Annotated in this window: 94 protein-coding genes, 2 pseudogenes and 1 riboswitch (1 of these 97 running past the window's edge); of the genes and pseudogenes, 64 read left to right on the forward strand and 32 right to left on the reverse strand. The window is 73.0% G+C overall.

What is annotated here, in order from left to right:
• From ACZ7FF_RS14000 to truA, 3 genes are all read left to right on the forward strand, one after another.
• On the forward strand, positions 1-321 hold a 321-nt coding region (locus ACZ7FF_RS14000), incomplete at its 5' end, for a DNA-directed RNA polymerase subunit alpha C-terminal domain-containing protein (protein WP_037767076.1).
• Positions 322-484: 163 nt separating this feature from the next.
• The gene (gene rplQ, locus ACZ7FF_RS14005) at positions 485-979 is read left to right on the forward strand and encodes a 50S ribosomal protein L17 (RefSeq protein ID WP_143627877.1); all 495 of its coding nucleotides are present in this window, start codon (positions 485-487) and stop codon (positions 977-979) included.
• Between the two features lie 91 nt (positions 980-1,070).
• Complete coding sequence (truA, locus tag ACZ7FF_RS14010) at positions 1,071-1,922, forward strand: tRNA pseudouridine(38-40) synthase TruA (protein ID WP_470812261.1); 852 nt, start codon at positions 1,071-1,073, stop codon at positions 1,920-1,922.
• Between the two features lie 13 nt (positions 1,923-1,935).
• Here the strand turns inward: truA and ACZ7FF_RS14015 are convergent, their stop codons facing one another.
• Complete coding sequence (locus ACZ7FF_RS14015) at positions 1,936-2,820, reverse strand: hypothetical protein (RefSeq protein ID WP_470812263.1); 885 nt, start codon at positions 2,818-2,820, stop codon at positions 1,936-1,938.
• Between the two features lie 298 nt (positions 2,821-3,118).
• Here ACZ7FF_RS14015 and rplM point away from each other — a divergent pair, with 298 nt between their 5' ends.
• The 3 genes from rplM (at position 3,119) to glmM (ending at position 5,668) form a co-directional block, all read left to right on the forward strand.
• Complete coding sequence (gene rplM, locus ACZ7FF_RS14020; protein WP_269661086.1) at positions 3,119-3,562, forward strand: 50S ribosomal protein L13; 444 nt, start codon at positions 3,119-3,121, stop codon at positions 3,560-3,562.
• A 42-nt stretch (positions 3,563-3,604) separates the two neighbouring features.
• The gene (rpsI, locus tag ACZ7FF_RS14025) at positions 3,605-4,117 is read left to right on the forward strand and encodes a 30S ribosomal protein S9 (RefSeq protein ID WP_004927169.1); all 513 of its coding nucleotides are present in this window, start codon (positions 3,605-3,607) and stop codon (positions 4,115-4,117) included.
• A 192-nt stretch (positions 4,118-4,309) separates the two neighbouring features.
• Positions 4,310-5,668: a phosphoglucosamine mutase gene (gene glmM / locus ACZ7FF_RS14030; RefSeq protein WP_470812264.1), complete on the forward strand. Its 1,359-nt coding sequence runs from the start codon at positions 4,310-4,312 to the stop codon at positions 5,666-5,668.
• 73 nt (positions 5,669-5,741) lie between these two features.
• On the opposite strand, the gene coaA is transcribed toward glmM, so the two are convergent.
• On the reverse strand, positions 5,742-6,710 hold the full coding sequence (gene coaA, locus ACZ7FF_RS14035; RefSeq protein ID WP_470812756.1) for a type I pantothenate kinase: 969 nt from the start codon (positions 6,708-6,710) through the stop codon (positions 5,742-5,744).
• Positions 6,711-6,893: 183 nt separating this feature from the next.
• Here coaA and glmS point away from each other — a divergent pair, with 183 nt between their 5' ends.
• Entirely contained in the window at positions 6,894-8,741 is a 1,848-nt protein-coding gene (gene glmS, locus ACZ7FF_RS14040; protein ID WP_470812266.1) for a glutamine--fructose-6-phosphate transaminase (isomerizing), read from the forward strand.
• A gap of 36 nt (positions 8,742-8,777) precedes the next feature.
• Here the strand turns inward: glmS and ACZ7FF_RS14045 are convergent, their stop codons facing one another.
• Positions 8,778-9,563, reverse strand: a complete 786-nt coding sequence (locus ACZ7FF_RS14045) for an SDR family NAD(P)-dependent oxidoreductase (protein ID WP_470812268.1) — start codon at positions 9,561-9,563, stop codon at positions 8,778-8,780.
• A 123-nt stretch (positions 9,564-9,686) separates the two neighbouring features.
• Between ACZ7FF_RS14045 and ACZ7FF_RS14050 the strand changes: the two genes are divergently transcribed.
• The 6 genes from ACZ7FF_RS14050 (at position 9,687) to ACZ7FF_RS14075 (ending at position 15,022) form a co-directional block, all read left to right on the forward strand.
• Positions 9,687-10,058, forward strand: a complete 372-nt coding sequence (locus tag ACZ7FF_RS14050; RefSeq protein ID WP_470812269.1) for a holo-ACP synthase — start codon at positions 9,687-9,689, stop codon at positions 10,056-10,058.
• A gap of 50 nt (positions 10,059-10,108) precedes the next feature.
• A complete protein-coding gene (locus tag ACZ7FF_RS14055) occupies positions 10,109-11,539 on the forward strand; it encodes an NAD(P)H-hydrate dehydratase (RefSeq protein WP_470812271.1) in 1,431 nt (476 codons plus the stop codon).
• A gap of 168 nt (positions 11,540-11,707) precedes the next feature.
• Complete coding sequence (gene alr, locus ACZ7FF_RS14060; RefSeq protein ID WP_470812272.1) at positions 11,708-12,877, forward strand: alanine racemase; 1,170 nt, start codon at positions 11,708-11,710, stop codon at positions 12,875-12,877.
• A gap of 111 nt (positions 12,878-12,988) precedes the next feature.
• Complete coding sequence (locus ACZ7FF_RS14065; RefSeq protein WP_470812274.1) at positions 12,989-14,248, forward strand: alpha/beta fold hydrolase; 1,260 nt, start codon at positions 12,989-12,991, stop codon at positions 14,246-14,248.
• Positions 14,214-14,726 carry a tRNA (adenosine(37)-N6)-threonylcarbamoyltransferase complex ATPase subunit type 1 TsaE gene (gene tsaE, locus ACZ7FF_RS14070; protein ID WP_470812276.1) on the forward strand — a complete coding sequence of 171 codons (513 nt, stop codon included), beginning with the start codon at positions 14,214-14,216 and terminating at the stop codon, positions 14,724-14,726. The genes ACZ7FF_RS14065 and tsaE overlap by 35 nt, the downstream gene beginning before the upstream one ends.
• 128 nt (positions 14,727-14,854) lie before the next feature.
• On the forward strand, positions 14,855-15,022 hold the full coding sequence (locus ACZ7FF_RS14075) for a hypothetical protein (protein ID WP_470812278.1): 168 nt from the start codon (positions 14,855-14,857) through the stop codon (positions 15,020-15,022).
• Positions 15,023-15,079: 57 nt separating this feature from the next.
• Here ACZ7FF_RS14075 and ACZ7FF_RS14080 read toward each other — a convergent pair whose 3' ends face one another.
• Positions 15,080-15,640 (reverse strand): hypothetical protein, encoded by a 561-nt coding sequence (locus ACZ7FF_RS14080; protein ID WP_470812280.1) that lies wholly within the window; start codon positions 15,638-15,640, stop codon positions 15,080-15,082.
• A 113-nt stretch (positions 15,641-15,753) separates the two neighbouring features.
• Between ACZ7FF_RS14080 and tsaB the strand changes: the two genes are divergently transcribed.
• Genes tsaB through ACZ7FF_RS14100 form a run of 4 tightly spaced genes read left to right on the forward strand, consistent with a single transcriptional unit; the run spans position 15,754 to position 18,260 of the window.
• A complete protein-coding gene (gene tsaB / locus ACZ7FF_RS14085; RefSeq protein WP_470812282.1) occupies positions 15,754-16,410 on the forward strand; it encodes a tRNA (adenosine(37)-N6)-threonylcarbamoyltransferase complex dimerization subunit type 1 TsaB in 657 nt (218 codons plus the stop codon).
• Positions 16,411-16,427: 17 nt separating this feature from the next.
• The gene (gene rimI, locus ACZ7FF_RS14090; RefSeq protein ID WP_470812757.1) at positions 16,428-16,925 is read left to right on the forward strand and encodes a ribosomal protein S18-alanine N-acetyltransferase; all 498 of its coding nucleotides are present in this window, start codon (positions 16,428-16,430) and stop codon (positions 16,923-16,925) included.
• Positions 16,918-18,006 (forward strand): tRNA (adenosine(37)-N6)-threonylcarbamoyltransferase complex transferase subunit TsaD, encoded by a 1,089-nt coding sequence (gene tsaD / locus ACZ7FF_RS14095; RefSeq protein WP_470812284.1) that lies wholly within the window; start codon positions 16,918-16,920, stop codon positions 18,004-18,006. Before rimI ends, tsaD begins: the two co-directional genes overlap by 8 nt.
• The gene (locus ACZ7FF_RS14100) at positions 18,003-18,260 is read left to right on the forward strand and encodes a hypothetical protein (RefSeq protein ID WP_470812285.1); all 258 of its coding nucleotides are present in this window, start codon (positions 18,003-18,005) and stop codon (positions 18,258-18,260) included. Before tsaD ends, ACZ7FF_RS14100 begins: the two co-directional genes overlap by 4 nt.
• A 233-nt stretch (positions 18,261-18,493) precedes the next feature.
• Here the strand turns inward: ACZ7FF_RS14100 and ACZ7FF_RS14105 are convergent, their stop codons facing one another.
• Entirely contained in the window at positions 18,494-19,369 is an 876-nt protein-coding gene (locus tag ACZ7FF_RS14105; RefSeq protein WP_470812286.1) for a COG4705 family protein, read from the reverse strand.
• Between the two features lie 249 nt (positions 19,370-19,618).
• Between ACZ7FF_RS14105 and ACZ7FF_RS14110 the strand changes: the two genes are divergently transcribed.
• The 4 genes from ACZ7FF_RS14110 (at position 19,619) to ACZ7FF_RS14125 (ending at position 23,763) form a co-directional block, all read left to right on the forward strand.
• On the forward strand, positions 19,619-20,641 hold the full coding sequence (locus ACZ7FF_RS14110; protein WP_470812288.1) for a LacI family DNA-binding transcriptional regulator: 1,023 nt from the start codon (positions 19,619-19,621) through the stop codon (positions 20,639-20,641).
• Positions 20,642-20,806: 165 nt separating this feature from the next.
• Complete coding sequence (locus ACZ7FF_RS14115; RefSeq protein ID WP_470812289.1) at positions 20,807-21,856, forward strand: LCP family protein; 1,050 nt, start codon at positions 20,807-20,809, stop codon at positions 21,854-21,856.
• A gap of 157 nt (positions 21,857-22,013) precedes the next feature.
• Positions 22,014-22,370 (forward strand): YciI family protein, encoded by a 357-nt coding sequence (locus ACZ7FF_RS14120; RefSeq protein ID WP_470812290.1) that lies wholly within the window; start codon positions 22,014-22,016, stop codon positions 22,368-22,370.
• Between the two features lie 43 nt (positions 22,371-22,413).
• Complete coding sequence (locus ACZ7FF_RS14125) at positions 22,414-23,763, forward strand: RNA polymerase sigma factor (RefSeq protein WP_470812291.1); 1,350 nt, start codon at positions 22,414-22,416, stop codon at positions 23,761-23,763.
• Here ACZ7FF_RS14125 and ACZ7FF_RS14130 read toward each other — a convergent pair.
• Positions 23,699-24,877: a class I SAM-dependent methyltransferase gene (locus ACZ7FF_RS14130; RefSeq protein ID WP_470812292.1), complete on the reverse strand. Its 1,179-nt coding sequence runs from the start codon at positions 24,875-24,877 to the stop codon at positions 23,699-23,701. The genes ACZ7FF_RS14125 and ACZ7FF_RS14130 overlap by 65 nt on opposite strands.
• Positions 24,878-24,968: 91 nt before the next feature.
• Here ACZ7FF_RS14130 and ACZ7FF_RS14135 point away from each other — a divergent pair, with 91 nt between their 5' ends.
• The 4 genes from ACZ7FF_RS14135 to groL all read left to right on the forward strand — a co-directional run bounded on the left by ACZ7FF_RS14135 (position 24,969) and on the right by groL (position 29,053).
• Positions 24,969-25,895, forward strand: a complete 927-nt coding sequence (locus ACZ7FF_RS14135) for a polysaccharide deacetylase family protein (protein ID WP_470812293.1) — start codon at positions 24,969-24,971, stop codon at positions 25,893-25,895.
• A complete protein-coding gene (locus ACZ7FF_RS14140; RefSeq protein WP_470812294.1) occupies positions 25,892-26,713 on the forward strand; it encodes a polysaccharide deacetylase family protein in 822 nt (273 codons plus the stop codon). The genes ACZ7FF_RS14135 and ACZ7FF_RS14140 overlap by 4 nt, the downstream gene beginning before the upstream one ends.
• 279 nt (positions 26,714-26,992) lie before the next feature.
• A complete protein-coding gene (gene groES, locus ACZ7FF_RS14145; RefSeq protein WP_020132158.1) occupies positions 26,993-27,301 on the forward strand; it encodes a co-chaperone GroES in 309 nt (102 codons plus the stop codon).
• 123 nt (positions 27,302-27,424) lie between these two features.
• Positions 27,425-29,053: a chaperonin GroEL gene (groL, locus tag ACZ7FF_RS14150; protein ID WP_470812296.1), complete on the forward strand. Its 1,629-nt coding sequence runs from the start codon at positions 27,425-27,427 to the stop codon at positions 29,051-29,053.
• 130 nt (positions 29,054-29,183) lie between these two features.
• On the opposite strand, the gene ACZ7FF_RS14155 is transcribed toward groL, so the two are convergent.
• The 3 genes from ACZ7FF_RS14155 to ACZ7FF_RS14165 form a co-directional block, all read right to left on the reverse strand.
• A complete protein-coding gene (locus tag ACZ7FF_RS14155; RefSeq protein WP_470812297.1) occupies positions 29,184-29,891 on the reverse strand; it encodes an ester cyclase in 708 nt (235 codons plus the stop codon).
• An 84-nt stretch (positions 29,892-29,975) separates the two neighbouring features.
• The gene (locus ACZ7FF_RS14160) at positions 29,976-30,749 is read right to left on the reverse strand and encodes an SDR family NAD(P)-dependent oxidoreductase (protein WP_470812299.1); all 774 of its coding nucleotides are present in this window, start codon (positions 30,747-30,749) and stop codon (positions 29,976-29,978) included.
• Between the two features lie 52 nt (positions 30,750-30,801).
• Positions 30,802-31,470: an MOSC domain-containing protein gene (locus tag ACZ7FF_RS14165; RefSeq protein ID WP_470812301.1), complete on the reverse strand. Its 669-nt coding sequence runs from the start codon at positions 31,468-31,470 to the stop codon at positions 30,802-30,804.
• An 80-nt stretch (positions 31,471-31,550) separates the two neighbouring features.
• On the opposite strand from ACZ7FF_RS14165, the gene ACZ7FF_RS14170 reads away from it, so the two are divergent.
• Entirely contained in the window at positions 31,551-32,453 is a 903-nt protein-coding gene (locus tag ACZ7FF_RS14170) for a LysR family transcriptional regulator (RefSeq protein WP_470812302.1), read from the forward strand.
• 92 nt (positions 32,454-32,545) lie between these two features.
• Here the strand turns inward: ACZ7FF_RS14170 and ACZ7FF_RS14175 are convergent, their stop codons facing one another.
• Positions 32,546-32,875, reverse strand: a complete 330-nt coding sequence (locus tag ACZ7FF_RS14175; protein WP_470812303.1) for a WhiB family transcriptional regulator — start codon at positions 32,873-32,875, stop codon at positions 32,546-32,548.
• Between the two features lie 381 nt (positions 32,876-33,256).
• Between ACZ7FF_RS14175 and ACZ7FF_RS14180 the strand changes: the two genes are divergently transcribed.
• The 4 genes from ACZ7FF_RS14180 to ACZ7FF_RS14195 all read left to right on the forward strand — a co-directional run bounded on the left by ACZ7FF_RS14180 (position 33,257) and on the right by ACZ7FF_RS14195 (position 39,137).
• Positions 33,257-33,868: a response regulator transcription factor gene (locus ACZ7FF_RS14180; RefSeq protein ID WP_003948568.1), complete on the forward strand. Its 612-nt coding sequence runs from the start codon at positions 33,257-33,259 to the stop codon at positions 33,866-33,868.
• Between the two features lie 1,661 nt (positions 33,869-35,529).
• Positions 35,530-36,117, forward strand: coding sequence for a sigma-70 family RNA polymerase sigma factor (locus tag ACZ7FF_RS14185; protein WP_470812305.1), 588 nt, complete (start codon positions 35,530-35,532; stop codon positions 36,115-36,117).
• Between the two features lie 230 nt (positions 36,118-36,347).
• On the forward strand, positions 36,348-37,853 hold the full coding sequence (guaB, locus tag ACZ7FF_RS14190) for an IMP dehydrogenase (RefSeq protein WP_470812307.1): 1,506 nt from the start codon (positions 36,348-36,350) through the stop codon (positions 37,851-37,853).
• A 159-nt stretch (positions 37,854-38,012) separates the two neighbouring features.
• A complete protein-coding gene (locus ACZ7FF_RS14195; RefSeq protein WP_452984383.1) occupies positions 38,013-39,137 on the forward strand; it encodes a GuaB3 family IMP dehydrogenase-related protein in 1,125 nt (374 codons plus the stop codon).
• A gap of 66 nt (positions 39,138-39,203) precedes the next feature.
• Here ACZ7FF_RS14195 and ACZ7FF_RS14200 read toward each other — a convergent pair whose 3' ends face one another.
• Both ACZ7FF_RS14200 and ACZ7FF_RS14205 read right to left on the reverse strand, forming a co-directional pair.
• Positions 39,204-39,749, reverse strand: coding sequence for a hypothetical protein (locus tag ACZ7FF_RS14200; RefSeq protein ID WP_470812309.1), 546 nt, complete (start codon positions 39,747-39,749; stop codon positions 39,204-39,206).
• Between the two features lie 138 nt (positions 39,750-39,887).
• The gene (locus ACZ7FF_RS14205; RefSeq protein WP_470812310.1) at positions 39,888-41,096 is read right to left on the reverse strand and encodes a nucleotide sugar dehydrogenase; all 1,209 of its coding nucleotides are present in this window, start codon (positions 41,094-41,096) and stop codon (positions 39,888-39,890) included.
• A 281-nt stretch (positions 41,097-41,377) separates the two neighbouring features.
• Here ACZ7FF_RS14205 and ACZ7FF_RS14210 point away from each other — a divergent pair, with 281 nt between their 5' ends.
• Complete coding sequence (locus ACZ7FF_RS14210; protein ID WP_470812311.1) at positions 41,378-43,087, forward strand: glycerol-3-phosphate dehydrogenase/oxidase; 1,710 nt, start codon at positions 41,378-41,380, stop codon at positions 43,085-43,087.
• Positions 43,088-43,412: 325 nt separating this feature from the next.
• Here ACZ7FF_RS14210 and ACZ7FF_RS14215 read toward each other — a convergent pair.
• Positions 43,413-44,430: pseudogene (locus tag ACZ7FF_RS14215) on the reverse strand (serine hydrolase domain-containing protein).
• Between the two features lie 778 nt (positions 44,431-45,208).
• On the opposite strand from ACZ7FF_RS14215, the gene ACZ7FF_RS14220 reads away from it, so the two are divergent.
• The 8 genes from ACZ7FF_RS14220 (at position 45,209) to ACZ7FF_RS14255 (ending at position 59,243) form a co-directional block, all read left to right on the forward strand.
• Complete coding sequence (locus ACZ7FF_RS14220; RefSeq protein ID WP_470812313.1) at positions 45,209-47,323, forward strand: serine/threonine-protein kinase; 2,115 nt, start codon at positions 45,209-45,211, stop codon at positions 47,321-47,323.
• Positions 47,324-47,486: 163 nt separating this feature from the next.
• A complete protein-coding gene (locus ACZ7FF_RS14225) occupies positions 47,487-50,003 on the forward strand; it encodes a protein kinase (RefSeq protein ID WP_470812314.1) in 2,517 nt (838 codons plus the stop codon).
• A 163-nt stretch (positions 50,004-50,166) separates the two neighbouring features.
• Positions 50,167-51,900 (forward strand): serine/threonine-protein kinase, encoded by a 1,734-nt coding sequence (locus ACZ7FF_RS14230; RefSeq protein WP_470812315.1) that lies wholly within the window; start codon positions 50,167-50,169, stop codon positions 51,898-51,900.
• 86 nt (positions 51,901-51,986) lie between these two features.
• Positions 51,987-53,681 carry a serine/threonine-protein kinase gene (locus ACZ7FF_RS14235; protein ID WP_470812317.1) on the forward strand — a complete coding sequence of 565 codons (1,695 nt, stop codon included), beginning with the start codon at positions 51,987-51,989 and terminating at the stop codon, positions 53,679-53,681.
• Between the two features lie 99 nt (positions 53,682-53,780).
• Complete coding sequence (locus ACZ7FF_RS14240) at positions 53,781-54,644, forward strand: hypothetical protein (RefSeq protein WP_470812318.1); 864 nt, start codon at positions 53,781-53,783, stop codon at positions 54,642-54,644.
• A gap of 46 nt (positions 54,645-54,690) precedes the next feature.
• A complete protein-coding gene (locus tag ACZ7FF_RS14245) occupies positions 54,691-55,659 on the forward strand; it encodes a serine/threonine-protein kinase (protein WP_470812319.1) in 969 nt (322 codons plus the stop codon).
• 136 nt (positions 55,660-55,795) lie between these two features.
• Complete coding sequence (locus tag ACZ7FF_RS14250) at positions 55,796-57,409, forward strand: succinic semialdehyde dehydrogenase (RefSeq protein WP_470812320.1); 1,614 nt, start codon at positions 55,796-55,798, stop codon at positions 57,407-57,409.
• A 28-nt stretch (positions 57,410-57,437) separates the two neighbouring features.
• The gene (locus tag ACZ7FF_RS14255; protein WP_470812322.1) at positions 57,438-59,243 is read left to right on the forward strand and encodes a GMC family oxidoreductase N-terminal domain-containing protein; all 1,806 of its coding nucleotides are present in this window, start codon (positions 57,438-57,440) and stop codon (positions 59,241-59,243) included.
• Between the two features lie 735 nt (positions 59,244-59,978).
• Here the strand turns inward: ACZ7FF_RS14255 and ACZ7FF_RS14260 are convergent.
• Entirely contained in the window at positions 59,979-60,236 is a 258-nt protein-coding gene (locus ACZ7FF_RS14260; protein ID WP_470812324.1) for a chorismate mutase, read from the reverse strand.
• Positions 60,237-60,523: 287 nt separating this feature from the next.
• Here ACZ7FF_RS14260 and guaA point away from each other — a divergent pair, with 287 nt between their 5' ends.
• Entirely contained in the window at positions 60,524-62,104 is a 1,581-nt protein-coding gene (gene guaA, locus ACZ7FF_RS14265) for a glutamine-hydrolyzing GMP synthase (protein WP_470812326.1), read from the forward strand.
• Between the two features lie 117 nt (positions 62,105-62,221).
• Here guaA and ACZ7FF_RS14270 read toward each other — a convergent pair whose 3' ends face one another.
• Positions 62,222-62,689, reverse strand: a complete 468-nt coding sequence (locus ACZ7FF_RS14270) for a pyridoxamine 5'-phosphate oxidase family protein (protein ID WP_470812328.1) — start codon at positions 62,687-62,689, stop codon at positions 62,222-62,224.
• A gap of 140 nt (positions 62,690-62,829) precedes the next feature.
• Between ACZ7FF_RS14270 and ACZ7FF_RS14275 the strand changes: the two genes are divergently transcribed.
• Positions 62,830-63,624 carry a class II aldolase/adducin family protein gene (locus tag ACZ7FF_RS14275; protein ID WP_470812330.1) on the forward strand — a complete coding sequence of 265 codons (795 nt, stop codon included), beginning with the start codon at positions 62,830-62,832 and terminating at the stop codon, positions 63,622-63,624.
• Here ACZ7FF_RS14275 and ACZ7FF_RS14280 read toward each other — a convergent pair.
• The gene (locus ACZ7FF_RS14280) at positions 63,617-64,501 is read right to left on the reverse strand and encodes a DUF4429 domain-containing protein (RefSeq protein ID WP_470812331.1); all 885 of its coding nucleotides are present in this window, start codon (positions 64,499-64,501) and stop codon (positions 63,617-63,619) included. The genes ACZ7FF_RS14275 and ACZ7FF_RS14280 overlap by 8 nt on opposite strands.
• 190 nt (positions 64,502-64,691) lie before the next feature.
• Between ACZ7FF_RS14280 and ACZ7FF_RS14285 the strand changes: the two genes are divergently transcribed.
• Together ACZ7FF_RS14285 and ACZ7FF_RS14290 are read left to right on the forward strand one after the other, a co-directional pair.
• Complete coding sequence (locus ACZ7FF_RS14285) at positions 64,692-65,972, forward strand: hypothetical protein (protein ID WP_470812333.1); 1,281 nt, start codon at positions 64,692-64,694, stop codon at positions 65,970-65,972.
• A gap of 213 nt (positions 65,973-66,185) precedes the next feature.
• Positions 66,186-66,716 carry a DoxX family protein gene (locus ACZ7FF_RS14290; protein ID WP_470812334.1) on the forward strand — a complete coding sequence of 177 codons (531 nt, stop codon included), beginning with the start codon at positions 66,186-66,188 and terminating at the stop codon, positions 66,714-66,716.
• On the opposite strand, the gene ACZ7FF_RS14295 is transcribed toward ACZ7FF_RS14290, so the two are convergent.
• Positions 66,713-66,922 (reverse strand): hypothetical protein, encoded by a 210-nt coding sequence (locus ACZ7FF_RS14295; RefSeq protein ID WP_470812335.1) that lies wholly within the window; start codon positions 66,920-66,922, stop codon positions 66,713-66,715. The two genes, ACZ7FF_RS14290 and ACZ7FF_RS14295, sit on opposite strands and share 4 nt — an antisense overlap.
• Positions 66,909-68,426: a PspC domain-containing protein gene (locus tag ACZ7FF_RS14300; protein ID WP_470812337.1), complete on the reverse strand. Its 1,518-nt coding sequence runs from the start codon at positions 68,424-68,426 to the stop codon at positions 66,909-66,911. Before ACZ7FF_RS14300 ends, ACZ7FF_RS14295 begins: the two co-directional genes overlap by 14 nt.
• 220 nt (positions 68,427-68,646) lie before the next feature.
• Here ACZ7FF_RS14300 and ACZ7FF_RS14305 point away from each other — a divergent pair, with 220 nt between their 5' ends.
• On the forward strand, positions 68,647-69,936 hold the full coding sequence (locus tag ACZ7FF_RS14305; RefSeq protein WP_470812338.1) for an ATP-binding protein: 1,290 nt from the start codon (positions 68,647-68,649) through the stop codon (positions 69,934-69,936).
• A complete protein-coding gene (locus ACZ7FF_RS14310; RefSeq protein WP_470812340.1) occupies positions 69,933-70,679 on the forward strand; it encodes a LuxR C-terminal-related transcriptional regulator in 747 nt (248 codons plus the stop codon). The genes ACZ7FF_RS14305 and ACZ7FF_RS14310 overlap by 4 nt, the downstream gene beginning before the upstream one ends.
• 294 nt (positions 70,680-70,973) lie before the next feature.
• On the opposite strand, the gene ACZ7FF_RS14315 is transcribed toward ACZ7FF_RS14310, so the two are convergent.
• Positions 70,974-72,041, reverse strand: a complete 1,068-nt coding sequence (locus ACZ7FF_RS14315) for a C40 family peptidase (protein ID WP_470812341.1) — start codon at positions 72,039-72,041, stop codon at positions 70,974-70,976.
• Positions 72,042-72,555: 514 nt separating this feature from the next.
• Here ACZ7FF_RS14315 and ACZ7FF_RS14320 point away from each other — a divergent pair.
• Positions 72,556-72,909, forward strand: coding sequence for a hypothetical protein (locus ACZ7FF_RS14320; protein WP_470812343.1), 354 nt, complete (start codon positions 72,556-72,558; stop codon positions 72,907-72,909).
• Between the two features lie 3 nt (positions 72,910-72,912).
• Here ACZ7FF_RS14320 and ACZ7FF_RS14325 read toward each other — a convergent pair whose 3' ends face one another.
• On the reverse strand, positions 72,913-73,881 hold the full coding sequence (locus ACZ7FF_RS14325; RefSeq protein WP_470812345.1) for an SLAC1 family transporter: 969 nt from the start codon (positions 73,879-73,881) through the stop codon (positions 72,913-72,915).
• 455 nt (positions 73,882-74,336) lie between these two features.
• Positions 74,337-74,867: pseudogene (locus ACZ7FF_RS14330) on the reverse strand (C40 family peptidase); the annotation flags it as partial.
• Positions 74,868-76,132: 1,265 nt separating this feature from the next.
• Positions 76,133-76,302, reverse strand: a riboswitch (cyclic di-AMP (ydaO/yuaA leader).
• Between the two features lie 261 nt (positions 76,303-76,563).
• Here ACZ7FF_RS14330 and pcrA point away from each other — a divergent pair.
• Positions 76,564-79,044 carry a DNA helicase PcrA gene (gene pcrA, locus ACZ7FF_RS14335; protein WP_470812347.1) on the forward strand — a complete coding sequence of 827 codons (2,481 nt, stop codon included), beginning with the start codon at positions 76,564-76,566 and terminating at the stop codon, positions 79,042-79,044.
• A 41-nt stretch (positions 79,045-79,085) separates the two neighbouring features.
• Here pcrA and ACZ7FF_RS14340 read toward each other — a convergent pair whose 3' ends face one another.
• Together ACZ7FF_RS14340 and ACZ7FF_RS14345 are read right to left on the reverse strand one after the other, a co-directional pair.
• The gene (locus ACZ7FF_RS14340; RefSeq protein ID WP_470812349.1) at positions 79,086-80,585 is read right to left on the reverse strand and encodes a M23 family metallopeptidase; all 1,500 of its coding nucleotides are present in this window, start codon (positions 80,583-80,585) and stop codon (positions 79,086-79,088) included.
• Positions 80,586-80,852: 267 nt separating this feature from the next.
• Complete coding sequence (locus tag ACZ7FF_RS14345) at positions 80,853-81,704, reverse strand: esterase/lipase family protein (protein WP_470812350.1); 852 nt, start codon at positions 81,702-81,704, stop codon at positions 80,853-80,855.
• 224 nt (positions 81,705-81,928) lie between these two features.
• Here ACZ7FF_RS14345 and ACZ7FF_RS14350 point away from each other — a divergent pair, with 224 nt between their 5' ends.
• A complete protein-coding gene (locus ACZ7FF_RS14350) occupies positions 81,929-82,351 on the forward strand; it encodes a cobalamin B12-binding domain-containing protein (RefSeq protein ID WP_470812352.1) in 423 nt (140 codons plus the stop codon).
• On the opposite strand, the gene ACZ7FF_RS14355 is transcribed toward ACZ7FF_RS14350, so the two are convergent.
• Both ACZ7FF_RS14355 and ACZ7FF_RS14360 read right to left on the reverse strand, forming a co-directional pair.
• Entirely contained in the window at positions 82,327-84,030 is a 1,704-nt protein-coding gene (locus ACZ7FF_RS14355; protein ID WP_470812354.1) for a DUF5691 domain-containing protein, read from the reverse strand. The genes ACZ7FF_RS14350 and ACZ7FF_RS14355 overlap by 25 nt on opposite strands.
• A gap of 340 nt (positions 84,031-84,370) precedes the next feature.
• The gene (locus ACZ7FF_RS14360; RefSeq protein ID WP_470812356.1) at positions 84,371-85,723 is read right to left on the reverse strand and encodes an SWIM zinc finger family protein; all 1,353 of its coding nucleotides are present in this window, start codon (positions 85,721-85,723) and stop codon (positions 84,371-84,373) included.
• A 132-nt stretch (positions 85,724-85,855) separates the two neighbouring features.
• On the opposite strand from ACZ7FF_RS14360, the gene ACZ7FF_RS14365 reads away from it, so the two are divergent.
• From ACZ7FF_RS14365 to sucD, 7 genes are all read left to right on the forward strand, one after another.
• Positions 85,856-87,019: an ATP-binding protein gene (locus ACZ7FF_RS14365; protein WP_470812358.1), complete on the forward strand. Its 1,164-nt coding sequence runs from the start codon at positions 85,856-85,858 to the stop codon at positions 87,017-87,019.
• The gene (locus tag ACZ7FF_RS14370; protein ID WP_470812359.1) at positions 87,016-89,508 is read left to right on the forward strand and encodes a DUF5682 family protein; all 2,493 of its coding nucleotides are present in this window, start codon (positions 87,016-87,018) and stop codon (positions 89,506-89,508) included. Before ACZ7FF_RS14365 ends, ACZ7FF_RS14370 begins: the two co-directional genes overlap by 4 nt.
• Positions 89,509-89,713: 205 nt before the next feature.
• A complete protein-coding gene (locus ACZ7FF_RS14375) occupies positions 89,714-90,889 on the forward strand; it encodes a VWA domain-containing protein (RefSeq protein ID WP_470812360.1) in 1,176 nt (391 codons plus the stop codon).
• A 131-nt stretch (positions 90,890-91,020) separates the two neighbouring features.
• Positions 91,021-92,007 (forward strand): hypothetical protein, encoded by a 987-nt coding sequence (locus tag ACZ7FF_RS14380; RefSeq protein ID WP_470812362.1) that lies wholly within the window; start codon positions 91,021-91,023, stop codon positions 92,005-92,007.
• A gap of 146 nt (positions 92,008-92,153) precedes the next feature.
• A complete protein-coding gene (locus tag ACZ7FF_RS14385) occupies positions 92,154-94,520 on the forward strand; it encodes a hypothetical protein (RefSeq protein WP_470812363.1) in 2,367 nt (788 codons plus the stop codon).
• 438 nt (positions 94,521-94,958) lie between these two features.
• Entirely contained in the window at positions 94,959-96,140 is a 1,182-nt protein-coding gene (gene sucC, locus ACZ7FF_RS14390; RefSeq protein ID WP_470812365.1) for an ADP-forming succinate--CoA ligase subunit beta, read from the forward strand.
• A 28-nt stretch (positions 96,141-96,168) separates the two neighbouring features.
• On the forward strand, positions 96,169-97,053 hold the full coding sequence (gene sucD, locus ACZ7FF_RS14395) for a succinate--CoA ligase subunit alpha (protein WP_470812367.1): 885 nt from the start codon (positions 96,169-96,171) through the stop codon (positions 97,051-97,053).
• 97 nt (positions 97,054-97,150) lie between these two features.
• On the opposite strand, the gene ACZ7FF_RS14400 is transcribed toward sucD, so the two are convergent.
• Positions 97,151-98,227, reverse strand: coding sequence for a sigma factor-like helix-turn-helix DNA-binding protein (locus ACZ7FF_RS14400; RefSeq protein WP_470812369.1), 1,077 nt, complete (start codon positions 98,225-98,227; stop codon positions 97,151-97,153).
• 113 nt (positions 98,228-98,340) lie between these two features.
• On the opposite strand from ACZ7FF_RS14400, the gene ACZ7FF_RS14405 reads away from it, so the two are divergent.
• Positions 98,341-100,197, forward strand: coding sequence for a cell division protein PerM (locus ACZ7FF_RS14405; protein ID WP_470812758.1), 1,857 nt, complete (start codon positions 98,341-98,343; stop codon positions 100,195-100,197).
• 16 nt (positions 100,198-100,213) lie between these two features.
• Here the strand turns inward: ACZ7FF_RS14405 and ACZ7FF_RS14410 are convergent, their stop codons facing one another.
• The gene (locus tag ACZ7FF_RS14410; RefSeq protein ID WP_470812370.1) at positions 100,214-101,038 is read right to left on the reverse strand and encodes a hypothetical protein; all 825 of its coding nucleotides are present in this window, start codon (positions 101,036-101,038) and stop codon (positions 100,214-100,216) included.
• Between the two features lie 292 nt (positions 101,039-101,330).
• Here ACZ7FF_RS14410 and purN point away from each other — a divergent pair, with 292 nt between their 5' ends.
• Both purN and purH read left to right on the forward strand, forming a co-directional pair.
• The gene (gene purN / locus ACZ7FF_RS14415; protein WP_470812372.1) at positions 101,331-101,969 is read left to right on the forward strand and encodes a phosphoribosylglycinamide formyltransferase; all 639 of its coding nucleotides are present in this window, start codon (positions 101,331-101,333) and stop codon (positions 101,967-101,969) included.
• Positions 101,966-103,534, forward strand: a complete 1,569-nt coding sequence (purH, locus tag ACZ7FF_RS14420; RefSeq protein ID WP_470812374.1) for a bifunctional phosphoribosylaminoimidazolecarboxamide formyltransferase/IMP cyclohydrolase — start codon at positions 101,966-101,968, stop codon at positions 103,532-103,534. The genes purN and purH overlap by 4 nt, the downstream gene beginning before the upstream one ends.
• 86 nt (positions 103,535-103,620) lie before the next feature.
• Here the strand turns inward: purH and ACZ7FF_RS14425 are convergent, their stop codons facing one another.
• The 4 genes from ACZ7FF_RS14425 to ACZ7FF_RS14440 form a co-directional block, all read right to left on the reverse strand.
• Positions 103,621-104,103 (reverse strand): hypothetical protein, encoded by a 483-nt coding sequence (locus ACZ7FF_RS14425; RefSeq protein WP_470812376.1) that lies wholly within the window; start codon positions 104,101-104,103, stop codon positions 103,621-103,623.
• An 89-nt stretch (positions 104,104-104,192) separates the two neighbouring features.
• The gene (locus ACZ7FF_RS14430) at positions 104,193-105,746 is read right to left on the reverse strand and encodes a protein kinase domain-containing protein (protein ID WP_470812378.1); all 1,554 of its coding nucleotides are present in this window, start codon (positions 105,744-105,746) and stop codon (positions 104,193-104,195) included.
• Entirely contained in the window at positions 105,743-106,483 is a 741-nt protein-coding gene (locus ACZ7FF_RS14435; protein ID WP_470812380.1) for an FHA domain-containing protein, read from the reverse strand. The genes ACZ7FF_RS14430 and ACZ7FF_RS14435 overlap by 4 nt, the downstream gene beginning before the upstream one ends.
• A 133-nt stretch (positions 106,484-106,616) precedes the next feature.
• Positions 106,617-107,165, reverse strand: coding sequence for a hypothetical protein (locus ACZ7FF_RS14440; RefSeq protein ID WP_470812381.1), 549 nt, complete (start codon positions 107,163-107,165; stop codon positions 106,617-106,619).
• A gap of 276 nt (positions 107,166-107,441) precedes the next feature.
• Between ACZ7FF_RS14440 and ACZ7FF_RS14445 the strand changes: the two genes are divergently transcribed.
• From ACZ7FF_RS14445 to ACZ7FF_RS14460, 4 genes are all read left to right on the forward strand, one after another.
• Positions 107,442-108,296, forward strand: a complete 855-nt coding sequence (locus ACZ7FF_RS14445; protein ID WP_470812383.1) for a bifunctional methylenetetrahydrofolate dehydrogenase/methenyltetrahydrofolate cyclohydrolase — start codon at positions 107,442-107,444, stop codon at positions 108,294-108,296.
• Positions 108,286-108,756, forward strand: a complete 471-nt coding sequence (locus ACZ7FF_RS14450) for a DUF3017 domain-containing protein (RefSeq protein WP_470812384.1) — start codon at positions 108,286-108,288, stop codon at positions 108,754-108,756. Before ACZ7FF_RS14445 ends, ACZ7FF_RS14450 begins: the two co-directional genes overlap by 11 nt.
• A 443-nt stretch (positions 108,757-109,199) precedes the next feature.
• A complete protein-coding gene (locus ACZ7FF_RS14455) occupies positions 109,200-110,516 on the forward strand; it encodes a helix-turn-helix domain-containing protein (RefSeq protein ID WP_470812386.1) in 1,317 nt (438 codons plus the stop codon).
• Between the two features lie 319 nt (positions 110,517-110,835).
• Positions 110,836-111,825, forward strand: a complete 990-nt coding sequence (locus ACZ7FF_RS14460; RefSeq protein ID WP_470812388.1) for a malate dehydrogenase — start codon at positions 110,836-110,838, stop codon at positions 111,823-111,825.
• Between the two features lie 74 nt (positions 111,826-111,899).
• Here the strand turns inward: ACZ7FF_RS14460 and ACZ7FF_RS14465 are convergent, their stop codons facing one another.
• On the reverse strand, positions 111,900-113,321 hold the full coding sequence (locus ACZ7FF_RS14465; RefSeq protein ID WP_470812389.1) for an MFS transporter: 1,422 nt from the start codon (positions 113,319-113,321) through the stop codon (positions 111,900-111,902).
• A gap of 95 nt (positions 113,322-113,416) precedes the next feature.
• Here ACZ7FF_RS14465 and ACZ7FF_RS14470 point away from each other — a divergent pair, with 95 nt between their 5' ends.
• Positions 113,417-114,337, forward strand: a complete 921-nt coding sequence (locus tag ACZ7FF_RS14470; protein WP_470812391.1) for a LysR family transcriptional regulator — start codon at positions 113,417-113,419, stop codon at positions 114,335-114,337.
• Between the two features lie 101 nt (positions 114,338-114,438).
• Positions 114,439-115,343: the 5' portion of a hypothetical protein gene (locus ACZ7FF_RS14475; protein WP_470812392.1), read on the forward strand. The gene runs 871 nt beyond the window's last position; 905 of the gene's 1,776 nt are visible here — the first part of the coding sequence; its start codon is at positions 114,439-114,441; its stop codon lies beyond the right edge, outside the window.

Below are 115,343 nucleotides of genomic sequence, written 5' to 3' on the forward strand. Positions count from 1 at the left end.
GGCCCGTCCCCCACGGACGCCGCCCTGGCCGCCGACCTCGCGCTGCCGATCGAGGAGCTGGAGCTCACGGTCCGCTCCTACAACTGCCTCAAGCGTGAGGGCATCCACTCCGTGGGTGAGCTCGTCGCCCGCTCGGAGGCCGACCTCCTGGACATCCGCAACTTCGGTGCGAAGTCCATCGACGAGGTCAAGGCGAAGCTGGCCGGCATGGGCCTGGCCCTGAAGGACAGCCCGCCCGGATTCGACCCGACCGCCGCCGCGGACGCCTTCGGCGCCGATGACGACGCGGACGCCGGTTTCGTCGAGACCGAGCAGTACTGAGAACTCGGGCCGCACGGTCCGTTTTCGGCTGACGGCCGGCTGCGGCTGGTCGTGCGGTTCCCCGCGCCCCTACGGGGTGCGGGGTCTCCGACAGACAACCGTCTGCTCGGATACTGACCCCGGTACCTGACACGGCCGGGGCAGACACACAGGAGAAGAAACAATGCCGAAGCCCACCAAGGGTGCCCGTCTGGGCGGCAGCGCCGCGCACGAGAAGCTGCTCCTCGCGAACCTCGCGAAGTCGCTGTTCGAGCACGGCCGTATCACCACCACCGAGGCGAAGGCCCGCCGCCTGCGCCCGTACGCCGAGCGTCTGGTCACCAAGGCGAAGAAGGGCGACCTTCACAACCGCCGTCAGGTGCTCCAGGTCATCACGGACAAGAGCATCGTCCACACGCTCTTCACCGAGATCGGCCCGCGTTACGAGAACCGTCCGGGTGGCTACACCCGCATCACCAAGATCGGTAACCGCCGTGGCGACAACGCGCCCATGGCCGTGATCGAGCTGGTCGAGGCGCTGACGGTGCAGCAGAAGGCCGTGGGCGAGGCCGAGGCCGCCACCAAGCGCGCGGTCAAGGAGTCCGACGAGGCCAAGGCACAGGAGACCACCGAGGCCCCGGCCGAGGAGGCCGCCGCCGAGGAGTCGAAGGACGCCTGAGGCTCTGCCTGACGCGGGAAGCGGGTTCGCCCTTCGGGGCGGGCCCGCTTTCGCGTACCGGGGAGCAGTCAGAGCTTGAGAGGATCTGTTCGTGAGTGAAGTACAGCCCGGGTTCGTCCGTGTCCGCCTCGACCTCTCCTACGACGGCACCGGCTTCCACGGCTGGGCCAAGCAGGCCGGCGGCAAGCGGACCGTGCAGGGGGAGATCGAGGACGCGCTGCGCACGGTGACGCGCTCGAAGGAGACGTACGAGCTGACCGTGGCGGGGCGGACCGATGCCGGTGTGCACGCGCGCGGGCAGGTGGCCCACGTGGATCTGCCCCTGCCGCTGTGGGAGGAGCACCGCGAGAAGCTGCTCAAGCGGCTCGCCGGGCGGCTGTCGAAGGACGTGCGGGTATGGCGTCTCACCGAGGCGCCGGAGGGCTTCAACGCCCGGTTCTCGGCGATCTGGCGGCGCTATGCGTACCGGGTGACGGACGACCCCGGGGGCGTGGACCCGCTGCTGCGGGGCCATGTGCTGTGGCACGACTGGCCGCTCGACGTGGACGCCATGAACGAGGCCGCGCGGGCGCTGCTGGGGGAGCACGACTTCGCCGCGTACTGCAAGCGGCGGGAGGGGGCCACCACCATCCGGACGCTGCAGGAGCTGAGCCTGGTGCGGGGCGCGGACGGGGTCGTCACGGCGACGGTCCGGGCCGATGCGTTCTGTCACAACATGGTGCGGTCGCTGATCGGCGCGCTGCTCTTCGTCGGCGACGGGCACCGGGGGCCCGAGTGGCCCGGGAAGGTGCTGGCCGCGGGGGTCCGGGACTCGGCCGTGCACGTCGTACGGCCGCACGGGCTGACCCTGGAGGAGGTCGGCTACCCCGCCGACGAGCTGCTGGCCGCCCGTAACAAGGAGGCCAGGAACAAGCGCTCGCTCCCGTCGGCGGGGTGCTGCTGAGCGGTCCCGCCGGCTACCGGGTCGCCGCCGCGGAGGCCTGTGCCTGGCCGCGGCGGTAGATCTGGTCGAAGGCGAACCGCTGCAGGTCGTCACCGGTGCTGAAGACCTTGGTGTCCTTGTTGGTGACGTTCTTGCCGTTGGTGAAGCCGCTGATGGTGAAGTAGGCGTAGCGGCCGACGGCGTTCGTGGTCGTCCGGCAGACGGCGGCGTCGCAGAAGTTCTTGATGCCCTTGCCGGCCAGCGCGTCCACGAGGTTCGTCTTGCCGACGGCCTGGGCCTTGACCTTCGCGGCCTGGGCCTGGTCGTCGAAGACGGCGACACCGACGGTGACGGCGATGCCGCCCTGGGCGTAGCTGACGCGCATCAGGCGGGTGCAGCCGTTGGCCGTGAGGATCTTCGGCAGGGTGCCGCCCGCCGCCGAGGCGCACTTCGGGGTGTCGGCCGTGGCGCCCTTCTTGTACACGGTGTCGCCGATGGTCAGCTGGGTCCCGGGGAACAGGGTGTCGGGGCTGAGCGGGGCGGTGTCCTTCTTGGCGCTGGCGATGAAGTCCTTCGGGTCCAGCGGCGGCGGGGCGCTGGTGGGCGCGAAGGACGGCGCGGCGGTGCCCGAGCCGCTGGGCAGCGAGCCGCTGGCGGGCAGGTTGGTGGGCTGCCCGTGGGCGCCGTTGCTGCTGTTCGCGGACACGACGGCCATGGCGACGGCGGTGCCTATCGCCACGGTGGCCAGCGCGCCGCCGGCTATGAACAGCACCTTGCGGCGTTTGTTGCGGGTCTCCGAGGCCTCCGCGAGCGCGGCCCAGTCCGGAGTCCCGTCGTCGCCGCCGCTGTTCCACGGCTGCTGGGAATTAGGTTTCCAGGGATCCCACTGAGACTGGGGTCCCCCCTGCCCGTAACTCATGGGGCGCATCTTAGACGGGGGGCGGAGGGTGCCGGTGCGCGTCCGGCGGCATGCCGCGTTTGTCCGCCGACATGAGGGGGAACGGACTCGTTTTGACCCGTCCGGTGCCGTGCAGGTAACCTGCTTCTTCGTTGTGTATTGGCTTGCTCATTCTCACGGGACGGGCCCTTACACCGGTCCGCCGGGCCGATGACCAGCGACCAGCACGCGGTATGCGTCACCGCGGTGCGGTCAGGGCTGTCGTGATCGTTTCGGTGACCTGTTCAGGACCATTCACTCGAAGCGAAGGCTACGAACCGTGCGTACGTACAGCCCCAAGCCCGGCGATGTGACGCGCCAGTGGCACGTCATCGACGCTCAGGACGTTGTCCTGGGACGTCTCGCCAGCACCGCCGCCTCCATCCTGCGGGGCAAGCACAAGCCGATCTACGCGCCCCACGTCGACACCGGTGACTTCGTCATCATCATCAACGCCGACAAGGTGCACCTGTCGGGCAACAAGCGGACCCAGAAGATGGCGTACCGCCACTCCGGCTACCCGGGTGGTCTGCGCTCCGTCCGCTACGACGAGCTCCTCGACAAGAACCCCGAGAAGGCCATCGAGAAGGCCGTCAAGGGCATGCTCCCCAAGAACTCCCTGGGCCGTCAGATGCTCTCGAAGCTGAAGGTCTACAAGGGTGACCAGCACCCGCACGCTGCGCAGCAGCCGGTGCCGTTCGAGATCACCCAGGTCGCGCAGTAAGTCCGGCCACCCCCTAAGACTGAAGAGAATCTGAGGAGAATCGTGGCCGAGACCACTGCCGAGCAGCCGCTCGAAGAGCTTGACATCGACAGCTACACCACCGAGTCCGAGGTCCCCGTCGAGGGTGAGTACACCTCGGAGTCCATGGCCTCCCGCTTCGGCGAGCCCCAGCCGGCCGCCGGCCTGGGCCGTCGCAAGAACGCCATCGCCCGCGTCCGGATCGTTCCGGGCACCGGCAAGTGGAAGATCAACGGTCGCACCCTCGAGGACTACTTCCCGAACAAGGTGCACCAGCAGGAAGTCAACGAGCCCTTCAAGGTGCTCGAGCTCGAGGGCCGTTACGACGTCATCGCCCGCATCGCGGGTGGCGGCGTCTCCGGTCAGGCCGGTGCGCTCCGTCTCGGTGTCGCCCGTGCGCTGAACGAGGCCGACGTCGACAACAACCGCGGTCCGCTCAAGAAGGCCGGCTTCCTCAAGCGCGACGACCGTGCGGTCGAGCGCAAGAAGGCCGGTCTGAAGAAGGCCCGCAAGGCTCCGCAGTACAGCAAGCGCTAAACAGCAGCTGCCTGCTCGTACTCCGAACGCCCCGGCGGCACGCCACATGTGCCGTCGGGGCGTTCGTTTATCCGAGTCAAGGGCGTATAACGACACAAGACGCTCAGAGGCTTGTGTGATCGGATGTCGAGGCGCCTGCCACGAACGCGGCGCCCCTCCGTTTCCGCCATCGACGCTTCCTCAGGAGGACAAGTGGGACGACTCTTCGGCACGGACGGCGTGCGCGGTGTCGCCAACGCGGATCTCACGGCCGAGATGGCGCTCGGCCTCTCCGTCGCCGCGGCGCACGTGCTGGCCGAGGCGGGCACCTTCGAGGGCCACAAGCCGACGGCGGTGGTCGGACGGGACCCGCGCGCGTCCGGGGAGTTCCTGGAGGCCGCGGTCGTCGCGGGCCTGGCGAGCGCGGGTGTGGACGTCCTGCAGGTCGGCGTGCTGCCGACGCCCGCGGTGGCGTATCTGACCGGCGCGCTCGGCGCCGACCTGGGCGTGATGCTCTCCGCGAGCCACAACGCCATGCCCGACAACGGCGTCAAGTTCTTCGCCCGCGGCGGCCACAAGCTCGCCGACGAGCTGGAGGACCGCATCGAGGCGGTGTACGAGTCGCACCGGCACGGCGAGCCGTGGCAGCGGCCGACGGGCGCCGGGGTCGGCCGCATCCGCTCGTACGACGAGGGCTTCGAGCAGTACGTCGGCCACCTCCTCTCCGTCCTGCCGAACCGGCTCGACGGCCTGAAGATCGTCCTGGACGAAGCGCACGGCGCGGCCTCGGGGGTCTCGCCGGAGGTCTTCGCACGGGCCGGCGCCCAGGTCGTCACGATCGGCGCCGAGCCGGACGGCCTCAACATCAACGACGGCTGTGGCTCCACCCACCTGGGCAAGCTGAAGGCCGCCGTCGTCGAGCACGGCGCGGACCTCGGCATCGCGCACGACGGCGACGCCGACCGCTGCCTGGCCGTGGACCACACCGGTGAGGAGGTCGACGGCGACCAGATCCTGGCCGTGCTCGCGCTGGCGATGCGGGAGCGTTCCGAGCTGCGCTCCGACACCGTCGTCGCGACCGTGATGTCCAACCTGGGCTTCAAGCTGGCCATGGAGGGGGCGGGGATCCGCCTCGTGCAGACGGCGGTCGGCGACCGCTATGTGCTGGAGGAGATGAAGGAGCACGGCTACGCCCTCGGCGGCGAGCAGTCCGGCCACGTCATCGTCCTCGACCACGCGACGACCGGTGACGGCACGCTGACCGGTCTGCTGCTGGCGGCCCGGGTCGCCGAGACCGGCCGCGGACTGCGTGAGCTCGCGTCGGTGATGGAGCGCCTGCCGCAGGTCCTCATCAACGTGCCGGACGTGGACAAGTCCCGGGTGAAGACCTCGGCCGATCTCGCGGCCGCCGTCGCCGAGGCCGAGCGCGAGCTGGGGGAGACGGGGCGCGTGCTGCTCCGGTCGTCCGGCACCGAGCCCCTGGTGCGGGTGATGGTCGAGGCCGCGGACATCGACCAGGCGCGGTCGGTGGCCGGCCGGCTGGCCGACGCGGTGAAGTCGGCCCTGGGCTGAGTCCGGGGCACAGCGGACGTCTGCCGCCCGCGCCGTCCGGCCCCCTCGAGGCCGGGCGGCGCGGGCGCGTGCGTCACAGCTTGCGCAGGCGCAGCCGCTGCACCTTGTGGTCCGGGCCCTTGCGCAGGATGAGGGTGGCGCGGCCGCGGGTGGGGGCGATGTTCTCGACCAGGTTGGGCTTGTTGATCGTCCGCCACAGGGTGCGCGCGTAGTCCAGGGCCTCTTCCTCCGACACCTGGGTGTACTTGCGGAAGTACGAGTTGGGGTTCTGGAAGGCCGTCCGGCGCAGCTTCCTGAACCGGCTCAGGTACCAGTGCTCGATGTCCTCCGCGCTCGCGTCGACGTAGACGCTGAAGTCGAAGTAGTCGGCGAGGCCGACCCGGGTGCGGCCGTCCTTGCCGGGCAGGGCCGGCTGGAGGACGTTCAGGCCCTCGACGATCAGGATGTCCGGGCGGCGGACGGTGAGCTTCTCGCCCGGCACGATGTCGTAGATCAGGTGGGAGTAGACCGGGGCGGTCACCTCGCCCTTGCCCGCCTTGATGTCGGCGACGAAGCGGGTGAGGGCCCGGCGGTCGTAGGACTCGGGGAAGCCCTTGCGCGACATCAGGCCGCGGGCCTCCAGCTCCTCGGTGGGCAGCAGGAAGCCGTCCGTGGTCACCAGCTCCACCCGGGGATGCTCGGGCCAGCGGGAGAGCAGGGCCTGCAGCAGACGGGCGACGGTGGACTTGCCCACGGCGACGGAGCCGGCGACGCCTATGACGAACGGGGTGCCCGACTGGGAGCCCTGCTCGCCGAGGAACGTGTTCAGCGCCCCCCTGAGACCGTCCGTGGCACCGACGTAGAGGTTGAGCAGGCGGGAGAGCGGGAGGTAGATGTCCCGCACCTCGTCCAGGTCGATCACGTCGCCCAGACCCCGCAGCTTCTCCACCTCCTCCGCGGTGAGCGGCAGGGGCGTCTTGTCGCGCAGCGCGCTCCACTCGGCGCGGGTGAGATCGACGTAGGGAGTCGCCTCCGGCCTGTGCCGGTGGGCGCTCCGGGGCATCGAGGGGACCGGTGAGATCACAGTCCATTGTTAACGGAGTTCGAACGGCACGGCGGGTGGGGTCCGTCACGCCGTGATCCGGTCCGGTCTTCCGTGCCCGGCCCTTCGTACGACGGTGGGAATTTCCGATTTCGGGCAGGCGGAGGCCCTTTCGGTCTCCTCGGGGGCCGTAGGCTGCGGCCCATGTGCGGAATCGTGGGATACGTAGGGTCACAGTCGGCGCTCGATGTCGTGATGGCAGGGCTGAAGCGGCTGGAGTACCGGGGTTACGACTCGGCGGGTGTCGCCGTGCCGGCGGACGGCGGGCTGGCCGCCGCGAAGAAGGCCGGGAAACTGGTCAACCTGGAGAAGGAACTGGTCGAACGGCCGCTGCCGGCGGGCTCGACGGGCATCGGTCACACGCGCTGGGCCACCCATGGCGGCCCGACAGACGCGAACGCGCACCCCCACCTCGACAACGCGGGCCGGGTCGCCGTCGTCCACAACGGCATCATCGAGAACTTCGCGGTGCTGCGCGCCGAACTGGCCGAACGCGGCCACGAGCTGACGTCCGAGACGGACACCGAGGTGGTCGCCCACCTGCTGGCCGAGGAGTTCTCCTCCTGCGCGGACCTCGCGGAGGCGATGCGGCTGGTGTGCCGGCGCCTGGAGGGCGCGTTCACGCTGGTCGCCGTGCACGCGGACGCCCCGGACGTGGTGGTCGGCGCCCGCCGCAACTCCCCGCTCGTGGTGGGCGTCGGCGAGGGCGAGGCGTTCCTGGCCTCCGACGTGGCGGCGTTCATCGCCCACACCCGCTCCGCGATCGAACTGGGCCAGGACCAGGTGGTGGAGCTGCGCCGCGACGGCGTCACGGTGACGGGCTTCGACGGCCGCCCCGCCGAGGTCCACTCGTACCACGTCGACTGGGACGCCTCGGCCGCCGAGAAGGGCGGCTACGACTACTTCATGCTCAAGGAGATCGCCGAGCAGCCCAAGGCGGTCGCCGACACCCTGCTCGGCCGCATCGACCCGTCCGGCTCCCTGACCCTGGACGAGGTCCGCATCAGCCCCTCGGAGCTGCGCGAGATCGACAAGGTCGTCATCGTCGCCTGCGGCACGGCCTTCCACTCCGGCCTGATCGCCAAGTACGCCATCGAGCACTGGACGCGGCTTCCCTGCGAGGTGGAGCTGGCGAGCGAGTTCCGCTACCGGGACCCGATCCTGGACGGCCGTTCCCTGGTGATCGCCATCTCCCAGTCCGGCGAGACCATGGACACCCTGATGGCGCTGCGGCACGCCCGGGAGCAGGGCTCCAAGGTGCTCGCCATCTGCAACACCAACGGCTCGACGATCCCCCGTGAGTCCGACGCGGTGCTGTACACGCACGCGGGCCCGGAGGTCGCGGTCGCCTCGACCAAGGCGTTCCTCACCCAGCTGGTGGCCTGCTACCTGGTGGCCCTGTACCTGGGCCAGGTGCGGGGCACCAAGTGGGGCGACGAGATCCAGGCCGTCATCAAGGACCTGTCCCGCATCTCCGTCGAGGTCGAGCGGGTCCTGGAGACCATGGAGCCGGTACGGGCGCTGGCGCGCACGCTGGCCGCGAAGAACACGGTGCTCTTCCTGGGCCGGCACGTGGGCTACCCGGTCGCGCTCGAAGGCGCGTTGAAGCTGAAGGAACTCGCCTACATGCACGCCGAGGGCTTCGCGGCGGGCGAGCTGAAGCACGGTCCGATCGCGCTGATCGAGGAGGACGTGCCGGTGGTGGTGGTCGTGCCCTCGCCGCGCGGCCGCTCCCTCATCCACGACAAGATCGTCTCCAACATCCAGGAGATCCGGGCGCGCGGTGCCCGCACGATCGTGATCGCCGAGGAGGGTGACGAGGCGGTCGTCCCGTACGCCGACCACCTCATCCGCATCCCGGCCACGCCGACCCTGCTGCAGCCGCTGGTGGCCACCGTGCCGCTCCAGGTCTTCGCCTGCGAACTGGCCACCGCCCGCGGCAACGAGGTGGACCAGCCCCGCAACCTGGCCAAGTCGGTCACGGTGGAGTGAGTCCCCGCCGGCCTGCGGGGGCGCCGGGCGCGGCGGTCAGTGGACGGAGAAGCCGCCGTCCACGCAGATCGACTGGCCGGTGACGTAGGCGGAGGCCCGGCCGGCGAGGAACACCGCCGCGCCCGCGAAGTCCTCGGCGAGTCCGTTGCGCCCGGTCATCGTGCGCGCGGCGAGGGCCGCCACCCGCTCGGGGTCGGACGACAGCCGCTCGTTCAGCGGCGTCATCACGAAGCCGGGCACGAGGGTGTTGCAGGTGACGCCGTACGGGGACCAGGCCTCCGCCTGCGAGCGGGCCAGCGACTCCAGCGCGCCCTTGGAGACGCCGTACGCGCCGCTCTGCACGAACGCCCGGTGGGCCTGCTGGGAACTGACGTGGATGATCCGGCCGAAACCCCGTTCGGCCATGCCGGGACCGAACCGCCGGCCCAGGAGGAAGGGCGCCTCCAGGTTCACGGCCATGGTGGCGTCCCACACGTCCTCGTCCAGGTCGCTCATCGGCGGCCTGATGTTGATCCCGGCGCAGTTGACGAGGATGTCGGGCTCCCCGAAGACCCCGACGGCCTCCTCGGCGGCGGCGCGCACGCCGTCCCGGTCGGAGAGGTCACCGCTCACCCAGGCCGCACGGCCGCCGTCGGCCGTCAACTCGTCGACCGTGCACGCCAGTTCCTCCTTGCGGCGGGCCACGATAACCACGCTCGCCCCGGCGCGCGCCAGTGCCCCGGAGATGGCCCGGCCGATGCCGGAACTGCCTCCGGTCACCACGGCGACACGGCCGTCCAGCGAGAACAGGTCGAAGAGGTAGGCCCGGGATGCGGTGGTCATGGCCGCAGCGTAGACGGCACACGAGCGGCCGGGCAGCGGGGTCTTGGCATGCGGTCGGCCGCCGGCCGCTCCGTCCGGCCGCGGGGGCGGTCCGCCGCGCCGGACGGGCCTAGGGTGCTCCTCATGAGCATCATCGGAGTCGGGATCGACGTCGCCGAGATCGACCGGTTCCGGGCGTCCCTGGAGCGGACGCCCCACCTGGCCGACCGGCTGTTCGTGGCGGGCGAGTTGTGGCTGCCGAGCGGGGGGCGGCGCGGGATCGCCTCGCTCGCGGCCCGGTTCGCCGCGAAGGAGGCACTGGCGAAGGCGCTGGGGGCGCCGCCCGGGCTGCACTGGACGGACGCCGAGGTGTACGTCGAGGACAGCGGGCAGCCCCGGCTGCGGGTGACGGGGACCGTGGCGGCGCGCGCCGCCGAACTGGGCGTGAAGTCCTGGCACGTGTCCCTGAGCCATGACGCGGGGGTGGCCTCGGCCGTGGTCGTCGCCGAGGGCTGAGCGGCCGCCCCGGGTGTGGGGGGCCGGGGTTCCGGGGCAGACTCGGTGCCATGCGTACTGCGTACAGCGTGGAGACGGTGAGGGCGGCCGAGCGGGCACTGATGGCACGGCTGCCGGAGGGTGCGCTGATGCAGCGGGCCGCCGCCGGGCTGGCCGCCGCCTGTGCCGAGTTGGCCGGGAAGGTGTACGGCAGCCGGGTGGTGCTGCTCGTCGGCAGCGGGGACAACGGCGGGGACGCCCTGTACGCCGGGGCCCGGCTGGCCCGCCGGGGAGCCGGGGTCACGGCCGTGCTGCTGTCGCCCGAGCGGGTGCACCGCGGGGGACTTTCCGCCCTGCGGCGGGCGGGCGGCGCGGTCGCTCCCGACGGCCGTGCCGAGGAGGCGATCGAGCGGGCCGACCTCTTCGTGGACGGCATCGTCGGGATCGGCGGGAAGGGCGGACTGCGGCCCGACGCCGAGCGGCTGGCCGCCGTCGCGGCGCGGTCCGGGGCCGCCGTGGTGGCCGTGGACCTGCCCAGCGGCGTCGAGGCGGACACCGGGGAGGTGCGCGGGGCGGCCGTCCGGGCCGACCTCACCGTCACCTTCGGTACGTACAAGCCCGGGCTGATGGTGGATCCGGCGCGGGAGTACGCCGGGGTGGTACGGCTCGTGGACATCGGGCTCGAACTGCCCGGCGAGGGTGAGCTGAGCGCCCTGCAGCACGCGGACGTGGCACGGCTGTTGCCGGTGCCGGCGGCCGAGAGCGACAAGTACCGGCGGGGCGTCGTCGGCATCGCGGCCGGGTCCGCGCGCTATCCGGGGGCCGCCGTGCTCGCCGTCTCCGGGGCGCTGCGGGGCGGGGCCGGTGCCGTGCGGTACGTCGGGCCGGCGGCGGAGGCGGTCATCGCCCGCTTCCCGGAGACGCTCGTGTCCGCCCGGGGGCCCGCGGAGGCGGGCCGGGTCCAGGCCTGGGTGGTCGGACCCGGGGCGGGGGACGACGCGGCGGCCGTGGCCGAGGTGCTGGAGACGGACGTGCCGGTGCTGGTCGACGCGGACGGGCTGCGGCTGGCGGAGCGGGGCGCGGTACGGGGGCGCACGGCGCCGACGCTGATGACGCCTCACGCGGGCGAGGCCGCCGCCCTGCTGGGCGTGCGGCGCGAGGAGGTCGAGGCGGCACGGCTGGCGGCGGTGCGGGAGCTGGCGGCGGTGTACCGGGCGACGGTGCTGCTGAAGGGGTCGACGACGCTGGTCGCCGATGCGGGGGGCGGGGCCGTGCGGGTGAACGCCACGGGCACGGGGTGGCTGGCCACGGCCGGGAGCGGGGACGTGCTGTCCGGGCTCGCGGGGTCGCTGCTCGCTGCGGGGCTGTCGGCGCCGGACGCCGGGAGCGTGGCCGCGTATCTGCACGGGCTGGCCGGGAGGTTCGCCGCGGACGGGGCACCGGCGGGGGCGCACGACGTCGCCGCGCACATCCCGGAGGCGTGGCGGGACGTGCGGAGCTGAGCCCGTCCCGGCCACCGCCTGCGGTCGCGTCAACCTCGGGCCCGGCGGGGCGCGCAGGCGCGCGGTCGTGCCGGAGGCGGGCGGCCACGGCCGCGCGTGGGAGCGCCGCCCGGGTAGCCGGGCACTGCACCCGGGGCCCGCAGGGCCCTCTGAGAGACTGGGGGCGCGATGAGTGAGACTGCAGCTGTGCCGACCGCCCCCCTGCGCGCCCGCGCCGAGATCGATCTGGGTGCCCTGCGCGCCAACGTGCGGACCCTGCGCGCCCGCGCGAAGGGCGCGGCCGTGATGGCCGTCGTCAAGTCCGACGGCTACGGCCACGGGGCGCTGCCGTGTGCCCGCGCGGCCCTGGAGGCCGGGGCGACCTGGCTCGGCACGGCCACCCCCGAGGAGGCCCTCGCGCTGCGCGAGGCCGGGCTGCCGGGCCGTGTCCTGTGCTGGCTGTGGGTGCCCGGCGGGCCCTGGCGGCAGGCGATCGAGGCCGACATCGACGTGTCGCTGAGCGGGATGTGGGCGCTGCGCGAGGTCGTCGAGGCCGCCCGGGCGGCCGGGGGGGTCGCGCGCGTGCAGCTCAAGGCGGACACCGGGCTCGGGCGCAACGGCTGCCAGCCCGGGCCGGACTGGGCCGAGCTGGTCGGCGCGGCCCTGCGTGCCGAGGCCGAGGGGCTGGTCCGGGTCACCGGTCTGTGGTCGCACTTCGCCTGTGCCGACGAGCCCGGGCATCCCTCGATCGGCGCACAGCTGGAGCGGTTCCGGGAGATGCTCGCGTACGCCGAGGCGCAGGGGGTGCGCCCCGAGGTGCGGCACATCGCCAACTCGCCCGCCACGCTCACCCTGCCCGAGACCCACTTCGACCTGGTCCGTCCAGGCATCGCCATGTACGGCATCTCGCCGAGCCCCGAGCTCGGCACCCCGGCCGACTTCGGCCTGCGCCCGGTGATGACGCTCAGCGCCTCGCTGGCGCTGGTCAAGCGGGTGCCGGGCGACCACGGGGTCAGCTACGGCCACCATTACGTCACCCCCGGCCCCACCACCCTCGGCCTCGTCCCCGTCGGCTACGGGGACGGCATTCCGCGGCACGCCTCCGGCACCGGTCCGGTGCTGGTCGACGGCAAGTGGCGGACCGTCGCCGGGCGGGTCGCCATGGACCAGTTCGTGGTGGACCTCGGCGGCGACGAGCCGGAAGTGGGTACGGAGGCCGTGCTGTTCGGCCCCGGCGACCGGGGCGAGCCCACCGCCGAGGACTGGGCCCAGGCGTCCGGCACGATCGCGTACGAAATCGTCACGCGCATCGGAACCCGGGTTCCGCGCGTCTATGTGAACGGGAAAGAACTCGGGTAACCCGTTCGAGAACGGCGATCCGGATCACTCGTCCCCAGTCACACGTGCACCATCCCGCACCACCCGTTTCACCCACCCAGCGAACTGCAGTACGGCGAAGAGGAGCGGTACGTGAGCGAGAGCAGTGCGGAGGCCGTGGCGGACGTCGTCGCCTCCGCGGCCGCCGCCTCCGCCGCGGGAGCGGCCGGGAGCTGGCGCAGGGCGACCGGCATCGCCGGCGCCGCGATAGGCGTCCTCGCCGCGGGAGCGGCGGCCGGCGTGGCCATCGAGCGGATGACGGTGGGACGCGGTATGCGCAGGAAGGCCCGGCTGGCGCTGGACTCCGCGGGGCCCTACGGCACCCTGCGCGGCACGCCGGGCAAGGCGATCGCCGACGACGGCACCGAGCTGTACTACGAGGTCGACGAGGTCGAACCCGACCCGGGACCGAACGTCTCCCCGCGCCGGCGGCGGCTCTTCGGGCGCAAGGCGCCCGCCCCGGTCACCGTCGTCTTCTGCCACGGCTACTGCCTCAGCCAGGACTCCTGGCACTTCCAGCGGGCGGCCCTGCGGGGGGTCGTGCGGACCGTGCACTGGGACCAGCGCAGCCACGGGCGCTCCGCGCGGGGCGTGGCCCAGACCCGGGACGGGGTGGCCCTCACCATCGACCAGCTCGGCCGCGATCTGAAGGCCGTCCTCGACGCCGCCGTGCCGGACGGGCCGATCGTGCTGGTGGGCCACTCGATGGGCGGGATGACCGTGATGGCCCTGGCCGCCCTGCACCCGGAGCTGATCCGGGACCGGGTGGTCGCGACGGCCCTGGTCGGCACCTCGTCCGGGCGGCTCGGCGAGGTCAACTTCGGGCTGCCGGTGGCCGGCGTCAACGCGGTGCGCCGGATCCTCCCCGGAGTGCTGAAGGCGCTCGGCCAGCAGGCCGAGCTGGTGGAGAAGGGGCGCCGGGCCACCGCCGACCTGTTCGCCGGGATCATCAAGCGGTACTCGTTCGCGGGGCGCGACGTCGATCCGGCCGTCGAGCGGTTCGCGGAGCGGATGATCGAGTCCACCCCGATCGACGTGGTCGCCGAGTTCTACCCGGCCTTCACCGACCACGACAAGACCGGGGCGCTGGCCTGCTTCCAGGACATGCCCGTGCTCGTGCTGGCCGGGGTGCAGGACCTGGTCACGCCCAGCGAGCACAGCGAGGCCATCGCCGACCTGCTGCCCGACGCCGAGCTGGTGCTGGTGCCGGACGCCGGGCACCTGGTGATGCTGGAGCACCCGGAAGTGGTCACCGACCGGCTCGCCGACCTGCTCACCCGTGCGGGCGCGGTGCCCGCAGGGGCTACCGTAAGTGGCTATGGAAGCACCAGCAGCACCGCACGACCGCGCTGAGACCCGGCTGACGATCACCTCGCCCGAACAGATGCGGGAGCTGGGCCGACGGCTGGCCAAGCTGCTGCGCGCCGGTGACCTGGTGATGCTCACCGGAGAACTGGGCGCGGGCAAGACCACGCTGACCCGCGGGCTCGGCGAAGGGCTCGGGGTGCGCGGCGCGGTCACCTCGCCGACCTTCGTGATCGCCCGGGTGCACCCCTCCCTCGGCGACGGTCCGCCCCTCGTGCACGTCGACGCCTACCGGCTCGGCGGCGGCCTGGACGAGATGGAGGACCTCGACCTCGACGTCTCGCTGCCCGCCTCGGTGATCGTCGTGGAGTGGGGCGAGGGCAAGGTCGAGGAGCTGACCGAGGACCGGCTCGAGGTCGTCATCCACCGCGCCGTCGGTGACACCACGGACGAGGTGCGGCACGTGACCCTGACCGGGCTGGGGGAGCGGTGGGCCGAGGCCGGGCTGGGGACGATCGCGGCCTGAGGGGGCACGGGCTTTCCGACAGGCCGTCGGCAAGCTGTTGCGCGGGACCTCGCGGGCGTGATGACATGGTGTCCAGCCCGTGGTTAGGCGTGCCTAACCACGCCCGCCCCCGCATCCCAGGAGGCGCCATGACCGCTTCTCGCGCCACGGAGCAGCCCCGGCCGCCCGCCCTCACCGGGGTGTCCATGCGCGACCTGCTGGCCGCCTGCGCGGCCGCGGACGCCGTCTCCCGCCCGCCGCGGGACCCGGAGCCGCACGAGCGCCCGGGGGCCGAGCGGCACCCGAAGGCCGCCTAGGCGTATTGCCAATTCCCGGCCGCCCTTCGGGCGACGACGCGAATTGGAAGACAGGCCCTAGCGGATCACGACCACCCGCACGCCGATCGTCGCGAACCTCCACATCGCGTCCCCGTCCGGCCGGGTCTCCCGGACACCGCCGGTCTTCGCTCCCGCGTCGGGCCCGCCCTGCACGGCGTCGCCCACCGCCGCGCTGAAGCCGATCGCCACCCCGTCCACGCTGGTGAACCGCACGACGTGCTCGATGGGGATGCCGTCGGTGCCGGTGACCGCGTTCGACCGGGACGTCACCCAGTAGATGCCGGTCGGCGGGTCCACGCTGCCCGGGTTCACCGGGAAGGTGCGCTGCACCCGGTTCCCGCCGCTCACCAGCCACACCCGGTCGTCGTCCACCGAGTACACGACCCGTTCACCCGATCCGGAGCCGCTCGGCAGGGCGGTCGGGTTGCGCCGGTCGCGGGGCGCCTTCGTGGCGGGCACCGAGGGCGACCCGCTCGCCGTCGGCCTGCCGCCCAGGCCCGCCGGGACGGTGGCCTGTGCCTGGTAGGTGAGGAGTCCGACCGCTCCCACGGCCGCCGCGGTGAGGCCGGCCACGATTCCCGAGCTGGTCCCTGCCACCTGCGCCCACCTCTGCCTCGCGCCATATGTCGTACTTCGTACAGACCGTAGCAGTCGGTGACCGTCCCGCCCGGACGGCCATGCACGAGGCGCGGGCGCCGTAGGCTGTTCGCGTGCTCTTGCTCGCTCTGGATACCGCAACACCCGCCGTCACCGTCGCGCTGCACGACGGCGCGGACGTCATCGCCTCGTCGAGCCAGGTGGACGCGCGCCGGCACGGAGAGCTGCTGCTGCCGGCCGTCGACCGTGTGCTGGCCGAGGCCGGCCTGAAGCTGGAGGCGGTCACCGGCGTCGTCGTCGGCGTCGGCCCCGGCCCCTACACCGGACTGCGCGTCGGTCTGATGACCGCCGACACCTTCGGCCTGGCGCTCGGCGTCCCCGTGCACGGCGTGTGCACGCTGGACGGCCTCGCCTACGCCGCCGACATCGAGAAGGGCCCCTTCGTCGTGGCGACCGACGCCCGGCGCAAGGAGGTCTACTGGGCCACGTACGCCGACTCGCGCACCCGGCTCACCGGCCCGGCCGTGGACCGGCCCGCCGACATCGCCGAGCAGGTCGCCGGGCTCCCGGCGGTCGGCGCGGGCGCGCTGCTGTACCCCGACACGTTCCCGAGAGCCAACGAGCCCGAGCACGTGTCCGCGGCGGCCCTCGCCTCGCTCGCCGCCGAGCGGCTGGCGGCGGGCGAGGAGCTGCCGGCGCCCCGGCCGCTGTACCTGCGGCGCCCGGATGCCCAGGTCCCCAAGAACTACAAGGTGGTCACACCGAAGTGACCGTGCGACTGCGCGAGATGCGCTGGTGGGACATCGACCCGGTCCTGGGGCTGGAGAAGGACCTGTTCCCCGAGGACGCCTGGTCCCGGGGCATGTTCTGGTCCGAGCTGGCCCACTCCCGGGGCTCGCAGGCGACCCGCCGCTACGTCGTGGCGGAGTCCGACGGGCGGCTCGTCGGCTACGCGGGCCTCGCCGCCTCCGGTGAGCTGGGTGACATCCAGACCATCGCCGTGGCCCGGGACCACCAGGGAACCGGCCTCGGCGGGCAGCTGCTGACCGATCTGCTGCGCGCGGCGACCGCCTTCGAGTGCCATGAGGTGATGCTCGAGTGCCGGGTGGACAACGTCGCCGCGCAGAAGCTCTACGAGCGCTTCGGCTTCGTCCCCATCGGGTTCAGACGCGGCTACTACCAGCCGGGGAACGTGGACGCCCTGGTGATGCGCCTGTCCACTGCGTCCGACAGCGGCTCCGCCGCGGAGCCGACATCCGAACAAGGAACCGAGATCAATGGCTGACGAACCTCTCGTCCTCGGCATCGAGACCTCCTGCGACGAGACCGGCGTCGGCATCGTCCGCGGCACCACCCTGCTGGCGGACGCCGTCGCCTCCAGCGTGGACGAGCACGCCCGCTTCGGCGGTGTCGTACCGGAGGTGGCCTCCCGGGCGCACCTGGAGGCGATGGTCCCGACCATCGACCGCGCCCTGAAGCAGGCTGGCGTCAGCGCACGCGACCTCGACGGCATCTCGGTCACGGCGGGTCCCGGCCTCGCGGGCGCCCTCCTCGTCGGCGTCTCCGCCGCCAAGGCGTACGCCTACGCCCTGGGCAAGCCCCTGTACGGCGTCAACCACCTGGCCTCCCACATCTGTGTCGACCAGCTGGAGCACGGCCCGCTGCCCGAGCCGACGATGGCGCTGCTGGTCTCCGGCGGCCACTCCTCGCTGCTGCTGTCCGAGGACATCACCTCAGACGTCCGCCCGATGGGCTCGACGATCGACGACGCGGCCGGCGAGGCCTTCGACAAGATCGCCCGGGTGCTGAACCTGGGCTTCCCCGGCGGCCCGGTCATCGACCGCTACGCCCGGGAGGGCGACCCGGCGGCCATCGCCTTCCCGCGCGGTCTCACCGGCCCGCGGGACCCGGCCTACGACTTCTCCTTCTCCGGCCTGAAGACCGCCGTGGCCCGCTGGATCGAGGCCCGGCGCGCGGCCGGCGAGGAGGTCCCGGTCCGCGACGTGGCCGCCTCCTTCCAGGAGGCCGTCGTCGACGTGCTGACCCGCAAGGCCGTCCGCGCCTGCAAGGACGAGGGCGTCGACCACCTGATGATCGGCGGCGGGGTCGCGGCCAACTCCCGGCTGCGCGTCCTCGCCCAGGAGCGCTGCGAGGCGGCCGGCATCCGGCTGCGCGTCCCGCGCCCCAAGCTGTGCACGGACAACGGCGCGATGGTGGCCGCGCTCGGCGCCGAGATGGTCGCCCGGGGCCGGGCCGCGTCCAGCTGGGACCTGTCGGCCGACTCCTCCCTGCCGGTCACCGACCCGCACGTCCCGGGCAACCACGACCACGTGCACGAGGTCAGCAAGGAGAACCTCTACTCATGACGGTCGCGTTGATGTGGGAGGCGCGTGCCGTCGGGGGACGGGGTGAGGAGCTGCTCGCCTGGGTACGGGAGCAGACGCTCGCCGGGGAGCCGTTGCGGCGCGAGATCCTCCGCGCGCCCCAGGACCGGGTGCTGGTCATCACGTGGTGGGACGCGTCGTACGACGCCCGCTTGCCCGAACTTCCCGAGCCCGAACCGGAGTTGGTGACCCGGGCGGTGCACCGGTGGCGGTTCGAGGCGGTCGCGGACGCCTGAGGGGCCGGGGTCGAACGGCTGGACACCCGGGCTCGCGTGGCCGGGATTTGAGTGAACCGGTCCGACTGCGCTATGATCATCACACAGCGAACGGCCGGAACACCGGCCTGGACGCAGTGCGTTGGTGGTCCAAGGAAAGACGTCCCGCTTCCTGCGGGGAGATGCAGGTGCAAGGCCTGCCCGGCGCTCCACTCACACCCCGCTCCCGGGACACCGGGAGCGGGGTGTTCGCGTTACCGGTGGCCGGTCCGCTGCGGCCGGACCGCCTCCGCCTCGGGCCCTTCGGTGCTCGGTGCCGGATCGGACGCCCTGTGCTCCTTCACGTGCGCGTACGCCATCAGCCCGAACAGCACCGCCATCAGCACGGCCGAGGAACCGGCCGTCCCCAGGTCCAGGCCGCCCTTGGCGACCGGCTTGGTGAGCAGGTCGCCGGCCGTGGCGCCCAGCGGCCGGGTCAGCACGAAGGCGATCCAGAAGAGCAGGACGTTCGGCACGGCCGGCACCTTCATCAGGGCGACCAGGACCAGCAGCGCGCCCGTCACCAGGGCCGCGCCGCCCAGGTAGCCCAGGCCCGAGCTGTCGGAGAGGAAGTCGCCCATCGAGGTGCCGAGCGTGTTGGAGACGAGGATGGCCGACCAGAACAGCGCCTCGCCCCGGAAGGTGACGATCTCGGTGATCTGGAAGGTCATCCCGCTCAGCTTCCAGCCGAGGAAGATCAGCAGCAGGATCGAGATCAGGATCGCGGCGCCCTCCGGGTAGCCCAGGCCGAGGCCCTGCGGGCCCCAGCCCAGCCTGGTCGCGCCGTCCGAGAGGTACTTGGCGCTGGCGTCGCGGTTCATGAAGTCGGACATGGTGGTGCCGGCCATGGAGGTCGACAGGATCACGGTCCAGTAGAAGAACGGGTTGTAGCGCGGCGAGCGCAGCTGGACCACCAGCGTCACCACGAAGACCAGGAACAGGGCGATGGTGGTGAGGAAGTAGCCCAGGCCGAGTGTCTGGGCGAACAGGTCGCCCGCGGTCTCGCCCAGGGTCGTCGCCGCGATCTTCATGATCCAGAAAGCGAGCGTGACCTCGGGCAGTTTCTTCATCACCGACTTCGTCGTCGTCAAGGGGACTCCTGTGAGGGGGTGTCAGATGACCGACGACCCTTCCAGGCCCCACCTGAACGCATCCTGAACACGCGCCGCACGGGGCTTGCTTTTTGCCGCCGTTCGCGCCGCCGGCCCAGTCCCCTCCGCGGCTTCGCCTCCTGGGCCTCCGCTCGGTACGAATGTTTCGGAAGAATCGCCGAATATTCCGGGAACCCATGGTGAGGGAGGGCCTTCGTCGACGGAGCGTACGGGGATACGATCGCCGGCATGAAGCCTTCGAAGCCCGCAGAGACGCAGACGGCGACCCTCGCTGAGATCGCCCGTGAGGCGGGGGTGTCCGCTCCGACTGTTTCGAAGGTGCTCAACGGCCGCGCCGACGTGGCCGCCGCGACCCGCACCCGCGTCGAGGAGCTGCTGCGCGCCCACGGCTACCGGCGCCGCCGCGCCGAGGCCGCCCGCTCCCCGCTGATCGACCTGGTCTTCCACGAGCTGGAGAGCGCCTGGGCGCTGGAGGTCATCCGGGGCGTGGAGAACGTGGCCCGGGACGCCGGGCTCAGCGTGGTCCTCTCCGAGTCCGCCGGGCGGCTCACCCCGGGCCGGACCTGGGCCGACCAGGTGGCCGCCCGTCGCCCGCACGGGGTGGTGCTGGTGCTGTCCGGGCTCGACGAGTCCCAGCGGGCGCTGCTGACCAGCCGGTCCATCCCGTTCGTGGTGATGGACCCCGCGGGCGACCCGGGCCCCGACGTGCCGTCCATCGGCGCCACCAACTGGCAGGGCGGACTCGCTGCCACCCGTCACCTGGTCGAACTCGGGCACACCCGGATCGGCGCGATCAGCGGACCGTCCCGGATGATGTGCAGCCGGGCCCGGGTCGACGGCTACCGCGCGGCCCTGGAGACGGCCGGGCTGCCCGTCGACCCCTCGCTCGTCGTGGCCGGCGACTTCCACCACGACTCCGGCTACCGCCTCGGCCTGGAGCTGCTGCGCAGGCCCGACCGGCCCACCGCCGTCTTCGCGGGCAACGACCTGCAGGCCCTCGGGCTGTACGAGGCCGCCCGCGAACTGGGGCTGCGCATCCCGGAGGACCTCAGCGTGGTCGGCTTCGACGATCTGCCGGTGTCCCGCTGGGTGGGGCCGCCGCTGACGACCGTACGGCAGCCGCTGACCGAGATGGCCGAGGCCGCGGCCCGCCTGGTGCTGGAGCTGGGGCGGGCGCCGGAGGAGCGGGCGGCGACACGGGTGGAGCTGGCGACGAGACTGGTGGTGCGGTCGAGCACGGCGGCGCTCTAGTACGGCGGCGCTCCCGTACGCGGTGCGTCTACGCCCCGGGGTCCGGCCTGGGCTGCCCGGCCGAAACTTTCGCGTCCCGGTAATCGGATGAGAATTTCAGAAGAAAACCGATTCGCACGGCTTCCCCTAACAGTCCCCTAATAATTCGGACTTACGTTCCTGCCCGTGACGCGACACGAGGAGCACGGGGACGCGGGCGGGCGGGTGGGCCGACGGCCGAGAGCGCTGAGGATCGTCGGCCTCACCCTGGCGGGCGCCCTGGTGCTGGGGGTGGCCACCGCGGGCTGGGCGTACTGGCATCTCGACCACAACATCAAGAGCGTGGACATCGACGGCGCGCTCGGCGACGACCGGCCCGCGAAGGCGGTGGTCGCCCCGTCCGCGAGCGACACGGCCCCGCCGCTGCCGACCGGTTCGCTGAACATCCTGGTCCTCGGCTCCGACTCGCGCAGCGGCAAGGAGAACAAGGAGCTGGGCGGCGGCGACAGCTCCGGCGCCCGGTCCGACACGGCGATGGTGGTGCACGTCGACGCGGGCCGGACGAAGGCCACCGTGGTCAGCATCCCGCGCGACACGCTCGTCACCCGGCCCTCCTGTCCACTCGCCTCCGGGGGCTCGACGGCGGTGGCGTACCAGGCCATGTTCAACAGCGCCTACTCGGTGGGCGGTCCGGTGTGCGCGGTCAAGACCGTGGAGTCGATCACCGGCGTCCGCATGGACCACTACGTCGAGATCGACTTCTCCGGCTTCGCCCGGCTGGTCGACGCGCTCGGCGGGGTCGACGTCACCACCACCCAGGACATCGACGACGACATGAGCCATCTGCGGCTGCGGGCCGGCTCCCACCACCTCGACGGCAGGCAGGCCCTGGCCCTCGCCCGCACCCGGCACGGCATAGGCGACGGCAGCGACCTCGGCCGGATAGGGCTTCAGCAGCAGCTGGTCAAGGCGCTGCTGGAGCAGATGGGCGCGACGAACCTGCTCACCGACCCCGCCAAGCTGTACCGGGTCGCCGACGCGGTCACCGCGAGCCTCACCACCGACACCGGCCTGGACTCCCTCGGCGAGCTGACGCGGCTCGGCCAGAGCCTCAAGGGGCTGACCGCGGACCGGGTGAGGACGGTGATGATGCCGGTCGTCCAGGCGCCCTCCGACCACAACCGCGTGATCGCCCGCGAACCGGGGGCGGACGACCTGTGGCGTTCCCTGCGCTGATCCGCACCGACCGGGCCGTCCGCCGTGACGGCGCCCCGCGCGGGTCCGGAAAAAAATCTTCGGGGAATTCCGGGGCGCGTGTCGATCCGGGTGTCCTCCGTTCGACGCATGGGTGAGCGGCGGGGACAGGCCCCGTCGCCCGACCGAAGGAGTCACCATGCCCCGCTACCTGTCGCTCGTGCGGATCGACGAGTCCTCCGTTCCCGCCGAGGGTCCCAGCGAGGAGCTGATGCAGCGGATGGGCAAGCTGATCGAGGAGGTCACCAAGGCCGGCGTCATGCTCGACACCGCCGGGCTCACCCCTGCCGCCGACGGCACCCGGGTCCACTGGGAGGGCGGGAAGATCTCCGTGACCGACGGGCCCTTCACCGAGTCCAAGGAGGTCATCGGCGGCTACGCGATCATGCAGTGCAAGGACCGCGCCGAGGCCCTGGAGTGGACGAAGCGGTTCCTGCAGGTCCACGAGGACCACTGGACCGTGACCTGCGAGGTGCGCGAGATCGCCGAGGGCTGAGGTTCCTGGCGCTGAGCCGTACGGGGGTGTTGCATGGTGGGCTGTGGAACCGCAGCCCACCGCGACGCCCACCGCGGCGCACGCGATCGAGACCGTTTACCGCCTGGAGTCGCCCCGGGTGATCGCCGGTGTGGCCCGGATCGTCCGGGACGTCGGCATCGCCGAGGAACTGGCCCAGGACGCGCTGGTCGCCGCCCTGGAACGGTGGCCGCGCGACGGTGTGCCCGACAACCCCGGCGCCTGGCTCATGGCCACCGCACGGCACCGCGCCGTCGACCTGATCCGGCGCCGCGAGACCTATGCCCGCAAACTCGCCGAGATCGGCCGGGACCTGTCCACGACCGTCCCGCCGGAGGAGCCCGCCGATCCGGACGACATCGACGACGACCTGCTCAGGCTCGTCTTCACCACCTGCCACCCGGTGCTGTCCGCCGACGCCCGCATCGCGCTCACCCTGCGTCTGCTGGGCGGCCTGACCACGGCCGAGATCGCCCGCGCCCAGCTGGTCCCCGAGCCGACGATCGCCCAGCGCATCGTCCGCGCGAAACGCACCCTCGCCACGAGGAACGTGGCCTTCGAGGTGCCCTACGGACCCGACCGCGAGGCCCGCCTCGGCTCCGTACTGGACGTCATCTACCTCATCTTCAACGAGGGTTACGCGGCCACCGCGGGCGACGACTGGCTGCGCCCCGGCCTGTGCGAGGACGCGCTGCGGCTGGCCCGTGTGCTGTCCGCGCTGATGCCCAAGGAGCCGGAGGTGCACGCCCTGGCCTCGCTCCTGGAGTTCCAGGCCTCCCGCACCGCCGCCCGCACCGGCCCCGACGGCACCCCGGTGCTCCTGCGGGACCAGAACCGCCGGCGCTGGAACCGCATGCTGATCGCCCGCGGCATCCAGGCCCTCGCCCGCACCGAGGCCACGGCCACCGGTGCCCCCGGCCGCTACGCCCTCCAGGCGGCCATCGCCGCCTGCCACGCGCACGCGTACACCTACGAGGAGACCGACTGGGCGACGATCGCCACCCTCTACGGCCTGCTCGCCTCCCGTGCGCCCTCCCCGGTCGTCGAACTCAACCGCGCGGTGGCCGTGTCCATGGCCGAGGGCCCCGGGGCCGGGCTGGCGATCGTCGACGCCGTCGCCGGGGAGCCCGCGCTGCGCGGCTACCACCTGCTGCCGAGCGTCCGCGCCGACCTGCTGGCCCGGCTCGGGCGCACGTCGGAGGCCCGCGAGGAACTCGTGCGGGCCGCGGAACTCACCCGCAACGAGAGGGAACGCCGGCTGCTGCTGACGAGACTCGCCGGCCTTCCCCAACCACCTGACCGGCGCCGCCCTACGATGGCGTGGTCGTGGCGGGGTGCCCGATCAGCATGGTCGGCGCCCCCGCGACGCGGGTGAGGAACACCGTCGCCGCGCCCGGCCCCTGCGGCTTGACCTTCCGCCGCAGCTCCTCCGGCTCGACCGCCGACCCGCGCTTCTTCACGGTCAGGTTGCCGACCTCGCGTTCCCGCAGCAGGGCCTTCAGCTTCTTCACGTTGAAGGGAAGCCGGTCGGTGATCTCGTACGCGGAGGCGTACGGCGTGGGGCGCAGCTCGTCGGCGGTGACGTACGCGATGGTCGCGTCGACCAGCCCGCCGCCCACCTCGTCGGCGACCTCGGCGACCAGGTGCGCGCGGATCACCGCGCCGTCGGGCTCGTACAGGTAGCGCCCCACCGGCCGGACCGCGGGGTCGGGCAGCCCCCGCCCATGGAGGGTGCGCGGGCCGGGCAGCAGGGTGGCCCGGACCCCGCCCGGCGCCCCGGTCCCGAACCAGAGCACCGCTTCCTTCACGTCGCCGCCGTCGGAGATCCACTCGGCCTCGGCCTCGGCGGGCACCGCCTCGTGCGGGACGCCCGGGGCGATCTTCAGGGCGGCGCGGGGCGCCTTGAGGGCGGCGGCCACCGCCCACGACAGCGGCGGCGAGTACGCCTCGGGATCGAAGATCCTGCCGCGTCCGCCCCGGCGCGCCGGGTCCACGAACACCGCGTCGTACCCGGCGGTGTCCACGTCCGTGACGTCGGCCTCCCGCACCTCGATCAGCCCGTCCAGGCCCAGCGCCCCGGCGTTCGCCCGCGCCACGGCGGCCGTCAGCGGGTCCCGGTCCACGGCCAGCACCCGGATCCCGGCCCGCGCCAGCGCGATCGCGTCCCCGCCGATCCCGCAGCACAGGTCGGCCACCGACCTCACGCCCAGCTCCCTGAACCGCTCCGCCCGGTACGCCGCCACGCTCGCCCGCGTCGACTGCTCGACGCCGTTCGGGGTGAAGAACATCCGCTCGGCGTCCGCCGCCGGGAACTTCGCCGCGGCCCGCTGCCGCAGCCGGGCCTGGCCCAGTGCGGCCGACACCAGTTCCGCGGGATGGTCGCGGCGCAGCCGGGTCGCGACGGCGAGTTCGTCCGCCGGGGCGGTGTCGCGGACCTCGTCGAGGAGGGCACGGCCTTCGGGGGTGAGGAGCAGAGCGAGGTCGTTCACCGGGTCATTGTGGGCCAGTCGGTGGACCGTGCGCCCGCGGGCGGCGGTGTCGGCCGGGGATCCGGGCCGCTGCCTGGGAGGATCCGGCACCATGCGAGTAGTACTACAAAATGACAAAAGTCGGACACGGACGCGAAGGGCCGCCCTCGGCTGCGGGGCCGCCCTCCTGGCCTCCACCGCCCTCGTCACCGGCTGCTCCGGCTCCGGCGCCGCCACCGCCCCCCGCCCGGCTCCTCCCGGACAGGGCGGCGCCGCCCATGCCACCCCGGACCCCCGGGCCGTCCAGGCCGCCGAACACGCCCGTCTGGTCGCCGCCGCCAAGCGCTGGGGACTGGACCAGGTCCCCGTGACGCCCCCGCCGCCACCCGCGACCAAACCCCGTATCACCGCACGCGCCGGGTTCGAGGTGGACCACCAGGAGGACTGGGACCTGCCCCCCGTCTTCACCACCGTCCCGACGAAGAACAAGGTCGTCTTCCTCACCATCGACGACGGCTCGGAGAAGGACCCCCGGTTCCTGCAGATGATGCGGGACCTGAAGATCCCGTACACCGCCTTCCTCAGCAACTACCTGGTGAAGGACGACTACGGCTACTTCCGCAAGGCGCAGTCCTACGGGAACACCCTCAACAACCACACCCTGCACCACCCGTACCTGCCGGGCCTGTCCTACGACGAGCAGAAGCACGAGATCTGCGACATGCAGGACATCATGCAGAAGCAGTTCGGCAAGCGCCCGAAGGTCTTCCGCCCGCCCTACGGCAACTACAACCAGGACACCCTCGTCGCCGCCAAGTCCTGCGGCATCAAGTACGCGCCGATCTGGAACGAGGAGGTGTACGTCGACCACTGGGAGTTCCGCGAGGACGACCAGCAGCTGCGCCGCGGCGACATCGTGCTCACGCACTTCCGCGGCCGGAGCGACTGGGACGGCACGATGGTGGACGACATGCGCCGCTTCCTGAACAAGGTCACGCGCGAGGGCTACGCCGTGGCCCGCCTGGAGGACTACCTGTGAGGCGGGCGCGGGGCCTGGCCGCGGCCCTCGCCTCGGCACTGCTTCTCGCGGGCTGCGCCCAGACCGTCGACCCCATCGAACGCCTGGGGAAGAAGGCGGCCGAGGGAGTGCGCCCGCACAGCCCCGCCCCCGTCCAGCCCTACCAGTACTGGGGTCTGAGCGAGCCCCTCGCCCTGCCCCCGTCGCACTCCGCCCGCCCGCTCTCGGCGCGCCCGGGGGACGACGTCCTCCCGCCGGTCGTGGACCACGTCCCCACCCACGACCGGGTCGTCTTCCTCACCTACGACGGGGGCGCCGAGCGGGACCCCCGCTTCGTCACCATGGTCCGCGAACTCCGGCTCCCCGTGACCATGTTCCTCACCGGCAGCGCCGGCAGCGCCGGCGGCACCGGCGACGGCCACCTCGCCCGGCTGCGCGAGGCCGGCGCCGGCATCCAGAACCACACCCTCGCCCACCGCGCCCTGGCCGGACTGCCGTACGCCGGCCAGCGCACCGAGATCTGCGGCCAGCAGGACCGGCTCCGGTCCCGGCTCGGCGTCCACCCCCGCCTCTTCCGCCCGCCCTACGGCGCGTACGACACCTCGACCCTGCGCGCGGCGGCCGACTGCGGCATCTCCACGGTCGTCCTCTGGCGCGCCGCGATGACCCCGACCGACCTCGCCTTCACCCGGGGCCCGCACCATCTGCGCCCCGGCGACATCGTCCTGGTCGGACCGGACGAGTCCACGGGGCCGTCCCTGCGGGAGCGCACCGCGTGGGTGCTGCGGCGGGTCCAGAAACGGGGGCTGACGGTGGGACGCCTGGAGGACTACCTGTAGCCCAGGAGCCGGGCCCGTCCGGGGGTGCCGCCCCGGGGGCGGCGGCGCCGGCACGGGCCGCGTGGCCACTCCGGTTGCCCAAGATCGGCCGACGCGCCGCACTGCATTGGCACTCCGCTTGACCGAGTGCTAATCGCGGTCATAGTCTCGGCTCTGGCACTCCCCCCTGGAGAGTGCCAACAACGCGACGGGCAGGTCCGGCACCCGCGACGACGGATCCACCTGGTCGCCACCTCAGACAGTTAACCCCGTGAGATCTCCGAAGGGGGAGGTCGGATCGTGACGACCACCAGCTCCAAGGTTGCCATCAAGCCGCTCGAGGACCGCATTGTGGTCCAGCCGCTCGACGCCGAGCAGACCACCGCCTCTGGCCTGGTCATCCCGGACACCGCGAAGGAGAAGCCCCAGGAGGGCGCCGTCCTCGCCGTGGGTCCGGGCCGCTTCGAGAACGGCGAGCGCCTGCCGCTCGACGTCAAGGTCGGCGACGTCGTCCTGTACAGCAAGTACGGCGGCACCGAGGTGAAGTACAACGGCGAGGAGTACCTCGTCCTCTCGGCTCGCGACGTGCTCGCGATCATCGAGAAGTAGTTCCACCTCGAGCAACCTTTGCTTCCGAACTGCGCCCCTGGCCCCCGCGACCGATAACGAAGCCGGGCGCCCGGGGCGCAGTTGTCTTTACACCCACAGATTTCCGAGAGGGCTTCCGCTGTCATGGCGAAGATTCTGAAGTTCGACGAGGACGCCCGTCGCGCCCTTGAGCGCGGCGTCAACAAGCTGGCCGACACGGTGAAGGTGACGATCGGCCCCAAGGGCCGCAACGTCGTCATCGACAAGAAGTTCGGCGCCCCCACCATCACCAACGACGGTGTCACGATCGCCCGTGAGGTCGAGATCGAGGACCCGTACGAGAACCTCGGCGCGCAGCTGGTGAAGGAGGTGGCGACCAAGACCAACGACATCGCGGGTGACGGCACCACCACCGCCACCGTGCTCGCCCAGGCGCTGGTGCGCGAGGGCCTGAAGAACGTCGCCGCCGGCGCCTCCCCGGCCGCCCTGAAGAAGGGCATCGACGCCGCCGTCAAGGCCGTCTCCGAGGACCTGCTCGACTCGGCCCGCCCGATCGACGAGAAGTCCGACATCGCCGCCGTCGCCGCGCTGTCCGCCCAGGACCAGCAGGTCGGCGAGCTGATCGCCGAAGCGATGGACAAGGTCGGCAAGGACGGTGTCATCACCGTCGAGGAGTCCAACACCTTCGGTCTCGAGCTGGACTTCACCGAGGGCATGGCCTTCGACAAGGGCTACCTGTCGCCGTACTTCGTGACGGACCAGGAGCGCATGGAGGCCGTCCTCGACGACCCCTACATCCTCATCAACCAGGGCAAGATCAGCTCCATCCAGGACCTGCTGCCGCTGCTGGAGAAGGTCATCCAGACCGGTGCCTCCAAGCCGCTGCTGATCATCGCCGAGGACGTCGAGGGCGAGGCCCTGTCGACCCTGGTCGTCAACAAGATCCGCGGCACCTTCAACGCCGTCGCGGTGAAGGCCCCCGGCTTCGGCGACCGCCGCAAGGCGATGCTCCAGGACATGGCGATCCTCACCGGTGCCACCGTCATCTCCGAGGAGGTCGGCCTCAAGCTCGACCAGGTCGGCATCGACGTGCTCGGCTCCGCCCGCCGCGTCACCGTCACCAAGGACGACACCACGATCGTCGAGGGTGCCGGCAAGTCGGAGGACCTCACCGGCCGCGTCGCGCAGATCAAGGCCGAGATCGAGAACACCGACTCCGACTGGGACCGCGAGAAGCTCCAGGAGCGCCTCGCGAAGCTGGCCGGCGGCGTGTGCGTGATCAAGGTCGGCGCCGCCACCGAGGTGGAGCTGAAGGAGAAGAAGCACCGTCTGGAGGACGCCATCTCCGCGACCCGCGCCGCGGTCGAGGAGGGCATCGTCTCCGGTGGTGGCTCCGCGCTGGTCCACGCCGTCAAGGTCCTCGAGGGCAACCTCGGCAAGACCGGCGACGAGGCCACCGGTGTCGCGGTCGTCCGCCGCGCCGCCGTCGAGCCGCTGCGCTGGATCGCCGAGAACGCCGGCCTCGAGGGCTACGTCATCGTCTCCAAGGTGGCGGAGCTGGAGAAGGGCAACGGCTACAACGCCGCCTCGGGCGAGTACGGCGACCTGGTCAAGGCCGGCGTCATCGACCCGGTGAAGGTCACCCGCTCCGCCTTGGAGAACGCCGCTTCCATCGCCTCCCTGCTGCTCACGACCGAGACCCTGGTCGTCGAGAAGAAGGAAGAGGAGCCGGAGGCCGCGGGCCACGGCCACGGTCACGGCCACGCCCACTGACCCACGCAGGTCTGACCGAAGGCCCGGCACCGGCCTGGTGCCGGGCCTTCGCGCTGCCTTGCCGTGCCGGCACCGGCGGGAGCGACCGTGCGGCGGGTTCCGGGCCCCACCGCTTCCGCCGCTTGGGGCGCTACTGCTCCAACTCGTCCAGTGCGCCCAGCTGCTGCATCAGCCCGAGCTGGTCCTCCTGCCACCAGATCTCGGCGATCTTGCCGTCGTCGGCGATGCGGAACAGCGTCATCCCGGTCATGGTGACCCGCCTGCCGGTGGCGCCGATCCCCAGGAAGTCACCCCGGTGCGTGGCGTTCCAGGTCCACCGCGCGCAGGCCCGGTCGTCCTGGGCGAGCACGTCCTCGATCGTGAACGTGAAGTCGAAGGCGGCGCGCCACATCCGGTACTCGGCGCGGGCGTTGTCCAGTCCGATGGTGTCCTGCGGGTTCACCGGGTCGTGGCTGTGGATGTCCTCGTCCAGCAGGTCGTTCAGCGGGGGCAGCTCACCCGGCGTCATCAGCGCCCCGAAGAACCGCCGCACGGTGTCCTCGGACAGCCGCTCGTCCCGTACGACGTCCAGGTCGATGAATGTCGGCATCCCGTCGCACAGGGCGACCATCTCCTGGAAGATCTTGTCGGTCTCCGGGAGGTGCGAGTTCCGCATCGCCTCTTCGTAGGAGGGGAACTCCACCACCTCGACGATGTGCGACGCGTCCGAGCGGTCCGTGGCGACCAGCGCGTGCGTCGCCGTGCGCCGTCCCCGGGTTTGCGTGACCCAGTCGTCCATGAGCCGGTTCATCTCGTCCAGCCGGCTCGTCCTGCACTCGATGAGCTGTACGAAGGTCATGGCGCCGCCTCCGGCCCCCCTGGTCCGGTCGTGTCACGCTCATCTTCCCACCGGACCGCCGGCGGCACCCGCCCGCCGCAGCGGCTACTGCGGCCCGTACTTGCGCCCGGTCCGGGAGCTGATGCCGCCCATCAGAGCGCGCGGGGTGACCTTCACCAGGCCCATCAGCGCCTTGTAGCGGGGGTCCGGGATGGACAGGGACTTGCCGCGCGCCAGGTCGGCCAGGGCCGCCGCGACCAGTTTGTCGGCGTCGAGCCACATCCAGCCCGGGATGTTGTCGGTGCCCATCCCGGCCCGCTGGTGGAACTCCGTGCGCACGAAGCCGGGGCACAGGGCCATCAACCGCACACCGCTGCCCGCCAGGTCCTTCGCCGCGCCCTGCGTGAACTGCACGACCCAGGACTTCGACGCCCCGTAGGTGCCCCGGGGCACGAAGGCCGCCACGGACGCGACGTTGACGACCCCGCCCCGGCCGCGCTCCCGCATCGCCTCGGCCGCCGCCGAGGTCAGCCGCAGCACCGCCTCGCAGTGCACCTTGAGCATCTTCAGCTCGTCCGCCATCGAGACGTCCAGATAGCGGCCCTTGTTGCCGAAGCCGGCGTTGTTGACCAGCAGGTCGACCGGGTTCTTCCGGTCGCCGAGCCGGTCCGCGACCGTCTCGATGCCCTTGTCCTCGGACAGGTCGGCGGTCAGCACCTCCGCCTCGATGCCGTGCCGGTCGTGCAGTTCGGTCGCCTGCTCGCGCAGCCGCCGGGTGTCCCGGGCCACCAGGACGAGGTCGTGTCCGTCAGCCGCCAGCCTTCGCGCGAACGCGGCACCGATGCCCGCGGTCGATCCCGTAATCAGAGCCGTTGTCATGGCCCAAGGGTAGTGACCCGGAGCGATCGCGTCCGCCGACGGTGACGGGCACTCAGCGTGCCTGAGCGGCCACGTACTTGCGGGCCGCGGCCAGCGCCTCCGGGTGCAGGGCCTCGGCCGCGGCGAGCAGCCGGGGCAGCAGTTCGCGCTCCGTGGTGGTCGCGCGGAACTCCATCGCCGCCGTCACGCCGTGCTCCGGGCGGCGCACGACCTCGATCGGATCGCCCGCCCGTATCTCGCCCGGCTCGATCACCCGGAGGTAGGCACCCGTTGCGCCCTTCTGTGTGAATCTCCTGACCCAGCCGCGTTCGCCCAGATGGCCCTGGAACGTGCGGCAGGGGATCCGGCCCGAGGTCACCTCCAGGACCACCGCGGGACCGATGCGCCAGCGCTCGCCGATCAGCGCCCCCGAGACGTCCAGACCGTCCGTCGTGAGGTTCTCCCCGAAGCAGCCGTTCGCCAGCGGTCTGCCGAGCTCGCGTCCCCAGTCGTCCAGGTCCTCGCGCGCGAACGCGTACACCGCCTGGTCGTCCCCGCCGTGGTGGCGCAGGTCGCACACCGCGTCCCCGGACAGGCCGCTCGCGCCGGCCCCCTTCGGGCCCGGCGCCGACACCCGCACCGGCCCGTCGGCCGGCTTCTTGTCGATGCCCGTCAGGCCGTCCGGCTGGTCCGTGTACGGCACCGGGCGCGCCAGGCCGAGGTTGACCGAGAGAAGCTTCATGCCCGAACGGTACGTGGCCCCTTCTCAAAGTGTCGAGCGAATATCGGGCCCCCGCCCCAAGCTGCCCTTATGCTTGAGAGGTGATCGAGGCCCGTCATCTCCGCGTCCTGCGCGCCGTCGCCACCACCGGCTCCTTCTCGGCGGCCGGGCGCGAACTCGGCTGTACCCAGCCCGCCGTCAGCCAGCAGATGAAGGCCCTGGAGACCTCGGTCGGCACCCCGCTGCTGGTCCGCGCCGGCCGTGAGATGCGGCTGACGCAGGCCGGTGAGGCCCTGGTCCGGCACGCCTCCGGCATCCTCGCCGGGCTCACCGCGGCCGAGGAGGAGGTCGCCGCCATCGCGGGCCTGCGGGCCGGCCGGGTCCGGCTGGTCTCCTTCCCGAGCGGCAGCTCCACGCTGGTCCCCACCGCCCTGGCCGCCCTGCGCGCCGCCCACCCCGGCACCCGTGTCTCCCTGGAGGAGGCCGAGCCCCCGAAGTCCGTCGAACTGCTGCGCGAGGGCGACTGCGATCTCGCCCTGGCCTTCCGCTACGAGGGCGCCGCGGTCGCCGAGGACTGGGGCGACCTCGTCGTGCGCCCCCTGCTGGTCGACCGCCTGGTGGCCCTCGTCCCCGAACGGCACCCGCTCGCGCGCGCGGAGGCCGTCGGCATCGGCGAACTGGCCCGCGAGCCCTGGATCGCGGGCTGCCCGCGCTGCCGGGGCCAGCTGGTCGAGGTCTGCGAGAGCGCCGGGTTCGCGCCGCGCATCGACTTCGCGACGGACGACTATCCGGCGGTGGTCGGCCTGGTCGGCGCCGGTCTGGGCGTCGCCGTGCTGCCGCAGCTCGCGGTGGAGTCGGTCCGGCCCAGGGGCGTGCGCGCCGTACGGCTGGAGCCGGCGGTGCGGCGGGAGATCGTCGCCCTCACCCTGCCCGACCTGGCACAGGTGCCGGCGGTGGCGGCGACGCTGGAACAGCTGGCCCGTGCGGCCGGGCGAACGGCCTAGGGGTACGGCGGCAGAGTCGTGGGCACGCACGGGGCGTGCCCAGGTGGGGGGAATGGACGCACCCGGCGGGCTGTGGGTGCAGAAACGTTCCTTCAGTGATTCGGGGCGGGGTCGCCACTGGTGGCCGAGGCCGACACCAGGCGGTTGCGTGCCCGTCCCATCAACTCCTCACGCTCATCCTCGGTGAGGCCTCCCCAGACGCCGTACGGTTCGCGCACCGCCAGGGCGTGTGCCGCGCACTCCGCACGGACAGGGCACCTCATGCAGACCTCCTTGGCCGAGTTCTCGCGAGCGCTCCGAGCCGCCCCGCGCTCGCCCTCCGGGTGAAAGAAGAGCGAGCTGTCCACCCCGCGGCAAGCAGCCAGCAGCTGCCAGTCCCACAGGTCCGCGTTCGGTCCGGGAAGGCGGGAGAAATCTGCCATTACGTGACCCCTTGTAGCCGTTCTGGGCGGATACGGTGCCAACGACCGTACATCTCCGGTCTAAGGAGATGTAAATATGACTCATTGCGAATCTAGCCCCGAACACCACGAAACGGGAAGAAAAGCAGCTGAATGGGGCATAGGTTGTGATGAAAAGTTGAGGGTCCGTTGGGCATGTCTGCACCGTGTCGGCGCCCTCACGTAGAGTGCCGATGACGGCACGCAGCCCCGTAACTCTTTCGAGTGACCGTCGTTGAGAGTGCGGAGGCGGTTGAAAACAGAAGCGCTCGGGCAGGCGTCCGAGACGGTCGACCGCACAGGTGACGATTCCGTACCAGCCTGGAGGCTCAAGGTGACGCGCATCAGCTGCGGAGGGCGGTCATGACATCCGTCCTCGTCTGCGACGACTCCCCGCTTGCCCGAGAGGCGCTCCGCCGCGCGGTCGCGACCGTGCCCGGCGTCGAGCGTGTGACGACGGCGGCCAACGGCGAGGAAGTCCTCCGCCGCTGGGGCGCCGACCGCTCCGACCTCATCCTGATGGACGTGCGCATGCCCGGTCTGGGCGGCGTCGAGACCGTGCGTCGGCTGCTTTCCGCCGACCCGGGCGCGCGCATCATCATGCTCACCGTCGCCGAGGACCTGGACGGCGTGGCCCTCGCGGTCGCCGCGGGTGCCCGGGGCTACCTGCACAAGGACGCCTCGCGCGCGGAGCTGCGCGCCACGGTGACGCAGGCGCTGGCCGACCCGACCTGGCGGCTCGCCCCGCGCCGGCTGCGCTCGGCCGAGATGGGCGCCGCGCCCACGCTCACGGCGCGTGAGATCCAGGTGCTGGAGGGCATGAGCCACGGCCGTTCCAACGCCGAGATCGGTCGCGAGCTGTTCCTCTCCGAGGACACCGTCAAGACGCACGCCCGGCGCCTGTTCAAGAAGCTCGGCGCCTCGGACCGCGCCCACGCGGTGGCGCTCGGCTTCCGCTGGGGACTGGTCCGGTAGGACGTGCACAGCCCCGCGCGGCACGCGGGGCCCCCTCGCCGGCGCCGGGGACGTTCCGCGTCCCCCGTCGGCGGCGACACGGGACACCGCGCGTCGGCCCGCTGCTCGGCGGGGGCCGCGGCGTGCCTCTCGTGGGCGCCCGGGGTGCCGGCCGGCTGCGACGTGGGGCGTCCCTCGCGGGCGTACGTACCGCCCGGGGCGCCCGCTGTGCCCGACGTGCCTGAACGATGCGGCTCGGGGCGCGCCCTGTGTGCCTCTGGGGTGTCCGGTTGGTGCGGTTCCGGTCCTAGGGGTCTGGGGTGGGCTTCCGGGTTGCCTGGTCCATGCGGCTTCGGGTGCGTCGTGGGTGGCTTCCGGGTGTCCGGTAGTCGGGGCCCCTGCCCCGGAGGTCTGTCGGGAGCCTTCGGGGTGCCTGGTGGGCGCGGCCCTGTGCGCCTGTCCGTCGGCTCCGGGGTGTTCCGCTGCTGCCCGGGGGCTTCCGGGGTGCTCGGTCTCGCGGGAAGTTCCGGGGAGTCTGCTCCGCCGGGGGCTTTGCGGGTGCCCGGCCTCACGGGGTGTCCCGGTGTGCCCGCCCGCCCGCTGGTTGCCGGAGTGTCCGGTGCCTCGGCGTCGGCCGGGGTGCCCGGGCCTCGGGGGCTGCCCCGGCCGTTCGGCTGCCCGGAGTGTTCCGGGCCGTCTGCTGGAGGAAGCGTGGTGCGTCTCTCAGGGGCGCCCGGGCGGTCGGACGGGCCCGGCGTGCGCGGTTCCGCGGGGCTGTCCGAGCTGCCGGGTGGGCGTGGTGTGTGTGGTTCTTCGGGGCTGCCTGAGCTGCCGGGTGGGCGTGGTGTGTGTGGTTCTTCGGGGCTGCCTGAGCTGCCGGGTGGGCGTGGTGTGTGTGGTTCTTCGGGGCTGTCCGACCTGCCGGGTGGGCCTGACGTGTGTGGTTCTTCGGGGCTGTCCGAGCCGGCGGGCGGGCGTGGTGTGTGTGGTGCCTCGGGGCCCAAGCCGTCGGAAGGGCGCGGTGTGTGCTCTTTGGGGGTCTCGGGCGCCAGGTCTCCGGGGACGCGCGGGCGCGCACCGGCCGTACACGGAGCGGCTCGGAACGACAGGCCCGCGGTGCGCCGCGGGGCCGACGCCGCCCACCGGGATGCGCGACGCGGCTCCGGTGAGTGGCCGACCCCACCCTCCGACGAGCGGCTGAGGCCGACCAGGGAGCCGTCGATCCCACCCTCCGGTGAGCGGCTGAGACCGACCGGTGAGCCGCTGGTCCCACCGTGCGGTGAGCGGCCGTGGCCGCCTGGGGAGTCGCTGGGGCCGCCCTCCGGTAGCCGATCGCACCGGGGCACGTACACCGCCGGGACCTCCTGCGCGTTCCGTGGCCGCCGTCGGGGCGGAGGCGTGCGGCCCCCCGGACGCGGAGCGGTACCAGGGGGGCCGCACGCAGGTTCGGCGACTCCGCCGGACGTGCCGAAAGGTGGTGCGCGAAGGGGGGCGCGGGACGCGCGCTGCTCGTTTCGGCGCCGATGCCGCATCCTTGAGATGTGGAGTCTCTCGGGGACGAGTCGGTCGAGCGGAAGGGGAGGGCGCAGGGGATGAGTGCCGGCGCACCTGCTCATAACGCTTCGGTGCACAACCACGAACACGATGCGACGGACCGGACGGCCACAAGGCACGATGGACCGATGCGCGACGAGGAGGCGGGCACGGCCCAAGGGGCGTTCGGCGCCCTCGTGCACCGTGCCGTCGACGGGGACGAGCAGGCCACGCACGATCTGCTCGCCCATGTGCACCCCCTCGCGCTGCGCTACTGCCGCACCCGGCTGTCCCGGCTGCCCGGCGACGCGCGTCACTTCGTCGAGGACCTCGCCCAGGAGGTCTGCGTGGCGGTCCTGCTGGCCCTGCCCCGCTACCGCGACACCGGCCGCCCCTTCGAGGCGTTCGTCTTCGCCATCGCCTCCCACAAGGTCGCCGACCTCCAGCGGGCCGCGATGCGCCACCCGGGATCCACGGCGGTGCCCTCCGACGAGATGCCGGAGCGCCCGGACGACTCCCTCGGCCCCGAGGAGCGCGCCCTGCTCAGCAGCGATGCCGAGTGGGCCAAGAAACTGCTGGCCAACCTGCCCGAGAACCAGCGCGAACTGCTTCTGCTGCGTATCGCCGTGGGCTTGACCGCGGAGGAGACCGGGCAGATGTTGGGAATGTCACCCGGCGCCGTCCGGGTCGCACAGCACAGGGCGCTGAGCCGCCTCAGAGCGCTCGCCGAGCAGTAGGCGCCCCCTTCCCGCAGCCGGGGTGGCCTGCCGCAACGGCGCAAGTCCGCGGCGCCGGGCCCGCATCGGCCCGGCGCGGGCACCGCACACCGGACCCGAATGAACCGGCGCGGCGACGGTTCCGTATGAAAATACGAAGCCGGAGTCGACCTTGGACCGTGGAATTTGCTAGCCGCGCTTCCCGTTAGCATGGACATCCGCACCGATCAAGGCCATTTGGGGAAGGTGTCATGACTGCAAACGTCGACGGAGTGCCCGGTAAGTTCGCGACACTCGGGCTGACCTACGACGACGTGCTGCTGCTGCCGGGCGCATCCGAGGTGCTTCCCAACGCGGCCGACACCTCGTCCCGCATCTCCCGCAACGTCCGGGTGAACATCCCGCTGCTGTCGGCGGCGATGGACAAGGTGACCGAGTCCCGGATGGCGATCTCGATGGCCCGGCTGGGCGGTGTCGGCGTCCTGCACCGCAACCTCTCCATCGAGGACCAGGTCAACCAGGTCGACCTGGTGAAACGGTCGGAGTCCGGCATGGTCACCGACCCCATCACGGTGCACCCGGAGGCCACGCTCGCCGAGGCGGACGCCCTCTGCGCGAAGTTCCGCATCAGCGGTGTCCCCGTCACCGACCCGGCCGGCAAGCTGCTGGGCATCGTGACCAACCGCGACATGGCCTTCGAGAGCGACCGCACCCGTCGCGTGCACGAGGTCATGACCCCGATGCCGCTGGTCACCGGGAAGGTCGGCATCTCCGGCCCGGAGGCCATGGAGCTGCTGCGCAAGCACAAGATCGAGAAGCTGCCGCTGGTGGACGACGCGGGCGTCCTGAAGGGCCTGATCACGGTCAAGGACTTCGTCAAGGCCGAGCAGTACCCCAACGCCGCGAAGGACGCCGAGGGCCGGCTGCTGGTCGGTGCCGCGGTCGGTGCCAGCCCGGAGGCCCTGGAGCGCGCCCAGGCGCTCGCCCAGGCCGGTGTGGACTTCCTGGTCGTCGACACCTCGCACGGCCACAACAGCAACGCCCTGAGCTGGATGTCGAAGATCAAGTCGAGCGTGAACGTCGACGTGGTCGGCGGCAACGTCGCCACGCGCGACGGCGCCCAGGCCCTGATCGACGCCGGTGTCGACGGCATCAAGGTGGGCGTGGGGCCGGGCTCCATCTGCACCACCCGTGTCGTCGCCGGTATCGGTGTTCCCCAGGTCACCGCCATCTACGAGGCCTCCCTCGCGGCCCGTCCCGCCGGCATTCCGCTGATCGGCGACGGCGGCCTGCAGTACTCCGGCGACATCGGCAAGGCGCTGGCCGCCGGCGCCGACACGGTGATGCTGGGCAGCCTCCTCGCCGGCTGTGAGGAGTCCCCGGGTGAGCTGCTCTTCATCAACGGCAAGCAGTTCAAGTCGTACCGGGGCATGGGCTCGCTCGGCGCCATGCAGTCCCGCGGCCAGGCCAAGTCGTACTCGAAGGACCGCTACTTCCAGGCCGAGGTGACCACCGACGAGAAGCTCGTGCCCGAGGGCGTCGAGGGCCAGGTGCCCTACCGCGGTCCGCTCGCCAACGTCCTGCACCAGCTCGTCGGCGGCCTGCGCCAGACCATGGGCTACGTCGGCGCCGCCACCATCGAGGAGATGGAGTCCAAGGGCCGGTTCGTGCGGATCACCTCGGCGGGCCTGAAGGAGAGCCACCCGCACGACATCCAGATGACGGTCGAGGCGCCGAACTACAGCAGCAAGAAGTAGTTCTCAGGTACGACGCGGGCGCGTCCACGCGCGCGTGACGCCCGCACGACGGCGGTCCCGGAACATCCGGGGCCGCCGTCGTCGTACCTGCGGAGGGCTTCTGCCGTCCGGGTCGGCGATACTGGAAGGCGCTGAAACGCATAGGGAAAGGCCACAGACGTGACTGAGATCGAGATCGGGCGCGGCAAGCGCGGCCGCCGGGCGTACGCCTTCGACGACATCGCCGTCGTCCCCAGCCGCCGTACGCGGGACCCGAAGGAGGTCTCGATCGCCTGGCAGATCGACGCCTACCGCTTCGAGCTGCCCTTCCTGGCCGCCCCCATGGACTCCGTCGTCTCCCCGGCCACCGCCATCCGCATCGGCGAGCTCGGCGGCCTGGGCGTGCTCAACCTCGAGGGCCTGTGGACGCGGTACGAGGACCCGCAGCCGCTGCTGGACGAGATCGCCGAGCTGCCCGCCGAGCGGGCGACGCGCCGCATCCAGGAGATCTACGCGGCTCCCATCAAGGAGGAGCTGATCGGCGCCCGCATCAAGGAGGTGCGCGACTCCGGTGTGGTCACCGCGGCCGCGCTCTCCCCGCAGCGCACCGCCCAGTTCTCCAAGGCCGTCGTGGACGCGGGCGTGGACATCTTCGTCATCCGCGGTACGACGGTCTCGGCGGAGCACGTGTCCTCCTCGCACGAGCCGCTGAACCTGAAGCAGTTCATCTACGAGCTGGACGTCCCGGTGATCGTCGGCGGCTGCGCCACGTACACGGCGGCCCTGCACCTGATGCGCACGGGTGCCGCGGGCGTGCTCGTCGGCTTCGGCGGCGGCGCCGCGCACACCACGCGCAACGTGCTCGGCATCCAGGTCCCGATGGCCACGGCCGTCGCCGACGTGGCCGCGGCCCGCCGCGACTACATGGACGAGTCCGGCGGCCGGTACGTGCACGTGATCGCGGACGGCGGTGTCGGCTGGTCCGGCGACCTGCCCAAGGCGATCGCCTGCGGCGCCGACTCGGTGATGATGGGCTCCCCGCTGGCGCGCGCCACGGACGCGCCCGGCAAGGGCCACCACTGGGGCATGGAGGCCGTCAACGAGGAGTTGCCGCGCGGCCAGAAGGTCGACCTCGGCACCGTCGGCACCATCGAGGAGGTCCTCACCGGCCCGTCCCACACCCCGGACGGCTCGATGAACTTCTTCGGCGCCCTGCGCCGGGCCATGGCCACCACCGGCTACAGCGAGCTCAAGGAGTTCCAGCGGGTCGAGGTGACCGTCGCGGACAGCCAGCACAAGCGCTGACCCGGACACCGCGAAGGGCCCGTCCACCGGTGCGGTGGACGGGCCCTTGCGTCTGCGTGCGCCCTGTCAGTGGGCGGCCTTCTTGGTGCCGGAGAACGCGGCGAACGCGGCGATGGCGAAGAAGACGAAGGTGAGCGGGTCCGCCTCCTCCTTCCAGGCCTGCTGGACCACGTCGAAGTGGTCGAAGAAGACCTCGGAGAAGCCCAGCCCGGTCGCCTTGGCGCCGATCATGGCCTCGCCCACGAGCTGGCCGAAGTAGACCGAGGCCAGGGCCAGGACGGCGGCGACGATCGGCAGGACCGGGTTACGGCCGCCCGCCTTGCCCGCCGCCAGACCGATGACGAACCCGACGCCGACGGCCGCGTAGCCGATCTCGTGCTTGGTGGCGCCGATGATGACGCCGTAGAGCGCGCCGACGACCACGGCGGCGCCCAGCGCGGCGACCAGTCCGACGACGAGGTTGTTCCGTACCGGCGCGGCCGGCGCGGCCGGGGGCGCGAAGGCGCCCGGCTGCGGCGGGTACGGCGCCCCGGCCGGCGCCTGCTGGGCGTACGGGTTGCCGTCGACCGGGCCGGACTGCGGCGGCTGCGGTGGCGGAGCTGACTGGCTCATGACAGAAATCCCCCCGAGGTGGAGCACAACAGAAGAAAAGGAAACGGAAGACGACCGCGCACCTGTGTGCGACGAGTCCGGGGGAGACTAACAGCCGGGGACGACAACGCCCCGGCTGTTTTCCTTTCGTGACCGGGCTCAGAGCCGGTGTGCGGCCCCCGTCGGGGTGGCGCCCCGGGTGTCCAGCAGCAGCTGGGCCTTCACCGACAGGCCCTGGAGGTCGTAGGTGCGGTGCTGCTGGAGGAGGATCGTCAGGTCGGCGTCGGCCGCCGCCTCGTAGAACGAGTCCGCGCGCGGGACCGGGCGGTCCAGGACGCTCCAGGACGCCACGTGGGGGTCGTGGTAGCTCACGGAGGCGCCCAGTTCCATCAGCCGGATCGCGATCTCCCGGGCAGGCGTGCCCTGCTGGTCGGCGAGGTCGGGCTTGTAGGTCACGCCGAGCAGCAGCACGCGTGCGCCCCGGGCGGACTTGCCGTGCTCGTTGAGGAGGGTGGCCGCGCGCTGGACGACGTACCGGGGCATCCGGCTGTTGACCTGCTGGGCCAGCTCCACCATGCGCAGGGTGCGGGTGGCGTGGCCGGACAGGTCCTGCGGGACGCCGTGCCCGCCGACGCCCGGTCCGGGGCGGAAAGCTTCGAAGCCGAACGGCTTGGTCTCCGCGCAGCGGATGACATCCCACAGGTCGACGCCCAGCTCGTGGCAGAGCACGGCCATCTCGTTGACCAGGGCGATGTTGACGTGCCGGAAGTTGGTCTCCAGCAACTGCACGGCCTCCGCCTCGCGCAGCCCGCGCGCGCGTACGACCTTGTCGGTCAGCCGGCCGTAGAACGCGGCGGCCGACTCGGTGCAGGCGGGGGTGAGACCGCCGATGACCCTGGGGGTGCCGGCGGGCGTGTGCTCGCGGTTGCCGGGGTCGACCCGGCTGGGGGAGTAGGCGAGGTGGAAGTCCCGGCCCGCGCGCAGGCCCGACCCCTCTTCCAGCAGCGGGCGCAGGAACTCCTCCGTCGTCCCCGGCAGCACCGGGGACTCCAGGATGACCGTGGTGTGCGGGCGCAGCCGTGCGGCCAGGACGCGGGCCGCCGACTCGACCTGGCCGAGATCGAGGCCGCCGTCGGCGCCGCGCGGGGTCGGCGCGCAGATCACGGCGGTGCGCACCCGGCCCAGCTGGGCCGGGTCGGTGACCGGCCGGAAGCCCGCCGAGTGCATCCGGCGCAGCTCGGCCGGGCTGAGGGAGCCCGACTCGGGGCCGGTGGCGTACCCGATGGTGGAGATGCCGGAGGCGACGGCGGCCTGGGCGAGCGGCAGGCCGTACGGACCGAGTCCGATGACGGCGAGATCTGCGGGCATGGCGTGGGCCGTCCTTCCCAATAGCCGAAGCGGGACAGGTGCGCAACCGCTGTGGACAGCATGTACGAGCGCACTGTCACACTAGGAGTAAATATGACCGTGATGTGGGATTCTGTTCGTGTGTCTTCCGGGGGTTGCGTTCCTGTTGCCCACAGGTTGGAAGCCCGTGGTGGCTGAAGTCGGGCAAGCCGGTCAGAATTTGGGCATGAGGAGGGGATGAACGGGGCTTCGCCCGCCGGGTGCGGCCGACGCGAGCGAGTCAGCGACAGCGGGAGGCAGCGGTGAGGACAGCGACTCTGGGGCCGGCGCAGCGCGTCGAGGCACTGGCGGCGATGGCGGAGCGCGAACTGGACGTCCTGGTGATCGGCGCCGGGGTCGTGGGCGCGGGCACCGCACTGGACGCCGTGACCCGAGGTCTGTCCACCGGCCTCGTCGAGGCGCGCGACTGGGCGTCCGGCACCTCCAGCCGGTCCAGCAAGCTCATCCACGGCGGCCTGCGCTACCTGGAGATGCTCGACTTCGCCCTCGTCCGCGAGGCCCTGAAGGAGCGCGGCCTGCTCCTGGAGCGGCTCGCCCCGCACCTGGTCAAACCGGTGCCGTTCCTCTACCCGCTGCAGCACAGGGGCTGGGAGCGGCTCTACGCCGGCTCCGGCGTCGCGCTCTACGACGCGATGTCCATGGCCCGCGGCCACGGCCGGGGTATTCCCATACATCGTCACCTGAGCCGCCGTCACGCCCTGCGCGTCGCCCCCTGCCTGCGCAAGGACGCCCTCGTCGGCGCCCTCCAGTACTACGACGCCCAGATGGACGACGCCCGCTTCGTGGCCACGCTGGTGCGCACCGCGGCCTCCTACGGCGCGAAGGTGGCCAACCGCGCGCGCGTGACCGGGTTTCTGCGCGAGGGCGAACGGGTCGTCGGCGCCCGGGTGCAGGACGTCGAAGGCGGCGGTGAGTACGAGATCCGCGCCCAGCAGGTCGTCAACGCCACCGGTGTGTGGACCGACGACACGCAGGCCCTGGTCGGTGAGCGCGGCCAGTTCCACGTCCGCGCCTCCAAGGGCATCCACCTGGTCGTGCCCAAGGACCGCATCCACTCCACCACCGGCCTGATCCTGCGCACCGAGAAGTCGGTCCTCTTCGTCATCCCCTGGGGCCGGCACTGGATCGTCGGCACCACCGACACCGACTGGGACCTCGACAAGGCCCACCCCGCCGCGTCCAGCGCCGACATCGACTACCTGCTGGAACACGTCAACTCGGCGCTCGCGGTGCCGCTCAGCCGCGACGACGTGCAGGGTGTGTACGCCGGTCTGCGCCCGCTGCTGGCCGGCGAGTCCGACGCCACCAGCAAGCTGTCCCGCGAGCACACGGTCGCCCATCCGGTGCCGGGGCTCGTGGTCGTGGCGGGCGGCAAGTACACGACGTACCGGGTGATGGCGAAGGACGCCGTCGACGAGGCGGTGCACGGCCTCGACCGGCGCGTCGCCGACTGCGTGACGGAGGAGACCCCGCTGCTGGGCGCGGAGGGGTACCAGGCGCTGTGGAACGCCCGGGCGCGGATCGCGGCCAACACGGGGCTGCACGTGGTCCGGGTCGAGCATCTGCTGAACCGGTACGGCGCGATGGCCGAGGAGGTCCTGGACCTCATCGCCGCCGACCCCGCGCTCGGCGAGCCGCTCCACGCCGCCGACGACTACCTGCGCGCCGAAGTGGTGTACGCCGCCTCGCACGAGGGCGCCCGGCACCTGGACGACGTCCTCACCCGGCGCACCCGCATCTCCATCGAGACCTTCGACCGGGGCACCCGCAGCGCCCGCGAGGCGGCCGAGCTGATGGCGCCGGTCCTCGGCTGGGACAAGGACCAGGTCGAACGCGAGGTCGAGCACTACGAGAAGCGGGTGGAGGCCGAGCGGGAGTCCCAACTCCAGCCGGACGACCAGACGGCGGACGCGGCACGGCTCGGAGCACCGGACATCGTGCCGCTGACGTGAGGGGCCGGTCGACCGTTGTCGCAGGGCGGTGGCGCACTTGGCGGTCCGCCGCTGACCCGATGGTCTGACCGCCGACTCGATGGTCCAGCCGCTGGCCCCACGGCCCGGCCGATGACCCGACGGTCCGGCTGTGGCTCTGTCGGCCGCCGACCACCTGATGGTCGGGGGTCGCTGCCATCAGCACTCGCCCGCTTGGTTGGCGCTGCCGTCGGCATTCGCCCGGCGCCCGGCGCCCGACCCCCCGCGACCGCCGACCGGTGACTGGCGAGGCGATTCACTCGAACGGGTGTCGTGAACCGGGATCTCCGTTCGGAGCCGGCTCGTTCTACCAGGTGCGAGGACAGAACTCGGCGTCGAGCAGGGCCGGTTCGAGGCGGGGGTCTGCGATCGCGTCCGTGTTCACCCGGAAGGTGAGGACCCGGCGGCCGTCGGCGGTGGCTGCGCTGCGCACGTAGCTCCCGGATATCCGGCCGTTGTGCCGCCGCACCGTGGTGCCGCACGGCAGCTTCACCGGATAGATCCCCACGCCGTACGAGCCGTGTGCGGCGCGGGTGTCGAGCATCTCGCGCAGCCAGTGCGGGGGCAGCAGCCGGCCGCCCAGCAGGGCCGCCCAGAAGCGGTCGAGGTCGGCCAGCGTGGTCACCAGCTCACCCGCGGCCCCGGCCATCCGCGGGTCGAGCCGGGTGACGTCGGTGCCGTCGGCGGCGTAGGCGCGGCCGTGCGGCGAGGGAAGCGAGGTACGGGAACCCGGGAAGGAGGTGCCCGCCAGACCCAGCGGAGCGATGATGCGGCGCTCGGCCTCGGTGGCGTAGGAGCGGCCCGTGACCTGGTGGACGACCATGCCGAGCAGGACGTAGTTGGTGCTAGTAGGAGCAGTGGCCCGGAGGGAGGACGAGAGCGATGCGCACCGCCTGAAGCGCAGTCAGGGGCACGGTCCCGCGTGTGGCCTTTGCGAAGTCGGGCAGCCCGCTGGTCTGGGTGAGCAGGGCCCGCAAGGTGATGCGGCGTCCGTCCGTGCCGTGGCCGCGCAGCAGCCCCGGCAGATACCGCTCCACGGTGTCGGACAGCGCGAGCCGGTGCTCGGCGGCCAGTTGGAGCACGACGGTCGCGATGAAGGTCTTGGTGACGCTGCCGGCGCGGAAGTGGTCGGTGCGTGCGATGCCCCGCCCGGCGGCCGCGTATCGGGAGTGGTTGCCGTCCAGGGACAGCAGGGCCGCGGCCGGTGCCCCGCCCTCGGAGACGAGCAGCGGCAGCGCGGCGTCCGCGGTCATGCCGGTCGCGGCTTCCGGCGATGCGACCGGGGCGAGCAGCAGCGCCAATGAGACCGGCAGCGCCAGGGCCATCCGCACCAGGGCCGTCCGCACCAGGGCGCCCGGCGAGTCGCGGCCTGTCCGTGCCAGGGCGCCCAGCGATACCCGGGCCGTCCGTGCCAGGGAGGCCGACAAGAAACGGACCCTTCCTGTCGAGGCGCCGGGCAAGGAACGGACCGTTCGTGCTGAGGTGCCCTGCAAGGCAAGGGCCCTTCGTGCCAAGGCACCCGGCAAGACACTGGCCGTTCGTGCCAAGGCGCCCAGCGGAGCAAGGGCCCTACGCATCAGGGAGGTCGGCACCGCAAGGCCCCTTCGCGGCAGGCGCAGGGCCAGGGCAAGGGCGCCCCGAGAGGAGTGGGCTGTCCGCGCCGAAGAGGCCGGCAAGGCGGGTGCTGTCCGCGGCGTGGAAGGGGACAGGCAAGGGCGGTTCGCGTCGAGAGCACCGGTTTGGGTGGAGCCGTTCGCGCCACCGGCGTTGCCGTGGCCGAGGTCGGCCGTGTCCCAGATACCGGTTTGGACATGGTTGCCCGCGACTAAGGCGCCGTTCCGGCCGCGTCGGCTCGTGCCGGGGGAACGGTTTCGGCCAAGGTGGCGTGCGCCATGGTTGCCGGTTTGGATAGGTATGCCCGAAGCATCGGCATCCCGGTTCCTCCCTTCTTACGGTCCATCATCCCGGTAAGCGAAAAGGCCGCTGGAGGGGGTCCTGTGGCGCGTGAGGGGCGGCCCGCGGGCTGGGGCACCCTGGGCGTGGACCACTTGTCGGGTGAGAGACAATGGAGGCTCTGTCAGGGCGGGTTGTATGAGGGGACGCATGTCGGAGGCGGAGCGGGCGGGATCATCTCGTCAGGAGACTCGTCGGGACAAGAGCGAACGGCGTCTCCTCGCCGGGCGGTACCGGCTGGGAGACGTGCTGGGCCGGGGCGGCATGGGCACCGTCTGGCGCGCCGAGGACGAGACCCTGGGCCGGACGGTCGCCGTCAAGGAACTGCGGTTCCCGTCGAACATCGACGACGAGGAGAAGCGGCGCCTGATCACGCGCACCCTGCGCGAGGCCAAGGCGATCGCCCGGATCCGCAACAACGGCGCGGTGACGGTCTTCGACGTGGTCGACGAGGACGACCGGCCCTGGATCGTCATGGAGTTGGTGGAGGGCAAGTCCCTCGCCGAGGTCATCCGTGAGGACGGTCTGCTGGAGCCCAAGCGGGCGGCCGAGGTGGGCCTCGCCATCCTCGACGTGCTCCGTTCCGCGCACCGCGAGGGCATCCTGCACCGGGACGTGAAGCCGTCCAACGTGCTCATCGCCGAGGACGGCCGGGTCGTGCTCACCGACTTCGGCATCGCACAGGTCGAGGGCGACCCGTCCATCACCTCCACCGGCATGCTCGTCGGCGCCCCCTCCTACATCTCCCCCGAGCGTGCCCGCGGCCACAAGCCCGGTCCGGCGGCCGACCTGTGGTCGCTCGGCGGTCTGCTGTACGCGGCGGTCGAGGGCGTGCCGCCGTACGACAAGGGTTCGGCGATCGCCACGCTCACCGCGGTGATGACCGAGCCGCTGGAGGAGCCCAAGAACGCGGGTCCGCTCAGGGACGTCCTCTACGGCCTGCTGGCCAAGGATCCGGCGAAGCGGCTCGACGACGCCGGGGCCCGGGCCCTGCTCAACGCGGTCATCCACGCGCCCGCGCCGGAGCCGATGGACGCCACGCGGGTGGTCCCGCTGCCCGCGCAGCCCGACGGGCCCGAGGAGAAGCGGGCCGAGGAGCCGGCGGAGAAGCTGCGCGGCGCGCTGCGTTCGGTCCGCAAGGCGGCGGGCGGGGCCGGTGCCGCGGCGGCCGCCAAGCGGCCGAAGGGCGGCGGTGACACGCCCGCGCCGAAGGCCGGCGGTACGGTGTCCGGCGGGACGCGTCCCGCCGCGCCCTCCTCTGGACGCCCGGAGGCCGGACGCCCGGAGGCCGGACGCCCGGAGGCCGGACGCCCCGACGCCGGGCGGCAGGACGCCGGATCCGCCGGGCGGCCGGCGGGTGCCGCCTCGGGTTCGTCCGGGGTGCCGAACTCCAGCACCAACCGTTCGGCAAACACCGCTTCCGGCAAGCCGAGTTCAGGCTGGCCCGTGATGCCGCCGCCGGACCTGGACCTGCCGCCGCGGCCGGTGCCGAGGGCGCCGCTCACCGATGTGGTCCCCCGGCGCACGCTGGTGATCATCGCCGTACTGGTCGCCCTCGCGGTGCTCGGCACCGTGCTGGCCATCGCGTTGAGCGGTGGCGACGACAAGGGCGGCAAGAGTGGCGCCGCCGGAGCCGCGGCCAGCACCCGTGCCTCCACCAAGGAGGACAAGGGCAAGGGGACCAAGGGGACGGGCGGTTCGGCCGGCGGGACGCGGGCGGACGGGTCGGGTTCGGCCTCCGCGAGCACCGGCTCCGCGACGGACGTCAGCACGGCCGGGTCCCCCGACGACGGCGGCTCCGCCCCGTCCGGTGCCAAGGGCGGCGGGAGCGCCCCGGCGGTGTCGACCCACAAGGGCGGCCAGGGTTACACGATCGGGCTGCCCAAGGGCTGGAAGTTCCAGTCCAGTGGGGCCGCCGGGGACCGGTACACCGGTCCCGACGGGCAGAAGCTGCTCATCGGCTGGACGACTTCCCCCAAGAGCGACCCGGTCGCGGACTGGAGGAACCAGGAGGGCTACATGGTGCGCCCTCAGTACCACCGGATCCGCATCGAGAAGGCGGACTACCGCGGCTGGAACACGGCCGACTGGGAGTTCACGTACACCGACGGCGGGACCCAGTACCGGTCCATAGACCGGGGTTTCGTGGTGAACGGCCACCTCGGTTACGGGCTGATGTACACCGCGGAGGCCGGGAACTGGCAGAGCGATCTGCGCAAGGACACCTGGCAGACGCTGACGGCCTCCTTCCAGCCCAAGTCCTAGGCGCCGAACGCCGCTTTGGGGCGTGAGAATCCGGCATCCACTCGGTGCGGGTTGCCTCCGGCACGTATCGTGAATGGTTGCGGACCGTACGCAGCCGGAAGCGTGTGCGAAACGGGCCGTGCGGCGAACGGATGTGACCGAGCGGGCGGCCGGGGGAGGCAGAGTGGACGACTACGCGGGCCGGGTGCTGGCCGACCGCTACCGTCTGCCGTTGCCACCGTCCGACGAGTACGAGCTCACCGAGACCCGGGCCTTCGACACCTACAGCGGCCAGGAAGTGCTCGTCCGGCAGGTGCCGTTGCCGGAGGTCGTCGAGGCCGAGGTGCTCGACGCGGAAGGGCTGCCCGAGGGGTTCACCGCCCGTGCGCGCGGGGCCCGTCCGGCGCCGGCCGCCCGGGCCGCCACCCGGCGGCCCACCGATCCCGCGGTGCGGCGCGCGGTCGAGGCGGCGCAGGCGGCGGCCCGCATACCCGACCACCCGCGCCTCGACCAGGTCTTCGACGTGTTCGCCGAGGGCGGGTCCCTGTGGATCGTCAGCGAGTGGGTGGCCGCGCGTCCGCTGTCCGCGCTGCTGGCCGAGAAGCCGTTGACGCCGTACCGGGCGGCCGAGGTCGCCTCGGACGTGCTCATGGCGCTCCGGGTGCTGCACGGCCACGGCTGGGTGCACCGCAACATCACCGTCCGCACCGTGCTCGTCTGCGACGACGGCCGGGTGATGCTGACCGGCCTCGCGGCGGGCGCGGCGGAGGAGGCGCTGTGCGGGTACGACCCCGTACCCGCCGAGGACGGGGCCGAGGAGGCGCCGGAGCCTGAGCAGGGTGCCGGGGCGGTCTCCGGCGGCGGCCGCAGAGTGCCACCCGGTCCGGGCGGCGGCGCCGTCGGCGCGCCGGGCGGTGGTGCGGGCGTTCCGTCCGCCGACGTCGACCCCGAGGCCGCGCGCCGGGCCGCGATACAGGCGAGGGCGACCGGGGCCCTGCCGGCGCCGGGCGCGAACGGGGCGTCCGGCGGACCGCCGGGACACCGGGCGCTGGAGAGCGGATCGGACATCCGTGCCGCGCGGGCCGGGGCCATCGCCGCGTACCGGGCGGGCGCCCGTGCCGCCGCCCGGGTGCAGGAGGCCCAGTACGGTGGGCGCGCCGCCCTGCCCGGGGCCCGCCGGACCGCCGAAGAAGACGCCGGAGGCGACCGTGCCGACGGCGCGGCCCGGTCGTCGTACCCCTCCGGCCCGGGCAGTACGGCACCGCCCGGCCGGACGGTCGACCCCTACGGCGTGCAGGGCGCCCCGTGGCACGGCGCCGCACCGCGCAACGGCCCGGGCGGCACCGCGACGCCCGCCCCCGGCCACGAAGGCGACCCCGCCGTCCCCGCACTTCCTCCGCAGACGGACGCCCGTTGGGGCGGACCCGGTGCCGAGGGCCCCGCGCGCCGGAGTCCGGCCACCGCGCTCGCCGCCGAGCGGGCGCGGCAGGTGCGGATGACGGTGGTGGGACCGGTGACCGAGCGCTGGGCGCCGGAGCAGGCCGGGCCCGTGCACGAGAACTGGCAGCTGGCGGCGCCGATCGGGCCCGCGACCGACCTGTGGGCGCTGGGCGCGCTGCTGTTCCGGGCCGTGCAGGGACATGCGCCGTATCCGGAGGACTCCACGGCCGAGCTGGTGCAGCTGGTGTGCGCCGAGCCGCCCGCGTTCGCCGAGGAGTGCGGTCCGCTCCGGCCGGTGGTGGAGTCGTTGCTGCGCCAGGACCCCATCGAGCGGCTGGACTTCGAGGAACTGAACGGCTGGCTGCGTTCGCTGGTGCGGTCCGCGCCCGAGCCGGACGCCGGTACGCATGTGGTGCCCGTGCCGCCCGCCGACCCGAGCAGGCTGCCGATCGTGCGGCGGCGCGGCGAACTGGTGCGGCGGCGCCGCGCCGGATTGCCCGACACCCATCCGCACGGCCGGCACAAGCGGGCCCGGGAGGAGGCGCGTTCGCCCCGCCACCTCGGCCGGACCCTGCTCCTGCTGATCCTGCTCCTGCTGGCCGGGGTGATCGCCTACGCGATGCTGTTCATGCCGAAGCAGGGGGACGGCGGTGCCTCCGGCAGCACGGACCGCACCGGCAGCGCCGGGGACGTGAGCCCCGCGCCCTCGGGCACCGGCTCGCCGTCCTCCGGGCAGGGCGCGCCGGACGGCAGCCCCTCGGCGTCCGCACCCGCCACCGAGACCCAGACCGGGGGCGACTCCTCCGTCGCCGACGGCTTCACCCTGCGCAAGGACCCCGAGGGTTTCGAGGTCGCCGTCGCCAAGGGCTGGGACCGCACGCCGAAGAACGGCAGCGGCCAGGTGGTGTACACGCACGGGAACTTCGAGCTGATCGTCGTGCCGGGCCGGGACAGCGCCTCGGCCTACGGCGGCGATCCGATGGTCTACCAGCGGGACAGGGAGGCCGAACTGCAGCCGTACCGGGACTCCAGCTGGGCCACGGCCACCGGTCTGAGGACCATAGAGGTGGGCGGACGCACCATGGCCGAGGGCCAGTTCACCTGGACGGACGGGCAGGGGCGCGACCTGTTCGTGCGCAACATGGCGATCCTGCTCGACGGCCGCTACCACATCGTGCAGGTCCGCGGCCCGGATGCCGACCGGGATGAGGTGACACGACTGTACGAGCAGGCTACCGCGACGTACCGCTACACGCGTTGAGCACGGCGTATCCGGGGCACGAACACCGGCGCGCCGGTTCCCTTTCTCGCGCGGAAATGACCATCGTCACAGTGCGGTTTCCTTGGGACCCCGCTTGTTCCCTGATGGCAGGCCGGTCCTTAGTCTGAGCCTGACAAGAGCATTGCGGGGCAACGTGAATCAGATGCAGGGCCTGCTCATAGCGGGCCGCTACCGGCTTGCCGACTCCATCGGCAGCGGTGGCATGGGCCGGGTGTGGCGGGCACACGACGAGGTGCTGCACCGGACGGTGGCCGTCAAGGAGTTGACCGCGGCGCTCTACGTCTCCGACAGCGACCGGGCCGTTCTGCTGGCCCGCACCCGGGCCGAGGCCCGGGCCGCCGCGCGCATCAACCACTCGGCCGTCGTCACCGTGCACGACGTGCTCGAACACGACGGCCGCCCCTGGATCGTCATGGAGCTGGTCGAGGGCAACTCGCTTGCGGACGCGGTCAAGGAGCAGGGGCGGGTCGAGCCCCGGGAGGCCGCGCGGATCGGCCTGTGGGTGCTGCGGGCGCTGCGCGCCGCGCACTCCGCCGGAGTGCTGCACCGGGACGTCAAGCCCGGCAACGTGCTGCTCGGCAGGGACGGCCGGGTGCTGCTCACCGACTTCGGCATCGCCCAGATCGAGGGCGACACGACCATCACCCGTACCGGCGAGGTCGTCGGCTCGGTCGACTACCTCGCGCCCGAGCGGGTACGCGGCCACGACCCCGGGTCCTCCTCCGACCTGTGGGCGCTCGGCGCCACGCTGTACACGGCCGTCGAGGGCCGCTCGCCGTTCCGCCGCACCTCGCCGCTGAGCACCATGCAGGCGGTCGTCGAGGAGGAGGCCGAGGAGCCGCGCCACGCCGGTGCGCTCGGTCCGGTCATCTCCGCCATGCTGCGCAAGGAACCGGCCGAGCGGCCGAGCGCGGAGGAGGCGGAGCAGATGCTCGCCGAGGCGGCGGAGGGCCGACGGCCCAGCACCGCCCAGGCGTTCGTCCCGACCCAGGGTTCGGGAGTGCAGAGGTCGGGAGCATCGGGTGCGGGCCGCGGCTCCGCGCCGGACGCCCCCGGACACGGCTCGGGTACGGCCGTCCCCGGTCACGGGGCGGGGACGGCCGCATCCGGGTTCGGCGGCGCGGCCGCGGGCCGTTCCGCGACCGGTCCGACGGCCATGTCGCCCACGGCGGTCGGCCCGGTGCCCGGGCCCGGCGGGGGACGCGCGGCGGCCCGGCCCCGGCGCCGGCGGCTGCGCACGCTCGTGCTCGTCGTCGCCGTGGCGGCCGTGCTCGGCGGCGGCGCGGCGGTGGCCTTCCAGGAGTGGAACGCCATGCGGCCGGGCACCGGGACGAGCGGTTCGGACGCGGGTCCCGCGTCCTCGGCGAGCGACGGCAGCACGCCGGTCGCGGGCACGGTCCCCGCGGACTGGGAGGTCCACCACGACCCGCTGGGCTTCAGCCTCTCCCTGCCCAAGGGCTGGAAGCGGAAGGTCTACGAGATCAATGGCCCGCTGAAGCAGGTCGACTACTCGCCGGACGGCGGACTGCACTTCGTCCGCATCGCCATCGACACCTCCCCGGACTTCGCCGACGCCTACAACCACCAGCTGGACCTGGAGCAGCAGCTCCAGCGGCTGATCCGCTACAAGCGCGTGACCCTGAAGCAGAACGTGTACCGCGACTGCAAGGGTTCGCTCTGGGAGTACACCTGGTACGCGCTGAAGAAGGACCCGCCGCATGTCGCCGGGCCGCGGCGCGCGATCGAGGAGACGTACTTCTCGCGCGCCGGCACCGAGTACGCGATCTACGTGTCGTCGCCGGCCGGGGACTGGGGGCAGGCGAGCAAGCAGTTCAAGTGGGTGCTGCAGAGCTGGCAGCAGCCGAACGAGGGCTGATACGGCCGAAAACCGCTGGTCGATCGGCCCGTCTTGGCCGGTCGGTGCCCCGGAGCGCGTGCGTCCGGTGCGGCATGATGGGGCGCATGGGGACCGAGGGCGCCGACTTCCGTGTGATCGCGGGCCGTTACCGCCTGGAGGCACGCATCGGGCGCGGCGGCATGGGCGTCGTGTGGCGGGCGAGCGACCAGCTGCTGGGCCGCCGGGTCGCGGTGAAGGAACTCCTTCCGGACGACTCGCTGGCGGAGGAGGACGCACGGCGCCGCCGTGACCGGACCTTCCGCGAGGCCCGCGCGGTCGCCCAGCTGCGTCATCCGCACATCATCGTGGTGCACGACGTGGTGGAGCAGGACGACCGCCCTTACCTGGTCATGGAGTTGATCGACGGCGGCTCGCTGGCCGACCGGATCGCGCGGCGGGGACCGGTGGACGCCGCCGAGGCCGCCCGGATCGGCATCGCCCTGCTGAGCGCGGTGCACACCGCCCATCAGGCCGGGGTGCTGCACCGGGACATCAAGCCCGCGAACGTCCTGATCGAGGCCGGCACCGACCGGGTCGTCCTCACCGACTTCGGCATCGCCCAGGTCGCGGGCGCCACCACGCTCACCGAGACCGGCTCGTTCGTCGGCTCGCCCGAGTACACCGCGCCGGAGCGGATGTCCGGCCTGCGCACCGGGCCGGAGTCGGACCTGTGGTCGCTGGGCGCGCTGCTGTGCACGGTGCTCAGCGGCGAGTCGCCGTTCCGGCGGGACTCGCTCGGCGGGATCCTGCACGCGGTGGTCGCCGCCGACATCCGGCCACCCGAGCAGGCCGAGCCGCTGCTGCCCGTCGTACGGGGCCTGCTGGAACGCGACCCCGACCGGCGGCTCGGCGCGGCGGAGGCCGAGCGGATGCTGCGTACGTACCTGGAGACCGGGCACACCCCCGACGCGGCGGGCGCGTCCGGCACCCCGAGCGGCGGGCGCGGTCACCGGATCGGCGGGGCCCGGGCGGCGAAGGCCCCCGCGCCGTACGCGCCGACCCAACCGGACCTGCCGCGCGGCGCCGTGCCGCCGCCCGGCGCGCCCCGGCCGCCGGAGCAGCCGGCGGCGCGGTCGTCCACGCGCGGGCTGCTGGTCGCGGCGCTGCTCGTCGCCGCGCTCGCGGGCGCGGGCGTGTCGGCCGCGGCGCTGCTGCTGAACCGGGACGGGGGCGGAGGCGGCGGCAGCCCGGGCGGCACCGCGACGACCCCGGCGACCGGGACCGGCACGAGCACGGCTGCCTCCCCGTCGGGCACGGCGACACGCCCGAGCGGGTCCGCGCCCTCCACCGCCCGCACCGCGCGCACCAGCGCCGCGCCCTCCGGCTACCGCACGGCCCGGGATCCGGCCGGTTTCTCGCTCGCCGTCCCGGACGACTTCACCCGGAGTCCGCAGGGCGAGCGGGTGTTCTACGTTTCGGCGGGGGAGACCTTCCGCCTCGGCATCAGGGTCGCCGTGCCCGAACCGGGCGGCCCGCAGGCGGTGATGAACCGCTCGGCCGCCGACGGGGCGTCCACGAACCCCGGTTACCACGACGGCCGGGTCGTCCGGACCACGCACGGCGGACACCCCGCCGCGCTCTGGGAGTTCACCTGGGACGGCTTCAGCGCCGCGGAGGGCCCCCGCCACACCTACGACCTGTGCTGGGAGGAGGCCGGGCGGCTGTACGACGTGTGGGTCTCGGCGCCGGTGGGGAAGGTCCGGGAGGCACGGGAGTACTTCGACGTCGCGGTCGACACCTTCTCGGTCACGGGTTCGTGACCGGTTCGCACTCCCTGTGGCTGCGGGCGCGCGTGGCGCGATATGGATGATGCATGAGGGCAGCGGCCCGGACCGGCGAGCGACCTGTGGTCCCTGGGCGTGCTCCTCTACACGGCCACCGAGGGCGTCTCGCCGTTCCGGCGCAGCAACACCCCGGCCACCCTCCAGTCCGTCCTCAACGCCGCCCCGGCACCGCCCGCCGTCTCCGGCCCGCTGGCCGAGGCCGTGGGCGGGCTGCTCCAGAAGGACCGGGCGCACCGGCCGACGGCGGACCGGGTGCGCGCGCTGCTCACGGAGGCGGCCCGGCCGCCGGCGCCCCCGGTGCCCACCGAGCCCGTCCGGGTGAGCGCCCCCGAGGCCGCGCGCCGTTCCCGCCGTCCCGGCCTCCTGGTCTGGCTGGGCGTGGGCGCGGCACTGGTGGCGGCCGCGGTGACGGCGTACCTCGTCCTGGCCGATCCCTTCGCGGGCCCCATGCCCGACGGCTGGGCCAGGCGCCCGGAGGCAAGGCTCGGCGCCACGCTCGCCGTTCCCGCCGGCTACCAGGTGAGCCGCCCCGGCAAGGACGACACCGACAAGAACTGGGTGACGTACTCCGACTTCAGCGGCGGGGTCTGGGTCACGCTGGACCTGGCCCGCAGGTCGCAGGACTCCCTGCACGAGATCAAGAACAGCGCGCGCTCGCAGATGTACGCGGACGACGAGCAGTTCCGCGGCGAGGGCGAATACACCCTCGACATGCCCAAGGGCGCGCGGACGCACCCGGACGACACGGCCACGTACCACGGCAGGCAGACCGCGCGGAACACCGTCGACTACGTCACCGACGACAGCGAGCACCCGCGGCCGCGCGAACTGCAGATCTTCTACTACCGCACCGGCGCCGTCGCCCACTTCTCGGGCGCCGGCGCCGTGGAGGTGCGCGAGGGGGATGGCGGTTTCACGCTGCACCGTTGGGTCGCGTGAGGGCCCCCCTTCGACAACGGCGTGGTGCGCACGGTACTCATGTGACATGACTGAAGACGGCGAACACCCGCCCGACGCACGTCTGATCGGCGGCCGCTACCGGCTGGCCGGGCGCCTCGGGGCGGGCCCCGCCGGGACCGTCTGGCGCGCCCTGGACGAACAGGGCCGGGGACAGGTCGCCGTCAAGGAGCCGCTGCTGCCGGGCGATCCGGCACAGGACGAGGAGAGCCGGCGGCTCGCCCACCGGCTCTACCGGGAGGCCCGGGCCGCCACCCGGGTGCGGCACCCCTCCGCCGTCACCGTGTACGACGTCGTCACCGAGGCCGGGGTCCCCTGGATCGTCATGGAGCTGGTGGCGGGCGAGTCCCTGCACGAGGCCCTGCGCCGGGGGCCCCTCCCGCCCGCGGAGGCCGCCCGCATCGGGCTCGCCGTCCTCGGCGCCCTGCGGGCGGCCCACGCCGTGGGCATCGTGCACCGGGATCTGAAACCGGCCAACGTCCTGCTGGAACCGGACACCGGCCGGGTCGTCCTCACCGACTTCGGCATCGGCGACGGGCGGACGGGGGAGCCGCCCGCCGGGTTCGTCGCGCCCGAGCGGGCGGCGGGGCCCGGCGCGGGGCCGGCCTCCGACCTGTGGTCCCTGGGCGCCCTGCTCCGCGCCGCCCTCGGGGACGCGGACCCCGGCCCGCTGGGCCCGCTCCTGGACCGGCTGCACGACGAGGAACCGGCGGCCCGGCCCGGCGCCGCGCAGGTCGCGGCGGCCCTGCGCGCGTACCTCGGGCTCCCCGGCGTACCGGACGAGCCGGAGCCGGCGGCCGGGCCGCCACTCACGGAGGCCACCACCGCCACGGCCCCGCCGACTCCCGGTCAGGCGGTTCCCGGTGCCCCGCCGAGTCCCGGCCCGGCCGGTCCCGATGGCCCGCCGGTTTCTGACCCGGCCGTTCCCGAGCCGCGTCGCCGCACGCCGCGCACCGCCCTCGGGCTGCTCCTCGCGAGAAAAGCCGGAGCGGAGTGATCGTCCGCCTTCCCGGGGTGCCAACGCCCTGATCAGCACATTCGCTGCCAGTGATCACTGGCAGTGTGTGAGCACTCGGTGAATCCCCGTTACCGACGGGTACACAAAGGCTCCGCCGCGGCATACCCTGCGCGTCATGACGGACACGCAGGCCCCGGACATCGCCGGTACCAACCCCCTCGCGCCCGCCCCCGAGGGCGCGCGCACCGCCGCCGACGTGGTCACCCCGGAACTGGTGGCCCAGCTCACCAAGGGTGTCGTCGGCTCCGGCCGTACGGCCAACCACACCCCGTTCACCGGCGAGAAGCTGGCCGACCTGCCCGAGTCCACCCCGGAGGACGTCCTCAGGGCGTTCGAGGCGGCCCGTGCCGCCCAGGCGGTGTGGGCGAGGATCCCGGTGCGTCAGCGGGCGGCCGTCCTGCTCCGCTTCCACGACCTGCTCCTGGAACGGCAGGCCGAGGTCCTGGACCTCGTCCAGCTGGAGACCGGCAAGGCCCGGCTGCACGCGCACGAGGAGGTGCAGGCCGTCGCCGTCGCGGCCCGCCACTACGGCCGCCGGGCCGCCGCCTACCTCAGGCCGAAGCGGCACGCGGGCGCCATGCCCACCCTGACCAAGGTCACCGAACTCCGGCACCCGCGCGGGGTCGTGGGCCAGATCGCGCCCTGGAACTACCCCCTTGAACTGTCCGTCGGCGACGCGCTGCCCGCCTTCGTCGCGGGCAACGCCGTCGTGATGAAGCCGGACACCGAGACCTGCCTCACCGCGCTGTGGGCCCGGGACCTGCTCATCGAGTCCGGGCTGCCCGAGGGCGTCTTCCAGGTGGTCCTGGGCGACGGCCCCGTCGTCGGCCCCGAGGTGGTCAGGCACGCCGACTACGTCTCCTTCACCGGCTCCACCCGCACCGGCCGCGAGGTCGCCCAGGGCGCCGCCGCCCGCCTGGTCGGCGTCTCCCTCGAACTCGGCGGCAAGAACGCCATGCTGGTGCTGGACGACGCCGACATCGAGAAGGCCGCCGCGGGCGCCGTGCGCGCCTGCTTCTCCTCCGCGGGCCAGCTCTGCATCTCCATCGAGCGCCTGTTCGTGCACGAGGACGTGGCCGACGCCTTCCTGGAGCGCTTCGCCGCCCGCACCCGGGCCATGCGGCTCGGCAACTCCCTCGCCTACGGTGCCGAGATGGGCTCGCTGGTCGGCGAGCGCCAGCTGAAGACCGTCGAACGGCATGTGGAGGAGGCCGTCGCCAAGGGTGCGAAGGTGGTCGCGGGCGGCAGGGCCCGCCCCGACATCGGCCCCTACTTCTTCGAGCCCACCGTCCTCGACGGCGTCGAGGACTCCATGGCGGTGTGCGAGGAGGAGACCTTCGGCCCGGTCGTGTCGGTCTACCGCTTCAGGACGGACGATGAGGCCGTCGAGCGCGCCAACGCCACGCCGTACGGCCTCAACTCCTCCGTCTGGACGCAGAACGCCCGCCGCGGCCGCGACGTCGCCGCCCGTCTGCGCACCGGCACGGTCAACGTCAACGAGGGCTACGCGCCCGCCTACGGCAGCGTCCAGTCCCCGATGGGCGGCATGAAGGACTCCGGTCTCGGCCGCCGCCACGGCTCGGAGGGCATCCTCAAGTACACGGAGGCCCAGACGGTCGCCCAGCAGCGCCTGCTGCCGATGGCGCCCTCGCTGGGCATGACCGACGAGAAGTACGCCCAGTTCATGAGCCGCAGTCTCCGCCTGATGAAGGCATTCCGGTTCCGCTAGTAACACCCGTTCTCAACGAGGAGAGCACGTGTCGCAGGAGAAGTCTGTCCAGGCCCGGGACGAGGACGGGTACGACTACGACGTCATCGTCGTCGGTTCGGGGTTCGGCGGCTCGGTGACGGCCCTGCGCCTGACCGAGAAGGGATACCGGGTCGGCGTGCTCGAGGCCGGCCGCCGCTTCACCCGCGACGCCCTGCCGAAGAACTCCTGGGACCTGAAGAACTACCTCTGGGCCCCGAAGCTCGGCATGTACGGCATCCAGCGCATCCATCTGCTGGGCAACGTCATGGTCCTCGCGGGCGCCGGCGTGGGCGGCGGCTCGCTCAACTACGCCAACACCCTCTACGTGCCGCCGAAGGCGTTCTTCGACGACCCGCAGTGGCGGGGGATCACCGACTGGCAGGAGGAGCTGAAGCCGTACTACGACCAGGCCCAGCGCATGCTCGGCGTGCGGCTCAATCCGACGATGACGCCGTCCGACGTGCATCTGAAGGCGGCGGCGGAGCGGATGGGCGTCGCTGACACCTTCCACCTCGCCCCCGTGGGCGTCTTCTTCGGCGACGGCAAGGACGCGGACGGAGCGGCCACGGCGAAGCCGGGGGCGCCGGTGGCGGACCCGTACTTCGGCGGGGCCGGACCGGAGCGCAACGCCTGCACCGAGTGCGGCGAGTGCATGACCGGCTGCCGGCACGGCGCGAAGAACACCCTCAACGAGAACTACCTCCACCTCGCCGAGCGGGCGGGCGCGGTCGTGCACCCCATGACCACGGTGGTGTCCGTCACGGACGACTCCCGCGGCGGGTACGCGGTGGCGACCCTGCCGACGGACCGGAAGAAGAAGGGCACGGGCCGGCTCTTCACCGCGCGCAGGGTCGTCCTCGCGGCCGGCACCTACGGCACGCAGACCCTGCTGCACCGCATGAAGGCCGGTGGTCAGCTGCCGTACCTGTCCGGCCGGCTGGGCGACCTGACCCGGACCAACTCCGAGGCGGTGGTCGGCGCGCAGACCGACGACCGCCGCTACCGCAAGGCGCACGGCACGCCGAAGGCCGACTTCACGCGGGGCGTCGCGATCACCTCCTCGATCCACCCGGACGAGAACACGCACATCGAGCCGGTCCGCTACGGCAAGGGCTCCAACGCGATGGGCGGCATGTCGATCCTTCAGGTGCCGTACGCCGAGGGCTCCTCCCGGGCGCTGGCCTGGCTGGCGAACGCGGCCAGGCACCCTGTGCTCGTGCTGCGCTCCCTCTCCAACCGGCGCTGGTCGGAGCGGACGATCATCGGCCTGGTCATGCAGTCCCTGGACAACTCGCTGACGACGTACCTGAAGCCGGACGGCGTCGGCAAGGGCCTGCTCACCGCCCGGCAGGGGCACGGCTCGCCGAACCCCAAGCAGATCAAGGCCGCCACGGACGCCGCCTCGGCGCTCGCCACGGAGATCAACGGTTTCCCGGGCAGCAACGTCGGCGAGCTGATGGGCACCCCGCTCACCGCGCACTTCCTCGGCGGCTGCCCCATCGGCGACTCCGCGGAGACGGGTGTGATCGACCCGTACCACCGGCTGTACGGCCACCCGGGCATCTCGGTCGTGGACGGCGCCGCGGTCTCGGCGAACCTGGGCGTCAACCCGTCGCTGACGATCACCGCGCAGGCCGAGCGGGCGATGTCCTTCTGGCCGAACAAGGGCGAGGAGGATCCGCGGCCGGCGCCGGGCGCGGCGTACGAGCGGCTGAAGCCGGTGGAGCCGCAGGCCCCGGCGGTCCCGGAGAAGGCGTTCGGCGCGCTGCGGCTGCCGCTCCTGGGGATACCGGCGGTCCCGCCGAAGAAGTGAGCCGAGCCCGTCCGGCCCGCAACGGCGGAGAGAGTTCGGTGAAGGGGGCCCGGTGAACGGGGCCTGGCCAAGAGGGACCTGCATCCCCCTCCGAAGGCAGGTCCCTCTTTACCGTTCTCTTGATTCGCAGGTTTGATCAGCGAAAAGGTCCAAGGGTTGCCCGGATCTCGCCGGAATCTCAGTGAAGTGCGTCACATGAACAGGCCGCCGGTGCGCCGCCGCGCGTCCGGGTGCGGGCATGGCGAAGGGCCCCGCGGGAGTGAGGCCGCGGGGCCCTTCCTTTCGTCAGCACCGACGTCAGGGCAGCGCCGGTGCCGGGGGCGCGGCGCCGGGGGGTGCGCCGCTGGTTCGGGTGGTCTCCACCTGTGACGGACGGGCGGTACGACAATGCCGGTGTCTGCGCGGGGACTTGGGGGCTTCTTCGCATCGTGCTGGATGGGCAAGGCATCCGCAACCGTTCGACCCGGCACTGGTGCATATTTGCAGTTTTCCGCCGGTCGGCCCCGGGCGTCCCCGGAGCCGACCGTTCTCTTGGGTGACCGGGCTGCTGTCCCCTGCCGTCCGGTCACTTCCTGGAACGAGGTCCCACGGCGTACGGCACGACCCGTACGCCTCATCGCTCCAGCGAGCCACGCGTGGTTCTGTCGGGCCCGCCCCTGGCTGGCACGGACACCCCGCTCAACGAAGCGGTGCGCGGGCCGGTCACGCGCCGTACGGGTGAGAGCGGGACCGAACTCAGATGCGACCCCGGCACAGCTCGAGCAGCGTCATGGCGAGCGCGGTGCCGGGCTTGCCGAGCGCATCGCGGTAGTGGCCGAGGATCTCCATCTCGCGGGACAGGCTGACCCGCCGGCCGCCGGAGGCGATACGGGTCTGCTGGACCACGGCGGAGACCGCCATCCGCTCCTGGATCAGGCCGATGATCCGGTCGTCGAGCGCGTCGATGCGCTCCCGGGCCTCGGCGATGGTCGCTTCCGGGGTCGTGGTGGTCATGTCGGGGCTCCTCGGTCGGGAAGGGTGGATGCCCCCGAACGGCAGGACCCGGAACAACGACAGGCGCCCCGGGCCTTGTCGGCCCGGGGCGCCTGGGAAGTCGCTCGGCGTTTCAGCTCAAGCAGCACGACCATGGCAGCCGGCGGGCCGGGTGCCATAGGTAAAGACGAACGTCGAGTGCTGGAGCATGGGGCCAGTATGCCACGGTGAAGTTCGAGGAGGCCCCTTCCGCCCGCACCGTTAGACTCGGTAGCACAGACCCCCGCCCGACCACCAGAAGGCACCCCGTGTCATCAGCGACTCCCACTGCCGCCACGTCCGACACCGTCCTGGTCGTCGACTTCGGTGCGCAGTACGCCCAGCTCATCGCCCGTCGCGTCCGCGAGGCGCGGGTCTACAGCGAGATCGTGCCGAGCACCATGCCGGTCCAGGACATGCTCGCCAAGAACCCCGCGGCGATCATCCTGTCCGGCGGCCCCTCGTCGGTGTACGAGGAGGGCGCGCCCCGGCTCGACCGCGCGATCTTCGAGGCCGGCGTCCCCGTCTTCGGCATGTGCTACGGCTTCCAGCTGATGGCGCAGGTCCTCGGCGGCACCGTCGACAACTCCGGCGCCCGTGAGTACGGCCGCACCGACCTGCACGTCTCCCGGCCGTCCTCCACCCTCTTCGAGGGCACCCCGGACGAGCAGCACGTGTGGATGTCGCACGGCGACGCCTGCTCCGCCGCCCCGGAGGGCTTCACGGTCACCGCGTCCACGGACGTCGTCCCGGTCGCCGCGTTCGAGAACGACGACAAGAAGCTCTACGGCGTCCAGTACCACCCCGAGGTCATGCACTCCACGCACGGCCAGCAGGTGCTGGAGCACTTCCTGTACCGCGGCGCGGGCCTGCAGCCGACCTGGACCACGGGCAACGTGATCGAGGAGCAGGTCGAGGCCATCCGCGAGCTGGTCGGCGACCGCCGCGCGATCTGCGGCCTGTCCGGCGGCGTCGACTCCGCCGTGGCCGCCGCCCTGGTGCAGAAGGCCATCGGCTCCCAGCTGACCTGCGTGTACGTCGACCACGGACTGATGCGCAAGGGCGAGACCGAGCAGGTCGAGAAGGACTTCGTCGCGGCCACCGGCGTGCAGCTGAAGGTCGTCGACGCCGAGAAACGCTTCCTCGACGCGCTCGCCGGGGTCAGCGACCCCGAGGAGAAGCGCAAGATCATCGGCCGTGAGTTCATCCGCGTCTTCGAGCAGGCGCAGGCCGAGATCATCGCCGACGAGGGCCCGGCCGTGGAGTTCCTGGTCCAGGGCACCCTGTACCCGGACGTGGTCGAGTCCGGCGGCGGCACCGGCACCGCGAACATCAAGTCGCACCACAACGTCGGCGGCCTGCCCGAGGACCTCGAGTTCAAGCTGATCGAGCCGCTGCGCAAGCTCTTCAAGGACGAGGTCCGCATGGTCGGCCAGGAGCTGGGCCTGCCGGAGGAGATCGTCCAGCGCCAGCCGTTCCCGGGCCCGGGCCTCGGCATCCGCATCGTCGGCGAGGTCACCAAGGAGCGCCTGGACCTGCTGCGCGACGCCGACGCCATCGCCCGCGAGGAGCTGACCGCGGCCGGCCTCGACCGCGACATCTGGCAGTGCCCGGTGGTCCTGCTCGCCGACGTGCGCAGCGTGGGCGTCCAGGGCGACGGCCGCACCTACGGCCACCCCATCGTGCTGCGCCCGGTGTCCTCCGAGGACGCCATGACCGCCGACTGGTCCCGGCTGCCCTACGACGTCCTCGCCCGCATCTCGACCCGGATCACCAACGAGGTCCGGGACGTCAACCGGGTAGTGCTCGACGTGACCTCGAAGCCGCCGGGCACCATCGAGTGGGAGTGATCCCCTAGGGCCTGTCTGACGATTCCCGTCTGCCGCGCGACGCCACGCACGCCGAGAGCACGCACCTGACGCCGCGCGGCCGCCCTTCGGGCGACGACGCGCATGGTCAGACAGGCCCTAGGCCCGGCGGAGCGTGCGCACCGGCTCCCCGGGCCGCCAGACCTGGACGACGAGCCAGGTGTCGTCCTCGACGAAGGTCCGCACGACCTCCGTCAGCTCGGTGCGGAAGAGGTGGAACGGCTGCGGCGGTTCCACCTCTTTCACGTACGCGTCCTTGGTCCCGCCCGCCCCGACCTCGTACGCCCGCCCGCCGATCCGCACGTCCCCGCCGGCCATGCCGGTGCCCTCGCCGGGGTTCGCCTGGAGCGCGAAGCGCGGATCGCGCAGCAGGTCGCGGGCCTTCAGCGAGTCCGCCATCATGCCGAGCCACAGCTCGCCGCCCCGGAAGTCCACCTCCAGACCCGAGGTGCGGGGCGAGCCGTCCCGGCGGAGCGTGACGAGGACGTGGTGGCGGAAGGCGCCGAAGCGCTCCTCGACGGTCCGGGCGAGGCCGGGCTCGGCTTCGGTGAAGGCTTCCCAGTTCATGCCGGCCAGTGTTCCGCCCAAACCCGACATCTTCTGTCGCCTTTGGGGCCTGCGCGCCATCTTTACAGAACAGCTCTGCCCTTTTGGGCTGACCGACGGTAACTTCCGGGCCGTACCGCACTACCAGCGCTGGAGGACCGATGCACGGGCCCACCCCGCCGCTGCCGCTGCCCACCGACCAGCTGCAGTTCGCCATGCCGCCGATGCACGACTCGGTCGAGGACGAGCGCCGGCACCGCAAGGAACGGCTCGCCGGAGCCCTGCGGATCTTCGGGCGAAGCGGGTTCGAGGACGGCGTCTCCGGGCACATAACCGCCCGCGACCCGGAGTTCACCGACTGCTTCTGGGTCAACCCGTTCGGGATGCCCTTCAGGCACGTCACCGTGAGCGACCTGGTCCTCGCCAACCAGGACGGGCAGGTCGTCGAGGGCCGCTACCACGTCAACCAGGCCGCCTTCACCGTGCACGCCCAGGTCCACGCCGCCCGCCCGGACGTCGTCGCCGTCGCCCACTGCCACTCCGTGCACGGCCGCGCCCTCGCCGCGCTCGGCGAGCTGATCGACCCCATCACCCAGGAGAGCTGCGCCTTCTACGAGGACGTGGCGCTCTACGACGCCTACAGCGGCGTCACCGTCGACGCCGAGGAGGGCCGCCGGATCGCCGGCGCGCTCGGCTCCCGCAAGGCGCTCGTGCTGCGCAACCACGGGCTGCTCACCGTCGGCGACTCGGTGGACGCGGCGGCCTGGTGGTTCCTGTCCATGGAGCGCTCCTGCCAGGTGCAGCTCATGGCCAAGGCCGCCGGCCGGCCGGTCCTCATCGACCACAAACAGGCCACCGCCACCCGAGAGCAGCTCGGCGGCGACCTGGTCGCCTGGATCAACTACCAGCCGCTGTGGCAGGACATCAGCCGCAGCGAACCCGACCTGCTCAGCTGAAGCCCCTCAGCACGGCCGCCTTGGTGATCGCGAACTCCTCGTCCGTGAGCACCCCGTCCCGGTGCAGCTCACCCAGCTCCCGGAGCCGCCGCAGCAGTACGTCGTGCCGGTCGGATCCCGCCGGTACGAGGTGCTGCTGCCCGTCCCGGCCCCCGTACCCGTCGCCGCGCGTGGAGGGGTGCGGCAGCCGGGCGGTGACGGCCGCCGCGACGAGCGCGGTCAGCAGGTCGCGCCGGACGCTGCCCCACAGGTCCAGGGTGTAGGGGTCCCGCTCGGGCGGCAGCTTGGAGAACGCCGTCTCCCGGGTCACGAACCGCAGGAAGCCGTCCTCGTACCCGGAGTTGGGCAGCCACTCCACCTGCACCAGATCGCCGAGCGCGACGATCCGCGGGCCGGTCGCGCGCTTGACCCGGTCGGAGGTGTCGGCCCAGTCGATGCGGACCTGTCCGCCGTCGAAGGAGACCGTGCCGTCCGAGGACCGCACCGACACCGGCACCGGCGGACCCGGCAGCAGATAGCCGCCCGTGGGCTCCTTCGGGACCTGGTCGAGGAGCAGCGCGTGCCGGATCTCCTCGGCGACGTACTCCGCGACCCCGCCGCGGTCCGTGTCCACCGTCAGCCGGTAGGGGTCGGCGGCCTCCGGCAGCCGGCCGCCGGTGGCCTGCAGCAACGGGTCGGCGCCCTCGCGCAGCCGCAGCCGCAGCCGGCCGCGCTTGCGCTCGGGTTCGTAGCCGACGCCCGAGACCGCCTCCAGCGGGACGGAGACCTCCCCGTACGTCTGCCGGAACAGCGGCACGGTGCGGTGCAGCCCCGGGGTGATCCGGATCGTGCTGCCGTCGAAGGCCCAGGTCCCGTCCCGCTGGATGATCTCGGCCATGGGCACATTCTCGCAGTCGGGTCAACACGGCGGCCGGTACTTCACCCGCCACGCCCCCGCCCCACCGCGCCCGGCCCCTTGCCGTACGGCACAATTCGCTGTCGACACAGGGGAGTTGCACGGCCGCGGGACGGCTCACCGAGGGGCCGGCGGCCGTGCCGCGATGTCGTGGGGAAGGCGGGCGTCGGGCGTGGCGGTGCAGGAGGCGCGAGGAGGCACGGGTGCCGAGGGGAACCACGAGAGCGGCTGCGGCTGCGGGGACTGCCCGCACGGCGCCCGCGAGGGGCACCGGAGGGCCGTGGCCGCGTTCCTGCGCCGGCGCGACGAGTTCGCGGCCGGGCAGGGGCTGCCCGCGGCCGTGGCGCACTCGGCGTCGGCGTCCCGTCAGTGGGTCTCCGAGGAACTGACCCAGCGGGCCGAGGCCGTCGCCGAACGCGGCCGCGCCGAGGGCGAGATGTGGCTCGCCCGGCTGTGGCTGCGGACGGTGTGCGTGCTGTGGGGCGGGGTCGTCGCGCTGCTGCTCGCCGAGGCGCTCACCGCGATCGGCGCCGGCTGGACCACCGCCCGCACCGCCGCCCTGCTCACCGCGCTCGCCGTCGCCGGGGCGCTGACCGCCGCCTGCTGGTTCCACCGGGCGCGCGGCGGGGCGCTCGCCCCCGTGATCGGCGAGGACCACCGGATGTCCACCTCCCGTACCGTCGCCGCCTGCTGGGTGGTGTTCGTGGTCTACGCGATCCTGCTGCTGGCCGCCCGCCTGGCCGCCGCCTCCGGCCACGCCGAACGCGACGCGCTGATCTCGGGCCTCGGCCTCGCGCGCGGCGCGGGCGTGGTCACCGTCCTCGCCGTGGTCTGCGGCATCGCCGTCCTGGTCCGCCGGGTGGTGGGCCTGCGCATCCTCGCCCAGCGGCTCCAGAAGGTGCCGGCGCACCGGCCGCGCGCCGCCGACCTGCTCACCGACGACTCCGGCCGGGGGTCCTTCGCCGACATCCAGTACCTCGCCGTCAGCGCCGTCGCCCTGCTGTTCGCCGCCGTACGGCTCGCCCGCCGCCCCGACCAGCTGCCCGACCTGCCCTGGGGACCAGCCGTCGTCGTACTGATCTCGGCCGCCACGTACCTGGCCGGCAAGTACGCCGAGGGCGGCCGTCCCGCCATCCTCTCCGTGGTCCGGGCACGCGAACCCGGCGACCTGGACGGCCCGATCCGCACCGGCGACGACATCGAGATCCGCGGCACCGGCTTCGTCCCGCCCGGAGCCCACACCGCCGAGCGGCTCTCCCGCATGGTCGTCCGCATCGGCGCGGTCGACGTCCACGTCCCCCTCGTCCCCGTCGCCGGCGGCTTCCGCAACCCCACGGACACCGTCCTGACCGTGCCCGTACCGGCCGACGTCGAGCCCGGCTCGGTGGAGGTCCAGGTGGTGACCGCGGCCGGCGTGCCGACCAACCGGTACACACTCCGGGTCACCGAGTGAGCCACTCCCGGCCGCCCGCCGCGCGATCGCCGCGCCATCCCGATAGCTCCCCACGGCCCGGGCCGAAAGCCGAACGTCCGCCGTCTCCCGCAGCATGTCCCGCACGAGGGTGCGAAATCCGGAAAAAACCCCGGTTGGGGATTGAACCCATCCCCCTTGTCATACGTATCGTCCAAAGAGGGCAGACACGGCGGTGAAAGGCGGCTGGCAACGATGACTCACGGCATTCGCACGGACACGCACACCACCCGGCTCGCCGGTTACCGCGACTGGAGGGACACCGCCACCCACTACTCCCTGCTACCCCTCCGGATCTTCCTCGGAGTGACCTTCATCTACGCCGGTCTCAACAAGATCACGGACAGCACCTTCCTGAAGACCGGCGGCGCCGGCTCGATCGGCGACACCATGCGCGCGGCCCGCGACTCCGCGGCCGTCCCGGCCCTGATCGACATGGCCCTGAAGAGCCCGGTCGGCTTCGGCTTCGGCATCGCCCTCGGGGAACTGGCCGTCGGTATCGGCGCCCTGGTAGGGCTCCTCGGCCGGCTGGCGGCCCTCGGCGGCGCCCTGATCTCGCTCAGCCTCTGGCTGACGGTGAGCTGGGCGACGACCCCCTACTACTACGGCAACGACCTCATCTACATGATCGCCTGGCTGCCCCTGATCCTCGCCGGCGCACCCTATCTCTCCCTGGACGCGGCCTGGCGGGCCCGCCGCCGGCAGCGGGCCGGCGGTTACCGCTAGCCTCTTTCGGCGCCGCCGCGCCCCCGTATGCCCCGGGCGACGGCGGCCGTGAGGCCGGCCAGGCACAGGCCGCCCACCACCAGCGGGACGACCGCGAACCACGGCGTCTCCCACAGACCGGCCGCGTCCCCGGCGAACACGGCACCCGTGGCCGTGAGGAACAGCCCGGCGACCAGCCTCCCGGGCTGGAACTCATGACGCAGCACGGCTGACCTCCACCTCTCCCACTCCGACCCCGAGCCTCATGTCGAGGGTCCCGGCGTTCCCGGCGCCCTTGACCGGCGCCAGCGTCACGTCCCGGTGCCTGCCCGGCTGCACGTCCACGTCCCTCCCGTTCTGCCCGGGCAACCGGATGTCGCCCACTCCCACGTCGATGTTCATCCGCAGCGTCGCACCGGCCGGCACGATCACCTTCAGCCTGCCCGCGCCGACATGGGCGTCCGTGGTGACCGTCTGCCCCTTGGCCGGGTGCACCCGGGTCAGGTCGAGCGTGCCCCGGCCCGTGCCCAGGTCGTACTTCGGCAGCACGTCCGCCGTCGCGGAGGGCGTCCAGGAGGTGTCCTTCCAGTGGGTCGTGATGTCCCGGGGCATGGCCACCGCACCGGCCAGCAGTGCCGCCGTGACGATCGCCAGGAACACCGTCCCCGCGCCCGTCCGGCCAAGGAACGAGCTGACCATGACGCCCAGGCCGAACACCGCCAGCGCACAGGCGAGGCCGGTCTGGAGGCTGGCGCCCAGCGGGTGCGTGTCCCAGGTCAGCCCGGTGCCCAGGCCGCCCGCGCACAGCGCCAGCAGGAACACCCAGCCGCCGATCCAGCGCGGTCCGCGCGGTCTCGGGGGCGTGGGGCGCGGCGCCTGTATGGATCCGGACCCGGGATGGTGGGTCCAGGGGGTGGCCATACGGACGTCGACGGCCGAGAACAGGTCCGGCGCGTGGGCGTCGCCGGGCCCCCACAGATAGCCGGTGCCGCCGACATGGGTGCCGTCCTTGACGATCGGGTCCCGCCACCAGGAGGGGTAGCTGGTGACGACCGGCGGTGCCTGGGCCTCCGGCGGGGCGTCGGCGGCGGCCTGCGCGGCCAGCGGGTCGGGATCGGGGGCGCCCCGGCGCCGCGACCAGTACCCGGCGCCCGCGAGCAGCAGCGAGAGCACCGCCGCGAAGGCCAGCACCCCGCCGTTTCTCAGCATGGTCAGAAAGATCCCGCAGCCGACCAGGGCGAACAGCACGGCGGCCAGCGCCTGGCCGTCGACCCGGCCGGTGAGCAGCTTGCGCAGCTCGTTCTCCTCCTCGTCGTCGTACGGCACCAGGAGCCAGACGAAGCCGTAGAAGATGAGTCCGATGCCCCCGGTCGCGGACAGCACGGCCAGGGTGATCCGGAAGATCACCGGGTCCATGTCGGTCCGGCGCCCCAGCCCCGCGCACACGCCCGCGATCATCTTGTGCCGGCGGTCGCGACGGACCCGGTCGGAGCCCTCCGGCTCGTCCTGCCCCTGCTCCTGCTCGTCGTCGCCAGGGCGGCGGCCGGGGTGGGGGCCTGTGCCCGGGCTGCCGGGGTCGCCTGGGTTGCCGGCGCGGGAGCCGGTGCCGTCGCCGGCCGCTTCCGTCTCCTCCGTCGCGGCGGGCGCGGCATCCGTCGGCCCGGTGCCCGGGTCCGGGCGCGGGCCGGGGCCGGGTCCCGGACCCGTCGCGGCGTGCTCGTGATCCGTCATGCGTCCATGGTGACGGGCGTGCCGCCGCGACGGCAGTCGGGACGACCCTGGGCGAACCCTGAAATCGGCCCTGAGACGGGCGGGGGAACCGTTCGAGCGGCACAGACCGGCACGAAGCGGAGCGCCGGCCGGCCCCCCGACCCGGCCACGCGGAAGATCAGGGGCGTCTCGGGGGCCGACCCTGATGCCCTGCCCCTCCCGGCATGTGACCATCGATGCCATGCCGGAAGCCGCAAGCCTGCCCCTCGACGACCCGCGGCCGCCGCGCAAGCTCTACCGCAGCAGCGACGGACGCTGGCTCGGCGGAGTGGCGCGGGGCCTCGCCGGGCATCTCGGGCTGCCGGTCATCTGGGTCCGGCTCGCCTTCGTCGGCCTGTTCATGGCCAACGGACTCGGCGCGCTGCTCTACGCGGCGTTCTGGTTCTTCGTCCCGCTCGGTGTCGGTGGCGTCGGAGGCCACAAGCCGCCGCTGGTCGCCACCGAGGCCGCGCCGGGCGGCCGCCGCAGACTCGTGGCGCGCAAGCCCGACCGGGGCCAGATCGTCGCGCTGCTCCTCATGGTCATCGTGTCCATGGTCTTCGTGGGCAGCGTCAACCTGACCAGCGCGGCCAAGGCCTATCTGCTGCCCGCCGTGCTCGTCGCGGCCGGTGTCGCCCTCGTATGGCGCCAGGCGGACAACGCCCGACGGGCCCGCTGGGTCGAGGTCGGACGCCGCCGCCGCACCCTCACCCTGCTGCGGGCGGCCGGCGGCGTCGTGCTGGTCACGGCCGGTGTCTCGGCGGTCTTCGTCCTCCAGGGCTCGGCCGCCCACCTCGGGGCCGTCCTCCAGGCCGCGCTCGCCGTCCTCGTCGGCATCACGCTGCTCGCCGGTCCCTATCTGGTCCGGATGACCCAGGACCTGTCCGAGGAGCGCCTGATGCGCATCCGCGCGCAGGAGCGCGCCGAGGTCGCCGCCCACGTCCACGACTCCGTGCTGCACACCCTCACCCTGATCCAGCGCAACGCCGACAACGCGAACGAGGTCCGCCGTCTCGCCCGCGCCCAGGAACGCGACCTGCGCACCTGGCTGTACAAGCCGGAGGGCACCGGCAAGGACGAGGCCGACGAACCGGACACGGTCGCCGAGGCGGTCCGGCGCAACGCCGCCGAGGTCGAGGACAAGCACGGTGTGCCCATAGAGGTCGTCATAGTCGGCGACTGCACGCTCGACGAGAGAACCGCGGCACAGATGCAGGCCGCGCGCGAGGCGATGGTGAACGCCGCCAAGTACGGTGGCGAGGGCGGTGCAGTACAGGTCTACGCCGAAGTCGAGGGCAGGACGGTCTTCGTGTCCGTCCGCGACCGCGGCCCGGGCTTCGACCTCGACTCGATACCCGCCGACCGCATGGGCGTCAGAGAATCGATCATCGGCCGCATGGAACGACACGGCGGCACGGCCCGGCTGCGGGCGGTGCCGGACGGCGGCACGGAGGTCGAGCTGGAGATGGAGAGGGCGGAGAAGACGGCATGAGCGACGCGACCGAGGGGAACGGCACGGCGGGAGCGCCGGCGGCGGCCGGAACGGGCCTGCCCGCCGACGGCGGCGCGGGCGGCCGGCACGTACGGGTGGTGCTCGTGGACGACCACCGGATGTTCCGCACCGGCGTGCAGGCGGAGATCGGCCAGACCGCCGAGACCGGCGTCGAGGTGGTCGGCGAGGCCGCGGACGTCGACCAGGCGGTCACGGTGATCACCGCGACCCGGCCCGAGGTGGTCCTCCTGGACGTCCATCTGCCGGGCGGCGGCGGGGTCGAAGTGCTGCGCCGGTGCGCGGCGTTGATGGCGGACGCCGAGCGGCCCGTCCGGTTCCTGGCGCTGTCCGTGTCGGACGCGGCGGAGGACGTGATCGGCGTGATCCGCGGCGGCGCCCGCGGCTATGTCACCAAGACCATCACCGGTACCGACCTGGTCAACTCGATCTTCCGCGTCCAGGAGGGCGACGCCGTCTTCTCCCCGCGGCTGGCCGGCTTCGTCCTGGACGCCTTCGCCTCCACCGACGCCCCGCCCGTGGACGAGGACCTGGACCGCCTCACCCAGCGCGAACGCGAGGTGCTGCGCCTGATCGCCCGGGGATACGCCTACAAGGAGATCGCCAAGCAGCTGTTCATCTCGGTGAAGACGGTCGAGTCCCATGTCTCGGCGGTCCTGCGCAAGCTCCAGCTGTCCAACCGCCACGAACTGACGCGCTGGGCCACCGCGCGCCGGCTGGTCTGAGCCTTTCGGGAGGGGCCGGGCCAGATGGTCCGACTGCCGACTGCCGACTGCCGACTGCCGACTGCCGACTGCCGACTGGGGGCGGGGCCGGACCGGCTGCACTGGCCCTCTACGGGCGGGGCCGGACCGACTGCACCGGCCCTCTACGTGAGAGGCCGGACCGACTGTACCCAGTCTCTGCGGGAGGCGCCGGACAGACGGCCCCCGGCCCCTGCGGGAGGGGCGAGACGGACTGCACCGGCCCCCTGCGGGAGGGGCCGGTTCGGATCCGCCGCGCCCCTTGTGGGTGGGGCCTCAGGCAACTCGGGTGGCGCCTGCGAACGGCATCTCGTCGATGGGGGCCACGCGCACTGGGGCCGAGGGGTTCGGGGCGTGGATCATCTGGCCGTTGCCGATGTAGATGCCGACATGGCTGACGCCGGAGTAGAAGAACACCAGGTCGCCCGGCTGGAGTTCGGAGCGGGAGACGCGCCGGCCCGCGTCGATCTGAGCGTAGGTGGTGCGGGGCAGAGAGACCCCCGCGGAGCGGTAGGCGGCCTGGACCAGGCCCGAGCAGTCGAAGGCGTCGGGGCCGGTCGCGCCCCACACATAGGGGCTGCCGAGCTTGGAGTACGCGTAGGAGAGGGCCGCCGCGGCACGGGAGTCGGGAGCCGCGACGGAACCGGACTGCTCCAGGGCCTGCCGGGTTCCGGAGTCGGACCGGGAGGCGCGGTCCGGCGAGCCACCGCCGGTTCCGGTGAGCTGGCCACGCTCCTGCGGGGTGAGCCGCGCCAGCAGCCGCCGGGCCTCGTCCAGCTTGCCCGTGATGGTCTTCTTCTGCCGCCGAAGGTCGGCCTGCCGCGACCGGAAGGAGGTCAGCTCCGCCCGGGCGGCGCCGCGCAACCGCTCGATCTCCTGCAACTGTCGGTGCACCTGTGACACGGCGGCGGCCTGCCGGTCGCCGACCCGCTCCGCCACCGCGGCGTCGTCCAGGTACCGGTCCGGGTCGCTGGAGAGGGCGAGCTGCCAGGCCTGGTCGATACCGCCCTCGCGGTACTGCGCGGCCGCGACCGAACCGAGCGCGTCCCGGGCCGCGTCGAGCTTCTGCTCCTTGCGGGCGGCCTCGTCCGCCAGCGAGTTCACCCGCTGCTGCGCCGCGTCCGCCTGCTCCTTCGCACCGTCGTACTGCTGCGTGGCGGTCTCGGCCTGCTGGTACAGCTCATCCACCCGGGCCTTCACCTGAGCCGGAGTCAGCTGGGGTTCGGCGTGACCCGTCCCGTCGAAGGCCGTCGCGGTGGCCGCGCCCGCCAGGGCGAGGGTGACGGCCGTCCGGGCCGTATGGCCACTGAGCGGGCGTTGCCGGGGCTTGCGGTGCGCTGCCACCTGGACCGTCACGTCCTTCCGTACGACTCGTACGCCCTAGCGGTCGGTACGCCCGGCGGCGGCTCGTACAGGGGGAACGCGCCACCGCCGGGCCTTTCTCGGCGGAGGTGGCCGGCAGCCGCCCCTGGCCCGGGCGGCGATGGGGAGCCGGTCACCTGGGGGAGGACGCTAGGCCCGTCTGTGACGAGTCGGTAACGCGGTGTACGGAACTGGCCCCGACGGATCGCATCGTGGCGCTATGTGACCGTGTCACCGATCCGGAGTCGCCCTCTTCACGCAGCGTGGTGACCGAAGCGCGGAAAGTGGGACGGGCGGGAGGGATGGGGTGCTATGGGGCGCATATATGCAAGATCCGCGCGGGGTGCTGTTGCGGCGTGTGCGCCCCCAGCGGCTCCCCGGCCGGTCCCTCCGGTGACGCCGGGTGGGATCCCTGACCGTGCGGCGCGGGGCCCGCGGGTTCCATGACCGGGGGCGGTGGGGGAGGGGCGGGCGCCCCTGGTTAGGCTCCGGCCCCATGGACGTACTCATCCATCTGTTCGTCGGCCTGCACATCATCGGCATCGCCGCGCTGCTCGGCGGTTTCCTCACCCAGATGAAGGCGATGGGCCAGGGCGCGGCCCGCTTCGTTCCCGGGATGCTGCACGGCGCGCTGACCATGCTGGTCACCGGTGTGGTCCTGGTCGGGCTCAACCAGGCGCAGAGCCACCACATCAACACCATCAAGATCGGTGTGAAGCTGGCGCTGCTGATCGTGATCCTCGGTCTCGTCTACGTCAGGCGCGACGAGGAGCGGATCGACAAGGCGCAGTTCGGACTCGTCGGCGGGCTCACCGCGGTGAACATCTTCATCGCCGTGCTGTGGACCTGACGGTCAGCGCGCCCCAGCCGCTCCGGTGCGGGCCCCGTGCAGCGCACCGGCGGCGACCCACAGCCACGCCGCCACCGCCACCCACACCAGCACGCGTCCCGGCCCCCTGAGCCACGGAATGCCCACGGCGGCTGCGACGGACAGTGTCGCCGCCGCCGTCATCCCCATCGGGAAGACCGTCGACCACCGGCGCCCGTCGTAGAGCGTCCGGGGCCGCGCGGCCTCGGCGACCAGCAGCACCAGGTACCAGGCCAGGTCCAGGACGAGCAGCGCCACCGTCACGTTGCGCAGCACGCCGTGGTCGTCGTCGTTCCACAGGTACACGATCGAGTTCCCGGCCAGGAGCAGCCTCGCCCCGGCCAGCGCCGAGATGGCGAGCGCCCCGCCCGCGATCCAGTGGTCCCCGGCCCCCTCCAGCAGCTGCCGAGGCTCGAAGCGGGCCAGGGCGAGGCAGTAGAGCACAAGCCCCAGCCAGAACAGCACCAGGGCGGCGTGCGCGAGCCACTCGACGGCCTCGGCCGCGGCCAGCGTGGCAGCCAGCACGGCGAGCCCCTCCGTGGCCACGCAACTCAGGAACACCGCTCCCGGCATGCGCCACTTCCAGTGCTGCATGACGAGCACCAGCAGCACCGGCCAGAGCAGCGTCGCGAGGGCCAGCAGCGCCTCGGCCAGGGTGTACCAGCCCAGCGCCGCGAACCGGGTGCCCAGCACGGCGGTCGCGGCGACGGCTGTGAGCGCGCCGGGACTCTCCGCCTCGGCGACCCAGCGCCGCCGGTCGACGGCCAGTCGCAGGACGAAGTCGGCGGCGAGAGCGACCCAGGCGACGCTCGTCATCGCCAGGGCCAGCAGGGACAGCGTCTCGTTGTCCGTCAGGTGCAGGCACACCGAGATGATGCCGGTCGCCATCACGGCGGCGCCGGCGGCCGGCGGCCGGTCCGCCCACCACGCACGCAGACCTTCGATGCCGGGCATGCGCCCGATGCTAGGCAGTGGCGTGATCCTGATGGGCGGGGCACGCGCGCGAGGCCACGAAAAAACCCGCCTCCCGGAGGAGGCCGAAACCTCGCCTCCCGGAGGAGGCCGATACCCCGCCTCCTGGAGGAGGACTGTGCCTCGGGGTTGCCGGACGCCTTCGAGGGACGCCGGTGCCTTCGAGGGGGCGTGGGTCCCTTCCAGGGGCGCGGGCCCGCTTGGGGTGCCTGCCCTCATGGGGGTCACCGGCCCCTTGAAGCGATGCCGATCTCTTCTGGTGGGCCGTTCCAACGGGAGGCGCCGGCAGCCTTGCGGGCGGCGTCCCTCGGGGAGTTGCCGATCCTTCGTGGGAACGGCCGGCCTCTTGGGGGCGCCCGCACCCTGTGGGAACGCCGGCTTCCTTGGAGGACGCGGTCTCCTCGGATGTCGGCCCCATGGCGGGGGCGCCCGGTTCCTCAGGCCGGCCGCACCACGCTGTGGATGACCGACTCGTCGCCGTGGTGGACGGGTTCCTCGCGGACGTACGCGCCGGGGCCGGGGGCGTGGATCATCATGCCGTCGCCGGTGCAGAGACCGACATGGCTGATGTCGTCATAGAAGAAGACCAGGTCGCCGGGGCGCGCCTCGGCCAGGGGCACCGTGCTGCCCGCGCCGGCCTGGTCGCGCGTGCTGCGTGGAAGGGCGACGCCGGCGGACTTCCACGCGGCCTGGGTCAGGCCCGAGCAGTCGTAGGACCCGGGACCGCTGGCCCCCCAGACGCACGGCTTGCCCGTCTGGGCGCGGGCGAAGGCGACGGCCTCCTCGGCCCGGGTGACGTTCGAGGAGCCACCCGCGGCCTCCTGCTGCGACCGGCCCTCCTCCACGACCGCGAGCCGGGCCGTCTCCCGTGCCGCCAGCTGTGTCAGCAGCACGCGCGCGGAGGCGAGCTTTTTCTGCACCCTGGCCTTGGCGGCCCTCGGACCGGCGTCCGACTCGGTCGGCGCCTCGCCCACCGACCCGGCCGGAGCCGTGTGCGCCGTCGCGGACGAAGGCCGGTGCTGCGTCTCGGGCGGGCCCGCGTGCTGCGTCCCGGCCGCCGCCACGTGCAGCGACTCGGCCGTCGTCCGGTGCCGCCCCCCAGTCGCGGCCCGGCGTGGCGACGCGGCGGGAGCGGCGTGCGGAACTCGGGGCGAAACCACGTGCGGCATCCCAACCGGGAGCACCTGCGGCATCTGTATCGAGGCCTCGTGCAGTCCCTCGGCCGGGGCGCCGTGCGGCATCCGGGTCGGCGCCTCGGCCGGTGCCACGTGCGACATCGGTATCGAGGCCCCCTGCGGCGTCTCAGCCGAAGCCATGTGCGATGTCTGCGTGGGTCCCCCGCGCAGCCCCTCGGTCGGGGCGCCGTGCGGCACCTGGGCCGGCGCCCCGTGCGGGCCTCCGGCCGAAGCGGAGTCCGCCACCTCGACCGCGACCCGGCGAGGCGCCCCGGTCGCAGCCGTGTGCTGCGTGCCGGTCGCGCCGGTGGGCTCCATCCCTCTCGCGGCCGCGTGCTGCATCCCGATCTCACCGGCGTACGTCATGCCGGCCGCACCGCCGTGCGCCACCCCGCCCACAGCAGCGTGCCGCATGCCGATCTCGCCGGTGTGCGTCATCCCGGCACCAGCCGCGTGCCGCACCCCGGTCGTGCCGCCGTGCTTCGTCCCGGCCGGGCCCGCGTGCTGTGCTGCCGCCATGCCTCGGCCGTCCGTTCCGGCCGGAACGCTGTGCGGCGGCTCGGACGGTGGTGGGGGTGGGGTCTGGGGTACGCCTGTGGGGCGGCTGCGGGGGCGGCCGGGGGTCCGGAGGTTCCTCGCGGCCTCCTGGCGCTCGACCGCGCTCTTCACGCGGGAGGCCAGCCGGTCCATCACGCGGCTCGGGTCGAAGTAGTCCTGCGCGGGCTCGGGCTGCGGCTGCGGCTGCGGTTCCGGCTCACTGCGGGGCTTGGTCAGGCGGACCGCGCGCCGCACCTCCTCGCGAAGGGCCTCGGCCCGCTCGCGCTGCCTGCCCGGGCTCTCGTTCTCCGCCGCCGAGTCGGCCCGGCGGTAGAGATCGTCGATCTTCTTCTCGATCTCCTCCAGGGTCGGTCGGCCGTGTTCGGTCGCGGGAGCGGCCTCGGCGGTCTGGGAGAGCACGGCCACCGAGGTGAGCGCGGCGGTGGCGAGGGCGGGGGTGCGGATGCCGGTCCCGGGGGGCCCGGCAGGGCGCGGCTTGCGGTGCGACGCCAAGGGAGGCGACTCCTTCCAACATCCGCCTACCGGGTTAGCTGTCGGGTTCGGGCGGGTGCTTCGGAAGGGTTGCCCTACGGCGTCGTCCCGGGCGGGAGTCGGCCGATTCACCCCAGGATCGGTGGGTCCCCGGCTCCGGGCACCGTGCGGGGCGCGCCGGACTCGGCGGAGGCCGCGCGGCCCGGCGAGGTTCGCCGGAGAGGGGGCGTGCGGCCTGACGGAAACCTAGCCAACACGTGTGTCTTCTGTGAAGGTTGGTGCGAGGTATGTCCGATACATTTCCGTGACCTGAGGGCGAATTCACGTACGCGTGACCAGGTGCTTCCGCAGTGTGAGGCGCTGATCGGCGCTCGGAATGCCAAGATCGGCTCTCCCCGAACCGGCCATGTTCCGGGGACCGCGACCGGTTGTCGGTGGGGCGCCCTAGACTCGTAGAGCGATGAGCAGCCTCTTTGACGACAGCTTCCTGGCGGACCTCCAGACCCCTCGCGGGCACGAGGAGGAGCCTCCGCCGCCGCCCGAGGACGATCACGCTCCGGAGCCGGTTCCGGACGATCTGTTCGGCGGGAAGTTCGACGCGCCGCCGGACCGGGACGCGTACTACCGCGACGGCGCCCCCCGGCCGGCGATCGACGCGGCGGCACTGCTCGAGGGGCTGAACGAGAACCAGCGTGCCGCGGTCGTGCACGCGGGCTCGCCGCTGCTCATCGTCGCGGGTGCCGGCTCCGGCAAGACCCGGGTGCTCACCCACCGCATCGCCCACCTGCTCGCCGAGCGCGGCGTCCACCCGGGCCAGATCCTCGCGATCACCTTCACCAACAAGGCCGCGGGCGAGATGAAGGAGCGCGTCGAGCAGCTCGTCGGGCCGCGTGCGAACGCGATGTGGGTGATGACCTTCCACAGCGCCTGCGTGCGCATCCTGCGCCGCGAGTCGAAGAGGCTCGGCTTCACGTCGTCGTTCTCGATCTACGACGCCGCCGACAGCAAGCGCCTGATGGCCCTGGTCTGCCGCGACCTGGACCTCGACCCCAAGCGCTTCCCGCCGAAGTCCTTCAGCGCCAAGATCAGCAACCTGAAGAACGAGCTGATCGACGAGGAGGACTTCGCCGGCCAGGCCACCGACGGCTTCGAGAAGACCCTCGCCCAGGCCTACGCGCTCTACCAGTCGAGGCTGCGCGAGGCCAACGCGCTGGACTTCGACGACCTGATCATGACGACGGTCAACCTGCTGCGCGCCTTCCCTGACGTCGCCGAGCACTACCGCCGCCGCTTCCGGCACGTCCTGGTCGACGAGTACCAGGACACCAACCACGCCCAGTACGCCCTCGTGCGCGAGCTGGTGGGGACGGGCGAGCGTGACGAGGACACCCCGCCCGGGGAGTACGACATCCCGCCGGCCGAACTCTGCGTGGTCGGTGACGCGGACCAGTCCATCTACGCCTTCCGCGGCGCGACGATCCGCAACATCCTCCAGTTCGAGGAGGACTACCCGGACGCGACGACGATCCTGCTGGAGCAGAACTACCGCTCCACGCAGACCATCCTGTCCGCCGCCAACGCGGTCATCGAGCGCAACGAGTCCCGCCGCCCGAAGAACCTGTGGACCAACGCCGGCCAGGGCGCACGGATCACCGGCTACGTCGCCGACACCGAGCACGACGAGGCCCAGTTCGTCGCCGACGAGATAGACCGCCTCACGGACGCGGGCGAGGCGCGCGCCGGCGACGTCGCCGTCTTCTACCGCACCAACGCCCAGTCCCGTGTCTTCGAAGAGGTCTTCATCCGCGTCGGCCTGCCCTACAAGGTCGTCGGCGGGGTCCGCTTCTACGAGCGCAAGGAGGTCCGGGACGTCCTGGCCTACCTGCGGGTGCTGGCCAACCCGGAGGACTCGGTGCCGCTGCGCCGCATCCTCAACGTGCCCAAGCGGGGCATCGGCGACCGCGCCGAGGCGATGATCGACGCCCTCGCGCAGCGCGAGAAGATCAGCTTCCCGCAGGCACTCAAGCGCGTGGACGAGGCATACGGCATGGCCGCGCGCTCCACCAACGCGGTCAAGCGGTTCAACACGCTGATGGAGGACCTGCGCACGATCGTGGAGTCCGGCGCCGGACCGGCGACGGTGCTGGAGGCCATACTCGAACGCACCGGCTACCTGGCCGAGCTGCAGGCGTCCACCGACCCGCAGGACGAGACCCGCATCGAGAACCTCCAGGAACTCGCCGCCGTGGCACTGGAGTTCGAGCAGGAGCGCGCGGAGGGAGAGGCGGGCACGCTCGCCGACTTCCTGGAGCAGGTCGCCCTGGTCGCCGACTCCGACCAGATCCCGGACGAGGAGGACGGCGACGGCGTCATCACCCTGATGACCCTGCACACCGCCAAGGGCCTGGAGTTCCCGGTCGTCTTCCTGACCGGCATGGAAGACGGCGTCTTCCCACACATGCGCGCCCTCGGCCAGAACAAGGAGCTGGAGGAGGAGCGGCGCCTGGCGTACGTGGGCATCACGCGCGCGCGGGAGCGGCTGTACCTCACGCGGTCCTCGCTGCGCAGCGCCTGGGGCCAGCCCTCGTACAACCCGCCCTCCCGCTTCCTGGAGGAGATCCCGCCCACCCACGTGGAGTGGAAGCGGACCGGGGCGACCGCGCCGGTGTCCTCCGGGCCGGCCTCCGGTATCACCGCCTCGCTCTCCTCGAGCCGCTCGCGCTCCTCGGCGTCGGGCGCGTCCGGGTTCGCCACGCGGCGCACCGCGGAGAAGCCGGTGGTCGCGCTGGCCGTCGGGGACCGGGTCACACACGACCAGTTCGGGCTCGGCACGGTCGTCGGGGTCAAGGGCACGGGTGCGAATGCGGAGGCGACGATCGACTTCGGCGACACCAAGCCGAAGCGTCTGCTGCTGCGGTACGCGCCGGTGGAGAAGCTGTAGGCCAAAGGGCCCCGCCGTCCGGCGGGGCCCTTTCGCGACCGCTACGTGGGATCGAGCCCGTGGCTGCGCAGCCACGGCAGGGGGTCGATGGCCGCCCCGCCCGCGGGCCGCACCTCGAAGTGCAGGTGCGGGCCGGTGGAGTTGCCGGAGTTGCCGGAGTAGGCGATCGGCTGGCCGGCCTTGACGACGGTGCCGGGGGCCACGCGGTAGCTGGACAGGTGGCAGTACCAGGTCTGCGTGCCGTCCTTGGCCGTCACCATCATCATGTTGCCGTAGGCGCTGTTCCACTTGGTGGTGACGGTGCCGTCGGTCGCTGCCATCACCGTGGTGCCGTAGGCGACGGGGAAGTCGATGCCCGTGTGCACGGACATCCAGTTCACGCCCGCCTGGCCGAAGTAGGCGCTGAGCCCCTTCTGGGTGACCGGCAGCACGAACTTGGGGCGCAGCCGCTCCTTGAGCGCGGCCTCGGCGGCCGCCTTCTTCTTCTCCTGCTCCTGCTGTGCCTTGAGGTCGATCCGCTCCTGGGTACGGCTCGCCCGGTCGGCGAAGTCGTCGGCGCCGGCCGACAGGGTCCTGAGCTGGGTGTCCAGCTTGCTGTTGGCGATGGACGGCTTGACCGCGTGGGCGTCCGAGGCGGAGGCGGTGGTGTCGCTGCCGCCGTCGGTCAGCGCGCCGACGGAGGCAGCGGCGATCCCGGCGACCCCCATCACGCAGGCCGAGGGCACGGCGACGGTGAGCAGCGCGGAGCGCTTGGCGGGCATACGGCGGCGGGAACGCGCCGCCCCCCGGGAGCCCGCGCGGCCCGCCGGAACCGGGGTGATCTCTTCCTGGCCGTCCAACAGCTCGGGCACGGCGGGCAGTTCGCCGGTCGAGGTCAACTCGCCGTCACTGGCCGGGGGTTCATCGAAGTCCGTGTCCCCGTAGGGGGGTTGCTCAAAGGCGCCGGTCGCCTGCGGGTCGCAGGCGACCTGCTCGAACGTGGCGGTCGCCTGCTGGTCGAACGGTTCGGCGGCAAGTCCGGACCCGGCCGGTACGGCCTGCCCGTCGGAGTTCCACTGCGTGGCGTCGTACGCGCCGGTGTCGAAGGTCTGGGTGCCCCAGGCCCACTGCTGGGTGGGGGCCGCGCCGCCCTGCTGGTCGGGATGCAGCCACGCGCCCGCGTCCCACTGGCCGCTGACATCGTTCCCCGTGGCCTGCGCGGGGACGGTCCAGGCGGTGGTGTCGTACGCGCCGGTGCCGTAGACGGGCTGGGCCGGGTACGCGTCGTAGGCGGCGTTCTGACCGGTGCCGGTCTGCCACTGCGTGGTGTCGTAGGTGCCCGTGGCCTGCGCGCCGCCCGGGTGGCCGCCGAAGAGCGGGTCCGTGCCGAAGGGTTGGGCCGCCGGGGAACCGTCCGTGAAACCGGTGGCGTCGTAGCCGCCGTACGTGGTGAAGTCGCCGTAGGGGGCTTCCTGTGTGCCGTACGGCGCGTAGTGCGCGGTGGAGGCGTCGGAAGCCGGGGCCGGGGTGGTCATGGTCCCCGACGGGTGACGGTCGTTCACCAACTTCTCTTTCGCCTCGACAACAGGGGCTGCCAGAGCAGTGCGGTGACTGTACCCGGCGGTATGCGGGCGCGACAATCTTCCGCCGGTTTCACGCGGGCCGGAAACGGGCATTCAGCGGTGTTTCGGCGACGGCGGGACGCGCGCTTGGCTTTGTGTTCGATGAGCGTTCGATGTGAGGCCGCCGTGCATCACCGATGAGCGGGCTGTGCGGCGCCCCTGTCCCGCCCCTGTTCCATCCCCCGGGTCATCCCTTCGGCGCTCGGCTCAGGCGACCGTGAGGCCCTCCGCGACCCGGTCCCCGGGCCGGGCCGTCTCCAGTGCCTCGCGTATCCCGGCGGCCACGGCGGGGTGCACGGGCAGGGCGAGGTGCCCGATGCCGGTCACCCGGACGTTCTGCGCGTCGAGGTCGGGGTGCTCCAGACAGGCCGACTCCAGCGGGTCCATCAGGGAGTCCAGGTCGCTCCAGAAGCTGACGAACCGCGTACGGCACCCGGCGGCGGGCCGCCCCAGCTCCTCGATCACCTCGGAGCCGGGCCGCATCTGGCGCACGATCGGGTGGGCGTCGGCCAGCGGGGCCACCCGGGTCCCGGAGTGCGGGGTGCCGAGGGTGACGAGGGTGCGTACCCGAAGGTCACCACCCAGGCACTGTACGTAGTACCGCGCGATCAGGCCCCCGAGGCTGTGTCCCACGATGTCGACCCGGGCGCTGCCGGTGCGCTCGCAGATCTCCTCCACGTGCCGCCCGAGCAGCTCGGCCGCGATGCGGATGTCGCAGGTCAGGGGGGAGTAGTTGAGCGACTCCACCCGCTGCCTGCCGCGCTGGGCCAGGTTGCGGCGCAGCAGTACGAACACCGAGCGGTTGTCGATGAAGCCGTGCAGCAGCACGACCGGCGGGCCGGGGCGGACCGGCAGCTGCGCGGTGCCCTCACCCGCGGGCAGCTCGGGCGTTCGGCGCTCCTGGATCAGGCCCGTCGGATACAGCAGGAGATGACCGGCCAGGATCGCGGCTTCCAGGGCGGTCGCCTTCAGCAGCGCCATGGACAAACCGGCCAGTCTGCCCGGCCAGAATCGGCGGCAGAGCGGGAGGAAGAGTGGCAGTACCCCGGTGACCTTCATGGCCGACCTCCTGTCGGCACACCGGAGGACGGCTCGATCCCCCATGTGCCCTCATGTCCCACCGTGTGATTTCCCCCTCGCTGCGCACCGTAAAACTGCCGGTTGCGGGATGCTGGAGATAACGTTCGTTCACTTCGCGACGGGTGGCGGAACGCGCCAAAAGTGCGGTACTTGTCGTTACGGACGGAAGCGATCGCTTCCGTGGTCGTTTGATGGAGGCAGTGATGGTTGTGGCAGCCGGTCCGATCCGCGTGGTGGTCGCCAAGCCGGGGCTCGACGGCCACGATCGCGGGGCCAAGGTCATCGCGCGCGCCCTGCGGGACGCCGGTATGGAAGTCATCTACACCGGGCTGCACCAGACGCCTGAACAGATCGTCGACACCGCCATCCAGGAGGACGCCGACGCGATCGGCCTGTCCATCCTCTCCGGCGCGCACAACACCCTGTTCGCCGCGGTCATCGAGCTGCTCAAGGACCGCGAGGCCGAGGACATCCTCGTCTTCGGCGGTGGCATCATCCCCGAAGAGGACATCGCGCCGCTGAAGGAGAAGGGCGTCGCGGAGCTCTTCACGCCGGGGGCCACGACCGCGTCGATCGTGCAGTGGGTGCGGGAGAACGTCCGTCAGCCCGCCGCTTCCGGGGGCTGAGCCGAGAGGGCGCCGCGCGGGGGCAGGGGCTCCCGCGCATCGGCATCGCCGGGTGCCGGCGCCAGTTCGCCGGCCATCGCCGCCCGCAACCGCAGCGTCGTGACGAGTCTCTGGAACGCCTCCGCCCAGTAGCCCCCGGCGCCCGGTGCGGCATCCTCCCGCTCGTCGGGTATCGCCAGCAGCGCATCCAGCCGGGCGGCCTCCGCCGGGTCCAGACAGCGCTCCGCGAGCCCCATCACGCCGCTGAAGCTCCATGGGTAACTGCCCGCGTCCCGCGCGATGTTCAGTGCGTCCACCACGGCCCGGCCCAGGGTCGGATCCCACGGCACCGCGCACACCCCGAGCAGCTGGAACGCCTCCGACAGGCCGTGCGTCGCGATGAATCCTGCGACCCATACGGCCCGTTCCGCCGGCTCCAGCGCGGCCAGCAGCTTGGCCCGCTCCGCCAGTGACACCGCCCCCGGACCGCCCGCCTCCGGCGCCGACGGGGCGCCGAGCAGCGCCCTCGACCACTGAGCGTCCCGCTGCCGCACGGCCGCCCGGCACCAGGCCGCGTGCAGCTCGCCCTGCCAGTCGTCCGCCACCGGCAGCGCCGTGATCTCCCGGGCCGTCCGCCCGCCCAGGCGCTCCCGCCAGGTGCCGAGCGGTGCCGCTTCCACCAACTGCCCCAGCCACCATGACCGTTCTCCTCTGCCCGCGGGCGGTGTGGCCACCACACCGTCCCGCTCCATGGTGGAGTCGCACTCGAGCGGCGCCTCCACCACGATCACCGGCGAGTTCCCCGTATGATCCACGGCCACACATACCGTGGCCCGCATGGCCATGCGGGCGGCGAGCGCCGAACCGGGCAGCGCCGACAGCAGTTCCGCCGCTGTCGCCCGCACATTGCGGCTGCGGTCGCCCAGCGCCTGCTCCAGGAACGGCTCGTCCGCCGCGGACAGGCCCGTGCGCAGCGAGTCCAGGAACATCAGCCGGTCCTCCGCGCGCTCCGACGGCCAGGTCCCGGCCAGCAGCTCGCGGGCGAACGCGGGCGTACGGGCGCGCAGCGCGCCCAGCAGGGCCACCCGCTCGGCGAACAGCCCCTCCCGCCACAGCCGGCCCACGGCCTCGGCGTCCTCGGGGCCGGGCAGCGCCGCGCCGCCGCCGGGGGCCGAGCGCAGGGCGAAGCGCCAGTCCGGGTTGAACCGGGCCAGCCACAGCGCCCGGGGGCCCGCGAAGGCCAGCGCCGCCGGGCGCAGGTCCGTACGGCCCCGAGCCGCGTCCAGCAGGGCCGGGAGGGTCTGCGCGGGGGCCGCGTACCCGTGCGCGTTGGCCGCCGCGAGCCACTGCGGGAGCAGTTCCATGAGGTCCGGAGAGCTGCCCCGCCGGCCACCGCCCGTGCCGCCGGAACGGTCGGCCAGCAGCGTGGCGAGCCTGCGCGCCGCGGCCGGGGGCAGTGCGGGGCGTGGATCCTCTGGCGCCCGCTCCGGCCGCCGCGCCGCAGGCGCGGGCCGCAGCCCGGCCCGCCGCCGCACGGTGGCCTCGGCGGCCGCGTCCAGGAGCGCGACGGGCGCCGTGCGACCGGGCGTCACCCGCGCGAGGGGGCGCCGGTCGGTGCCGAGGAGGGCGGCGGTCACCAGGTCCTCCCAGGAACTCACGGGAGCCGTGCCATCACTTTCTGTTGCCGTCGTGTTCATCATGGCCCCTTGTCTTCCCGCGCCGAGATGGCGGGCAGGTCGTGCCGGTGAGGAGCGGGACCCCGCAGCCGGACGGTCCGGGTGGGCGCCTCGCGCGGTGTCAGTGGCTCGTCAGGGCGGAGCGGCACCGGCTCACCGGCGCGCTCGCGTCCTCCGGCCTGGCCGTGGGCGGAGTGAAGCCGAGGTGCGGGGGCGTGCCGTCTCCGTCGGCCGCCGTGCCGTTCATCGTGTTCCCGTCTCGTCGTGCGCCGGGAGCCCGGGCAGGGCCGCGCCGTGAGGGGCCTGCGGCGGGGCCGCGGAGCCGTGCGGCCCGGGTGGCTGTCCCGCGCTGTCCGTGGCGGGGTCAGCACAGGGCCACCCCCTCGGTCGCGTTCTCCGGCCATGCCGTGAGCGGGGTGAAGCCGCGGTGGCCGCATTCGCCGAAGACCGTCACGGGGGCGCCGCCGGACAGGGCGAGCAGCCTCCACAGGCCGGGGCGGGTGCGGGCGGCCCGGGTCAGCGGAAGGGCCGCGTCCTCGTCGGCGTCGGCCAGCTGCCACAGGTCGCCGTCCGGGACCGGCACGACCCGGTCCAGCGTCACCGGGACCGACTCCAGCCAGGGGTCGTCACGCAGGGCCGCGCCGTACCGGGCCGCCGCCTCGGCCGTGGTCACGCCCGGCGGGCGGAAACCTGCCGGGGCGGGCGCCGCGAACCGCTCGCCCAGGGCGGCCCGGGACTGACCCGCCCCCGGATACGCGGACAGTTCCGCGTCCAGGGCCAGACCGACCGGCAGGGACAGCTCCGGCGCCCGGCCGGCCGCACCGTACGACAGCAGCAGCCGGGTGTCGCCCGACGAGGCGCCGTGCAGCCATATCCGGCGGGTCGTCAGTTTCGCGTCCGCCGTGTCGTACTGGGCGAGGACCAGCCAACGGTCGCGCAACGACGGGCCGTCCGCCGAGGCGGGCAGACCGAGCCGGGAACGGACCGTGGCCGCGAGCGCCTCCGGCAGCCGGTCACGGCGCAGCCAGCCCTGGTCGAGCAGGTGCAGCAGCGCGCACTCCTCCAGCAAACGCGCCGGCCAGCCCGCCCCGGACGCCGAAACGGCCCCCAACTCCCTTACATGAGATGCCAGTCCGGGCGCCTGGGCGTCGACCATGCGGGCCGCCGTCTCGTCCCACAGGCCGTACCCGGCCTGCTCGGCCGAGGCCAGTCCGCCGCGCAGCAGGTCCGCCAGCCGCTGCTCCAGCTCCGTGGCCCCCGCTGTGACCCGCTCGGCCCGGCGCTCGGTCCGGCGCCGCGCCGCCTCCGAGTCAGCGGCCGGAGAACCCCCGCCCGGCTCCCCCCGTCTGCTCTCCGCGCGCACGCGCCGGCCCCTGAGCCACTGCCCGGCCCAGTCCGGCGGCTCCTGCGCCACCGGCACCGAGTCGTCCCCGCCGGCCCACAGCAGCAGCAGGCCGAGCGCGTGCTTGCACGGGAACTTCAGGCTCGGGCAACTGCACTTGAACCGGAGTGCCGCCGGGTCCGCCAGGTCCACCACCGTCTGGTACGGCCTGCTGCCGCTGCCCTTGCACAGCCCCCACACCGCCCCCTCCGTACGACTGCCCGTCCCGGACCACGGACCGGCCGTGCCGAGCCTTCCGCCCGCCTTGCGTGACGCGGCGTCAGGCGCCAGTGCCAGCACCCGGTCCGCGGTCCAGCGCACCCCCTGCTCAGTCATGCCACCGACGGTAGGTCCCGCCACTGACAATCCACCTGGCGGGCATGTTTCCGCAGGTCAGAGCGATTGTCAGTGGCGTGGTGCACGGTGGATCCCAGACCGAACCCGGCCGAGCTGGAGGGGGCCTCAGCCATGTCTGTGTCCGTGGACGCCACGTCCGTCGAACCGAGCACGAACCACTCCGCGAGCGCGAACGCGGGCACCCCCGCGGCCGCGGCCGAGGTGCTGCGGCCGCACGCCGAGCGCGCCTTCGCCGACGAACTCGCCGCGCTCGCCGCCCAGGACGACCGACCGCGCCCGGCCCGCTGGAAGCTGTCGCCGTGGGCGGTGGCGACGTACCTGCTCGGCGGCACCCTGCCGGACGGCACGGTGATCACACCCAAATACGTGGGGCCGCGGCGGATCGTCGAGGTCGCCGTCACCACGCTCGCCACCGACCGCGCCCTGCTCCTGCTCGGCGTGCCGGGCACCGCCAAGACCTGGGTGTCGGAGCATCTGGCCGCGGCCGTCAGCGGTGACTCGACCCTGTTGGTGCAGGGCACCGCCGGCACCCCCGAGGAGGCGATCAGATACGGCTGGAACTACGCGCGGCTGCTCGCCGACGGCCCCAGCCGCGCCGCCCTCGTGCCCAGCCCCGTCATGCGCGCCATGGCCGAGGGCATGACGGCCCGCGTGGAGGAGCTGACCCGCATCCCGGCCGAGGTGCAGGACACGCTGATCACGATCCTGTCCGAGAAGGCCCTGCCCGTCCCCGAACTGGGCGAGGAGGTCCAGGCGGTGCGCGGCTTCAACCTCATCGCCACCGCCAACGACCGCGACCGCGGCGTCAACGACCTCTCCAGCGCCCTGCGCCGCCGCTTCAACACCGTGGTGCTGCCGCTGCCGGCGAGCGCCGACGCCGAGGTCGACATCGTCACCCGCCGCGTCGGGCAGCTCGGCCGCTCCCTCGACCTGCCGGCCGGGCCCGACGGCATGGCGGAGATCCGCCGGGTCGTGACCGTGTTCCGCGAGCTGCGCGACGGCGTCACCGCCGACGGCCGCACGAAACTGAAGTCGCCCAGCGGCACGCTGTCCACGGCCGAGGCGATCTCCGTCGTCACCAACGGCCTCGCTCTCGCCGCCCACTTCGGCGACGGCGTGCTGCGCCCCGGGGACGTCGCCGCGGGCCTCCTCGGCGCGGTCGTGCGCGACCCGGCGGCCGACCGGGTCATCTGGCAGGAGTACCTGGAGGCCGTCGTGCGCGAGCGGGAGGGCTGGACGGACTTCTACCGCGCCTGCCGGGAGGTGAGCGCATGACCGACTCGGGCCGGACCGGGGCCGATGCCCCCGGACCACTGCTGCTCGGCGTGCGGCACCACGGGCCCGGTTCCGCGCGCGCGGTGCGGGCCGCCCTGGACGCGGCCCGGCCCGCCGTCGTCCTGATCGAGGGCCCGCCCGAGGCCGACGCCCTGCTCCCCCTGGCCGCCGACCCCGGCCTGCGGCCCCCGGTCGCCCTGCTCGCCCATGCCGTGGACGAACCCGGCCGCTCGGCGTTCTGGCCCTTCGCCGATTTCAGCCCCGAGTGGGTGGCCATCCGCTGGGCCCTCGCCCACGGCGTCCCGGCCCGCTTCATCGATCTGCCGGCCACCCACACCCTTGCGTGGGAGGAGCAAGGGCTCACCCGAGAGGAAGGGGAGGAGCCTCCGGCGGAGGCTCAGGCTGAGGTCGGCCCTGAGGCTGAGGCCGGCGCCGAGGCCGAGTCCGACCCCGGTCCCGGCGAGGACCAGGTCCGTGTCGACCCCCTTGCCGTCCTCGCCGAGGCCGCCGGGTACGACGATGCCGAGCGGTGGTGGGAGGACGTCGTCGAGCACCGGGGGCCGGGGGAGCGGGACCCCTTCGCGCCGTTCGCCGCGCTGGCGGACGCCATGGGGGCGCTGCGCGAGCGATATGGCGTCGGTGGGCGGCCCCGGGACCTGGTGCGCGAGGCGCACATGCGGCTCGAACTACGCGCTGCTCGCAGGGAGTTCGGGGATTCGGTGGCCGTGGTGTGCGGGGCCTGGCACGTTCCGGCGCTGCGTGAGAAGACCACCGTCGGCGCCGACCGGGCGCTGCTGAAGGGGCTGCCCAAGGTCAAGACCGACCTGACCTGGGTGCCCTGGACGCACCGCAGGCTGGCCCGGTCCAGCGGGTACGGCGCGGGCGTCGAGTCGCCGGGCTGGTACGGGCATCTGTTCGACGCCCCCGACCGGCCGGTCGAGCGATGGCTGACCAAGGTGGCCAGGCTGATGAGGGAGGAGGACCGGATCGTCTCCTCGGCGCATGTCATCGAGGCCGTACGGCTCGCTGAGACCCTCGCGGCCCTGCGCGGCCGCCCGCTCCCCGGCCTGGGGGAGACCACCGAGGCGGTGCGCGCGGTGATGTGCGACGGCTCGGACGTGCCCCTGGCGCTGGTACACGACCGGCTGGTGGTCGGGGACGTCCTGGGCGAGGTCCCCGAAGCCGCACCCGCGGTGCCGCTGCAGCGCGACCTGACGCGGCGGCAGCGGGCGCTGCGGCTCAAACCGGAGGCGGTGGAGCGCGAGCTGGATCTGGACCTGCGCAAGGACACCGACGCGGGCCGCAGCAGACTCCTGCACCGGCTGCGGCTGCTCGGTGTCGGCTGGGGCGAGCCGGCCCGGTCGCGGGGGAGCACGGGCACGTTCCGCGAGACCTGGCGGCTGCGCTGGGAGCCCGAGCTGGCGGTGCGGGTCGCGGAGGCGGGGGTGTGGGGGACGACCGTGCACGCGGCGGCGCAGGCCAGGGCGGAGGCGGACGCGGTCGCCGCGCGGGCCCTCGCCGACGTCACCGCGCTCGCCGAGCACTGCCTGCTCGCCGGGCTGCCGGACGCCCTGCCGGTGGTCATGCGGGTGCTCGCCGACCGCGCGGCCCTGGACGCGGACGTCGGGCATCTCGCACAGGCGCTGCCCGCCCTGGTCCGCTCCCTTCGCTACGGCGACGTACGCGGCACCGACACCCGGGCGCTGGCCGGGGTCGCCGCGGGGCTCGCCGAGCGGATCTTCGTCGGCCTCCCGCCCGCCTGTGCCGGGCTCGACGCCGACGCGGCCGAGGAGATGCGCGGTCACGTGGACGCCGTGCACACGGCGGTGGGGCTGCTGGGGGAGACCCTCGCGGATGCCGACGGGGCCGGGGCCGGTGGCAGCGGGGCCGAGGCCGGGAGTGGCAGGGCCGGGGCCGGCGGCAGCGGGGCCGGGGCCGGCGACCTGCGGGACCGTTGGCGTGCCGTGCTCGGCACCCTGTCCCGGCGGGACACCGTGCCCGGTGTAGTCCGGGGACGGGCGGTGCGGCTGTTGCTGGACGACGGCGGGCTGGGGCCCGAGGAGGCGGCGCGGCTGATGGGGCTCGCGCTGTCGCCGGGGACGCCTCCCACCGACGCGGCCGCATGGATCGAGGGGTTCGTCGGCGGTGGGGGCGGCATGCTGCTGGTGCACGACGAGCGGTTGCTCGGCCTGGTCGACGACTGGCTGACCGGGGTTCCGGCGGAGGCGTTCACGGACGTACTGCCCCTGCTGCGGCGCACGTTCTCGGTGTACGAGCCGGGTGTGCGCAGAACCCTCGGCGAACTGGTGCGGCGCGGACCGGGAGAACGGGTGGGAGGGCCGGCCCGGGGGGTCGCCACCCCCGGCTTCGCCGCCGAGGCGGACACCGAACGCGCCGATGCCGTGCTGCCGGTGCTGCGACTGTTGCTCGGTCTGGACGAGCAGCCCGGTGCAACCGATCACCACAGGCTTGCGGGGGTGGGTACATGACGACCGGACCGACGTCGACCGCCGGAATCGCGGCAACGGAGCGGCTTCGGCGCCGAGGGCGGCAGACGCCGGGCCTGAATGAACCAGCCTGGGCCGACCAGTCACAACAGCCTTGCGGGGGTGGGCGCACGACGGCCGATCGCAACAGCTCTGTGGGTTGTCGGCGCATGACGACAGATCACAACAGCTCTCTGGGGGTGGGTACATGACGACCGAAGCGACGCCGACCGTCGGCGACCCGGCAGGAGAGCGGCTTCGGCGGTGGCGGCTGGTGCTCGGTGGGGAGCAGGCCGACGGCACCGGGTGCGCGCTGTCCGGGCGGGACGCGGCGATGGACGGCACGCTGGCGGCCCTCTACGGCAAGGGGGACAAACCGCAGACGGGGCGGGACCGTTCGGCGGGGCTCGGTGCCTCGGCACCCTCCGTGGCGCGCTGGCTCGGGGACATCCGCACCTACTTCCCCTCCTCCGTCGTCCAGGTCATGCAGCGCGACGCCATCGACCGGCTCGGGCTCGCGTCCCTGCTGCTGGAGCCGGAGATGCTGGAGGCGGTGGAGGCGGACGTGCATCTGGTCGGCACACTGCTCTCGCTGAACAAGGCGATGCCGGAGACGACGAAGGAGACGGCGCGGGCGGTCGTGCTCAGGGTGGTGGAGGACCTGGAGAAGCGGCTCGCGACCCGGACCCGGGCCACGCTCACCGGCGCCCTGGACCGCAGCGCGCGCGTCAGCCGGCCGCGTCACCACGACATCGACTGGAACCGCACCATCGCGGCCAACCTCAAGCACTACCTGCCCGAGCACCGCACGGTCGTGCCGGAACGGCTCATCGGGTACGGGCGGGCGGCGCGGTCGGTGAAGAAAGAGGTGGTCCTCTGCATCGACCAGTCCGGGTCGATGGCGGCGTCGGTGGTCTACGCGTCCGTCTTCGGCGCGGTGCTCGCCTCCATGCGGTCGATCAGTACGCGGCTGGTCGTCTTCGACACGGCGGTGGTGGACCTCACCGACCAGCTCGACGACCCGGTCGACGTCCTCTTCGGCACCCAGCTCGGCGGCGGTACGGACATCAACCGGGCGCTCGCCTACTGCCAGTCGCAGATCACCCGGCCCGCCGAGACGGTGGTCGTGCTGATCAGCGATCTCTACGAGGGCGGTATCCGCGACGAGATGCTCAAGCGAGTGGCGGCCATGAAGGCGTCCGGTGTGCGGTTCGTGACGCTGCTCGCGCTGTCGGACGAGGGCGCGCCGGCCTACGACAGGGACCACGCGGCCGCGCTCGCCGCGCTGGGCGCGCCGGCGTTCGCCTGCACACCCGACCTGTTCCCCGAGGTGATGGCGGCGGCGCTCGAGAAGCGGCCGCTGCCGATACCGGACACCGCGTGACGCGGAGCGGGAAAGGGGCAGGAAAAGGGATATGACTACCCATCGGTAACAGGGGGCTTGCGCGGCCTCGGGCGGGGCGTGCAAGGATCGGCGGAGCCCGTGCCGTGCCGATCCCGAGGATGTCTCCCTCCTTGACCTTCCCAGCCACCCTCTTCGGTGCCTCCGTGCGCGCGCTGCGCACGGCGGTCGGGCGGCGTGCGCTTCAGCTGGCGCTGCTGGTGGGCGGGTTGTTCACGCTCGGGTTCCTCTGCGGCGGACAGGCCCAGGCGGCCGACCGCATTCCGGTGCCGGTGCCGGTGAAGGCGACATCGGCGCGGTCCGCGGTGACCGGGCACGAGAACCGGGTGGATCCGGTGGGCGCGGTGCGCACGGTGACCGACCGGGCCGCCGCCCCCGTACGGGACGTGGCGAGCGCGACGAGCACGACGTCCAGGTCCGCCGAGGACACGACGTCCAGGTCCGCCGGGGCCACGGTGACCGGGTCCGCCGAGGCCGCGGTGTCCCGGACCGTCGATGACACGCGGACGACGGCGCGCTCCCTGCGCCTGCCGAATCTCGACCGGGTGCCGGGTCTCAACCACGTCCCGGCGCTCAAGCAGGTCCCGGAACCCGTTGAGGTTCCGGAACTCGGTCAGGTGCAGAACCTCGGCCAAGTGCCGGGACTCAAGCAGGTGTCGGACCTCAACCCGGTGCGGGGCCTCGACGGGGCATCGCACCGCAAGGCGCCGGTGCCCGGCGTGCACCGGCACGTCGGTTCGGCGGCGAAGGCCCCGGCGAAGCGGCTGACGGTCCACGTCGTGGCGTCCGTGCCGGCGCCGGCCGTCGCGTACGGCCCCGAGGCACCCATGGCGTTCGCATACTCGGAGCAGGTCCACGCCGCGCATCGCACCGTCGTCACCGCTCCCGTCGCCCCGCGTCAGGGCCCCGCGCCCACCGGAGACCCGGACGGCGCGCTCGGCAAGCAGGCGGCCGACGGCAGCGCATTCCGCCACGGTGACGCGTTCGGCGTCACCCTCGACGACCGGGCGCCGGTGCGGCTCGCGCCCGGCTTCACCGCGCGCGTCGACGCGCCCGCGACCCGGGAACGGCACCGGGACATCCCCGTCTTCCCCGGCTAGGCAGCAGGGCCGACCTCCCCGCCACGGACCTGTCGCGCGGGGGCGGAACAGGTCTGCCCGCCCGTCCGGACCCCACCCGTGCTCAGCGCACTCCGGACGGAACCCCTAGCCGTATTCAGCCGTTTCCGAAGGATTTGACGCACGCAATGAACAAGAACATTCGCCGTTCGATCGTGATAGCCGCCGGTGTCACCGGTGCCTGGGCGCTCGGCTCGGCCGCTGCCAACGCGGACGAACTGCCCGCGTCCTCCCTCTCCACGCCGGACGCCGGCACCGACGCGGGTACCGGCGCCACCGGCGCACTCGGCGACACCGTCGACGGTGTCGTCGGAGTCGTCAGCGATGTGCACGACACCGTGACCGGCCTGACCGGCGCGGCGACCTCGACGGTCTCGTCGGCCTCGGGCACGACCGGCGAGGCCGTGCGGGGGGCAAAGGGTGCCACCGGCGTCCCGGCCGCCGCGGACCAGGCTCGCCGGCACGCCGACGTGCAGGCCCCGGCCGCGGCCCGGATCAGGGGGGCCCAGGTCATCAAGGGCGCCCGCGCCGCCCGCGCCGAGCAGGCGCGCGACCGGGCGCAGGTCGAGGCGGAGGGCGCACGGCTCACCGCAGGCGCCGAGGCCGGGGCCGCGCGGACCGCGCAGACCGCGCACACGGTGGCCCACACCGCGCACTCGGTCCCCACCACCCCGCAGGACGGGGTCGACTACCTCTTCGGCCCCCTGGCGTCCTTCGCTCCCGAGGTGGAGGAGGCCCTGGCCGCCGCCCAGACCAAGCTCCAGGCCGTGCAGGCGGCCGCGCGCAGCCGGACCGAGGGCGTCGACGGCGTCGTCCGCACCACCGCGCAGCGGGCCGTCGCCGGTGCGCAGGGCCGGACCGCCGGGGCGACGGCCGCCGCGCGCGGCACGGCCGCCGAGGCGACCGGCGCGGCGGAGGCCTCCGTCGCCGCCGTGCCCGCGCATGTCACCGGCACGGCCACCGGCGCCGGGCAGCAGGTCGTCGGCACGGTGCGGTCGGTCCCGGGCGTGGCCGTGCCGGTCGTGGACGAGGCGGCTTCCGCCGCGGTGCCGCCGGTGGCCTCGGCGGCCGTCGACGGGGCCGTGCCGCTCGCCACACGGACGGCGGCGGGCGTGGCGCCCGCCGCCGGGCACCTGGTGACCGGTGTGCACGGGACGGCCGCCGACGCGCTGGCCGGGGTGGGCGGAACCGCCGTGGGCGGGGTCGCCGGGGTGCGGAGTACGGCCCTGGGCACCGTGGCCGGGGCGTACGGAACCGTGACGGGTGCCGCGTCCGGAGTGCACGGGACGGCCGCGGACGCGGTGTCCGGTGTGTACGGCGCGGCCGTGGACACGGCCGCCGGCGCCCAGGGTGTGGCGGCGGACGCGGGCGCCGGTGCGGCCGGGACGGCGCTGTGGGCACAGGACGGTGTGCACGGGGTGGCCGGGGGTGCGTGGGCCGGGGCGTACGGAGCGGCCACGGGTGCGCGCGCGGACGCGTCCGGCGTGGCGAGCGGAGCCGTGGGGGACGGCCGGGCGCTCGCCGGGGGCCTTCCCGGGTACGCCACCGGGCTGGCCGGTGGCGTCGCGCGGGACACCACCGACGCGGTGCTGCCGCCGGCCGCCTCCGCCGCCGTGCACGGGATCGCGCCGGTCGCCGGGCAGGCCGTCTCGGACGCGGGCGCGCTCGCGTACGGCGTCCACGGCGACGCCCTGGCCTTCGCCGGCGGGCTCACCGGTGAGGTACCCCCGCTCGCGCACGGTGTGACCGGCCAGGCCGGGGCCTTCGCGGAGGGCGTCACCGGCCAGCTCCCGCCCTACGCGGCCGGCATCACCGAGGCGGCCCGGCCGCTGACGAACACCGCCACCGCAGCGGCCAGGCCGGCCACCGACATCGCCACCAACACGGCGTACCAGGCGGCAGGAACCGCCACCGGCACCGCGTACCAGGCGGCCGGAACCGCCACCGGCACCGCGTACCAGGCGGCCGGGACCGTGACCGGCACCGCGTACGCGGCAGCCGGAACCGTCGCCGGAACCGCCACCGACACCGCGTACCAGGCAGCCGGAACCGCCACCGGCACCGCGTATCAGGCCTCCGGCGCCGTGCACGCGACCGTCGACGGCACCGTACGGCCGGTGGCCGACGGGGTCGGCGGGAGCACGGCCGGTCTGGTTCACGGCATGGCGGACGAAGCCGGGCCCTTCGCGGGTGGTGTGGCCGCGCAGGCCGCGCCCGCTGCCGGGCAGGTCACCGGCTTCGCGCACGACCTCCACGGCACCGTGCGGCGGACCGGCGGGGCACTGGCCGGGCACGCGGCCGACGGCCTCGAAGGGACCGCCCGCGCGACCGTACCCGCGGACCTGCAGAACGACGTGCGCACAGCCGTACCAGCGGACCTGCAGAACGACGTCCGCGCGGCCGTGCCCGGGGACCTGCGGGATCCCTACGGCGTGCGGGGCGCCGCGCAGGGCATGGGTTACCGGGGGTATCAGGGCCTGGGGCACCAGGGCTGAGTCCCCTTACGCTCCGCGGGGTCGCCGTACCCGGACGGCCGAATGCCGTCGGTCCGTCCGGACGGACCCCCGCGGTCGGGGCGGGTGGTCCCCATTGGGGTGGGGATCAACCGCCTCCAGCCCCGGTTCCCCCGGGGCCGCAGGGAGGCCTCACCGGGTCAACCCCAGCCCGGTGAGGCCTCGCACCCCACCCCCCCCGGAGCCCCCACGGCTCGGCACGCGGTGCCAGGAAAACCGGCATCATGTGACAGGTATCACCGCTCAGGTGTGACCCTCGATTTAGGGAGCCCCCGCGAGCGGAGATAACCTGCGAGACGGACATGCCGCGCGCTCGGACACCGTGTGCGCCCCCCTAGTGACAAGCGGACGTCACGTTGCCCTTCGCGGCACGCCCACGCATCCAACGAACCGCGAGATCACTGATAGGGACGGAAGCGCGTGGACCTGTTCGAGTACCAGGCGAGGGACCTCTTCGCCAAGCACGATGTACCGGTGCTGGCCGGTGAAGTCATCGACACGCCTGAGGCGGCGCGCGAGATCACCGAGCGTCTGGGCGGCAAGTCCGTCGTCAAGGCGCAGGTGAAGGTCGGTGGTCGTGGCAAGGCCGGTGGCGTGAAGCTGGCCGCCTCCGCGGACGAGGCCGTCGCCCGTGCGACGGACATCCTCGGCATGGACATCAAGGGCCACACGGTCCACAAGGTGATGATCGCCGAGACCGCTCCGGAGATCGTCGAGGAGTACTACGTCTCCTTCCTCCTCGACCGTGCGAACCGCACCTTCCTCTCCATCGCCTCCGTCGAGGGCGGCATGGAGATCGAGGAGGTGGCGGCCACTCGCCCGGAGGCCGTCGCCAAGACCCCGATCGACCCGATCGACGGCGTGGACGAGGCCAAGGCCCGCGAGATCGTCGCGGCCGCCAAGTTCCCGGCCGAGGTCGCGGACAAGGTCGCCAACGTCCTCGTCAAGCTGTGGGACACCTTCATCAAGTCGGACGCCCTCCTCGTCGAGGTCAACCCGCTCGCGAAGGTCGCCTCCGGTGACGTCATCGCCCTCGACGGCAAGGTGTCGCTCGACGAGAACGCCGAGTTCCGCCACCCCGAGTACGAGGAGCTCCACGACAAGGACGCCGCCAACCCGCTCGAGGCGGCCGCCAAGGCGAAGGGCCTCAACTACGTCAAGCTCGACGGCGAGGTCGGCATCATCGGCAACGGCGCGGGTCTCGTCATGAGCACCCTGGACGTCGTCGCGTACGCCGGTGAGCAGCACGGCGACGTCAAGCCCGCCAACTTCCTGGACATCGGCGGTGGCGCCTCCGCCCAGGTCATGGCGAACGGCCTGGAGATCATCCTGGGCGACCCGGACGTCAAGTCCGTCTTCGTGAACGTCTTCGGTGGCATCACCGCCTGCGACGAGGTCGCCAACGGCATCGTGCAGGCCCTGAAGCTCCTCGAGGACCGCGGCGAGAACGTCTCCAAGCCCCTCGTCGTCCGCCTCGACGGCAACAACGCCGAGCTCGGCCGACAGATCCTCACCGACGCCAACCACCCGCTGGTTCAGCGCGTCGACACCATGGACGGCGCGGCCGACAAGGCCGCCGAGCTGGCCCACGCCGCCAAGTAAGCACTCAGGACGAGGACACCAACACACCATGGCTATCTGGCTCAACAAGGACAGCAAGGTCATCGTCCAGGGCATGACCGGCTCCACCGGCATGAAGCACACCAAGCTCATGCTCGGTGACGGCACCAACGTCGTGGGCGGCGTGAACCCGCGCAAGGCGGGTCAGACCGTGGACTTCGACGGCACCGAGGTACCCGTCTTCGGGACCGTCGCGGAGGCCATCGAGAAGACCGGCGCCAACGTCTCCGTCATCTTCGTGCCGGAGAAGTTCACCAAGGACGCGGTCGTCGAGGCCATCGACGCCGAGATCCCGCTGGCCGTCGTGATCACCGAGGGCATCGCCGTGCACGACACGGCGTCCTTCTGGGCGTACGCCGGCAAGAAGGGCAACAAGACCCGCATCATCGGCCCGAACTGCCCCGGCATCATCACCCCGGGCCAGTCGAACGTCGGCATCATCCCGGGCGACATCACCAAGCCGGGCCGCATCGGCCTGGTCTCGAAGTCCGGCACGCTGACGTACCAGATGATGTACGAGCTGCGTGACATCGGCTTCTCGACGGCCGTCGGCATCGGTGGCGACCCGATCATCGGCACCACCCACATCGACGCTCTGGCCGCGTTCCAGGACGACCCGGAGACCGAGCTCATCGTGATGATCGGTGAGATCGGCGGCGACGCCGAAGAGCGCGCGGCCGCGTTCATCAAGGAGAACGTGACCAAGCCGGTCGTCGGTTACGTCGCGGGCTTCACCGCGCCCGAGGGCAAGACCATGGGCCACGCCGGCGCCATCGTCTCCGGCTCCTCCGGCACCGCCCAGGCGAAGAAGGAGGCCCTCGAGGCCGCGGGCGTCAAGGTCGGCAAGACCCCGACCGAGACGGCCAAGCTCGCGCGCGAGATCCTCAGCGCCTGAGTCGCACCGACAGCACGCCGGAAGGCCCGTCCCGCAGCCCGGGGCGGGCCTTGCGCCGTCTCCGCCCGCCACACCGGTGGGTGCCCGGGGCACCGCGTCACCTGAGGTCCGGCACCAGTCGCTCCGTCCCGCTCTCCGTCTCCCCGCGCAGCTTCGCCCGCAGGGCCTGCTCCGCCTGGGACAGCGGGCCCAGCGGCGCGGGCCGTGGCACGCCCCGCACCGCCTGGGCCGGCGCGATCGGCGCCTCGTACCGGGTCGGCGCGGTCCGCAGCGTGAGCGTCGTCGCGCCGACGATCGTCACGGTGAACGCGATGGCCGCCCGGGTCCAGAAGACGTCCCGGCGTTCGCAGCCGGTCCGCACCGCCGTCGGCGCGGCGGAGCGGAACCGCTCCGTGGAGGCGAGTTCGGTCAGCCGCCGGTGCAGCAGGGCGGTGTCGGCCAGCTCGGGGACGTGCGCGGCCACCGCCGCCCGGGCGTGGGTCAGCCGGCTGGCGGCCGCCGGGGTGCTCGCCTCCGTCTCCGCCGCCGTCTCCGGCAGGTCGAGGCCCACGCCGTCGTAGAGGACGAGCGTGCGCCGGTACGACGCCGGAAGCCGCAGCAGGGCGTGCAGCAACTCCCGGTCGGCGGGATCGGCGGGCGGCGGCTCGGGGCTGCGGTAGCGGGGGCGGAACCGGTGCCAGGGGGAGAGCGCGAAGTCGTAGGCCACCGCCCGCACCCATCCGGCCGGGTCCCGGTCCCTGGCCACCTCCGGCCAGCGCTGCCAGGCCGTCTGGAAGGCGCGCTCCACGGCCTCCCGGGCCAGCTCCCGGCGCCCGGTGAGCAGCCACGTCTGGCGTACGAGGGCCGGCGCGCAGAAGGCGTAGAGCGCGTCGAAGGACTGAGCGGGCGTCAGCGGTTCGGGCACCGCCACCGTCCCGGGGGCGACCGCCGGTCTCCCGGAAACCGCCTCCCCGGACGTCTTCTGAGCGGCCGTCGGCTCGGCGAACGAGGCGAGCAGCCGGGCGTAGGCCGCGCCCTCGGTTCCGGCCGGCACCCGGCGGCCGGACTCCCAGGCCCGCACGGTCGCGCGGTCGACACCGAGGTGCCCGGCGAGCTGAGTCTGCGTCACCGAGCCGGACTGGCGCAGGCGTCGGCGTTCCTTCGGCGGTGGCAGCGGGGGGATCTGGGTCGTCACCGTGCACCCTTTCGTACGAAAAAGAACATAAACATATATTGAGCGACACTACGGAGGTTCGCCTGTTACGCCGGGAAAGCGCGTGTCGTTGGGAGCATGGCGGCGTGACCCAGATGACCGCTCGCCGACCGTCGCTCGCACCCCTGTCCGCCCGGCTGAGGGACCGTCCGCCCGGGCTGGCCGAGAGCCTGCTGACCGGCGCGGTCGCGGCCGGACTCGGCCTCGGCTCGCTCGCCGTGCTCGTCCTGGCGATGTGGATCAGCTCCCCGTACCCCGACAGCGGGCCCGGCGGGGCGCTGCATGTCGCCGCCGCGCTGTGGCTGTTGGCGCACGGGGTGGTGCTGGTCCGCACCGAGACGCTCACGGGCGCGCACCTCCCGGTGGGTGTGACCCCGCTGCTGCTGCTCGCCGTGCCGGTGTGGCTGCTGTACCGGGCCGGGCGGGACGCCACGGACGCGTCCGGCGACCCCGAGGGCCCACCACCGGTGCCCCCGCGTACCGCCTGGACGGGTGTGGTCCTCGGCTACCTCGGCGTCGGCGCCGCGGCCGCGCTGTACTGCTCGGGCGGCGAACTGCGTCCCGACTGGGTCTGGGTGACGGTGTGTCTGCCCTCCGTCGCGGTCGCCGCCGCGGGGGCCGGGGTGTGGTCGGCGCACGGCCGTCCGCGTGAGCCTCTGCTGCGGGTGCGCGCGGCGCTGCCGGTGCCGGTGCGGCGGCTGCTGTCCGGCACGGACGCGAGGGCCCGGCTGGGCGCGTCCGTACGGGCCGCCGCCGCGGCGACGGCCGTGCTCGTCGGGGGCGGCGGGTTGCTGGTCGGGACGTCGCTGGTGTGGCACGGCGACGCGGCCCGGGCGTCCTTCCTGCAGCTGACGGAGGGCTGGACGGGCCGGGTCGCCGTACTGCTGCTCGGCATCGCGCTGATCCCCAACGCGTCCGTGTGGGCCGCGTCCTACGCCCTCGGCCCCGGGTTCCTCCTCGGCGCCGGGCATCCGGTGCACCCGCTCGCCTCCGACCCGGCCCCGCTGCTCCCGCCGTTCCCGCTGCTGGCCGCGGTGCCGGACGCGGGCCCCGGGACGCCGCTGAACTGGGTGTCGGGGCTGGTGCCGGTGGCGGCCGCGGTGACGGCGGGCTGGTTCGTGGCGCGGGCGGCGGTACGGCGGCCGGGCCCCGGACAGCCGGCCCGGGCCCGCTGGTCGGTGGGCAGGACCGCCGGGGTGGTCCTGCTGACCGCACTGGCCGGCGCGGTGTTCCTGGCCCTGCTCGGCGAGCTGGCGGGCGGCCCGCTGGGGGTGGCGGCGCTGGCCGGTTTCGGCCCGGTGTGGTGGCAGACCGGAGGAGCGGCCGGGGCCTGGCTCGTGCTGGGCGTGCCGGTCGCGCTGGCCGTACGCGCGGGCCGGCTGTGGGTGTGGCGGGCGGGCGGCGGGGAGATCCCGGCGCAGGCCGCGGACGCGGGGGCGCCGAAGCCCGCGCTGCGGGGGACACCTAAGGCGCCGGGTTTCCCGGCGGGCCCTGATGCCGTGAAGGCGCAGGAGACGAAGGCCGGGGAGACGGAGGCCCAGGAGACGCAGGAGGCGAAGGACGGCGCCGGGTCCGGGGTGAGGCCGCCCGCTTCGGGGGAGGCCGCCGGATCCGGCACGGCGGAGCTCGCGGACGACGAACGGTACGACGTCCTGCCCGCCGCCGACGACCCGTTCACCTCGGGCTGGCACGACGACATCGCCCGCGCCTCCCGCTGGGCGGCCCTGCGCCAGGCGGCCGCCGAGCCCCATGGGGGGTCACCGGTCGCCTACGACCCGCCGCCCCGCGTCCCGGAGGTGCCGCCGGTCCCGGTGGACGTCACGGACGAGGAGCCTCCTTCGACCCCGGACACGCCAGCGGCTCCCGGAACCGGCGAGCCGCCCCAGGAGCCCGCCCGGTTGCCCCAGCAATCCACCGAGCCGCCCGCCGAGGGGAACACCGAGCGGCCCTGAGCCCCGCAGGCGGGTGTCAGCTGTTCTCGGACCCCAGCACTCCGCGCAGCTCCTGCGGCAGCAGCTTCTGGCAGGACTGCTTCGCCTCGTGCGTCAGGGCGTCGTTCACACACGTGTAGTAGTCGCGGTAGACGAACTGGACGGTAAAGGTCGAGGCGACCAGCACCAGGGCCAGGGACGCGGTGACCAGGCCGCCGACGGCCGCCGTGGTCTGGGGCCGGCCGGTGCCCGCCGCCGGGGTGTTCGGGTCCCCGGTGCGCGGCTTGGCGCGCAGCGCGCTGACGCCCCAGTACAGGGCGAGCGCACCGAGCAGCAGGGACACGTACGGCCAGCCGAAGAGCACGAAGAAGACGGCCCACATGCCGGACAGCAGGGCGTAGCGCGCGCGGCGCTGGGCCGGGTCCGTGGGGTCCCAGCGCATGCCCTGGCCCGGGCCGCCCTGCCCGCCGGGCCCCTGGGGGCCGCCGCCGGGGCGCTCGCCGAAGGGGCCCGGGGAGCGGCCGGGCTGGCGGTCGCTCCACTGGCCGCCCCAGGCGGGCCCGCCGCCGGAGTCCTTGCCGGACCCGGAGGAGCCCTCCGGGTGGCGGGGCCGCCACGGCTGGTCCGGGGTGCCCTCCGGCGGCGGCGCGAACGGGTTGTCGTCCTGATGTCCGCCGCTGCGCCCGCCGTCGTCCTGTCCGTCGCGACCCCGGCCGGCGCCGGACCGCGGGCCGCCGTCACGGCCGTCCTTGGGCGCCTCGGGCGGGGAGGAGGGCCGCTCCCGCAGCAGCACGGCGCCCCGCTCGCCCCCCTGGGCCGGGCGCGGGGGGAACGTGAGGATCCGCAGGCTGCGATCGGGCATCAAAAGAGCGTCTTCCCCTAGGTGAATGGCTGTGCCACGTGAGCTTCCACCCCAAGAACGCACCGCACGACGACCGCGTTCCCGAGGCTGCCCCTTCTTGATTCCCTGCGAACGCTACCTTCCGGCCACGCCCCCGTCCCGCGGGGGCCTTCCGCAGTGCCGGTATCGTTGCTGACGGTCGGCCGCTTCGTAGACTTCCCCGTATCCGGGGACGCGAAGCATTCGTACGACCGCACAAACCGCGCGGCCGGACAGTGGCCGGGCACATCGCTCCCCGAGAAAGGGCCCCACCGTGGCCGCCACCACCCCTGGCCCAGCGGTCAAGCGCCTCGTCGTGCTGGTCTCCGGGTCAGGCACCAATCTGCAGGCGCTCCTGGACGAGATCGAGCGCACCGGGGCCGAGTCGTACGGCGCGCGGATCGTCGCCGTCGGGGCGGACCGCGCCGGCATCGAGGGGCTCGCCCGCGCCGAGCGGGCCGGACTGCCGACCTTCGTGTGCCGGGTCAAGGACCACGGCAGCCGGGAGGAGTGGGACGCCGCCCTCGCCGGGGCCGTGGCCGGATACGAACCCGACCTGGTGATCTCCGCCGGGTTCATGAGGATCGTGGGCAAGGAGTTCCTCGCGCGGTTCGGCGGCCGGTTCGTCAACACGCACCCGGCCCTGCTGCCCAGTTTTCCCGGGGCCCACGGCGTCCGCGACGCGCTCGCGTACGGCGCCAGGGTCACCGGCTGCACCGTCCACTTCGTCGACGACGGCGTCGACACCGGGCCGATCATCGCGCAGGGCGTGGTCGAGGTCCGGGACGAGGACGACGAGAGCGCGCTGCACGAGCGCATCAAGGAAGTCGAGCGAAGGCTGCTCGTCGAGGTCGTGGGGCGGCTCGCCCGCAACGGCTATCGCATTGAGGGACGAAAGGTAGTTATCCAGTGACCGCCACCGCCGAGAGCACCAAGCGGCCGATCCGCCGCGCGCTCGTCAGCGTCTACGACAAGACCGGGCTGGAAGAGCTGGCCCGCGGGCTGCACGAGACCGGTGTCCAGCTGGTGTCGACCGGCTCCACGGCCTCCCGCATCGCCGCCGCCGGTGTCCCCGTGACCAAGGTCGAGGAGCTGACCGGCTTCCCCGAGTGCCTGGACGGCCGGGTGAAGACCCTGCACCCGAAGGTGCACGCGGGCATCCTCGCCGACCTGCGCCTGGACAGCCATCGCGAGCAGCTCGCCGAGCTGGGCGTGGAGCCGTTCGACCTTGTCGTCGTCAACCTCTACCCGTTCCGCGAGACCGTCGCCTCCGGCGCCTCGGACGACGAGTGCGTGGAGCAGATCGACATCGGCGGCCCGTCGATGGTGCGCGCCGCCGCCAAGAACCACCCCTCGGTCGCCGTGGTCACCAGCCCCGGGCGCTACGCGGACGTCCTGGCCGCGGTCAAGGACGGCGGCTTCGACCTCGCCGCCCGCAAGCGGCTGGCCGCCGAGGCCTTCCGGCACACGGCCGCGTACGACGTGGCGGTGGCCTCCTGGTTCGCGTCCTCGTACGCACCCGTCGACGAGTCGGGCTTCCCCGACTTCCTCGGCGCCACCTACGAGCGCGAGAACACCCTGCGCTACGGCGAGAACCCGCACCAGGGCGCCGCGCTGTACGTCGACGGCACCGGCGGCCTCGCCGCGGCCGAGCAGCTGCACGGCAAGGAGATGTCGTACAACAACTACACGGACACGGACGCCGCCCGCCGTGCCGCGTACGACCACGACGAGCCCTGCGTCGCGATCATCAAGCACGCCAACCCCTGCGGCATCGCGGTCGGTACGGACGTCGCCGAGGCGCACCGCAAGGCGCACGCCTGCGACCCGCTGTCCGCGTTCGGCGGTGTGATCGCCGTGAACCGGCCGGTCAGCAAGGAGATGGCCGAGCAGGTCGCGGAGATCTTCACCGAGGTCATCGTCGCGCCGGACTACGAGGAGGGGGCCCTGGAGGCCCTCACCAAGAAGAAGAACATCCGTGTGCTGAAGGCCCCGGACGCGCCCTGCAACCGGGTGGAGGCCAAGCAGATCGACGGCGGTGTGCTGCTCCAGGTCACCGACCGGCTGCAGGCCGACGGCGACGACCCCGCGAACTGGACGCTGGCCAGCGGCGAGGCGCTCGGCGAGGACGAGCTGGCGGAGCTGGCCTTCGCCTGGAGGGCGTGCCGCGCGGTGAAGTCCAACGCGATCCTGCTGGCCAAGGACGGCGCCTCCGTCGGCGTCGGCATGGGCCAGGTCAACCGCGTCGACTCCTGCAAGCTGGCGGTCGAGCGGGCCGGTGAGGAGCGCGCCCGCGGCGCCTACGCTGCCTCCGACGCCTTCTTCCCCTTCCCCGACGGCCCGGAGATCCTCATCGGCGCCGGTGTGCGGGCGATCGTCCAGCCGGGCGGCTCGATCCGTGACGAGCAGGTCGTGGAGGCCGCCAAGAAGGCGGGCGTGACCATGTACTTCACGGGCACGCGCCACTTCTTCCACTGACGCCGACCGACAGCGACACCGGTCCGACCGGTACGACGGCCTCCGGCCCTCCCCCGAGGGAGCCGGAGGCCGTCCGCGTCACCGGGTCAGCAGGGGCGCAGGGACCAGATCGGGTCCCAGGTCGCGGTGCCGGCCTGGTAGGCGGTCGACGTCCAGCGGACGCTGCCGTCCTTGTTGAAGAAGCGGGCGACGGTGCCGGGCGTCTGGTTGTTGGTGAACGGGCCGTTCCCGGTCCAGTTGGTGACGTTCCAGGTCTGGCACTTGTAGAAGTCGAACTTGGTGCCCTTGACGATCATGCACAGGTGTCCGTAGGCGCAGTCCAGGTCCTTGGCGGCGGCCTTCCCCCGCGGTGCCGCGGTGAGGGTCAGTCCGTCGTACCGGATGCTGTCGGCCGACACCTTCAGCGGCTTCGGGTGGCCGGCGAGCACCTGGTCGGCGGTGCGCTGGATGCCGGTGACCCGGGTGCCGTCCGGGGTGGCGGCGGTGGCCGCGACCGTGGAGCCGGCGAGCAGGGCGGTGGCCGCGACGAGCAGCGCGGCGGGCTTGGCGATGTTCACGTGTTCCCCCATGTGAACGAACGGTGTGGTCACTCCGCCGTGGCGAAGTGGTTCCACCGTGCCCTCGGCGCGCGTCCGCCGGTACCTCGCAAGTCCCAGGGTCACTTCCGGCCCGGGGGCGCGTACTCCTTGAGGTAGTGGGCGACACGGGCGCAGTAGTCGCGGTACTTCGGGGGGACTCCGCCCGTCCCGTTCACCCGTGAGTACGACGTCCGGTAGGCGGCGGAGAGCAGCACCCTTCTGTCGCCGGGCAGTTCGTCCTTCAGGTGGGCGTCGATGTAGCACAGGTAGCGGCCCATGGCCGGGATGGACACCGAGGGGGTCAGCGGCGGCGTGGGCGTCGCCGACGCGGGGATGCCGTCGTCCCGCATCCACCAGCGCAGCACGCCGGGGGTCCAGCGGGCGATGCCGAACTCCTGCTTGCCGGGGTCGGACAGGTTCGGGTCGAAGTCGCTCTCGGACTTCAGCATCGCCGCGATGAGCGCGGGGGTGACCTCGGGCCGGCCGCAGGCGTGGGCGGAGTCCACGACGAGCCGGCGGTAGACGACCGGGACGCCCCTGTCGGTGCGCAGGTCCGGGGCGCCGTACGCGGCGGAGGACGCCTCGCGGGCCCGGTCGCCGCCGTGCGCGGCCCAGGTGCTGACGCCGTATCCGAGGGCGGCGACGGCGACGGTGGCGGCCACCGCGGTGGTGACCACCGCCGGACGGCGGCCGCGGCCCCGGCCCGTGAGCAGCCGGGGCAGGCGCGCCGGGCGGCCGGTGCCGGCGGCCGCCTCGACACGGCGCAGCAGTGCCCCGGTGGTGACGCGCCCGGCGTGTGTGCGGGTCAGGCAGTCGCGGACGATCTCCCGCCAGGTGCCGGGGAGTTCGGCCGACAGGCGCAGTTCGTCGGTGCCGCGGGCGTAGGCGGCGGCCGCGTCACGGCGGGCCGCCGCGGTGGCGCCGGGCAGCGGGAAGGAGCCGGTGAGGACCAGATGGGCGAGCACGCCGAAGGCCCAGACGTCGGCGGAGGGGCGGATCCGCCGGCCGCGTTCGCCGATCTCCGCCCACAGCAGTTCGGGCGGGGTGTAGTCGGGGGTGGAGAAGGCCGGGGTGTAGGCGTGGGTGCCCTCCAGCTCGGCGGCCATATTGAAGTCGGCGAGCCGCGCCGAACCGTCCGCCATCAGCAGCACGTTGGCCGGTTTCAGGTCCCCGTGCACCCAGCCCGCCCCGTGCAGCTGAACCAGTCCCTCGCAGACCTGCGCGAGCAGGGCGGGTCCGGCGGCCGGACGGGGCACGGCGGCGAGCAGCGCGGACAGGGAGCCCTCGGCCCGCTCCAGGACGAGGACGGTGGCGCCGTCCAGGGCGGGGCGGGACGGGTCGTCGACGACGAGGGTCTCGTACATCCGGATCAGCCGCGGCCGCCTGAGCCGGCGGTGCAGGTCGATCTCGCGCTCGACGAGGTCGTGCAGGTGGGCCAGCCGGCGGGGGGTGCCGGTGCCGGTGGGCAGGAACTTCAGGGCGGCGGTCCCGGGCAGGTCGATGCCGGCGGGGGAGCCGCGGGCGCGCCGGGCCGCGTAGACGCTGCCGAAGGCGCCCGTGGCGATCGGCTCGCGCACCTCCCAGCCGCCGACCCGGTAGCCCCTGGGCACCGGCACGGCGTACGGCTCGGTCACCGGGCGGCCCGGCTCGCCGGGGACAGCACGACCAGGTCGTCCTCGCGCACGAGGTCGAAGCGGAGCGCCAGGGAGACCAGGGACTCCTTCTTGCCGTGCAGGCGGGGACCGGTGTCCGCGGTCTCCGGACCGGGCTTGAGCCGCAGCTTCACGGCCAGGTAGTCGATGTTCCACTGCACCGACGTCCGGGAGGCGGCGGGCCAGGCCGGGCGCAGCCGGTCGACGACCTGGTCGACGGTGGGCGGCGGGGCGTGCGGGTCGCCGCGCAGCCGCGGCTCGCACAGGGCTGCCAGGACGGCGAAGTAGCGCTTGGTGCGGTCGACGGAGAAGGCCGGGGCGGTGGTGTCGCCGTCCGGGCCGCCGCCGGCGCGCAGGTAGTCGTGGCGCGGTGCCCACACCTCGATGGCGAGCAGGTCCCCGGCGGCGGGCAGCACGATCCGGGAGAACTCGAAGGGGACGGGGGCGCCGAGTCTGCCGGGGCCGACCTTGATGTGCTCGCCGGCGCCCTCGGGGTTCTCCACGACGTACGTCTGCCGCGCCGAGAGGTTGCTCAGTATCCAGAACGCGCCCTGCGCGCCGAGCTCGCCGGCCCGGCGCGAGACCCCGTCGTGCGGGATCGGCAGGTCGTTGCCGGGTGCCCGGCCGAAGGTGAGCCGCTCGCCGGGGGCGAGCCGGATCTGGTCGGGCTGCTGGGCGTCCTCCGTGGTCGGCGGAGGTACGACGATGATGCTGTACAAGGTGCGTCTCCCCGTGCCTGACGGCTACCCCGGCCAGCCTAGGGCGATGCACGGGGGCCGTGTCTCCCCCTGGAAGAGTGAGACACGGCCCCAGGTGCCGATTGGCGCGAACTGTTCCGTCGCGCGGGCGGGATCAGTAACGGGCGCGGTTGAACCAGGCCTTGCCGTTGGAGCCGCCGACGAAGCAGGCGATCAGGATGCCGAGCACCAGGTGGATGATGCCCAGGATGGTGAACGGGTAGAGGGCGAGCACCGCGGTGATGACGCCGAAGACCAGAACCGTGACGCGCAGGCCGTTGCCGCCGGTGCTGAACTTCGAGGCCAGGACGGCCGCCCACACCAGCCAGGCGAGGGCGAGCAGCGCGAACGCCCAGATCACGCCCACCGGGTAGTTGGACAGCGCCGGGATGGAGTTGTCGTTCTTGACCTTGTTGATGGCCAGGGCGCCGATGACGAAGAGCACCACGCCGATCACCTGCAGGCCGACGATCACCCAGAGCATCACGCGGGCCGCGCCGACGTTGCCCGGCATGGCGGTCATCGGGGCGCCGGCGCCGTACTGCTGCCCGACGGGCGGAGCCTGCGGATAGCCGTAACCGGGCTGCTGGCCCTGCGGGTAGCCGTAGCCCTGCTGCTGGCCCTGCGGGGGGCCGTAGGGATTGTTCGGGTCGCCGAAGCTCATGGCGGGTGTCTCCTCCGTTGATCGAGTGCGGGGACGAGGCGCGGCACTGCACGGAGGAGAGTTTCTACAGATGCGGTCCGTCCCCCCGATGAGCTGCCCGCTGCACTGTGCTGCTCATCGTTCTTGACCGGATAGTTGCTTGTCCAGCCGGATATCGCAGGTGTTGTGCAAGTGCAACATCGTCGATCACCCGTGGACGGGGAGACGGACCGGGGCGGTACGGCGTAGGGCCACCCGGATTGGAACCGGGAGGCGGTCATCCGCGAGGATGGGGGTATGACCGCCCAGATTCTCGATGGCAAGGCCACCGCAGCCGCGATCAAGTCCGATCTGACCGCCCGCGTGGCGGCGCTGAAGGAGAAGGGCGTCACGCCCGGCCTCGGCACGATCCTGGTCGGGGACGACCCCGGCAGCCAGAAGTACGTCGCGGGCAAGCACCGCGACTGCGCGCAGGTCGGCATCGCCTCCATCCAGCGGGAGCTGCCGGGCACCGCCACGCAGGAGGAGATCGAGGCGGTCGTCCGGGAGCTGAACGAGGCCCCGGCCTGCACCGGCTACATCGTCCAGCTGCCGCTGCCCAAGGGTGTCGACGAGAACCGCATCCTGGAGCTGATGGACCCGGCCAAGGACGCGGACGGCCTGCACCCGACGAACCTCGGCCGGCTGGTGCTGAACGAGCCGGCGCCGCTGCCCTGCACCCCCAACGGCATCCTCACCCTGCTGCGCCGCCACGGCGTGGAGATCAAGGGCGCCGAGGTCGTGGTCGTCGGCCGGGGCGTCACCATCGGGCGCCCGATGCCGCTGCTGCTCACCCGCCGCAGCGAGAACGCCACCGTGACCCAGTGCCACACCGGCACCCGTGACCTGTCCGCCCACCTGAGGCGGGCCGACATCATCATCGCGGCCGCCGGCGTCCCGCACCTGATCCGGCCCGAGGACGTCAAGCCGGGCGCGGCCGTCCTCGACGTCGGCGTCTCCCGCAACGCCGAGGGCAAGATCGTCGGCGACGTGCACCCGGGCGTGGCCGAGGTGGCCGCCTGGATCTCCCCGAACCCCGGCGGCGTGGGTCCGATGACCCGTGCGGAGCTGCTTGTCAACGTGGTCGAGGCGGCGGAGCGCAGTGCCGGCTGAGGACACGCACAGCGAGCGGCCGACCGTCCGCGACGCGATCAGCGCCCCCGACGAGCAGGGGCGCCCGCGCCGGACGACCCGCCGGTTCCCCCTGTTCACCAAGGACACGGCACGGCCCGAGGGCGGCGGCCGGGCCGCCTCCGGCGACGCCCCGGCGCCCGCCCGGCAGTGGCCCCTGCTCGTCGTGCTGGGCGCGGTCGCGCTCGGCCTGCTGGTGACCGCGCTCGACGCGTTCCGCCCCGGCACCCTGCTGATCGGGGCCGCGCTGGTGGCCGCCGCGGTCATGCGCTGGATACTGCCCAGCGTCGGCATGCTCGCCGTACGCTCCCGGTTCACGGACATCGTCACCTACGGCATCCTCGGCCTGGCGATCGTCCTGCTGGCTCTGATGGCCCAGCCCAAGCCCTGGCTGGAGGTCCCGTTCCTGAAGGACACGCTGCACTTCACGATGTCCAGATAGCGGTGCCCCTCCGGCCGTGGCCCGCGTCTCCCCCCGGGGACGCGGGCCACTTGCCTACCGCGGGCAGCCGACTTCCGTGGCACGGTGGGCCGTCCGGCGGGCTTCCGCCCGGTCGGCTCCCCCGCCCGCCTTTCGGCGCCCACCCGCGGCGACGGCGCAACGGCGGCTCGTCCCCTCCCCCGAGCAAGGACGAACCGCCGTCGGGAATCAGCCTCGCTCGCTGAGAACGCCCTGTTCAACGCCTGTCCCCGCGCTGTGGCACGGAAGTGACCGTTCCGCTACGGTGTCCGCGCGCCGGCCCTTTGTGCCGTCGCGGTGTCCATGTCTTGACAGTTCGGGATACGTTACGAAGACCCCGTCGCAGCGGGTGCACGCGGGGGGCGGGGCCGGGGGGCCGTGCGCGAGACGGAGAGCACCGACCGGGGGGAAGAGGGGGGAAGGCGATGCCTCGTTGGAAAGCCTTGCCGGAGGAACTGGATCCGCAGATCAGGGAGTTCACGAGCCAGCTGCGGCGGCTCGTCGACCGCAGCGGCCTGAGCGTCGCGGCCCTGGCCGACCGTACGGGCTACGCCAAGACCTCCTGGGAGCGCTATCTGGGCGGCGGGCTCCTCGCGCCCAAGGGTGCGGTCGTCGCGCTCGCGGAGGTCACCGGGACCAGTCCGGTCCACCTCACCACCATGTGGGAACTGGCCGAACGCGCCTGGAGCCGGGCGGAGATGCGGCACGACAGCACCATGGAGGCGCTCCGGATCTCCCAGGCGCGGGCCGCGCTCGGCGAGTTCGGCCCGGCCGAGGCGACCGGGGGCCCGGGCGGCGGGCCGTCCCCGCGCAAGGGTGGCGGCGCCACCCCGGGGATCGCCGGTCCCGCGGGCGTCTCCCCGACCATCCCGCCCCAGCCGACGGTCCCGGACGCCGACGTCCGTGACGCCGTCGTTCCCCGTGGGGGCGCCGGGGGTTCCGCCCCGGGCGGCAGCGGCTCCGGGGGGCTCTCCGGGCCGGGGGCGGCCGGGGACGCGGGACGCGACACGGCCGGCGGCGGGGACCCGGCGGGACCCGAGTCGGGCGGCAACTCCTGGAGGCTGGCCGGGTACCAGGGGCCGTCGCAGGCGAGCGCCCGCCCCGGAGCACCGCCCGCGGGGCGGCCGGACGGGACCCCGGGCACCCCTGGCACCCCGGGCACCCCTGGCTCCTCTGGCGCCCCGGGCACCTCGGGCTCCTTCGACGGGAACCCCGCAGACTCGCAGCCCGGACCCGCCGGCGGCGGCAGCGCGAACCGCCAGCGGCTGCTGATGTTCCTCGCGGGCCTGGTCGGCGTGCTCGTCATCATCGGGGGCGTCTTCTTCTTCACCCGGCAGGACGGCACCGGGCACCGGGGCGCCGCCGGGCGGCCGGCCCCGAGCGCCAGCGCGGACACGAGCCCGCCGCCCGGGGTCAAGTGCGCCGGCTCCGCCTGCACCGGCAAGGACGCCGAGACCATGGGATGCAGCGGCGACCTGGTGACCACCGCCAGGACCACCACCGTCGGCACCACCACCCTGGAGGTCCGCTACAGCAAGGTCTGCGGCACCGCCTGGGGCCGGATCACCGGCGGCGTGCCGGGCGACAGGGTGCAGGTCTCCGCGGGCGGGGTCCGTCAGACGGGTGACATCACCGCGGCCGGTGACACCATCGCGTACACCCCGATGGTCGCCGTGAAGGACGCGGCCCAGGCCAGGGCGTGCGCCACCCTCGCCTCGGGACGCACGGGCTGCACGAGATGACGGCCCGAGGGAACCGGGACGGATGAATTCCGGGTCCCGGGCGCATGAGCGGCCGGATCCTGGGCACGCGAACCGTACCCCCACGGGAGTCCGGTGAACCGGTACCCCCACCGGCGGCCGTCTCCGTCTCTCCTCTCCCGGACGGGCGGCCGCCTTTTCGTCCCCCTCGTGCCCTTCTGTGAAGTGGGCCACAGGGCCCCGGACGTCCGGCATGCCGGATGCGCGATAGCCTGACCGCTGGATCTCTCTTGATGCCAAGAGATCGATCATCCGCCCGGGGCAGGGACGCCCCACCGCCAGCTGTCATACGGAGAACGCCATGACCCGCACTCCCGTGAACGTCACCGTCACCGGCGCGGCCGGCCAGATCGGTTACGCCCTGCTCTTCCGCATCGCCTCCGGCCAGCTGCTCGGCGCGGACGTGCCGGTCAAGCTGCGCCTGCTGGAGATCACCCCGGCCCTGAAGGCCGCCGAGGGCACGGCCATGGAGCTGGACGACTGCGCCTTCCCGCTGCTCCAGGGCATCGACATCACGGACGACCCGAACGTCGCCTTCGACGGTGCCAACGTGGCCCTGCTGGTGGGCGCCCGTCCGCGCACCAAGGGCATGGAGCGCGGCGACCTGCTCTCCGCCAACGGCGGCATCTTCAAGCCGCAGGGCAAGGCCATCAACGACCACGCCGCGGACGACATCAAGGTCCTCGTGGTCGGCAACCCGGCCAACACCAACGCGCTCATCGCGCAGGCCGCCGCCCCGGACGTACCGGCCGAGCGCTTCACCGCGATGACCCGCCTCGACCACAACCGCGCGCTCACGCAGCTGGCGAAGAAGACGGGCACCACGGTCGCCGACATCAAGCGCCTGACCATCTGGGGCAACCACTCCGCCACCCAGTACCCGGACATCTTCCACGCCACCGTCGTCGGCAAGAACGCCGCCGAGGTCGTGAACGACGAGAAGTGGCTGGCTGAGGACTTCATCCCGACCGTCGCCAAGCGCGGTGCCGCCATCATCGAGGCCCGTGGCGCCTCCTCCGCGGCCTCCGCCGCCAACGCCGCCATCGACCACGTGTACACCTGGGTCAACGGCACCGGCGAGGGCGACTGGACCTCCATGGGCATCCCGTCGGACGGCTCCTACGGCGTCCCGGAGGGCCTGATCTCCTCCTTCCCGGTCACCACCAAGGACGGCAGGTACGAGATCGTCCAGGGCCTGGACATCAACGAGTTCTCCCGCGCCCGCATCGACGCGTCGGTGAAGGAGCTGGAGGAGGAGCGCGAGGCGGTCCGCTCGCTGGGCCTCATCTGAGCCTCTCCCACTCACGGCCGACGCCCGGCACCCCTGCGAGGGGTGCCGGGCGTCGGCCGTGGGGGGCGTCCCGGTCACCCGCCCTGCGGCCGGGAGGCCATCGCCGGCGGCCGGTCCGGCGCGGTCGCCCGCGTGGAACCCCGCGTCTCCTCCGGGCGCCCGCCGTACCCGGCGACCACCAGGGCCGTCGCCGCGAGCACCACGACCGCCACCGTGCGCAGCGCCGGGCCGAGGCCGTGCAGCAGGTCGGAGTGGGCGGACAGGACGGTGCCGGTGACCGCGACGCCCAGGGCGGCGCCGGTCTCGCGGGCCGTGGTGCCGAGCCCGGATCCGAGGCCCGTCTGGTGGGCCGGGAGCGAGGTCACCACACCGAGGGTCAGGGCGGGCATGGACAGTCCGGCGCCCGCCGAGATGACGAGCAGCCAGCAGACGAACACCGCGTAGGGCGTGCCCGCGCCGGCCGTGGACGCGCCGAGCAGGCCGAGACCGATCAGGGCGAGACCGGCGCCGACGACCGCGCGGGGGCGGTCGGCCCAGCGCGTGGCCAGCTTCTGCGCGACGGCCATCCCGAACACCAGCGGCATGATCGCCACGCCGGTGACCGCGGCGCCGAACCCCTTGATCTCCTGCAGGTACTGCGAGTTGACGAAGAATAGGGAGAACAGGCCGAAGAAGCCGGTGGCCGTGCCGAGGGACGCGGCGCGCAGCCGGGCGGAGCCGAAGACCCGCGGGTCGAACAGCGGGGCGGCCGAGCGCAGGGCGTGCAGCGTGAAGAGGGCGATCAGCAGCGCGCCGGCCGCGAACGCCCCGAGGATGCGCGCGGAGGTCCAGCCGTAGGACGGGCCCTCGATGATGCCGAACAGGACCGCGACGAGACCCCCGGTGAGCAGCAGGGTGCCGAGCGGGTCGGGGTTGCTGCGGGCGGAGCGGCCGGTGCGGGGGACGGCGATCCGGACGCACACGGCGAGGACGGCGGCCAGCGGGACCATGACCGCGAACAGGGCGCGCCAGGTGAGGAACTGCCCGGCCAGGCCGCCACCGAGGTTGCCGGCCGCGCCTCCCAGGCCGATCGACAGCGTCCAGGCGCCCATCGAGCGCGCCCGGTGCTCCGGTGCGGACAGGTGCATCAGGATCGAGAGGGTGGCGGGGGTGATCAGCGCGGCTCCCGCGCCGGACAGACCACGCCCGGCGACGAGCACGGCCGGCCCGGTGGCGAGGGCGCTGGTGGCGGCGCCCGCCGCGAACAGGGCGAGACCGGTGAGCAGGGCGCCCTTGCGGCCGTAGCGGTCGCCGAGCGCGCCGGCCGGGATGAGCAGGCCCGCGAAGACGATGACGTAGGCGTCGACCGTCCACAGGATCTCGGTGTGCGAGGGACGCAACGTGGACGACATGAGCTGCGGTATCAGCAGGTTGATGGCGGCGACCATGCTCTGGGCGACCAGGACGCAGGCGCACAGGGCGAGCAGGGTGGTGCGCTTCAGGGCGTGCGCGGGCACGGCTCCTCCCGGGAGCTAGGCGGTTGGTGGGGGATGCGTCCTCACCGTAGGCTCGCGAATGACCTGCTTTCCAGTGCAACCTTTGCAAGGGATGAATGCGCGTGACGCAATCCACCGGGCTGGACCTGAACCTCCTGGTCGCGCTGGACGTGCTGCTGGAGGAGCAGAGCGTGCAGGGCGCCGCCGCCCGGCTGCATCTGTCCGAGCCGGCCATGAGCCGCACCCTCGGCCGGATCCGCAAGGCGCTGGGCGACCCCGTCCTGGTGCGCGCCGGACGGCAGATGGTGCCGACCCCGCACGCGCTGGCCGTACGCGCCGAGGTCAGCGCGGTGGTCGAGCGGGCCCGTGCCCTGTTCGCGCCGGGCCGGGACACCGACCTGCGCACGGTGACCCGCACCTTCACGATCCTCGGCCACGACTCCGTGGTCGCCACCCACGGCGCGGCCCTCTTCGCGCGCGTCGCCCGCGAGGCTCCCGGCATCCGCCTCCGCTTTCTGTCCGAGAGCCACGTGGACGTGCCGTTCCTGCGGCAGGGCACCGCCGACCTGGAGGTCGGGGTGATCGACTCCGTCGCGCCCGAGGTGCACGTGGAGCCGGTGCACGAGGACCGCATGCTCGGCGTCGTACGGGCCGGGCACCCGCTGCTGACGGGCGAGCTGAACCCCGAGCGGTTCGCCCGCGAGGCCGGCCACCTCGTCGTCTCCCGGCGCGGCCGGCTGCGCGGCCCGGTCGACGACGCGCTGGCCGAACTCGGCCTGGAGCGGAAGGTGGTGGCCAGCGTCGGCACCTACCCGGCCTCGCTCTTCGTGCTGCGCGACACCGACCTGATCGGGCTGGTCAGCCACTGGGGGCGCCCGCTGGCCGACACCCTCGGCCTGGTCACCTTCGCGGTCCCCCTGCTGCTGCCCACCGTGCGGCTGGGCTTCGCCTGGCACCCGCGTCACGACGCCGACCCCGCCCACGCGTGGCTGCGCGGCTGTGTGCGGGAGCTGATGGAGCAGGAGGCGGGGCGGTAGCCCGCGGATTGCGCTTTCCCCTGTGCCGTGCGTCACCTTATGCTGATGGCTCGTCAACTCAGCTGTAAGAGAAGTGACTTTCCACGCCTCGGGGGAATCGCGTGAGCACCGCACACGTGCCGCCGCAATCGCAGTCGACGCCGGCGGCGGCGCCATCCGTACCACCGTCCACCCCACCGCACGCCAGCGAGGCCACCCGGCTGCTGTGCGCCGGCACCTATCTGGACCCCGGCTACCGGGACCGGGTGATCGACGAGCTGCACCTCAACGGGGAGCGGTTCGTGGCGCCCTCGCTCGGCCTCGACGCCGCCCGCGTCCTCGTGCACGCCCTGCGCGCCCGCCGGCAGGAACTGGCGTGGGCCGGGGCGATCCTCGGCCTGTGGGTGGTGGGCGGGGCGCTGACCCAGGGTCTGCTGGCCCTCTTCCTCGGGCCCAGCCTCTACCTCGCGATCGGTGTGTGGATCAGGGGCCGCGCTCCGCGGCCGCCCCTGTACCGGCTGGTGCCCGCCTTCCTCTTCCGCTGGTGGGGCCGCATCACGTTCGCGCTGCTGCTGGTCGTCACCGTGATCGCCGCGTTCGGCGGCGCGGACGACAGCCCGTCGTACGACTCCTACGGCGACTCCTTCGGCGGCTCGTCCGGCCTGTACGGGTCCTCCGGCTCGCTGAGCCCGACCGACATCCTCCTGGTGAGCTTCAAGGCACTGGCCACGTCGTTCAAGCCCTGGCAGGCCTGGGCCACCCTCGTGATGTTCGCGCTCATCACGCTGTGCCTGGCCGGCCAGCGCGGCCAGTTCGCCCGCGTCCTCGCGGCCGAGCTGTCCCCGCGGCGCTTCCCGGACGCGGCCGGCGACCCCGCCGAACAGGGCGAGGGCCGGCGGTTCCAGTGGCTCAAGCACCGCATCCGCACCGAGCAGCACGCGCCGCTGATCATGTACCACGAGGCCCGCCCGTTCTGCGGGGCCGGAGCGGCGTACCGGGACTGGGTGCTGGCCGTCGAGCTGAAGCC

Source organism: Streptomyces sp. NPDC037126 (assembly GCF_055605965.1).

Excerpts from the sequence above, each read along its gene's own strand:
- rplQ (WP_143627877.1), top strand. The coding sequence starts at position 485 with ATGCCGAAGCCCACCAAGGGTGCCCGTCTGGGCGGCAGCGCCGCGCAC.
- ACZ7FF_RS14015 (WP_470812263.1), bottom strand. The coding sequence starts at position 2,820 with ATGAGTTACGGGCAGGGGGGACCCCAGTCTCAGTGGGATCCCTGGAAA.
- coaA (WP_470812756.1), bottom strand. The coding sequence starts at position 6,710 with ATGCCCCGGAGCGCCCACCGGCACAGGCCGGAGGCGACTCCCTACGTC.
- glmS (WP_470812266.1), top strand. The coding sequence starts at position 6,894 with ATGTGCGGAATCGTGGGATACGTAGGGTCACAGTCGGCGCTCGATGTC.
- ACZ7FF_RS14045 (WP_470812268.1), bottom strand. The coding sequence starts at position 9,563 with ATGACCACCGCATCCCGGGCCTACCTCTTCGACCTGTTCTCGCTGGAC.
- ACZ7FF_RS14050 (WP_470812269.1), top strand. The coding sequence starts at position 9,687 with ATGAGCATCATCGGAGTCGGGATCGACGTCGCCGAGATCGACCGGTTC.
- ACZ7FF_RS14055 (WP_470812271.1), top strand. The coding sequence starts at position 10,109 with ATGCGTACTGCGTACAGCGTGGAGACGGTGAGGGCGGCCGAGCGGGCA.
- alr (WP_470812272.1), top strand. The coding sequence starts at position 11,708 with ATGAGTGAGACTGCAGCTGTGCCGACCGCCCCCCTGCGCGCCCGCGCC.
- tsaE (WP_470812276.1), top strand. The coding sequence starts at position 14,214 with ATGGAAGCACCAGCAGCACCGCACGACCGCGCTGAGACCCGGCTGACG.
- ACZ7FF_RS14075 (WP_470812278.1), top strand. The coding sequence starts at position 14,855 with ATGACCGCTTCTCGCGCCACGGAGCAGCCCCGGCCGCCCGCCCTCACC.
- rimI (WP_470812757.1), top strand. The coding sequence starts at position 16,428 with ATGCGCTGGTGGGACATCGACCCGGTCCTGGGGCTGGAGAAGGACCTG.
- tsaD (WP_470812284.1), top strand. The coding sequence starts at position 16,918 with ATGGCTGACGAACCTCTCGTCCTCGGCATCGAGACCTCCTGCGACGAG.
- ACZ7FF_RS14100 (WP_470812285.1), top strand. The coding sequence starts at position 18,003 with ATGACGGTCGCGTTGATGTGGGAGGCGCGTGCCGTCGGGGGACGGGGT.
- ACZ7FF_RS14110 (WP_470812288.1), top strand. The coding sequence starts at position 19,619 with ATGAAGCCTTCGAAGCCCGCAGAGACGCAGACGGCGACCCTCGCTGAG.
- ACZ7FF_RS14120 (WP_470812290.1), top strand. The coding sequence starts at position 22,014 with ATGCCCCGCTACCTGTCGCTCGTGCGGATCGACGAGTCCTCCGTTCCC.
- ACZ7FF_RS14135 (WP_470812293.1), top strand. The coding sequence starts at position 24,969 with ATGCGAGTAGTACTACAAAATGACAAAAGTCGGACACGGACGCGAAGG.
- groL (WP_470812296.1), top strand. The coding sequence starts at position 27,425 with ATGGCGAAGATTCTGAAGTTCGACGAGGACGCCCGTCGCGCCCTTGAG.
- ACZ7FF_RS14155 (WP_470812297.1), bottom strand. The coding sequence starts at position 29,891 with ATGACCTTCGTACAGCTCATCGAGTGCAGGACGAGCCGGCTGGACGAG.
- ACZ7FF_RS14160 (WP_470812299.1), bottom strand. The coding sequence starts at position 30,749 with ATGACAACGGCTCTGATTACGGGATCGACCGCGGGCATCGGTGCCGCG.
- ACZ7FF_RS14165 (WP_470812301.1), bottom strand. The coding sequence starts at position 31,470 with ATGAAGCTTCTCTCGGTCAACCTCGGCCTGGCGCGCCCGGTGCCGTAC.
- ACZ7FF_RS14175 (WP_470812303.1), bottom strand. The coding sequence starts at position 32,875 with ATGGCAGATTTCTCCCGCCTTCCCGGACCGAACGCGGACCTGTGGGAC.
- ACZ7FF_RS14180 (WP_003948568.1), top strand. The coding sequence starts at position 33,257 with ATGACATCCGTCCTCGTCTGCGACGACTCCCCGCTTGCCCGAGAGGCG.
- ACZ7FF_RS14185 (WP_470812305.1), top strand. The coding sequence starts at position 35,530 with ATGCGCGACGAGGAGGCGGGCACGGCCCAAGGGGCGTTCGGCGCCCTC.
- guaB (WP_470812307.1), top strand. The coding sequence starts at position 36,348 with ATGACTGCAAACGTCGACGGAGTGCCCGGTAAGTTCGCGACACTCGGG.
- ACZ7FF_RS14200 (WP_470812309.1), bottom strand. The coding sequence starts at position 39,749 with ATGAGCCAGTCAGCTCCGCCACCGCAGCCGCCGCAGTCCGGCCCGGTC.
- ACZ7FF_RS14205 (WP_470812310.1), bottom strand. The coding sequence starts at position 41,096 with ATGCCCGCAGATCTCGCCGTCATCGGACTCGGTCCGTACGGCCTGCCG.
- ACZ7FF_RS14220 (WP_470812313.1), top strand. The coding sequence starts at position 45,209 with ATGTCGGAGGCGGAGCGGGCGGGATCATCTCGTCAGGAGACTCGTCGG.
- ACZ7FF_RS14230 (WP_470812315.1), top strand. The coding sequence starts at position 50,167 with ATGCAGGGCCTGCTCATAGCGGGCCGCTACCGGCTTGCCGACTCCATC.
- ACZ7FF_RS14235 (WP_470812317.1), top strand. The coding sequence starts at position 51,987 with ATGGGGACCGAGGGCGCCGACTTCCGTGTGATCGCGGGCCGTTACCGC.
- ACZ7FF_RS14245 (WP_470812319.1), top strand. The coding sequence starts at position 54,691 with ATGACTGAAGACGGCGAACACCCGCCCGACGCACGTCTGATCGGCGGC.
- ACZ7FF_RS14250 (WP_470812320.1), top strand. The coding sequence starts at position 55,796 with ATGACGGACACGCAGGCCCCGGACATCGCCGGTACCAACCCCCTCGCG.
- ACZ7FF_RS14260 (WP_470812324.1), bottom strand. The coding sequence starts at position 60,236 with ATGACCACCACGACCCCGGAAGCGACCATCGCCGAGGCCCGGGAGCGC.
- ACZ7FF_RS14270 (WP_470812328.1), bottom strand. The coding sequence starts at position 62,689 with ATGAACTGGGAAGCCTTCACCGAAGCCGAGCCCGGCCTCGCCCGGACC.
- ACZ7FF_RS14275 (WP_470812330.1), top strand. The coding sequence starts at position 62,830 with ATGCACGGGCCCACCCCGCCGCTGCCGCTGCCCACCGACCAGCTGCAG.
- ACZ7FF_RS14280 (WP_470812331.1), bottom strand. The coding sequence starts at position 64,501 with ATGGCCGAGATCATCCAGCGGGACGGGACCTGGGCCTTCGACGGCAGC.
- ACZ7FF_RS14290 (WP_470812334.1), top strand. The coding sequence starts at position 66,186 with ATGACTCACGGCATTCGCACGGACACGCACACCACCCGGCTCGCCGGT.
- ACZ7FF_RS14300 (WP_470812337.1), bottom strand. The coding sequence starts at position 68,426 with ATGACGGATCACGAGCACGCCGCGACGGGTCCGGGACCCGGCCCCGGC.
- ACZ7FF_RS14305 (WP_470812338.1), top strand. The coding sequence starts at position 68,647 with ATGCCGGAAGCCGCAAGCCTGCCCCTCGACGACCCGCGGCCGCCGCGC.
- ACZ7FF_RS14310 (WP_470812340.1), top strand. The coding sequence starts at position 69,933 with ATGAGCGACGCGACCGAGGGGAACGGCACGGCGGGAGCGCCGGCGGCG.
- ACZ7FF_RS14320 (WP_470812343.1), top strand. The coding sequence starts at position 72,556 with ATGGACGTACTCATCCATCTGTTCGTCGGCCTGCACATCATCGGCATC.
- ACZ7FF_RS14325 (WP_470812345.1), bottom strand. The coding sequence starts at position 73,881 with ATGCCCGGCATCGAAGGTCTGCGTGCGTGGTGGGCGGACCGGCCGCCG.
- pcrA (WP_470812347.1), top strand. The coding sequence starts at position 76,564 with ATGAGCAGCCTCTTTGACGACAGCTTCCTGGCGGACCTCCAGACCCCT.
- ACZ7FF_RS14345 (WP_470812350.1), bottom strand. The coding sequence starts at position 81,704 with ATGAAGGTCACCGGGGTACTGCCACTCTTCCTCCCGCTCTGCCGCCGA.
- ACZ7FF_RS14350 (WP_470812352.1), top strand. The coding sequence starts at position 81,929 with ATGGTTGTGGCAGCCGGTCCGATCCGCGTGGTGGTCGCCAAGCCGGGG.
- ACZ7FF_RS14355 (WP_470812354.1), bottom strand. The coding sequence starts at position 84,030 with ATGATGAACACGACGGCAACAGAAAGTGATGGCACGGCTCCCGTGAGT.
- ACZ7FF_RS14360 (WP_470812356.1), bottom strand. The coding sequence starts at position 85,723 with ATGACTGAGCAGGGGGTGCGCTGGACCGCGGACCGGGTGCTGGCACTG.
- ACZ7FF_RS14365 (WP_470812358.1), top strand. The coding sequence starts at position 85,856 with ATGTCTGTGTCCGTGGACGCCACGTCCGTCGAACCGAGCACGAACCAC.
- ACZ7FF_RS14370 (WP_470812359.1), top strand. The coding sequence starts at position 87,016 with ATGACCGACTCGGGCCGGACCGGGGCCGATGCCCCCGGACCACTGCTG.
- ACZ7FF_RS14375 (WP_470812360.1), top strand. The coding sequence starts at position 89,714 with ATGACGACCGAAGCGACGCCGACCGTCGGCGACCCGGCAGGAGAGCGG.
- ACZ7FF_RS14385 (WP_470812363.1), top strand. The coding sequence starts at position 92,154 with ATGAACAAGAACATTCGCCGTTCGATCGTGATAGCCGCCGGTGTCACC.
- sucD (WP_470812367.1), top strand. The coding sequence starts at position 96,169 with ATGGCTATCTGGCTCAACAAGGACAGCAAGGTCATCGTCCAGGGCATG.
- ACZ7FF_RS14405 (WP_470812758.1), top strand. The coding sequence starts at position 98,341 with ATGACCGCTCGCCGACCGTCGCTCGCACCCCTGTCCGCCCGGCTGAGG.
- ACZ7FF_RS14410 (WP_470812370.1), bottom strand. The coding sequence starts at position 101,038 with ATGCCCGATCGCAGCCTGCGGATCCTCACGTTCCCCCCGCGCCCGGCC.
- ACZ7FF_RS14425 (WP_470812376.1), bottom strand. The coding sequence starts at position 104,103 with ATGGGGGAACACGTGAACATCGCCAAGCCCGCCGCGCTGCTCGTCGCG.
- ACZ7FF_RS14440 (WP_470812381.1), bottom strand. The coding sequence starts at position 107,165 with ATGAGCTTCGGCGACCCGAACAATCCCTACGGCCCCCCGCAGGGCCAG.
- ACZ7FF_RS14445 (WP_470812383.1), top strand. The coding sequence starts at position 107,442 with ATGACCGCCCAGATTCTCGATGGCAAGGCCACCGCAGCCGCGATCAAG.
- ACZ7FF_RS14455 (WP_470812386.1), top strand. The coding sequence starts at position 109,200 with ATGCCTCGTTGGAAAGCCTTGCCGGAGGAACTGGATCCGCAGATCAGG.
- ACZ7FF_RS14460 (WP_470812388.1), top strand. The coding sequence starts at position 110,836 with ATGACCCGCACTCCCGTGAACGTCACCGTCACCGGCGCGGCCGGCCAG.
- ACZ7FF_RS14470 (WP_470812391.1), top strand. The coding sequence starts at position 113,417 with ATGCGCGTGACGCAATCCACCGGGCTGGACCTGAACCTCCTGGTCGCG.